We start from the raw sequence: 115,343 nt of genomic DNA, 5'->3' as shown, positions 1-115,343 counted from the left end.
ATATCTTAATTTTTCAAATGGTGTCAAGTGAATACCAAATCTCTTTTTCCATAAATATTCAACATGATTACTGTCAGCACTTTTATCTATATCTGTATTAGTGTCTCCAACGCGTGTGTAAATATAATTTGCTCTGACAGTACGATTATTATCTTTATAGTCCTTTGTAAGATAATAAGGCGTTTCTAAGGTGTTGTAGACAATTAGGACATCAACAGAATGTTGATATATATTCAAAGTTACTAGATTAATTTTAGGTCTAGTATCATTAGAAAATGACTTACTTTTCAAAAAATCAATAATGTTTTGCTGGTTTTTTCTAAGTTCATCTTTTTCAACACCAATTATATTAAATGTTTTATCCTGTATACCAAAAATAATATAACCATCATGATTACTTCTGTTGTTTGCCATGCAAATAATATCATGTAATAAATCTGCTTTATTCTTATGATAACACTGCTTGAAGTCCCAATAATCATCTTCTCTTTGACTGTCAACAAGAGATATAATTTCATCTTCTAAATCTGCTATGTTCATTAAATCACGTCCTTTTCTCATAGTATAAAGATAATTATAACATTCATTTTAATCAATAAAAAAGACGTTTCTATCTTCCAGAAGAAAAATAGCAAACGCCTATATAAATTTATAAAATAAAAATCATTTCACGATAAATGTGATAACTGTTCATTATTCAGATTTTACTTGATTTATACAGTCCTCTCCTAGAATTAAAAATTCCATAAATCTTTATTTTTTTCTTTGTAGTCATCTAAACTTTCAAAATATTGCTCTAAAGGTTTATAATATTCATTATGACAACCTTTTAAAGCCTGTCTATAATCATCTACAGTATTACTCGATATTATAATCAATTTCAAATTATTCTCAAGTATTTGTTTAAGTAATATAAATCTTCCTATTCTTCCATTACCATCTTGAAAAGGATGAATGATTTCAAATCTATAATGAAATTCTGCTAAGTCTTTTAATGTAATATCTTTTAAATTATTATACCACTCAATAAGTTCTAACATCTTTGGTTCCACTTCAAATGGTTGGGCTAATACACTATTAGTTCCTATTATTCTATTTGGTATTTTTTTGTATATACCAGATAGCCCCATATTATGAATATTTGAATTATACATAAGTTGACCATGTAAATCTTTTATGTACTTTTCAGTTAAGTATTCACCCAATGTATCTATTACAGTTTCAAATACATAGCTTGAATTTACTGTTGTTATAACATCATCTAAAGTATGGTCGCCCTTTACAATGTTGTGTTCAATTAAATCTTGTAAACTTTCACTTGTGAATGTGCTTCCTTCTATTTTATTTGAATGAAATAAAAAGTTATGTCTTAAGTCTTTATACAAAGAGTTTGGTATGTTTTTAGTATATTTTAATTTTTCTATAAATTTATTTTCAATCAATATATTCATCTCCATTTTTAAATTTATTTTATATTACTAATATTAACAAAATGTATTATCTTTTACACTATCTTTTGAACTTTATTTGTTGGTAATGATAATTAATTGAGAAAAGAATGTTATCATAATTCTCTTCTCAATTATTTAGTTATATTGTAAAACCTTTAAATTTACCAGCTTTAATAATGAATGACAATCCCATTGTATGCCATCTAAAAGCATCATATAGACTTATAGTATGTATATCTTTTATATAATATATCATAATAATCTCCAATCATTATTCTTATATATTTTTAACTTTTTGAAACATATATATTTCATTACTTAAATCATAATTAGGTTCCCAATTTTCTATGAATTTAATTGCATTGTCATAGTTCTTTTTAGCAGTGTTTTTATAGCTATTAACACCAAATTTTTTTCTATAATCTTTCCATAGTGAAAAGTATACTCTTTTTCTTAATTTAGCATCTTCATAAGCTGAAAAATTTAAACATTGATATACTTGTATTACCCTTCTATTTACCAAACTTCTAATAGTTTCTTGTTGATTGTAGTCTATGGTAGAAAAATCATATAGGACATTAACTTTTTCTTCTAACTCCTGTTGACCAGACTCAAGTTCTGCCTGTCTTTGTTCTAGTTTGATTATAACTTTTAACTCTGGAGATAAGTTTTCAAAAGGGTCATTTAACTTTTTTTTCATAGTAAAGTATTCATCCATTATTTTATCATGTATTTCCCAAGCTAAATCAGTATCCATTATTTTAATTAATTTTGAGTAACCTCTTTCAGATAATAAAAATATATTATCAGCTTGAGTTATAGATTGCTTGGAATAACCTAATTCTATCAACGTGTCCGTTTCAAGGACACGTTTAATATCTATATAATCTATGTCATCTTTGAATCTTTTTATATTGTCTTTTATTCTCTCCCTTATTTTTCTATTAGGTTGATTATGTATTTCAGATATAGTCTTATCCGTCATACATTTTTTATCTTCACCAAAACCACCCTCTATAACTGGTATTTCTAAATTCATAAACTTTTGTTTTCCTTTGATTTTTAATTCATTCACTTTTTCCATCTCCCTTTTTAAATTATTGAATGTAGTTATTATAAGTTTTCAAATAGTAACTACATTTTTTATGTTAAATTACAATTTAATTAAAAATTGACATAATAACTTTGTATTTATTAAATGAATCCCTTTTTACATTCAGTAGACATTGTTATGTCTAGTAACGTTCTCGCTTCTTGTCATTATTTACCATATTCTTCAAAATATCTAAATTATCATATATATATCTAATACCATTTAAAAATTGAGTTTGTTGTTTTATATATCTTCTTATATCTCTACTCTTTGGATATTTGACCAATAAGTCCTTAAATTTTTCAATCATTTCATTTCTTGCATCAATATCATTTTCTATGTATTCCAATTGATTTAATATAGATAACTTATCATTATTATTCATTTGTGCCACCTCCAGTTGACAAGGAATAATAATATTCTATATAAGTATTAATACAATTTTTTAAATCAATTTTATTATCTAATGTTAAATACCAGTCACCCATACAAGAAGGATAAAAGTAATATTTATTATCCTGTTTTATATAAACAATTGAACTTCCATCATTTAGAAACACTTTAATGTTTCCATTGTCATTTAACTTATTAACCACATATACATTACTTGAATGATTTACATTGCTTGATAACTCTTTGTAAGTTGCAACTGCGTTATCTAAATCTTCTTTATTGTCAAAGCTATAGTTCCAGTCACCTAAACATACAGGATAGAAATTATAAACTTTTTCTTTAGTATCATATAGAATTATACTTTCATCTTCTAAAACTTCTACAACTCTATCTGTAGGCTCTACATAAAAATTATCTAATTCAGCAGCCTTAACTTCCGTTACTCCTGTAACTCCTACAATAATTAAACCTAACAACATTCCCATAACTGTATTTTTAAATTTCATTTTTATACCCTCCTAGTTTATAATTATGACTTCGTACAAGCCTATATAAGCTGTTTGAAAATCATCTTAATGTATTTATGCCTTTAAATTTTTGTACTCTTTAAAATCTCTTTATCAAATAAATATCATTATCAATTAATCTATAGTAATATGCATATAATAATAGAGATTTGATAATTTAAATATCTTATTAAAATTAATATTTTAAATGTTTTTATTCTCAATTCAAATTTCTTCCCATTTATTTTTTAATCTAATAATTAACTGGTATTTTTAATAATCTATTATCTTCACTCATGCCTATTTTATATAAATCTTTTTCATATGTATAACATCTAATAGTTATAGAGTTCTCATCCATAGAATAAAGACTTATTTTAGAATATTTTTCTCCTAATTTTTCCATTATTTCTTTATCTATTTTTTCATATGCTTTATTTCTTGCTATAGTTCTTTTTCTATTTAATTTATGATTATCCATCAAATTACATTCACTTCTACTCTCATGCACTCTATAGCCTTCCATCCAGTCTAAAACCTCTATAGTATCAAACTTACAATTGAGATTTTCATTTATATAATTTGTTAAGTCCCTTTTTGAATATCCCTTAAAAAATGTGTTATTCAATTTTATTCTTGAAACATTTTCATCAGTCGATACGCTTAAGTTAAAACAATGGTCAATATGTGTATACCACCCAAATCTTTTTGAAGTTTTACAATTTTGTAAATTACCACCTAATTCTAAATATATTTTATCTCCATTATCATTTATAAAAGCAGTTCTAATTCTGTGATTTCCAACATCTGAACCATCTTCATAGATATCCATCCCAGCACCTTCAAATAATAATATTTTTTTCATTTTTATATCCTCCTAATATTTTATATCAACTTAAAAGTTGAATTTTATTTATATTCTTATATTCATTACTTTATTTTTAATTTAAATTACTTCTATTCCAGTTATCTCTTTAAAAATATCAACATCAAAATTAGGTATATCCATAATAATTTTCTTTTCTTCATCAGTTAGACTATCCCGCATATCTTTGTACATCTCTTTGAATGTAGAAAATACTTTCAAATAACCATTATTAATTTCATATCCTTGATTATTTTCTTTTTCTTCTTCTGTCATGTCATCAATGCGAATCCATTTTGTTAAATAACTATTTCTTTTTAAAATATTTCGTGCCTCACTATTCATCCAATCCTCATATGTTAAATCGGTTTCTTTATTAAACATCCTAATTTTTGGAACATCTGTACAAAATACACCTGCATTATAATCTCCTATGTTCCATTCTCCTGAGTTACAGTTTCCTATATTATAATTTCCTGTATTGTAATTTCCTGAATTACAATATCCTGTGTTATTATCCCCTATGTTACTATGTCCAGAATTACAATTCCCTGTATTATAACTTCCTGTATTATCATTTCCTATATTGTTATATCTTGTATTACGATTTCCTGTATTCCATTCTCCTGTATTCCCCCATCCTGTATTATAATCTCCTGTATTCCAATCTCCTTTATTACCATGTCCCGTATTAGAATCTCCTTTATTGCTATGTCCTGTATTACGATTTCCTGTATTATAACTTCCTGTATTACTATGTCCTGCATTACGATTTCCTGTATTATAATTTTTCTCATTATGTCCTTCTATATCTACATTACTTTCCTTATTATCAATCAAGCTATCATAATCTAATTTTAAATCAAATAAGGTATTATATATTCCTGCGTCTGATATAGTCCAAACCTTCCAACTTACACTACTATATATTTCATCACTTTTTAAGTCAATTTCATCTATATTATTTTTAATATAATCTTCTACCAATTCAAATATTATATTTTGTCTAGTATATTTTTTTACGTTTCTTACAAGTGCTTGAAAAACTGGATATCCTTCTTCATCATAAAATATAAGCATCTTATTCATTTTATTTTCCTCCTATAAATTAACTGTTTTATTTACTTAAATTATTTAAAATTCTTTATATTGCATTTTATTCTCACTATCTAAATACATCATATTATTAATATTTTGTATTAATTGCTGTCTCAATTCTTCTCCTTTTAAAGACCAGTCTAATCCGATTAAATTTCCCAGTCTAGTACTTAAAGAATTATAAGTTCCTGCTTCTCCTATTGTTTCACCTTCTAAAAGGTCACATATATTTATTAAATCTGTTGCCGTCATATATTCAGAATAATTTAGCATTTTATTACCCTCCTATTTTATTTACAATCAATCGTTTCCTCTATTTCTTTTAAGTTCATAGAAGATATAAAAGATAGAATTTTCTTCCTATTTAATCTATCAGTTTCAATTATATAATCTTCAAGTTGATGTAAAATTTTAATACTACTTTCTAACAATGATGATATTTCTAAAAAACATATATCGTTAGATTTTGCTATATCTGTATAATAATCAAACTCTTCTTTTAACTCTTCAAATTTATCCTTGTACCCCTCTGTATCTTGATGTATTTCTATCCAGTTGTATAAATCATCATCAATTTTATCTCTTAAATCTTCTAATTTTGTAATATAAATCCCTAGACTTGAAATGTATTTCATAATTATTACCTCCTATAATTTATTAACCTGTTTTAATAATCCTAGTTGTTCACTGGTTCCACATTTCAATATAATACTTTCTGTATTGCTCCAATAGCTTCCATCTAAATCCTTTTTAAACAATGATTTTATCTTGATTATTAATTTTTTCATAATTTATTCCCCTTTCAATTTTTTATTGGAGTGGCGTTTTTAAAGAACGCCCTAAAACTTTTTTGTCTTAGCAATTATAGCTAAATAATTTGATGCTATATAAACAACATCACAACGTAAATCACTTCCATAAGATTCATAGTCAAAGTATCTTTCAAGTGTTTCCTGACCTAAGTCTTCAATATAGTTCTCTACAAATTCAATATCCGTCATATTTTCATAACATTCTTTATTTTCTTCGTCTAAATCTTCGATAATCATATCTTTATCAAAATAGTAAGAAATATTTTCTATACAAGATAAGTCACCACAATATACTTCCTCTATGTAACTATATCCTAAGTTTTCATCATCTAATGATGATGAATCATCAAGTTGTACAAATGTATAATTAGATAATAAGCTACAAATATCACCTTCAAGTATGTCATCCAAATCAATACGCCCACTTTCAAGTAAAGCCTTTAGTTGTTCAATTCCATATTCTTCTAACCCCTCAAATTTCTCTGCTAATTCATTTAGTTGCCCTATATTACTGTATTCTTCTATATCTAATCCTTCTATATCGACATCTATCTCATAATCTGTGATAAAATATTCCTCATGTTCTTCATCAACACCTATACTATTCAATACTTTCACCAAATCTTCTTCATATATTGGTAAATCAATCCATTTACCCATTATTTCACCTTCGTTATATTTCCCTAAGTTAGTTATATATATATTTAGCATTTTTATATCCCCCTTTTTATATTATTCTGTCCGAATGTTTTGTTAAAAATTTTATTTGTTTTGATATTTTTATTATAATACATTCTGTCCGAATAAGTCAAGTGTTTTTTGAGTAGATTTTGCATCTACTCGTCTATTTTTTCTATTATTATTTTATTACCATCAAAAGTCAATGTAACTTCCCTATCTAATTTAGTTATATCCATTTGTTTAACCCAATTAGTAGGAATTGTTATTCTATTTGTGACTGAACCTTTGCTTGCAGTTCCTCCACTTGTAGTAAATAATACTTTTGCTTTTCTCTGCTCATACATTCGTTATACCTCCAATGATATTATTGTTTAATAATACCATACTAAGAGCTTATAGAAAAGACACTCAAATTCAAGTGTCTTTTTATGTACGCTATTTAATTCTTTTTAATTTTGTTATGTCCTTCCAATTATCTATTGTAACAGTCTCTAAGGTGTTTAACTTGTTAGCAACTTCTTGTATATTTTCTTTTGTTTCAGTCATATCACCTTGAATATTAAGAATATCAAAGGACATTTTGTCATGTTCTGCTTTGCTTACATTTGCTTTATGCTCTAAAGCTTTAAGTAATTGAGTATTCTCTTTTAATTGAGTTTCTACTATATCAAAATGTTTATCAATACTGTCAAATCTGTTGTTGGTTTCAACTTGTCCAGTTTTCAAATCCTTAATGTCGTTTTCCATACCATCCAATCTAGTATTAATTCCTTTGATTTCACCTTGTATACCTTTGATACCACCTTGCATTTCCTGTAATAATTCTAATATCTTTTCATCCATCACGACCACACTCCTTTTATTATTATAACATGAATGTAAGTACTATATTCAAGTACTTAATAAAACAATCCGTAAATTATTTTACTAAATACCTGATGTACTTTTGATAATGCAGTATTTCACAACTGCTATGTCGTATTTAGTTTTTAATGTACTATCATATACGAATTTTTAAATAGTATTTTTCGGATTAAGATTTAGTTCTATATTTGTTTTGATACTTTAATTATATATTCTTATACGAATATTGTCAACGTGTTTTTCGGATTTTTATTTTTTATTTTACTCGATTAGTCTAAGTCGAGTAATTCAAATATTTCTTCTTTAGTGAATTTAAGCAATTTAGCTATTTTTTCAAGTTCTTCAATTTTAAATGATGTTTTACCCTTTTCCTTATCATTATAAGTTGAAGTCGACATATTAATGTATGTGCTTAACATTTGTTGCGTGTATCCTCTGCTTTCTCTTAATTCTTTTAATCTATCTAAGTTCATTTTGTTCCCTCCAAGAATATCATTATTCTATAATAATACCATACTAAAGAGTTATATAAAAGACACCTTAAATTAAAGATGTCTTTTTATGTACTGCTATTTAATTGATTTTAACTTTGCTATTTCATTCCAATTTTTAGATGTAGCCATTTCTACAAAGTTCATGTCATTTTTTAAAGTGTCTATTTTTTCTCCAACTTCTGTTATGCCTTCCATATTTCTAGCAACTTGATTATAAGTTAAGTCTAGTTTCTTTTTAATTTCTTCTTGACCTTCTTTTAAATCACTAAGTTGGTTTTCAATCCCATCAAAACGACCATCCATACTATCTAGTCTATTTTCGATTCTGTCAAATCTAGTATCCATTTTTTGTAATAACTCTAATATTTTTTCATCCATACTGTTCACACTCCTATTTAATTGCTTTAAGTGTTGCAATGTCATTCAGATTATAGTTAGTAATAGTTTCTATTTTATTAATGTCTAATTGCATAAGTTTTATACTTCTTTTTGTATCTTCTGCCTTTATGTCTAATTTTAATATATCGCCTTTTATTTCTTTTAAGTCGTCTTTAATTTCAACTTGTCCAGTTTTTAAATCGCTGATATCTTGTTTCATTCCTTTAATATCATTTTGTATTTCCTGTAATAGTTCTAATATTTTTTCATCCATGCCGTTCACACTCCTATTTTATTATTATATCATAATTTAAGCGTTGTATTCCAACACTTACTAAAAAAATCTAAGGTAGATTACTCTAGTAAATGTTAGATAGTTTATAACCATGTAGGTGTCAAGCAGTACAAACTATAATTTTAATGCTCAATCTTTAGTACTTTTGATAACGCAGTACCTCACAACTGCTATGTCATATTAAATTGTATTGAGTGCCATTATAGGAGCAACTAAGTTGATACCTCAATTTTTTATAGGCTTTAATTGGAAACCTTTATTAATTTACTTATTTAATATCTAGTGTTGGGAACACCTCACCAACTAGTATGATTTATTAGCTAGAGTTTTAAGAAGGTTCTTCGCCTGTTACTTCTGTGAGAGGTGGTTCAGTGTTTTCTTGTTCTCCTTTGCTATGATTTAATTATAAAACAAATTGTTTTGAATGTCAATATAAAATATAAATAAACAAAACGATTTGTTTTAAGTAATGTTGTATATAAAACATACCGTTTTGAATACAATTGTAATTAAATTTATAATATGTTATATTTAGAATTAAGAGGTGATTTGATGAATAGATTGAGAGAGCTAAGAAAAGAAAAAGGATATTCAACTCAACAGGTGGGAGAACTTTTAGGTGTACATTATGTAACAATACAAAACTATGAAACAAACAGAAGAAAAATTGACAATGAGACACTTATAAAATTATCTAATATATACAATGTAAGTATAGATTATATATTATGTCTTACAGATAATAGAGAGAATATACAACTAGAAGAAGAAGAAAAACAACTATTAAATAATTATAGAGAGTTAGACACTAAGAGTAAAACGATAGTTCAAGAGCAAGTCAACACATTAAAGAAACTACTTTAAGCTAGAGTATATATGTCTAGCTTATTTTTTATATTCGATTCTAAAATATAAAGGTACAAACATAAAGCAACCGTATTGAAACATACTTAGAATGGATTTAAATGGCTTGTACAATATGTTGTTGTAATAAAATAGACTAGCTATAATCTAGTCTATTTTTTATGTGGTTCTAATAATTCATTTGCGTCTATATCTAAGTAATATAATATTTGTTCTAGTTCTTCAACTGAAAAATCTCTATGCCCATTTTCCTTATAAGCATATGCCCTTATGCTCATACCCATCTTAGTACTTAATGTTTGTTGAGTATAACCCTTTTGTTCTCTTAACTCTTTTAACTTATTAAGCTTCATTATATCACCTCTTGTAATTCTAATATTGGGTGTGTTACAATATACCTATAATATACTATTTACAGGTATATTGTAGCTTGTTATTAGTTATTAATCATATCTATTAATATGTATAACAAGCCTATAAATGAGATTAAAGCAAAAAGTATTTGTTCGGCTGATTTAATCATCTGAACTACGAGCTTTTCAAGTTGGTGGCACAACTCGATTAGCTCTTTTATTTTGTCTTTGGTTATCATTTAAGACACCCCCCAATATTAAATTGTATAAGGTAGTGTTAAGTACTACCTTAATTAGATTATACTGCCATAAGTAAAAAAATACAAGTAAATTATTACTTGTTATTCAAATCCTTTAAGTTCAAGAAGTTCCTTCCAATTATTTATAATTATACTTTCTAAAATAGATAACTTATCATTGAATTTATTTGTATTACTTTCCATTTTCAATATAGCTGTTTCAACTGATTTCATACTAATGTTATCATCTGAATTACTAGTACTTTGAACTAGTTTCAATAAGTCAATTTGATTTATTATTTTATTTTGATTACTTTTTAATTCAATAATATCCGTACTTATTTTATTTTGTGAGGTTTTAATTTCTTTAATATCAGTTTTTAATTCTTCTAATAAATTGATTATACAAGTATCCATACTTAGACCTCTTTTCTATATGTTTTATTGATGTCTTAATATTATAACATGGATTCCTGTGGATAACTTATACAAAAAAAGAACTACTATATGTCAAGTAGTTCATTTGGTTCTATATCTAAATAGTTACATATTTTTTCAAGTTCACTTACTGTAAATTGATTTTCTCCTTTTTCTTTTCTGTGATAATTTCTTAAAGATATGTCTAACATTCTAGCAATATCCTCTTGAGAATATTTTTTTTCTTTTCTTATATCAATTAATTTTTCTAATTTCATGTTATCACCTCATTAGTATTATAACAAAAAGGAGTTACTTAATGTATAAGTAACTCAATAAAGATATTAAAGATAAACAATATACATTGCTTTAAGTGCAAAATATAAGAAGAACAATAAACCTAGTATCCTTACTATTTGCAACGTAGTTTTAACATGTTGGCTCATGTCATCACCTCATTTACTTTTAATATTAGGTGTGTTACAATATACCTATAAAAATGTATCTATATAGGTATATTGTATTGGTTATTAATTTTTAACTATGTACATAAGTATTAATAGCCAACCGATACAAGAACATAAAGAAATCAAAATATGTTCAAGTGATTTAAAAACTTGGACAAGGAGCTTTTCAAGTTGTGCTACCAACTCGATTAGCTCTTTTATTTTGTCTTTAGTTATTCTCATAACGTCACCCCCTAATATTAAATTGTATAGATAAGATTTAACTCTTACCTTAATTACATTATACACAAAAATGACTTATATGTCAAGTCTTATATGTCAATAAAGCCATGACTAAAATTTCGGCAAAATATTGCGATATAAAAATAGACTAGATATATTAAAACCTAGTCTATTGAGTGTTATACTATACATTTTTTCTATCTAACAAACTTAATATTTCCTCGTCACTTAAATTCAATACGTCAAATATCTTTTCTAAATCTCCAATGTAAAAAGGTCTTTGTCCATTCTCCTTACTTGAATAACTTCTATAAGACATATCAATATAAGTAGATAATTGTTGTTGTGTTAGTCCTCTTTCAAGTCTATATTGTTTCAATAAATCTAATTTCATTGATTAGTATTCACCTCCTAAAACAAGCGTTTAATGTTTATTATTAATGCAATAATAACTATTAAACAACCAATACCATACAATATACATGTTCTAGTATCTCTTTTCATAGTTTGTTTAAATGTGTTATAATATATAGTAGACGTATCACCTATACAAGAGTCGGTACACTCTTGTATAGGCTCATTGTTTTACTTATTAATAAAACAATAGATAGTTATTAAAGAACTAATAACACTTACTGTATTAAAGATAATAATAAATACTATCTTTAATGTTAAAACTTTGTTGATACGTCTACTATGCTTACCCACATTATTGTCCCCCCTTCCTGTTAAAATTTGGTACAAGATTATTATAACATTAACCACTACGATATTGCAAGTATAAATGTGATGATTTTAGTGTATATTATTTATATATTTGTTTAAATGTAGTTATATCAACAGTTATAAGTTGTGATGTCTAATTGACGTTGTGATGTCCGAATAGTGTTTGAATTGATGTTTGAATGATGTCTTATTAATGTCTATAAGACTTTCTAATCTATAATAAAAATTTCTATACAATATAAAAAATTATACAATTATGAACGCTATATAAGTTTAATAAAACATAGTCATTGTAATCCTTTTATGACATAGATAAAACTAATAACTGACATTTTACTGACAAAATGATGATATTTGTTATTAAATATGTTGAAATTACTAAGGTTTAGAAAAATGGCATAGAATACTTATTTTTATGTCTTTTTTTACTGACAAAAACATAGATTTCTAAAATAAGATAAAAGTATTACTTTTATTAATTAAATAAAGAAAATAAGATGTTTAACATAATAAAATAAACTTAAAATAGGGTAGGGGGTATTTTAGGGAAAGTGGCTTATTTGTCAGTGGAATTTTATGTGTAGTCCTTTCATTTCCACAGTTCAAAAAAATTACAGACGGATTTACAGACGAAATAATTCTATATTTTCCACATAAAATCAAACTCTGTCTAAAGACATTTCTTAGATTTTTATTCTTAAATTATACTCTCAATAAGGAAAATACAAATTAAAAGTGTATGTATAAATTATTATAAAAACAACTAAAACATATAAGAATATTAAATACAAAAAACAACTTGAAATATAAGGAGATTTATTAAATTAGAATTAAAATGTTGTCTGCAAGAAAATAAATTTCAATATTTTGCTGAAAACTAAAGTTTGTACTTAAAAGAAATACAGATAATATGGTTAAATAAACTAATTCACTAGTTCATAAATGGTTTGATTTTAATTTAAATATAAACTAAAAAATTTATATAATAGATTGTTGATTTATATATGAATCAAAAATGGTTTATAAGTAATGTAAATTTAAATGTAAAAATAAAAAATGTCATTTTATAGTTGAATTTTTGTGCAAATTTAATGCAATTATTAATTGTTTGTATGGTATAATATATTTAGTAAATATTTACTTAGGAGGAATGAAAATGGAAGAAAATTACCAAGTTATAGGCTTAGATATAGGAAGAGGATATGTAAAAGGATATAGTAAGTATAATGGAATGGTTAAAGAGTGTTTGTTTAAATCAGTATTTGGCGATGGAAGAAACATAGATTTTGAGAAATATGAAAATCCAATATACATAGATTTTGAAAGTGTAAGTTACTTTGTTGGTTCATTAGCAGAAAAAGAAAGTATAACACCTATAAGAAATTCTGATGATTCTAAAGTATCTTTTACAATGAGAATATTAGTTGCTGCTGCTCTTAATGAAATAGCTGTAGCTGATGAAGTAAAATTAATGATGGGCGTTCCATATAAATCATTTAGGAAAACAACATTAAAAGAAGTTGTAGACACATATAAAGGTAAAACATTTAAAGTAAAAGATAAAATAAAGGGTGGACATAAAGAAATAAAAATATCTGATATATCAATTTTTAGAGAAGGAGACGCTGCATTATTTCATACATTAGAAGGAAAAGTAAATGAAGATAAAGCGGTTGGCATGGTTTCAATAGGTTTTAGAAGTACTGAGATGTCTTTCTTTGAAAAAGGTTTTGTATTTAATGATAAACTATCAGATACATTAGAGGCTGGAAATCAGGATGCATTAACAATGGTTCAAAAGCAACTAAAAGATAGAGGAATAATAAGAGAGCTTAATGAGATAGATAGTTCTAATGATTATGATGAACTTAAAAAGGTTGCCTATATTATGGCATCTGAAAGTACAGCTCAAAGAATAGCTTCTAAGTGGAAAAATATAGACGAAATGGATGTGTATGTAAGTGGAGGTACTGCATTACATATGACATTTGATAATAGATTCAAAGTTTCTAAAGATGCTCAAATGGCTACAGCTAAAGGACTATTTGAAGTAGGTATGGAACAATTCTAGGAGTGATATTATATGAAAAAATCATCTAGTTTTTATTTAGAAGAAGATATATTTGATGAAATAGAAAAATACCAGAGTGATAAAAATATAAGTAGTAGAAATACAGCTTTGGAAAGAATAATATTAGAGTGGAAGAATCTTCAAGAAGAAAATAAATTATTAAAACAATGTTTAGGTAATGGTGTATATACAATAAATAAAGAAACAACTGTTACTGAAGAGAAAAAAGATATAAAAAAAGAAAATCCTATTATTAAAAATATATTTAATAACATGCCAGATTAAATGAAAATATCTACTCAAGAAAATTTGGGTAGATATTTAAAAAAACTATTGAGAACAAAGAAGGTATATGTTATACTTAAAACATGGATAGAACATAGAGGGTAATGAAATTTCTGAAGCAACTTGTTGCTAAGAACAATTGCAAGATGTTTTTTATCTTGCGATTGGGCTATCACTTTTATAATATCTTTTTTTAAGAAACATCGTTTTTAGTATAGGAAAAATAGGCTTTTTAAAGTGTAGGTAGCACTTTTGTTAAAAAAAATGAAAGGAGGTAGTATTTATAATAAGTGGAAATGAATTTATAAAAGACATTATTGTTACAGATAAGAGAACTGGAGAAGTAGTAGAACATCGAGGGATGAAAAGAGGTGAAGTACTTGAAATTGGTAAGAGAAAAAGAAGTTTTTCACCAGAACAAAAAGCTATCATGAATAGTAAAAAGGAGTTACCATATCATAATTTTAAGTTAGGAGGTTTTGTATTTTGTGCTTATGTAAAAAATGAATTATTATTTAATGAAGTAAATATAAGCAGAGCTAATATAAGTAGACTAATATATCTTGCAACATATTTAAACTATAATACAGGAGAAGAAAACTTATTGGTTAAATATTCTCAATTTAAAGAAATAATTCCTATAGATAGGAAAAATATGAAAGAAATATTAAGCCTTAAGGATAGAGCATTTAGAGATTTCTTAATAGATGTAAAGAAAAGTGAATTGTTATATGAATTTAGTAATAAGTTTTATATAAATCCAAAGTATTTTACAAAAGGAATTTCTAAATTTGAAAATAAAGAGTATACAAGAATCTATATAAACACAAGTAGATTTCTCTATGAACATTGTACACCAAGACAACATAAACAATTAAGCTATATATATCAACTCATACCATATATACATTTCGAGAGTAATATCTTATGTTTAAATCCTTACGAATCAGATATTTCAAAAATAAAGAAAATTAGTTTGAATAAAATTTGTGAGTTATTAAATATTGATTCTTCAAAGCAATACATGATTAAATTTAAAAAAGAATTACTTAAATTTTATATAGAAGTAAATGGAGATAAATATTATTTTTTTAAATATGTAATTGTTGAAAACTCTTATGAGAATACTGATTATTTTATTATAAATCCTTATGTAATTTGGAGAGGTAATAATTTAAGTGAAGTAAAGAAAACAATTAATTTATGTTTTTTTTAATTTATACCTAGTTAGGTCAGTCTCAGAATAAGAGGTAATGAACTCTAAAAAATAGCAAAAAACGTTTAAAAATAGGCAAAAAATAAAATTTAGGGGTGGCGTAAAAAGTTTACTTTTGGGCAAAAAAGTGGCGTAAAAAGTTTACACCTTGAATATAAAATTAAATTTTATTTAGATAAAAATAGGAAAGAGGTGTTTAAGATTAAAACAGATTTTAGTGTTGATGTTAGACGAAAACCTTTAGGTGGAACAATAAGATTTCATGGAAATAGTACAATAGAAATTATATCTGATAAACAAGTAATGAGATTTGAGGAAAATGGAAATGTATATTATAACAATAAGAAAATAGGTACAGATGAAGAATTATTTAAGTGTGTACAGATATTTTTCAAACCAATCTTAAAATTAGAAAATTTATAAATGATATATAATCACTTGGGCATATCAATAATAACAAATCTATAAATTCAAGTCAAAGAAAGCAAATCTTTGCAAATCAAGTTTAAAATTAAAGAAGGAGAATTATGAGCGGAAAAATAGAACTAATATATTTAGAGGATTTAAAGAAATCAGAAGAGACAAATTTACATAAAGATGATAAGTATGAAAAAGAAATAGATATGTATATGGAGATGAGTGAAAGATCTTCATATGAAATAGTAAATAGAAGGCATGAGGAGGATTCTAAGGATAAAATATGGGATTATGATGATACAAACTATGATGATGGGTTACAAGGAAAGGAGATATAATATTGATATATAATAATAACAATTTTTATGAAAGCATAAATGGTAAATATGCGCAAGATTACATAAAGAATTTAGATTACAGTGTAGATAATTGTTCAGATAGAATTAAATATGTGGAAGAACGATTAGGAACTAAATGTACATGGTTTGAGGAAAAGGAGAAAAGTTATAGCAATAAATATTATAATTCTGTTACAAAAAGAAACGAGACTGTTGTTACAAGAGTAAATTATCAAGAGAAAAGACAATTCGGTGATAAATTTTGGGAAGAAATATTTAAACAAACTTCAGATAGTCCACTAGATAAAGATGGAATATATTATGTGGATGATAATGGTAAAGAGGTTATAATGGGGCATAAAAATTTTATTAAGTGGTGTGAGTCAAGAGGGGTGAATCCAAATGAATATATGGGTGTAGTTAATCCCTTTAGTAATAGTGATGGTACATGGGATTATACTCATCAAGATACATCAAAAATAAAATTGATGTTAAATAAAAATGATAGTACATATTCAACTTCTAATATAGCTAAGACATTAGAAATACTAGCTAGTTATATATTAGCTGTAGATGATAAACAAAAAGAAACTAAAATAAAAATATATAACTCAAAAGAACTATTTCAAAGAGCATGTCAAGAAGAAGCATTTCTAAATAAAGTAGCTACAGTCAATGGAGGAAACATCGATTCAAAAATTTCTAATAAAGATGGATTTAAAGAAGACACTTCATTTGCATTCTTTCAATTACCTAATAACTACAAAAAAGTAAAAGATATAAAAGTTAAACCTAAGGATGTTAAAAAATACCCAGTTATAAAAGCATATTCAGATACCTATGAATGGTATAAAGCTAAATATAAAGAGCTAGGGAGTAAACAATTAAATAAAGAAGAATTAAAACTTAAGAGAGTAGTTAGAAAGAATTTAAAGTTATTAAAAAATGATATGATAGATGCTAAAAGTTTAATAGAAAGACCTATTATTTGGAAAGCACCATTAGACGATGCAGGAAGCCCTGACTGGGATTATCTTGATATGTTTGATAAATCACACGTAAGGGAGCTTTTAAGGGTTCAAAAAGGAAATGATTTACAAGATGACTTATCATGTATTGTTATGGATTTAAATAACCTCATATCTAAAACGGAATTTACTACAGTTCAAAGAGATATATTAGATTTATATAGAAAAGATAAATCATTAGATTGTATTTCAGATTTAATGAATATAACACCTCAAGCAGTAAATAATCAAATAAATAAAATAGTAAACAAAATAATAGATACATATGAGAAAAATTATGAAGAAAATTGTTACTACATATCTATTTCTAAAGGTAAATATAAAAGATGTAGTAGATGTGGCAAAATAAAATTAATATCTAATTTTAATAAGAATAAAAGAAGAAAAGATGGTTGTGAAACTTTTTGTAGTTCATGTTAACGCAAGTAAAGTGGTTTAAAAAAGGGCTGCTTAAAACATATTAATAATGTAAGGGGATAAAAATAAAACCTCTTATTATCAAATGAAAATTATATGAGAAAAGGGAGATTGAAAAATATGAAAACTAAAGAATTTATAAAAATGGTAGCAGAGGGATTAGATATATCACAGGTAAAAGCGAGAGAAATACTGGATGTGATTGAAGAAAAAAGAAATGAAGTATTAAAAAATGGTGATGAATTAACTCTAATGGGGGTTAAGTATATAACTAAAGTACAAAAAGGTAGAGAGGGTGAAATAACTCTTGAAGATGGAACTAAAAAGTCTTGGAAGACTGAGGATAAAATAGTTCCTAAAGTAAAAGCAGCTAAATCTTTAAAGGATGCAATAAAATAAAAAATAAATATTTAAGATAATCATATTAGAGTAATCAATAGACAAGTGGTCATAGTTGGGGGTGTTTATCAGTTTGAAAACCCCTAGATATTGTTTAATTTATAATATTTGAGGGATAGCCACCCTCCTAAAAAAGAAGGCTCCTGTCGTGAGATAGTATTAAGTCCTTCTTTTCTTATACTAAAGAAAAGGGAGATTTGATAAAATGAATAGTGAAAAACTAATAGAAAATAAGGAACTAAGAGATAAAAATATAGATAGAATTGATGTGTTAGAACATGTTAAAGAAATACTAACTTTGAGGAATACAGATTTTAGTACAGTGGAACTTGTTTCTAATTATTATGAAGTTGATAAAGAGACGATAAAGAAACTTATACAAAGAAATAGAGGCGAGTTAGAATCAGATGGACTTAGACTATATAAATATGATGATATAGTTGAAATGCTTGAAAATACTAAAAAGGGACATATTGTCAAATTTAAAATTCCATCAAGAGGTCTGATATTAATACCTAGAAAAGCTATACTTAAAATAGGCATGTTGCTTAGAGATTCAGAGGTAGCAAAAAAAGGTAAGATATTTACTATCTCAAGAATTACCAGAATTATATTGTGAGCTAATAAAAGAAAATTAGTTGAATTTTAAAAAATATGAAGAAGAAATAGGAAATTATTTGGATTTTACATTTAAAAAAGAAAATGTTAAAAGACAAGTTAAATGTGGAAAGTATTATTTGGATTTCATTATATTTGATAGTATACACATAGAAGTTGATGAAAATAATCACAGTGGATATGATAAAGATAAGGAAAAAGAAAGAGTGTATGACATACTAAATAATACTAACTATTGGACAATAAGATATAATCCGCAAAAAGAAAAACCATATGAATTAATGGCTAAAATATTTGAACTCTCTGAATGTACAGATGTAGGTTTTAACTTAGATTGGGGATTAACATTAAATATTACAGATATTATATAAAACATTAATACATTCCTAGTAGAGTTATAGTTTTTCATCCTACCTAAACTATAACTCTACAAAATAATAAAAAAAATAAGGGAGATAATATATGAAAAATAATAAAGGAACAGTCTTAGAGAAATGTGAGATAGTAAAAGAAGAAGATGGAACAGTTAAGATTGTAGAGCATTTAAAAGATGGAGACCATGAAGTATTACTTAGTGATATTTTAGATAAATATGCTGGTGATACAGATTTAAATATAACGATAAGATTGAGTGAAACAATAGTCTAAGATTAATTTCTTAGACTATTTATTTTTTACTTAATATATTGATAATGATATTTGTTTGATAATATAATGGAGATATTTTATTAAGAGCTGAGTTAATTTTATAAAGTAAACTTAATTCAGCTCTTAATTGAACTGAATCTCCCTATTAGCCACTAGGGTTGGTTCTCTAGTGGTCTTTTTTATGGTGGTGATAATATGTGGCAGTAAATAAGAAAAAATGTTCTTGTTGTAAACAAGAGAAATATGAAGAGAGATACTTTTGGAAAAGTTATAGTGATATATATTTAGATAATGGTAGATTACCTGTGTGCAAGGATTGTTTCAAAGAAATGTTTAATAGATTAAATGAAAAATACAATAGTAGTTTAAAGGCCTTAAAACATCTTTGTTTCAATTTTGATATTTATTTTGACGATAACTTGGCTGAAGAATCTATGCGAAAGAAATGTGAAGATTCTATTGATGAATATATGAAAATTGTTAATAGAAATTCAAAATATAGAGGCAAAACTTCTTTTGATAACTCTATTGAAGATAAACTTGATATAGAGGTTGAACTAAAAGAAGTAAAGATAAGTAATGATATGATTGAAAGATGGGGAGCAGGGTTAAGAAAAGAAGATTATATGTTTTTAGAAAATAAATTTAATGAATTTTCTATTGCATATCAATGTAAAAGACCTGCTGAAAAAATGTTGTTAGAGCAAATTTCTAAATGTTTATTAAAGAGTGATGAAGCACTAAGAAATGGTGACGCTACAGGATTTGAGAAAATGAATACCTTAATATCAAAACTTATGAATGATGCAAATATAAAACCTATTCAAGAAGCAAGTTTAGCAGAAAATGAAACTATTACATGGGGTACATGGATTGATAAAATAGAGAATTATAGACCAATAGGAGAGCCTTCAGAGCAATTTAAAGATGTAGATAAAATAAAAACATATATTAATAAGTGGTTTATAGGACAAATGAGAAAAGTATTTCAGTTAGCTAGTGAGGATAATCCAAATGATAACTAAAACTAGAAAATTAAATAACAATGAGATTAATTCAGATAAAACTAAAGCTTTTGAAGAAGGTGTAATTGAATGGACTAAGTTTTATAGAGAAAATCCTCACAGATTTTGTATAGATTATTTTGGCCTTAATTTATATTTGGTTCAAAGTATTTTAATATATATGTTTGATAAGGTTAACTATGCAATGCTTATATGTGCCAGAGGATTTGCAAAGAGCTGGATTGCTGCTGTATATGCATGTTGTAGAGCTGTTTTATATCCAAATTCTAAAATTGGTATAGCTGCATTTACTAAATCACAAGCAGAACTTATTATAAGAGAAAAGATAGAAAAAGAATTAGTAAAACAATCTCCTATGTTAGCTAGAGAGATTAAAAAGATAGAATATAATAACAAATTTTCTAAGGTGACATTTCATAATGGAAGCACTATAGAAGCTATAGTCTCAAATGAACAGTCAAGAGGTTTTCGTTTTAATATTCTTATTGTAGATGAGTTTAGATTAGTAAAAAAAGAAATACAAGATAGGATTCTTAAGCCATTTCTAAATGTAAGTAGAAATCTAAAGTTTAAAAAAGATGGAAAATATGAAGATTACCCTCCAGAACCTAATAAAGAATTGTATCTAAGTAGTGCATGGTTTAGGATGCATGAAGCATATGACAAATTTAAATTGTATGTTAAAGATATGATAGATGGTAGAGATAAATTTGTACTTAATTGTAATTATAAACTTTCTCTTCATCATGGAATACTGGATAAAGAAAGAGCAGATGAAATGAAAAGAGAAATGGATGCTGTTTCTTGGATTATGGAGATGGAATCACTTTTCTTTGGAGAGAATGAAGATGCAATATTTAAGTCATCTTATGTAAATCCATGTAGGACATTAAAAAATCCATTTTATCCTCCAACAGATTTAGAAGTATTATCGGCTAAAAATGGAAAAGTAAAGTGTAATCTACAAAAAAGAAAAGGTGAACTAAGGATAATTTCTGCTGACATTGCTATTGCAGAAGGAGAAAATAATGATAACTCAGTATATACATGCTGGAGGTTATTGCCCGAGAAAGATTATTATGAAAGAATGGTTGTTCATATAGAATCTCATAATGGTATGAAGCCAGATAAACAAGCAATAAAATTAAAGCAATTGTTCTTTGATTTTGAAGCAGATTTCTTAGTTATAGATACTCAAGGAGTAGGACAAAGTGTTTTATCTGATTTACTTAGGGTTAATTATGATGATGCTAGAAATAAAGAATATAATGCATTTTCTCACGCTAATACAAATCATTTACATAATAATTTTACTACAAAAGAGAATTATCCAGTTATATTTGAGATTAAAGCATATGGACAAATAAATCATGATTGTATAATTGGTTTACTTGATGTATTTCTAAAAAATAGAATAAAGTTACCTATAAGCGATGTAGAAGCAAATGATATGTTAAGTAGTACAGCTGGATATGCAAAGAAAAATTATACAGACCAAGCGAGAATGATATTACCATATAAACAAACTACGCTACTTGTAAACGAATTAATTAACTTAGAAACTGTCAAAAATGATGGTCAAAAGTGGCTTAAAGTTAAAGAAAAGGGAAAAGCAAGGAAAGATAGATATTCTTCCTTAGCATATGGAAATTATCTAGCAAATTTACTAGATGGAGAATTAAAAAAGAGAAATAGTAAAGAAAATGGACAAATAATTTCATTCTGGTCAGGAGGTGGAAACCATAATAGAACTCAAAGGAGATAAAAAAGATTATACTTTAGACCAAATAAAATACTTAAATGAGCAACTAAGGCAAAGAAATTATGCAATGATAGAAAACACTATAAATCTATCAAATGAAATGTATAAGATAAGAAATATAAGTAGAGATCAAGTAAGAAAAGCTATGACAGACCCTTATAAAAATGTAGAATTATTACAAAAGGTGAGTCTTTTGCTTAAAGAAACGTCTGGTACATATAAAAGAATTCTAAATATGATTTCAACCATGAATACATTTGACCATTATATCATACCAACAAATATTTCTAAATTTAAAGATAAAGATGATTATATCAACTCTTTTTTTAAGTCAGCTACATTTCTAAAAAAATATCAACTTAAACATATTTGTCCTTGGATAACTGAAAAAGTATTAGAACAAGGAGAAGTATATCTATATAAAATTGAAGATTCAAAATGCATAATGATGCAACAAATACCAGCTTCTTATTGTACAATAACATCCAAAGTAAATGGGGTATTAAGGTATGGAATTGATTTAAGAAAAATAAATAGGAAGACTTTATCAGCATTTCCAATAGAAGTTCAAGAAGCATATAAAAAATTAAGAGATGGAAAATTGAAGAATGAAGACTTAATAGAAAATAAGTACTATGAATTAAGTGATAATGCTGTAGCGTTTAATATAGACATTGATTCAACAAAAGGAATACCATTTTTTAGCTTTTTATTTGATGATATTTTGGAACTTGAAGATATGAAAGATTTAAAGGGTTCTAACGCTATTATTGAAAGTATTAAGTTAATACATGGGAAAGTTCCTTATGGTAAAAATGATGAGCCATTAGTTGCATTTGATTTATTAAGTGCTTACTACAATGATATAAAATCTAATTTACCAGCAGGGACATCTGTAGCAGTAACTCCACTAGATATGGAAGGGATTAATCTAAGTGATGGAAAATCAAAGATTAATGATTATGTTAAAGAAGCAAAAGAATTTATATTTGATAATGCTGGAATCAATACAGCACTTTTTAACTCAGATAAAATAAATACAGAATCAATTGCAGATGGTGTTATAGCAGATAGTTTAATACCAATGAGGATTCAAAATGAAATAGAGATATGGATAAATTATGAATTAAATAAAAAGAACCCATCTAAAGCATTTCAACTTTACTTTGTTGGTACAACTCATTTTAACCAATCTAAGATATCACAACAACTTAGAGAAAATATAAATAGTGTAGGAGATAGTAGACTAGTATATTTAGCTAGTACTGGAAAAGAGCCAATTGAAATTGCTAATTTATATAAGGCAGAACAATTAATGGAAATAGATGATTTATTGCCAGTAAAACAGGCTTCATATACATTTTCAAATACTGACGCTGGAAGACCTACTAATGAAGATAAGGGTGATGGTGATACAAATGGAAACAAAGCAGATAGAAAAGATGAGAATAAATAACAAAAGGTTTATTATTGCATTTACAAGTGATAAAAAAGACGAATTAATGAAAAAAGGATTTACTTTTATTAATGAAAATAAATGTGGAGAAGAATCATTTTATTTATTTGAAAATAAGCCTGATGAGATACTTAATTTTAGTAAGGAAGATTTTAAAGATATAAGTTTTAGTGATGTAATGTTTATTTAAGGAGGTGAGAAGTTGAAAGTAGTTAGTATCCCATGTGGATTTGAGACATTTTCTAATGAAGAAGATGATAGAAAATTAAATGTAAAACTAAAAATTTTACATGAAGGTAAAAATTTAAATAAAACTAAGTTTGATTTGTCAACTATAAATGAAGCAGAATCAACTTTATCAGATATACCAATACTTGGATATATAAAATATGATGATGAAGAAAATGCAGTAGATTTCGACGAGCATAATATGATAACTAAAGTTGTAAAGGATGAGGATGGCTATTCTATAGAGTATAAATTCTTAGAAAGACCGCTTGGCGTGATTCCAAATAATACTGAAATAACTTATACAGAAGAAGATGGAAAGACATATCTGAACTGTACAGGACTTATTTGGAAGCATTATTCTAATTCAGCATATCAATTATTGGCAGAGTCAAAGTCAAAAAGTGTAAGCATGGAAATAGCAGTTGAAGATGGAGAAGTTGATAAAACTGATGGATATTATAATATTAAAAAATTTAGTTTTTTAGGAATTACTATTTTAGGAGATGATGTTGCTCCTGGAATTGAGGGAGCATCTATAAATACATATAGTAATTTTTCAAAATATAAAAAAGCAATTTATGATATTTGCAAAGAAATGTATTCGTTTAAAGGAAAGGAGGAAGATATATTGAGTACAAACAAAAACTATGGACTATCAACAGAAAATATAAGAATTTCTATTAATAGTCAATTAAAAAATAAGATGGTTGAGGTTGAAGACCCTTACTGGGGAGGTAAATACACAACTAGAGAATATTATTTAAGAACTATTCTACCTGAAGAAAAAATAGCTATATTAGAAGATAATATAAATTGTTGTAACTATTATGGTATACCATATTCTATGGATGGTGATGATGTTGTTTTAGATTATGAAAAAAGAAAATCATATATAGAAGAATGGAGAGAGAAAAAAGAAGGAGAAGTTATAGAAACTTTTTCTAAAGATGATACTTTAAAAGAATTAGTACTTGAAAAGTTTAGTGAAAAAGAAACTGAGATAAAAAATCTAACTGAAGAGTTGGAAGGTTTAAGAAAGTTCAAGGCTGACAAAGAAATGGAAGAATATAAAGTAGAAGTTTCTAGTATTATCTCAGAGTTTAATTCTTTAACAGAAGATGAAGTTAAGACTTTTAAAGAATCCGCTATAAACAAAGAGTTATCTTTAGAGGATTTAAGGAAAGAGTTAAGTTTACTTGATTATACTAAGTTAAAAGAAAACACAAAGAAATTTAATTCTGATAAGGGACTTATAGTTGAAGAAGCAAAAATAAATTATTCATCTACATTAGAAGATGAAAATAAAAATACAAAATCATATGAACAAATATTGAAAAAACACTCAAATAAGTAGTGTTTATTTTTATGAAAAAATAAAAAAGGAGATATAAAAATGGCAGATAAAGCGATATTAAATTGTGATATAGACAAGTACCCAGATGTTGTAACAGCAAAGAATGGAAGTGATGTACTAGAAAATGGTGCAATAGTTGCATTAGGTGGCTTAGTCGATTCAGAGCTAGGAAATGATTGTTATAAAATAGAAAAGTTATCAGAGGGATGCAGATTTGGAATTTTAGACAGTGTTGCACTTCAATATGATGAAAGATTAGATGAAAGAGATTATGAATTAAAAGCAAGTGAAATAGATAGAGTTAGATTACCTCATAAGGGATTATGTATGACTTTAGCTAAAAAACATTTTGATGGTGTAGTAGCTGTTGGAGATGAATTAGAACTTAAGGCAGATACATATAAATTGACAAAAAAAACTACAGGTTCAGTAGTTGCAAGAGTTGAGGAATTGTATAACTTTAATGGACAAGAGTCCGTATATGTATCTTTTATGTAATAACAAATAGATGAACTGGAAACAGTTCTTTTTTTATGCAAAAAATGACTAATGAAAGGTGGAAAAAAGATGGCTATAGATATAATAGCATTAAAAGATTTATCAAATGATATATTAAATGGAAAAGTAAAAAATTATGCTCAATGCGAAGATGCATTAAGAAAAGAAATAATAGATATATGTGGAGGTAAATGGGGACAATATACGTTCTTTGAAAATAAATATAAGATATTCCAAATATTATCTGAAACAATAACTGATAAAGTAAATAGATTAACTGAAGAGGCATTTTCAGATTTTTGTGATGTAGAAAACTTTGATTTAGGTAATAAAAAAGAATTTACAGTTAAAAATACTGACTTATTAAGAATTGCAAATATAGCTGAAGGTAAAAATAGTACAAGAAGACAAAGATTATTAGGTAAAAAAGTTCCTACATCTGCATTTAAGTTAGCAATAGCTATATATGAAGAGTTTGATAGATTTATAGCTGGAAGAATAGATTGGTCTGAAATGGTAGACAGAGTATCTTCTACATTCCAACATCATATAGCAGAAGCAATAGCATCTACTATGGAAGGGGCTTACACATCTGTACATACTAATTTAAAGACTAGTGCTGCTTATTCAGATAAGGACTTAAAGAAAATAGTTAATAAAGTAAAAGGTGCTACTGGACAATCTGTAGCTATATATGGAACTCCAGAGGCAGTAGGAAATATAGAAGGTGTTGGAGCTGACTTAGATAAAGATGACAAGAGGAACTTTGGATATGTTAAAAACTTTAGTGGAACACCAGTAATAGAATTACCTAATTATTATGATGTTGAGAGAGATAAATGGGCATTAAGCAATAATATTTTATATGTTATACCAAATGATGAGAAGATAATCAAATTAGGATTTGAAGGTGACACATTAATAATAGAAAATACTGATGGAGCAGTTAGAGATGACCAACAAATAGAAATGTTCATGTCAAGAAAAATGCATCTAGGTGTTGTTGTGGCGTCTAAATTTGGTATGTACAAGATACAATAACATATATTAGAAGGGAGATTAAAAATGGCTGGAAAAGCAAAAAAAGAAGTTTCAAATGAAATTGAACAAATTAATGAAAATAAAATATTGCAAAAGAAGAGTTCAAGAAAAACATATAAACAATTGAGAAGTGAATTAAGGAAACTTAAAGACGAAATAGAAGTTGAGATAATGAACTTAGATACTGGTACTGTTCTTTATAGAGATAGAGATGAAAGATTAATATTTGAAATGAATAAAGCTGGAGAAAAAACATTTATATTATTGTCTGATTTATATGAGATATCAAATAAACATAGAGGGTATTTTGAAAACTATCTTATAACTATAGTTGATGTTGATAGTGATGATTATACTGTTGAAGATATATTAGAATATTTGAACTTAAAAGATATATATGAGTATTTAGATGAATATGATTTAGACTATATAAATCATATATTATTAAAATTAGATAATGATAAGTTTGTTAATCTAGTAGAAAAGGCTAATTATGGCTTAATAGAATGCTTAGGTTCAAGAGTAATCGAATTATATAAAAAAGGTAAATTTGATTCCCATTATAAGGAACATTTAATAGCTACTAGACTAGGTTTACAAAGCTTATTTGAGGATTAGGGTGGTGTTATACATCACCTATTTTATAAAAGAGTGGTGATGATATGGCTACGCCAGTAAAAGATATATATAAACAATTTCTTTCTCTGATAAATGATGAGGAGATGTTGTTACTTGAAGAAGAAATAATTGAAGAAATGATGTATTCATATCTTCAAAAGGCTACATTTGATTTTTATGAATGTAGAAAAGAATTATCCATAATAAGACAAGAAGAATCATGTATTACAATTCCAATGAATCAATTAGAATATGTTGTTAATCAGATTAATAAAAATTATGATATTTATTTAATTGGTAAATCAACAGGCAAAGAATATGAAATAAATAAAGATTATATTATAGAGTTTAAAGAGGAAAACTGTGTAATAACCTTTGCAACAGAAATAGAGGAAGAAATTTTATTTAAGAGTAAATATTTAGGTGAAATAATTTCAGACCTTGATTTAGATGAAATAATTATATTAGCTTATGGAATGATGATTTGGTGGCTTCAACCTAAGATTCTTAGAGAAGAAAATTTAAAGCAGATGTTAACAGATTCAGACTATAATACTAAGTCTGGTGCTAATATGTTAGCAAAACTTTGTTCATTAGAAATTCAGATTAGAGAGCAACTTGCCAAATATAAAACAAGGTATTCATATAAAGGTTTTAAAGGTTGGGATAAAATTGAGTAGTTATATTAATAATTATAAAAAAAGAATTGGACTTGGTTGTTCAACCCCTAAAGAAAAGAGAATTTTACAATTAAGATTAAGTTTTAAGAAATATTTAAAAGAAACACCAACCTGTATTGAAGTACCAATAACTGATATAGATGAAATTTGTATAACAGAAGAGACTAAAAGAGCTGTAGTTGCAATTAATGATATAACTAATAATGATAAAAGGTCACTAGATGAAAAAAATCTATTAGTGGAGTCTGATTTAAATGTAGATGTAGGTTGTTATCTTTTTTTTGATAATTGTTATTGGTTGACTATATTTAAAGAACATAAAGAAATGGATACATATAAGCACTTCATAATAAAAAGATGTAATCAATTCTTTAATTATAAATATAAAGGTCAAACATATAAAATTCCACTCTCAGTAGAAAACTTAACTTTATATTCTGATGGTATGGCAGATAATAAATATACATCTGTAGCAGATACAAAAAGACAGCTTTACTTTGGAAGTAATTATATAACTAAGACTATAGATATTGACACTAGAATAATGTTAACTGGTAAAACCGTTTTTAGAATTACATCTGTTAATGATTTTGAGTATAATGGCAGAGAAACAGGGGCAGATGGTCTTATTAAAGCTATATGTTTACAGGATGCTTTAATTTCAAAAGATGATACAATAAATAATATTGCTTGGAATGATTTATCTGAAAATGATAATACAGTTACACCTTTTAGTAAGATTATGGGTGACGAATTTATTAATCTAGGTGAAGAAAATGAATACACTATAGACCATGATCAAGGCGTTGATTGGCTCTTAGACAAGCGGTATAAATTTTGTAATATAATTAATCAAAACGAGAAAACATGCACGTTACAGAGTGGAACATTGGCTAAGTACTCTGGATTAGAAGTTTTATTATTAACAAAAGACAAAGAAACAAATGAAACTATAGATACTAAAAAGATAACACTGAGGGGGTAGATATTATTAGCTTATATGGCTTTCCCTAACAAGATGATAAGTAATATTGGAACAACTCTAATGTCAAATCAAAACTTCGCTAAGTTTATGATTTATAATGATGAATCCCAAAAAGATATTTTATCCATGCCTGATATAAAAAATCCAGTTAAAGAGCTTAGAAACAAGAAAGTATTTCTAAATAGAAGAGTAGAAAAAGTATTAAAAGAAGCAGATATATCAGTTTTTATAATAATGACAGAGTATAGACCATGTTCTGAAGGAAGTAGGACAGTTAAAAAAACAAAGATAGAAATTGGTGTTGTTTGTCATGATGAATGTCAGGATACAGCAAATGGTCTAAGAGATGTTGCATTGGTGTGTTGTATAGTTGATATTATAACTCAAAATGAGGAAATAGCTGGTATAGGTAAGATTAAGCTAGAAAATGTATATCAAATGTACAATCTAAGCACTGATTACAATGGATTTGTTATAACTGTATCTGCTGAAAGTTTTGGTGATATGTAATGTTAGAGAATTATTATATTACAGGACTACCAATAGTTTTAAATAATATGATGGGTACTATATATCAACCAACTATTGGAGAACTTGTTAAACTTGATATGGTTAACTTAGAGATAGTTAACCCTTTTTTAATACTTGAGAAAAGTTATTCTCAGCTATGTAACGAGGAATCATTTGAATTAAAATGTAAATATGATACCATACCTATCTTGGATTTAATGATGTTAACATCAAGAAAAGACTCTTCAGAGAAAGTTGAATTACTTAGTGATAAGATAAAAAAATCTTTATCTATATTGTATAAAACTGATATTAAGAATATTGAATATATGAATAATATTAAAATAGGAATTTTAATTAAATCGGATGATAAGAAGAAAAATGCTTTTATAAGTAGAGAAGATTTTGGACTAGTATCAGATTTGATTTTAGAAATGTTTTGCATTGATAAAAATAGTCTTAAAGATGATGAGAATAAATGGATTGAAAATACTGGTTCTGAGAGAGAAAGAAAGTTAATTGAACACTTCAAAGAGAAGGAAAGAAAGAAAAGAGAAAAAGAGGCATATCATTTATGCGATTATATAAATGTAGTTCAAAATATAGATGGATATGTACCAATAGATGTTATTCTAAAAATGACTTATTGGCAATTGATTAATACTTATAAGACCAAGATACAATTTAAAAATTATGATGAAAGTTTGGGATTTGCAAGGTCATTTAAATACCAAGTTGATGCAGATAAGATTAAGCATTGGTCTAAAGAAATAAAAATACAAACTAGTACTGTTAAATAGCAGTATTATTTTTATGTAAAAATGAGAGGATGATGAAATAATGAGATTTGCGATAAAAGATGCAAGTAATATAATAGTAAAAAACAAAACAACTGGAGAACCACTTTTTTATACAGCAGATTTAAATGCTTTTAACTTTAAATTGGATTCAGAATCAGTTTATGCAAAAGCAAAAGGGGCAAACACGATTGCATTTGATGGAGCGATAACAGCAAGTTTATCGCTTGAGCAAGAGGTAATACAAATGCCACAACTAGCAATGCTATTAGCTTCTGATATGGTTGAAGAATCGGCTAAGGTTGGTAAAAGAAAATTACTAGCTTCTGATGGTACTAAGAAAGTTACTTTAGAAAATGTAAAACCAGTTACTAATAGTATATCTGCATATAGTGTTGAAAAAGATGGTATATCTTTAGTTAAGAAATTACAATTTACTTCAACTGTAACAGGCTCTAACACAGAGATAACAATATCTACTGCTGATTTTAATGCAGGTGATAAGGTAGCAGTATTTTATTTAGAAGAACTACCAAAAGCAAAAGTTATAAAAATAAAAGAAGAGTCTACTGCTCCAAACTATGTAATAGAAGCAGATGTTATGGCTAAAACTGCTGATGGTGAATATATGGTCTTATATATGACTATACCAAATGCAAAAGCACAAAGAAGTATAGAATTAAATCTTACAGCTGAGAATCCATCTGGATTTAATATGACGCTTGATGTTTTACCAGATGAAAATAAAGAATATGTAGTATTCGCTTTTGTTGGAGATGAGGATGTTAGTCCTGTTAGAATGGCTTCTATGTTAGGTGCTGAATTAATAGATGAAAAGGATGTTAAATCTAAGAAATAGTGAATTGCCCTACTCTTAATTGAGTAGGGGTTATTTTTTTACGTTTAAATGTGGTTTTAATCGGATTTAAACTTAAAAAAATGAAAGAAGGTGATAAAGTGGTATTTTTAGATGATAAGTTTTTGTTTGATAATATATCAAGTGAATCTATGAACATCAAATTAGTTACATTGGGTGATGATGAAATATTAAATGAATATGGATTGCCCTATGAAGAAGCAATTAAATCTGATAATACTTTTAATAAAAATCCTTGTTACAGTGAAGATGAAACTACTATAGAACCTATAACACTACAATTCTGTCTATGTAGTGAACATGGGGAGGCTTATGAATGGGATGATTACACATTAGAAAATATATGTAATTGGTTTTGGCAGAGAGAATTTAAACCTTTTATCAGTTATGACAACATAGAAGAAATATACTATTTCAAAGCGAGAAAGATAATAAAAAGATATACAAAAAATAAAAAAGGTTTGTTAGAAATAGAGTTTCAGCCATATACAAATTATGCTTATAGAAGCTTTCAAAAGGTTATAACTGTCAAGGATACAAGAGAAATTAAACTAAATAATGTGTCTAATGTAGATGAAGAATATGCTCCAGTAATTGATATTGAATGTCTTGAAGAAGGAGATATAACTATTAGAAATTCTACTATAAGTGATAATGAAGAAGATAGTTTAGTTATAACTGGATTGAAATTAAACGAAAAAATAACAATAGATAATTTGTACTATACTGTTTTAAACGACAATGGAGAGAATAGATTTAATATTGTTAATAGAAAGTGGATTAGGTTAAGAAGAGGTGTAAATATATTGAAGTTTACTGGTAACTGCAAAGTTGCTATTAAATGTAAATATCCAATAATAAAATAAGGGAGAATGATAATATGAAAAAAATACAAGTAGATAAATTAATGAAAGATGAAGTGAGAGCAATAATACCATTTACAGATGAAAATGGAAAAGAAGAATATATAGAAGTTAGAAATCCTGATAAGAAAACTAAAGAAGAGATATTAAATAAAATATGGGCTGGTATGGAAAATCCAGATTTAGCATTGTCTCAAGAAGATATTCTTAAAATGCTAATTGATATGTTGACTAATATAGAGCTAAATGTTGAGATAGAAGATTTGAAAAATGGTGAAGTATCTAGTGAATTAGAGATTGTAATGTATCATATTGGTCAAATAGAGAATGAATTAACTGCATCTTTATTAATGAATACTGAGGTTAAGTTAGGTCAGTTAAAAAATGAAATATTACAAGATAGAGTACTTAAAGAGACTGAGGAAATTGAAAAGATGAATAATATCAAAGATAAGGTAGTGAATTAAGTGGTATTTAAATCATTAGATGAATTAGTTGCTTATACTAAAGTTAAGATTGCTGCATCTATGCCTGAAGTTGGAGAAGAAATGAAGGAAATCATGAAAGAAGAGGTAGTTAAGCAGGCTTATGGAAGTTTTATTCCAACTATTTATGAAAGAACAGGAGATTTATTAGATGCTTCTGAAATAGCTGAAATTACTGCAAATTCTGTTACATCTGAGATAAAAGATAATGGAGGTTGGAGTTCTCTTAGAGGTGGAGATTTCTTTCCTATGTATGGGTTTGAAGGTGGTAGTGTTTGGGATCATGGTAGCACTAGAGAAGAACCTAAGTTTAGACCCAAGACAAATATAATGAGTGAAAGTGAAGCTAAAGTAAGAACTAAGATACCAAAGTGCTTTAAGTCTAAAATGAATGAATTAGGTGTACCAATAGAATAATGTTTTATCTTTGTCGAATTTTAACGGTTTAAACATAATATATTGACTGATATAATAAAATCATAGAATATTTTAGGGGGAAATATATTATGTTTAAGAAAAAGTTAATAGCTGTAGTAATGAGTATAACTATGATTAGTATAGGGAGTTTTTCATACGCTCATTCAGGAAGAACCGATTCATCAGGAGGTCATCGTGATAACAAAAATAAGTCTGGTTTAGGAAGTTATCACTATCATTGTGGTGGATATCCAGCTCATTTACATAACAATGGGGTTTGTCCTTATACTGGAGGTGGAAGTAGTTCTGGAACAACGACTTCAGTAAACAATGAAGAAAAGCAAAAGAAATCTGTTGGAGAAAAAGGATATAATCAAGGATATGAGGATGGTTATAAAGGAAACTATAGTTCACCAAGTTATAGTGGAGATTATAGCGATACATATGAATCAAAGTACTCAGAAGGATATGAAAAAGGCAAGGCTAAATTAGAAGAAGAAGAAAAGGCAGCTGAAGAGGCTGGATATAATTTAGGACTTACAGGTGCTAAACCTAATAATACTTATGAAAAAGAAGTTTTAAAAAGTGCTTATGATACTGGATATTCAACTGGATACAATGAATATAAGACTAAAAAGATAGAAGAATATAAAGCTAAAGGGATAGAGGACAGTAATAAAGATAAAGAAAAAATGACATTTGAAGAAAATATAGATTCTGAGTTTAAAGATGCTTATAATAATGCTTATGATGAAATACAAGAACAATTGAAAAATGATTATACTACTCAAGGATTTGAGAGTGCTATCAAAGGAGAAAAATTTGACACATCAACTATAGGTAATGTTAAATATGCTAATTGGTTTAAAGAAGGATATGATAATGGTAAAGTTAAGTTACCTAAAATAAAAGAAAGTGTATATAATCAAGGTTACAATGAAGAAGATTTTAGTGTGCCAGATGAAATGAAGTCTATTGAAACTAAATTAAAAGGTGTATATGATGAAGGGTTAGAAAAAAGAGAAGAAGAGAAAAGTAGAAATGCTACTTATGGGGTTGGAGCTGGAACAGCAGCTGTAGTTGCTGGAGTAGTATATAAAAAGAAAAAGCGTAAAAAGATATAGATGTTAGATAAGCCAATGATGACAAGTGTATGACAAATATAATTTTAAGTATAAATATTTGAAATATAGAAGGGAAGGTTACATCTATGGGATTTAATTTTAGAAAAAGTATAAATCTAGGTGGTGGAGTAAAATTAAATTTAGGAAAGAAAAGTGTAGGAATAAGTGCTGGTGTTAAAGGTGCTCGAGTGTCAGTTAACTCAAAAGGAAGAAAATCAGCCACATTGAGTATACCTGGAACTGGAATATCATATACAAAAACTAGCACAAAGAAACGTAAATCTAAATAGATGGAAATATGTATTAAAAGACAGTCAATTGAGGTTGTCTTTTTTATTTTAAAGATATTATATAGTTTATAACCCTATGAGGCTTTATAAAAATGATTTGATATATAGCCGTAATAATGGTGAGTATGAAATATACATAATATGCCAATATATGCTATAATTCTATTAACTATAGAATATTGAATGTGAGGGGATATTATGGGTCAAAAGGAAGTGAAGTGTCCTAAATGTAAAGAAAGCATCATGGTAGACAATTCTAAAGAAGTTTGTTTCTGCATAAATTGTGGAGAAAGGATAGATTTAAAAAGTATAAATCTAAAAAAATCATCTCCTGATTTTGATATGTATAAAAGTGATAAATATAGAAAACTTGCAAAATTAGCTAAATTGGAATATGATGCAGGCAACTGTTGCCAAGCATATGACTACTATTGCACAATACTAGAATCTAATCCAGATGATTATAATGCTTTATTTTTTAAAGCTGTTTCAGAGATAAGATATTGTGATTTAGAGGATTTAAATATAGATGTGTGTTTAAATTATATAGAAAAAGCTTGGGACTTATTTGTAAAATTTAATCCTAATACTGAAAAACTTTTTAGACAGAAACGTATAATGACAACTGAATTATACAATGTTGCAATTGAAAGATTTAATTATGCTCAGAGATACTTTTTTACAGATCAAACTTCTGAAGATCATATATATTTGTATTGGAATAATTTAGAAGAATGTAAAAAAATGTTTTCATATAATGCTAATTTTCTACAAGACTATAGAATTGGAGAAGATGAAGGGTTAAGAAATATATACTTAGATTCTGCTAAAAGTCTAATTAAATGTATCATAGAGTATTATGAAATTCGTAAGTGTGTAAAAGGTTTTAATTATGATAAAAATCAAGAGATTGTGGAATATATTAAAGTGCAAACAAAAACACGTAGTGAACTTTCTACATTATACAATGAGACAGTGTCAGATATAAAAAAATATGAACCAGACTATGAAGCTCCTGGAATAAATACAGGTTGTTATATAGCTACTGCTGTATATGGTTCCTACGATGCACCTGAAGTATTAGCTTTAAGATATTTTAGAGATAATACATTAGCAAACCATTTGTTAGGTAGACTATTTATAAAAATGTATTATACTTTAAGTCCACCTGTTGCAAATTGGTTAAAGGATGCTAAGAAAGTAAATCTATTAGTAAAAAATATTCTTGATAAGTTTGTACATAGATTAAGTAATAAATAGTGATTCAATAGAGACAGTCAATTAAGATTGTCTTTTTTTATTTAAAAAATATAATACTTTTACATATTATTAAAAAGTAAATTATGAATTATAAAAATAATAAAAACGATAAGTATTAAAATTCCAATAGACATTTGTATTTTTTTATTATTTTTATAATTTATCCATGTCATGATACTTAATAGAGTTAAGAATAATAAAATTATAACTATTAATGGTATTTTAATTATATTTAATAATTCTAAAATTACTAATATCATTGATATTACTGAAATTATTAATGCTAAATCAGATAAGGATTTCTTTTTCATGAGATACCTCCAGTTTATATTATATATTTATTATAAACTAATAATAATTGATTTGAAATTATTTTAATATAAGTTAGTAATTTCAACGATGACAACAGTATGACATAAATAATTTTAAGTATGAATATTTGAAATACAGAGAGGCAACTATATTCTTGTTTTTATATTAAGGAGGTGGAAGTATGGAGTTAACACTTAAATTTAAAGATGTTCATGAATATTTAGATTTTACTAAGGAGTTTAATCGTATTTATGCAAATAAAAAAAACTTCAAAAATAAATCATTGTTCAATGAAGTCAATATTCCAAAACATCTAATATATAATTATAATGATGATATTTGGACTGGAGATATAATAAAAATGGCTAATCAAGCAAAGAAAAATGATTATAGCTTCTTTATGTTTAATAATATAATTTATTTTGTAGATGATGAATGTAGAAGTTATAAGATAGGTCTTAGAGATTAAATTGTAAAATTTATAAGACATTTATTATTATATTAATATAGATAAGGCGAGTGGCCATAGTACACCTTTAAGGTGTGAAGATAGAATAAACCTTCTATTATTTTAAGATAATGGAAGGTTTATTCTATTGTAATATAAATATCAAGATGTATTAATAAATATTAAAGATAATCAATTTAGATTATTTTTTAAATTGAAGAGATTTCTACATGTAACTGAATTTAAAATTTGAAAACGTAAATGGATTTTTAGATTTTGATAAAATATAAAATTATATTCATAGGGATATAAAAATATTTTATAGGTTGTATATAATTAAAAGTAAAAGGATAGAATAGTAAATAAATTTAATTAATAAAAATGTTTTTGGTTAACTTATTTGTTATAATAATATTAATACTATAGCAAATGAGGTGCTTTATATGAATTCTCAGAATATTGAGTGTATAACTTTAAGTAAAATAGGTAACATAAGAGGTTTATTAAATGTATTAGATAAATATAAGGAATTATCAAGTAATGATACTTTATATTTAAACATAGACTGTAATGGCATGATATTTCCTGAATACCTATGTATACTGGTTTCTTGGATTAAATTTTTAGAATATAAAGGAATAAAAGTGGTAAAGAAAATATTGAACGAAAATGATTATGTTTCAAGAATTAATTTTTACAATGAAATTGGATATAATTATATAGAAAATTTTAATAGGCATAATGGAAGTGGAAAATTCATTGAAATAACAAGAATAGACAATACAAATACAAATTATATAGTTAATAATATAATGAATGTAATCAAATGTAATATTGAATTACATGATACTGTTTTTGATTGTCTTAATTATTGCTTATTTGAAGTTGTTGATAATATAAATGAGCATTCAGAATCTCCAATTGGCGGTTACATTGTAGTTCAAAATTACCCTCAGAAAAATATACTAAAAATTGCAATAGTAGATAGCGGGTTGGGTATATATAGTACGTTAAAAAATTCAGGTAAAGAAGAATATAAAAATATAAATGAGAGTGATGCTTTAAAGTGTTCAATAAAAGAAAAGAATTCAAGGTTTCAAAAGAGGGGATATGGTTTATATCATACTTCAAATTTTATGAAACACAATAAAGGAATAATGTCTATGCATTCAGGTAATAGTACATTAAGCATTAATAATGGAAGAATAAAAACTTATTCTTCTGGATTTTGGCAAGGATTAATTGTTTACTTTAATATAAATACAAATAAAAGTGTAGATATTAATGATATATTTGATGGAAAAGAAAACATTCCAATCTCTGTTAATGAATCAGATGATATTTTAAATGGATATTTATAAGGAGTGATAAAATTATGATTATAAAGTTTTTGGAATTTGGAAAGTCTTTAGGAACAAGACAATTAGGGAAAAAAATAAGAACTGACATAATAAATAGTATAAAAAAAGGGGAAAAAGTAATCTTCGATTTTAATGGTGTATCAATTATCTCAAATTCTTTTGCTGATGAATGTTTTGGTAAGATACTAGAAGAAATGGAGCTACAAACATTAGTTAATAATACTGAGTTTAAAGATACAAATGATAATATAAGAATTATTATAAAGTCTGTACTAAGAAAATATTAATATGTTTATATATTTTGTGAAAATGATTTTTCAAGATAGATTAAAAGAAATAATTAATATTATCTTATAAAGTAGTACATATATTTTTTAAAAGTTATAAAAAATAATCTCTTACTATTTTGAATATAAGGGGTTATTTTTATGTGTTAAAAATTATGGAGGTGATAATATGAGTAAATATAAATTTAAGCCAATACAAGCAACTCCTGAACTATCAGGTAAAGATGCTGAATTATTTATAAAACAAGTATTCAGGAAGCAAAGTCAAAAGGAAATAGAAAGAAATGAAAGACTTTTAAAAATTATAACCTCATGTAGGACTCTCTAAGGTTTTGTAAAAATGATTGCTTATGTTTATACCTTTATTGCTTAGAATCGAACATAAGAGGTTGATTTTTATGGTTAAAAGTATTGGAATTTCAACAAGTGTTCCTGAGAGGAACATTTTGTTTGGTGTTTAGTTGTTTCAACGATGACAGATGTATGACAAAGGTAGTTATATTTGTATATTAGAAATAAAAATAATCATCTCTGATTGTTGAGATACTTATCCTAGATTGTTTTTATCTTGTATTAGTTTATCTACTAGATTAGAGGTGGATAGTGTAAATTAAATTTATTAGAAATTGAGAATTATAATGGTTTTTTAATATAAGTATATTTGATATAATTGTATTATAATAGTAGAGTAACTAGTAGAGGAGAAGCAAGTATGCTAAAAAAAATTAAAGTAAATCTTTTTGATAAGCAAGTAATAGAAGCCTTTGTTAAAGATATTTCATTTATAAGTTTGATAATATCATTTATTTTAATTTTTGTTGAAATTCCAAAAGATTTAAAGATTATATTTGGCATAGTATTTGTAATTTTTTTATTATGTATTTATATTAGTACATGGATATATGCAAATATTAAGTGTAAAGCCATATTAAATATAAATAATTCAATCCTTGAAATAGGAATAGCAGATATATTTGAAGAAGAAGATTTAAAAGTAATAGCATTTAATGAGTATTTTGATACTCAGGTGGATAATAAAGTGATATCAGAGACAAGTTTAAATGGTATGTTTATAAAACGTTATATAGATAATGTGGATGATTTGGATGAGAACATAAAAACAGATGCTTGTATGAATAGTAAAAAGATAGGAATGAATGAATCTAGATTATTAGGAAAAAAAGAAAAATATAAGTTAGGAAGTGTTTTTGAATATAATGGTTATTTATTGACTGCATTTTCAAAATTTGATAATGATAACAAAGCTTATTTAAGTATGAGAGATTATATTGATTTCTTGCTTAGTTTTTGGGATGAAATAGATAGAATATATAGTGGTAGAACTATTGCTATACCTTTACTTGGTTCAGGAATAACAAGATTTCGAGAATATCATTTATCAGAACAAGAATTATTAGAGTTATTAATATGGTCTTTTAAAATAAGTAGAGTTAAGTTTACTTATCCTTCAAAAGTAAAAATTATTATATATGAAGGAAAAAAGGATAAAGTAAATTTTTACAAATTAAAGGGGTGTCAATAATGTCTTACAGGAATGGAACTTATGTAGCTTTTGATGGAAATGGAACTATCAATCCAACTCAAGGAGATATGAAGTATTATGGCCTTTTGCAAAAATGGAACACAGATAAAAGATTTGATTTAAATTTTAGTGATAGTCATAAAAAAACCTATCAAGTTAATGATAGTAGCCAAAAAAGAACTTTAGAACAAAGACTTTTAGAAAGGATGAGAAACTCTAAAAATATGCTTTTAATTGTCTCTGAGGATACAAATTGGGATAGAGGTATGTTAAACTTTGAAATAGAAAAAGCTGTTGACTACTATAAAATGCCTATAATTATAGCTTATACAGGTTATGCATATATATTAAATCCAATTGGATTAGAAAAATTATGGCCTAAAGCGTTGTATGATAGAATAAAAAATAATACTGCCAAGTGTATACATATTCCTTTTAAAGAAGTTGTTATAACTGCTGCTATTTCGCAATTTAGTGTTCATAATGAAGTAGGAGATATGTTAAATTCTCCAATGTGTACTTATAGTGAGGAATCTTATAGAAATTGGAGACTATTATAAAATAAAATTATGATAAAAAAGATAGCAATTCGCTATCTTTTTTATGTTAAGGGAGTGATAAATGTGCAATTAATAATCAATTTTAAAAATATAGATGAATATATGGACTTTTCAAAAAAATGGGATTATCCATATGTAGATGTAAGAGAATCAGATAATAAAGTTAAGGATAAAGAAGTATTTAAAAAAAATGATTTTTCAAATAATAAAGTAGATATTCCAAAACATTTAATATACAATTATGATAATGAAATATGGGCAGGTAAAAAAATGAAAATGGCTAAGATGGCAAAAGAAAACAACTATAGTTTGTTTATGTTTAATTATATGATTTACTTTGTAGATGATAAATATGAATATTACAGAATAGGATCTAGAGATTAGATTGTAATTTACCCTAAAATATTGTACGATTAAATCAAATAATATTTTGGAGAGTGAATATTGTGAATAAACCATTAATTTTTATTTCTCATATAACTGAGGAATCAGAGCTTGCAATTGAAATAAAAGATGCATTAGAAGAAGCTTTTTTAGATAAAATTGAAATTTTTGTTTCTTCTGATGGAGATTGTATTCGTTTGGGAGAAGAGTGGATAGATGTTATTATAGAATCTTTGAGAAAGTCTGCAATAGGAATTATACTTATTAGTTATAAATCAGTAGAAAGACGTTGGATAAACTTTGAAGCAGGAGCATTTTGGATGAGAAATATCCCCATTATTCCTATTTATCACTCAGGAATTACAGAACACGATGTACCAATTCCTATAAACATAATGCAAGGTAAAATTATATCTGAGCTTGATAGTATTTTAATGAGTATATCTAAAGAGATTAATGTAGAAATAAATCAAGTTAATATAACAGAGTTTAATAAAAAAGTAAACGAATTGCAAGAAAAATATACTTTTTGGGATAAAGTAAATGAAAATTTTGAGAAAATACATAATATGGATGAGAGAATCACTAAATATTTAAAGTCTAAAGGAGTTGCTAATTTACAAGTCATGAAAGATGAATTGTTTAATCCTATACATAATTTTTTAAATAATACATTAGTCAAAGATGGCATAATTACCATTGAAAGGTATGGAGGTGTAGATTTTACCATGGATGGTACTGTTAAGAATTATAGGTTTACATTAACAACTAAAGGTAAAGAAATTGTTCAACATAAGAATTTTAAATTTTAAATAAATATTTAAATAGTTTTATAATTAACTGAGCTGAAATTATAGAAAATCCTTCTATTTTAATAATAGGGGATTTTTTATTGTATTGATTTAATCTATAAAATGGTATAATAAGTATTATGTATATTAGTAATTTCAACAGTGACAGATGTATGACATATTTAATAAACAAAAAGAAGAGTCCTATTTATCCTCTTCTTTTGATTTATTAAAGATATTAATTATATTAATAATTGCTTCCAATTCATTGTTATTTAATTTCTGAGATTCTGAATATAACTTATTTATAAGAACATCTTTTTGTTTAGATTTTATTGTTTCATTTATGGATTCATTAGTTATAATTTCATCTTCTCGAATAGGTGATAATCCAGCTATAGTTGCATTAACTGAGTAGTTTGTCTCAGAAAATCCTAAAAGATAATCAGTGGTAACATTAAAATATTGTGCTAATTTTATTAACGTAGATTGGTCTGCAAATCTTCTACCTTGTTCATACATACCTATTGTGCTTGCAGAAATACCTATCTCTTTACCTAATTCAGATTGTTTTAATTTTTTTTTAAGCCTTAATTCTTTCAATCTTTCTCCAAACATGATATCACTCCTTTCTTGTATTATACCACAAAAAAGGTGATATATAATATAATAAATCTTGACAACACAAAACGAATGATATATGATATAAATAAATCACACGATAAAGGTTATAAAACAACTAAATGTGTGAAATTAAAAAGATTCTACAAACTTTGCCGAGCAGTAGAACCTTTAATTAGATTGATATAATAATCAATAACACTAATTTTATTATATCAGTCTCTTAATAAAAATTCAAATAAAAGGGAGATGTGTGTATGAGTAATGAAAAAAGAAATGAAGTATTTACAAATGAACAGTTAGGTACAAGTGTTAGAACGATAAACTTCGAAGATGGAAGTATAGGTATTAATGCTGAAGACACAGCTATAGGATTTGGATGGTATCAAACTCAAAATAAGAACGGGAAACAATATATCTCAATTAGATGGGAAACTATCAATAAATATTGTAAAGAATTTGGTTTCCCCAACAAACTGGGGAAAGATGATTATATACCAGAATCATTGTTTTACATGTTAGGAATGAAGGCTAAAAATGAAGCAGCATTAAAATTTCAAAAATGGTTGGCTACAGATGTAATACCAACTATTCGTAAACATGGAGCATATCTAATTGATACAAAGATAGAAGAAATATTATCTAATCCAGACACAATCATAAGACTTGCCACAGACCTAAAAGAAGAGAGAGAAAAGAGAAAAGCTTTAGAGGTAACAAATAATAAGCAACAGCAAATCATAGGTGAACTTAAACCAAAAGCAGACTATACAGATTTGATACTTAGAAATAAAGGATTAGTAACTATAACTCAAATAGCTAAAGATTATGGCATGAGTGGTAAAGCTATGAATAAGAAACTACATGAGTTAGGAATCCAGTTCAAGCAGAGCGGACAATGGTTGTTGTATAGCGATTATCAAGCTAAAGGATATACTCATTCTGAAACAATAGATATTGTAAAGGCTGATGGGACTCCTGACATTAAGATGAATACTAAATGGACTCAAAAAGGAAGATTGATGATATATAAGAAATTAAAGTCTATAGGAATATTACCTACTATAGAACTTGAAGAAGTTTGTTAGATGAATGACATGAGAGATGAACTAAAAAGATTAATTGATTTAAAAAATCAGAAAAATTTGGATAATACATTGACTTTTGAGTTCCGAAACTATATAATCCAATTATGGAACTCAAAAGTGAGGTGATGATATGAGTCCTAAAAAAATGGGAAGACCTGTTGTTGGAAGCCCTAAGACAAATGACATTAAGGTTAGAGTGGATAATGAAACTCATAAAAAATTAGAGGAGTACTGCAAAAAAAATAACCTTACAAAAGCAGAGGCTATACGTCAGGGAATCCATTTACTTTTACAAAAATAAAATAAAAAGTAGTCCACACACCGACCAAAGTAGATGGACTACTTACACAAGAAGTTATTCTCTATGAAATATTCTATCATAGAGTGATACTTCTTACAATCAATTTAGGGAGGATTTTGTATGATGAATAATTTAGAATTAGTTAAATCGGAAAATTTTGGAAGAGTACAGTGTAATTTTTATGAAAATGATACTAAAGACATATTAATGACTAGAGAGCAAATAGGAATGGCTTTAGAATATTCAGAACCAAGAATAGCAATAAGCAAAATACATGAACGTAATAAAGATAGACTTGATAAATTTTCAACTGTAGTCAAGTTGGTTACAGTTGAGGGGAATAGAGAAGTACTAAGAGATACTATAGTTTATAATACAAAAGGAGTAATGGAGATATGCAGATATAGTAGACAGCCCAAAGCAGATGATTTTATGGACTGGGTATGGGATGTTGTAGATACTATAAGAAAAACTGGTTCATATGATATGAATATAAATAATTTAGAAAAAACAGTTGCTCCAATGATATTCAATGGTATACTTGCTGGGATAAAACAAGTTGCAATAGAAAATGATAAAAAAATAGATAGTAGATTTAATAAGATAGAAACTAAGTTAGACAAGAAATATAAAAAACAAGATAAGCAATTCCAAGAGATTAAAGAAATGATAGGCTTTAAGACTAAAAATACTATGATGTTATCTAAATTACTAAAAGCAAAGTTATCAGAAATAGAAGGCCACGATATTAATGCTTATAACTATACATATAGAACAGCAGTTACAAGATTATTTTCAAAATATAATGTGACTAAGTGGGAAGATATACCAGTCACTAAATTTAATGAGGTTCATGCTATGATAGATGGAATTGAGAGTATGGAAGATGTATATACTTGGACTCATTAGGAGGGTAATATGAGAGATGAACTAAAAAGGTTAATTGATTTGTTGGATGATGGTTTTGTAGGTATAGTGTATTCTTTTGTATCTGTATTTTTTAAGTAATTATGTGGAAGGTGATTTAGAATAGAACTAGATTTAGTTAAATATATGGTGAAATAGTATGTATTATATATGTTAAAGTACTTTTATCTATAAATGAGTACTTTAACATACTTAAAATACACTTAAATATGTATAAGACAACTTAAATATGTTAATATATAAAATAAAGAATAAATTGTTTTTTATATATTATAATAAATGTTTAATGAATGGAAGTGATAAAATGAATAGATTATTGGCAGAACAAGTTTTTAAGCCAGGTGCTTTTCCAGAATATACATATGTATCAAGAAAATCAACTGATTTGGGTATAGACTATGAACTTAGACTAAGACAAGCCTTAAAGGTTTCTGGTTATTTGACTTCTATAATTGGCCCATCTAAGATGGGTAAGACTGTTTTATGTGAAAAAGTTATAGCTTTAGAAAATCTTATAGAAATGTCGGGAGTAGATTTTAAAGATAGCGAAGATTTTTGGAACATTATAGGAGTGAAAGTGGGTTTATCTGTTAGTGGAGAATTTGGAGAGGTAAATCTAAAGGGAAATATGGAATCAAAAAAAGAAATTAATAAATCTGAAAAATTTGTATTAAATAAAGACAGAGTAATCGAATATTTTAAAGATAATGGATTAGTGTTAGTACTTGATGATTTTCATTATGCTTCAGAAGATGTTCAAATACATATAGCTCAGCAATTGAAAGATGCTATAAGAAAAGAGTTTAAAGCAATAGTAATATCACTTCCTCATAGAGCAGATGATGCTATAAGAAAAAATGCAGACTTGACAGGTAGGATTAATTCAATAAACATAGAACCTTGGAAAGAATCAGAGCTAGAACAAATTGCAATAAAAGGATTTCGAGAACTGGGTATAAATATAAAAAGCGATATATCGAGAAAGATATCTATAGAAAGTTTAACCTCTCCTCAATTAATGCAGTATATATGTTTAAGCATATGCACATTAATAGATTCAGATGCGGGAAATATTAAAGAAGTACCAGAAGATGTTTTGGAAATAGCATATAAGTTTACAACTATAAATTTAAATTATAATGATGTTGTAAAAATACTAAAGGAAGGCCCTAATCCAAGAGGAAATAAGAGAAAGTTGTATAAAACTAATATAGATAAAGAACTAGATATATATGGATTAATAGTAGAATCTATAAGGAAAAATCCTCCTTTAGTTGGATTAACATTAGATGAACTTAAAAGAAGAATAGATGATTTAATTATATGTGATATAAAAAAGCCAGATAAAAAAACCATTAGAGAATCACTTAATAAAATACAAAACATTATAACTGAAAAGGATGGTATTTATAAAGTACTAGAATGGAAAGATAATGTAGTTCATATTTTAGACCCATTATTTTTATTTTATCTGAGATGGGGAACATATTAATTAGAATGGGGTAAATTAAATTGAGTCAAAAAGTAGAATTAATTTCAAACTTGCTTAATGAATTAGAAGCAATGAGTGATATAAGACTAATTAAAGAGTATATAGACAATATAGATAGTTTAAATATTCCTTTTAGCCAAACTGAAAAATCTGATATTGATAGATTATTGATGTATCAAGAAAATGATTTTTCTAATATGGCTACTAGAAAAAGTATCTTATCTGCTAAGTCTAGGTTAACAACTTACTTAAGGTCATTGTTAAATAAAATTGAAAATAAAACTAATTTAAGTAATATGGGTGTATTTACTGAAGATGTCGCCAAAATGATTATAAGAAATGTGCTGAGTAATTTTTATATGCATATATATGAAATGTATGAAGCTAATACTCATGGGAAGGCACATATAACTAAAGATAAATTAAATGATATAAAAATAGGAAATGAATATGATGTTCAGAGGATTTTATATTCAATTATAAAACCTATTTTTCCAGACTCAAGAGTAGAGGTCAGTGATGATACAGGAAATGCGTCCATTAGATATGATATATTTATAGAACAATATGACTTAGTTATAGAAGTTAAGTGTTCTAGAGAATCTATGACTGAAAAGAAGCTAACAGAAGAAATAGGTTCAGATGGATTTCACTATAACTATAAGAATATATTTTTCTTTATATATGATAAAAATAGAGTTATAAAAAATAAAGTAGCATTTGTTAATACATATACTAGATGTAGTGAAAATAAAAATATTGAAACAATAGTTATTCAACCTATAAATTTATAAAGTAATTTGTGATAATTTCATTTGAATCTGCATGATAGACTACATAATGTAGAGATTATAGAGAATCCTTCTATTTTAATAATAGGGGATTTTTTATTGTATTGATTTAGTGGAGAAATTAGAATAGAGTTAGAAGATGAATACTATACATTAGTAATATCAATGATGACAGAGGTATGACAGTGATAATTGCAATGTATTACAAATAAAAAATAAGTACCTCTAGTTGTTGAGATACTTATTTTAGATTGTTTTTATCTTGTATTAGTTTATCTACTAGATTAGAAATTATATCTAGACAATCATCATCTAGTAGGTCTATTTTATTGTGTAGAGAAACAGATTTTGGAATTAAATGTTCTACATCTTTTATAGAGTTATTAAGTTTAGAATTAGAAAGTAATGATTTATTTTTTTTATATTTTAATTCTAGACCTTGTTTACGATCCAATTCGATTGCCATGTTAAAATCTATAAGCGCCTGATTATTAAGTCCAATAAAGTTATAAAGATTACTTCTATCTAAATATCCCTGAATATATTTATTATTCAATTCAATAGCCATAGTATAATCATCAATTGCTTTATCATACTCATCTAATAAGATATACATAACTGCTCTATCAGTGTATTTTTCCCAGATACAATCTATATTAATGTCTTCTAATTCTGATGTATAAATTTCTATAGATTCCTTTATCTTAGATTTTTGATATGATGTTAGTGGTATATACTCACCATCTATAATTTTTAATCTATAAATTTCATCAAAATTTAATCTATTTAGGTGTATAAGAATATCTGCAGATGTTTCTAAGGCGAGAGCTATTTTATCAAGGATTTCTAAGCTTGGAATTCTCTCTTCTCTTTCGTAATTTCCTAGAGCAACCCTTGATATACCAGCTTTTTTAGCTAACTCATCTTGTTTAAGTAATTTAGCTTTTCTGAATGTTCTTATGTTTTCACCAATTCCCATTGTATCAACTCCTTTTGTATAATTTTAACATATATGACAATAATTGTATATATATTGTTGACATTTTGGAATAATGATATTATAATTTATTTAAGATAACAAAATATATACAACTGTTATCTTTAAAATAAAAAAGAGACTCCATAAAACTTTGGCGAGCAATGGAATCTCCAATAAAATTGATATAGTAATCAATTCAAACTTAAAAATTATTATATCAATTACTAAACTAAATGTAAATAGGAGGAATTGGTATGAAGATTAATGAAAGAAAAAATGAAGTAATAAGTTTTGACAATGATTTATTTGGAGAAGTTAGATTTATCGAAGTAGACGGGAAACCATATGCTTTAGCTACTGATATTGCTAAAGTGTTGGGTTATAAAAATCCTCACGATGCAATTTCAAGACATTGTAAGGGGGTAGTGAAACACGAGTTCGTTGATATAACTGGATTTGAACAACTTATGAATATAATACCTGAAGGAGATATTTATAGATTAATAATTAGGTCTAAACTTCCTTCAGCAGAAAAGTTTGAATCTTGGATAATGGATGATATTCTTCCTACAATAAGAAAACATGGAACATATCTAACTGATACAAAGATAGAAGAAATATTATCTAATCCAGATACTATAATTAAATTAGCAACCGACCTAAAAGAAGAGAGAGAAAAGAGAAAAGCTTTAGAGCTAACAAATAATAAGCAACAACAAATCATAGGTGAACTTAAACCAAAGGCAGATTATACAGACTTAATACTTAGGAACAAAGGATTAGTGACTATTACTCAAATAGCTAAAGATTATGGCATGAGTGGTAAAGCTATGAATAAGAAACTACATGAGTTAGGAATTCAATTCAAGCAGAGTGGACAATGGCTATTATATAGTGATTATCAGAGTAAAGGGTATACTCATTCTGAAACAATAAATATTGTAAAGGCTGATGGAACTCCTGACATTAAAATGAATACTAAGTGGACTCAAAAAGGAAGATTGATGATATATAAGAAATTAAAGTCTATTGGAGTATTACCTACTATAGAACTTGAAGAAGTTTGTTAGGTGAATGACATGAGAGATGAATTGAAAAGATTAATTGATTTACTAGACGATGGAGTTGTGAGTATAGTATATTCTTTTGTATCTGTGTTTTTTAAGTAATTATATGGAAGGTGATTTAGGTTATCTTCCTTTTGGAGAAGGTGAGATTGTGGTTAAAGATGTTAAGTTGAAGAAGGGTATGTGTAGAGATGAAGTTAATAGGTTGTTGAAGGAAAATGAAGTTGAGTTAGAGTTGGTTGATGAGGTATATGGTGGGAATAGATATGGTCATAAATGGAAATGTGAATGTGGAAATATAATAGAAAAGAGAACTTGGGGTACTATAACAAGAGGAGAATCTTTAATATGTGATAAATGTAAATATCAAATTATTGAAAATAGATACAAATATGAGGTTGAAAAAACTGGGGAATATGAATATATAAGAAGTTTTAGAAAAGGAGAAATATTGCCTAAAGATAAAATAGCAAAAGCTCCTTATATTCAAATAAGACATAAGTTTTGTGAAAATACTTATGAAGTATTAGCAAACTCTTTTATAAATATGAAACAAAGATGCCCCAAATGTTGTGGTTCATATGAAAATTCATTTGCATATTATATTGAAAAAGAATTATGTGAACCACTAGAAAAGTATTGGGATTTTGAGAAAAATACAGTTAACCCATATACAATAAGCAAAAATAGAAATGCAAAAAGTGATAAAGACGAAGATTTAAGAGTATGGATTAAATGTATTAAAAAAGATTATCATAAAAGTTATATGATTGCATGTTCACATTTTATAAAAGGATGTAGATGTCCATATTGTAATACATTCGCATCAGGCAAGGTGCATCCTAAAGATAGCTTTGCTTCTAAATATCCCCATTTTTTAAAATATTGGAGCAATAGTAATAAACATAATGCTGATGAAATAGCACCAAAATCAAATAAAGAATATAAATTCATATGTTCAAAGTGTGGTAAGATTTTTTTGAAAAAGCCAGTAAAACTCATTAATCAAGGATGTATATGCTCTAAATGTGCTAAAAGTAAAGGTGAACAAAAAATTGAAAAGTGGTTGATAAAAAACAATATAGAATATGAAGACCAAAAAAAATTCAAATACTTAGTAGGTATAAAAGGAAAAAATCTTTCTTATGATTTTTACATACCCTTTAAAAAAATATTAATTGAATATCAAGGTAATTACCATGAAGGAAAAGCTTTTGGACAACTTGATGAAGAACAATATAAAAGACAACAAGAGCATGATAGAAGAAAAAGAGAATATGCTAAAAATAATGGATATAAGTTATTAGAAATATGGTATTGGGATTTTGATAATATAGAAGAAATATTAGATAGAGAAATAGGAAAATAAATGTAAAATTAAACCTCCATAAAAATTGACTTAATTGCTATAATGTGGTATCATATAAATATAATTATTAAATACGTTTCACAATGTACGGCTGAAACATTGTCATGTTACAAAGATGCTTCACAATGTGCAATAAAAAACATTGTTTGATACAAATACATTTAGCAATGTATGACAAAAAACATTGCAGATAAAGTCCTTTAATTAGGGCTTTTTCTTATGGAGGGGAAATGGAAGAAAAGGGGATTTATTTTGCTAAGAATGAGTTTTATAGATTAATTAAAGCTATTGGAGGAGTTTGGAATGACTCAAAAGAAAGACCAATAGTTTGTCTAATCAAATCAAAGGAACATGATAGTCTGTATTGGGCTATACCTATGGGTAATTGGTCACATAGAGATGAAAAGGCAAAGAAAAGGATAGAAAAATATCTTAATAAAGAAGATTCAAATATAGAATCTTGTTATTATCATCTAGGTAAAACAACAACAAAATCAATATTCTTTATTAGTGATGTAATTCCAATTATTGATGATTTTATTGAAAGAGAGTATGCAGGTTATAATTCTGAACTATATGTAATAAAAAATAAGAAATTAATTGCAGAATTAGAAAGAAAATTAAAAAGAATACTTGCTTATGAAAAAGCAAATAAAAATTATTTTAGACAACATATAACTGATATTAAAAATTTCTTAATTAATGCAATGAATAATGAAGAAGAAAAAATTGCTTTTACAAGTTTAGCAGATAATGAATAGAAAATTAGGAAGTCTACTTTAAGTAGACTTTCTTTTTGTAGTATAAATTTTCCTTTAGACTTGATATAATTAAAATATCAGAGTATAGGGGGAGATATTATGGGTTGGAACTTTAATGATGATTTAAAAATAGCATATGAAAATTGTAAAAGCAATGCTATTACACAAAAAATATGTAATTTGGGGAAGACAATTGAAGATACTTGTAATGAGGTAAAATTAGAAACTGGTGAAGATATATTGGTATATTTGTTTAGCTATGAACAAAAAACTCGTTTAGAGATTGCAAAATATGTTATGGAGAAATACTCTTATAAATATCTTCTTTTAGAAAATATATTTGAAAATGATTCAAGTAAGAATTATTTAATTATTTTTAATAAAAAGAAAAAATTTTATGCCCAATTGTATGAATATCTATACAATAACAATTATAGAATATACGAAACTGATATAAGTGACATTATTTCTTCAGTAAAATGGAATGGAAATTATGTAGGAGGTTTGTATTTCGAATTACTTATTTCAAATAGAAACGATGAGAGGGTAACTAGTCAAACTAAATACTTGTTTTATCTACAGGATAGGTTAGGAGGCATTGATTCAATTTGTTATTTTTGGGGGAGAGTTCTCTCTGCGAATACTTTAGGAGAATATGAATCAGGTTCTATTAATACACGTATAGGTTATGGTAGAAAAGTTATAGATTATATAAAAGAAAACAATGATATAAAAAATGAATTAGAAATATTTATAGCACTAAGAGAATATTTAATGTTTCCTATTCAGAGATATCATGAAGAAACAAAATCAATATTAAAAAAATACAAACGAAACATAAAAAAGATTCAATCAAAAAAAGACGAGATATATACAAGACTAATAAAAAAAGGTACTATAAAAACCAAGTGGAAAAGTGAAAAAATGTTACTTGACTTAGTATCTAAATATTTTAAAGATGCAATATTTCAATATAAACCTTCATGGTTGTATTGGCAAAGTTTAGATATATTTATACCTTCATTAAAAATTGGATTTGAGTATCAGGGTCAACAACATTTTAAAAGCATAGAATTTTTTGGTGGAGAAGAGGGTCTTACGAAGAGTAAGATAAGAGATGAAAGAAAGAAAGAATTATGTGATGAAAATGATGTAAAAATAATTTATTGGAACTATGATGAACCAATAACTACGATAGCTTTAGAAGAAAAGTTAAAAGAAAATAATGTCGAATGGCAATAGTTTCCCTGATTATATATTGCTGATATAATTAAAGTATCAGAATAGGGGGGATATTATGGAAGGTGATTTAGGTTGTTTAATCTTTATAGGAGTAGTTGTAGGTTCTTTTATTATTTATTATTTTATAAAAAATGCAATAGATAATGCTAGAGAAAAAGAAGCGCGATTAAAAAGAATAGCAGAAAGAAATAGAGAAAAAACAAAAGTAGAACAGGCGATACAAAAAAATATTTCAATGGCTAAATGTCAAGCTTTTGGTAACTCAGGTAGTGATAGTGTGATATTAAGCAATAACGGAAAAATATCTATTATTCATGCTGGATTTAAGACAGCAGCTAAAAAAAATATAGAAGATTTAGTAAGCATTAAATTTAACATGCAAGTTAGTGAAAAAAATCAAATGAGAATAATATCAATAGTTCCTACATATGATAAATATACTTTTGTAGAAAAAATATATTTAACTTTGATATTTGAACTTAATACTTATGAAGTATTTTATATTCCAGAACATAAAAATATAAATAATGCAGATATTCAAGAAAAAATAAAAGAAATGGAAAGATTTAAACTAGTTGTAGAGAATGAAGCAAATAAATTTAAAAACGCTAAAGTAGAAAGTAACAATGATATAAAAAAAGATGATGATGAGGATATATCTAAAATTTCAAATGCATTAAAAGAATTACAGGGTTTGAAAGACCAAGATATATTAACAGAAGAGGAATTCAATGAAAAGAAAAAAGTATTATTAGATAAAATTAAATAAAAATATTAAGACAGTATATTAACTGTCTTTTTTTATGCTTAAAAAGGAGTTGGTTAAATGGCAGAAGAATTTAAGATTAAGACCAGTATAGAACTTGATGATAAAAAAGCTAGGAAACAATTAGCATCACTGAAGACATCTGCAAAAGAAAATAATGTCGAATTGTAATAATTTTCCTAATGGTATATTCTTGATATAATTAATATATCAGAATGGGGGAGATGTTGTGTTTAAGAAGATATTATTGATTTTAATGATTGGTATATTAGGATTTGGAGTTGTTGGATGTAGTGATGATTTATCTGAGAAAGAATTAGCTAAGTGTGAGAAAGAATGGAATAACTTAGAAAAGATTACTGATGAGATTGATAGTGAATGGTGTGAAGAAATATTTTATGATATTTATTATGAAAATGATAATATAGAATTTGAGGGAAATATAAATAATAGCAGAGCGGTAAAAATTACTTTTGATGAAGAAGCATTAAATAAGGCTAAAGAAACATTAAAAGAAAAAAGAAAGATTGTAAATGATATAAATATAAAAAGATTAAATAAGTATATCAAATATAAAATTAAAACTGATGATTATTATAAATCACTTTCAAAAGAGGAGGTTGATAAAGGTTTTGAAATGTTGTCAAATTCAAAAAAATTCTTAAATAAAGGCTTAGATATATATGGAGATATATTAGACAAAGGGGAAAAGTTAGAATACAATGAAGAGGAAATAAAAGAAATGAAAGATTCTAATTCAAAAGTATCTGACCTCGTTCATGAGAATGTACTATAAGTATTAAAAATAGACAGTAAACTTACTGTCTATTTTTTTATGTAAAAAAAGGAGTGTGATTTAATGAGTGAATTTAAAATTAAGACCAGTATAGAACTAGATGATGAAAAAGCTAAAGCCCAACTGAAATCATTACAGACTTCAGCGAAAGAAAATAATATAAAATTAAATGTAGAAATGAATACCTCATCTCTAAATAATTTAAAGCAATTAGAAACTGTTTTAAGTCAAATTAATAAACTTAGCAGAGAGACGCAAAATGGACTATTTGGTGGCAAATCAACTAAGGGTTCTAACTCAGGTGTTAATAGTTTATTATCAGAATATCAAAAATTAATTAATACAAAGAATTCAATTGAAAAACAAATGTCTAAGACTACTAATGTACAATCATATGCAGTTTTAGAAAAACAATTATCTAGTGTTTTAGGTAAGATACAAACTGTTGGCTCAGCACTAGAAGGGTTACAAGGAAAAGCTAAAATAGATAGTTCATCGTACGAAAATATGCAACGTACCTTGACTTCTACATTTCAAAAAATTCAAGGAGATATTCAAAAGGCTCAGAATCAAATTGCTAAATTCAAGCAGACTCATATTCTTGATGAAAAACAATCTGCAATAATAGATTCTGTATCAAAGCAATTAAATAATTTATCTAATATAAAATTGGAGAATTTGGGTTTTAGAGGAATATCAAAATTATTAGCTGATTTTCAATCAGTCCAATCGGTTATGGCTAATTTAAAAATACCTGAAGTTAATTCTAAAGTAGAATCACAATTTAACTCAATGCAAAAAAGTGTTGATGGTTTTATAAATAAATTGAAACAACTTAGTGGAAATAAATACGCAGATAAAAATGTTTTAAGTGGATTGTTATCTCAAGCAGAAAAGTTAAAAAGTCTTGATTTAAAAAATCTTACTGGTGATGAGTTAAAAAAAGCTATTGCTGATTTAGAAAATTTAGAATTAAAGCTTAAAGAAGTTCAAAGTGCCGCCAATGTTTCTAAAACAAAATCAGAGTTTCAATTTAATTTTGATAAAGCAATATCTGATTTAAAAAGATTAAAACAAAGTGCATTAGAGTTAGGACAATCAACATCAGGAATTGAAAAGCTTGAAAAAGAATTAATGCAATTAGCTAATTTACCCCTAGACCAAAAAGTTAGTAAATTAGAACAAATTCAAAGAGCTATAAATAACATGAATAAGTCAACTACTGCATTAAGTTCAAGTGGAAAAGGTGTAAATAAGTTTTTTAATGATTTCACACGTAGTTTTTCTTATTTTACTCTTGGTAATATGGCAGCAATGCAATTACAAAATGCAATAAGAGGTGTTGTATCAACTTATAAAGAATTAGATAAAACTATGACAGATTTAAAAAAGGTTGCTGACCCAGTTGACATAAATTCAGTACAAAAACTGGATGAAATAAGAAGTAAAGCTAATCAAACAGCTAAAGAAGTTGGAATGACAACATCACAGGTTCAGGAATCAATAGCAGCATCTTTACAAGCAGGAATTGGAGGTATATTCATGCCTCATTATATAGAAATATATAATTAGAACTAAGGAAAATCGGTGAAGACTAAGTCTTAGATATGTTGATACCGAGGTAAGTTAAAAAATTAAAGAGTTTTAACAACCGTAACGCATAGAGATTGAAACTAGAAATAGAATATAATATCTCCAAGAGTCCTTAGCCCTTAACATTAAGTTGAAGGTGAAAATATATGCTAAACTGAGTTGGAATTGACCAACTGATGAAAATGAGGGAAACCTCCAGAGCAGTAGATAAAAAACTACTGGTTAATAACGATTTGATGCAAGAGAGTATAGCTGCCGCAAGACAATCAATGATACTCGCTAATGTAGGTTAACATAATAGCCCCTTTGTACAGTAATGTACAATTGAACTCAGAATATGCTGGAAACTCCTTAGAGCCTTAATTAGTAGATGTATTTGGAAACTTATACATCATCTGAAAACATTAAGGATTGGACAATCAGCAGAGATAGACCTAAGTTCAAGAAAAAGAATATGGTAAGCTCTCAACGACTACCAATGAGCATCCTAAATGGATGATGGTATAGTCTATTCCCTCAATAAATATTGAGAAATCAAGGGTATAAAAGGATATGAGTGTTGATGACGCTTCATCTGCTGTAAATACAATAATCAATGGATTTAGAATAGAACCACTTAAAGAAATGCAAGTCCAAGTTGGGAATACAACAAAAAAAACAACAGAATTAACTGCTGCAATGGATATGCTAAATTGTTTGGCGTGTTAGATAGAAACATCTAATATTATGAGAGGGTAAAATCGGTGAAGGCTGAGATGCTAATACCGAGTTAACTGGTAGAATTAAAGAGCTATTAGTAATGTAACGCATAGAGGATGAACCTAGAAATAGAATATAATTCCTCCAAGAGTATCCTCTACCTTAACATTTAAGATGAAGGTAAAAATATATGCTGAACTTACATGAATAAGAAATGTAAGAACTATGAGATAAAAAGCTTGTAGGATAACAATTTGAAACTATGCAGGGAATAATTATGCAATTGGAACGTCTGGAGTTGCTGAAGCGATGAAACGTGGGGGTTCAGTACTTCATGAATATGGAGTTAGTTTAGGCGATACGGTGGGTATGATAACAGCAACAAATGAAGCGATTAATGTAAGTCGCACTATATAGTAATATGTAGTTAAAAACTCTCTTAACTGCTGGAAACTCCTTAGAGCTAACTAAACTACAACATAATTGGAAACAATAAATGTGAATGTTTAAAAATTAGTTAGATTGGACAATCAGCATCCAAGCTCCATATGGGAGAAGGTTCAACGACTATTATGTAGATTCAAGTGAATCGAAACAGAGAGCATCCTTAGTGGATGAAGATATAGTCTCGTCTTTATAGAGATATAAAGAAGTTCATAAGAGAACTGGTTAGGATTAACGAACCTAATTGAAGATATCGACAAAATCCTGAAAAGGTAGGTAATGGGCTAAAATCAGTTGCAATAAATTTAGCCGGGATGAAAATAAATGCACGAGACGGAAATCTCGAATTAAATAAAACTGCTATGGGGTTGAAAGAAATAGCTGGTATTACAATATACAAAGATAAAGATACTGGCGAATTAAAGAATATGGTTGAAGTCTTAGATGAGGTCAAAGCTAAATGGGGAGAACTCAGAGAAGACGAACAAAAAGGATTAGCTGAAGCAATTGCAGGTAAATTATTTGCCGTTCTAAGTAGTGATATTTAGAATTATTATCGAGCAAAATCGGTGAAGACTAAGTTTATTTTAAATATGTTAACACCGAGGTAACTAGGAATACCACCTAGAACCGTAACGCATAGGAATTGAGTGATAGAAGGAAACAATAATATTCCCAAGAGTGTTCGACTACTTAACTTTAAGTAGAAAATATATGCTGACCTTATAGGAAACTATAAGAAGTAGAGGATAAAAAGCCTTTACGATAACAATGTGAAGCAACAAGCAGCTATATTCCAATCCTTAATGGGCAATTATGAGACTTTTAAAGAAATAAGAAGTGAATTTTCGCAAGGTTTACAGTTTGGTAGTGCTGAAACTGAAAATGCACAATACTTAGATAGTTTAGCAGGTAGATTAAACCATCTAAAAGAAACATGGGTATCTATATTTAGTACATTGGCTAACTCTGACATGATATATGGTATGTTAGATGGATTAATCAATTTATCTGAAGGTATAGATAAAGTTATAAAATCTTTAGATAAAATGGATATGTTACTACCAGCCACAATAACATCTTTTGCAATGTTAAAAAAATTAAGAGAGCAAAGCAAAGAGAAAAAAGCACAAACTCAAACTACCACAATAAATAATAATGCAGATAAAGGTACTGATGAAAGTGTAAAAAAAGTATCAAAATTAGCAACATCATATAATAAAGTTAAACAAGAAGTAAATGGTGCTACAGGAGCTATGAATAAATTAAAAGTAGCAGGTAGAACCTCTATTACTGAAATATCTAATTTAGGTAAAAGTATGGGGTCAAAGTTTAAAAACTTTGCAACATCAATAGGAAGTTCTCTTTTATCTGGATTTGCAATAGGTGCAATTATATCTGGAATAACAATGCTTATTCAAAAATATGATGAGTGGAATAGAAGATATGAAATATCTGCCCAAAAGCATAGAGAAAATGTAGAAAATATTAAAAGTGAGATTAGTACATTATCTCAACAACAACAAAGTTTAAAAGCATTATCAGAAGAATACAATAAGCTTTACAATAAGACTAATAAGACATCTGATGAGCTTGAAAGATTTAAACAGTTACAAAAACAAATAGCTGATATTTCTCCTGATTTAGTTGCTGGATATGATGAAGAGGGAAATCCTATACTTGCATTTTCAGGGTCTTTAGATGAAGCCATAGGTAAATTACAATTAGCTATTAAAGAAAAAAATGAACTTTTGAAAACTGAAAGATATAATACTGGTCTTAATGCTATGAATTTAGCTCCTAAACAAACTGAAGACATAGATAAACTTAATGACAAATATATTGAAAAATTAAGTGATAATAAAAATGATTTAGATAAAGCTTTTGGAAAAGGTGATATGCCATTTAAAACAAAGGCAATTGAAAAATCATTAAAAGAGTATAAAAAAGCTTATGAAAAAAGAAATAATTTAATTGCTGAGAAAAATCAAGAAGCAAAAGAACTTATGGATGAATATAATCTTGCAGAGGCAGAAATACAACAAGTATCTTTTGATAAAATAGCAGAAAAATCTAATTATAAAAATGCTACAAACAATGTTAAAAGTCAAATTAACGAGCTAATGGATGTCTTCAACTGGCATGATATATCTGTTACAGAACAGGACGTACTTGTATCAGGTTTCGATAGATTGAGTTCTATAATAAGCGATAACGACCCTAAACTGGCACAGTGGAATAAAAGACTGCAAGAGGCTAATACAAATTATAAAGCTGGTGGAGATGCTGTAGAATATGCCAATGCAGTTGATGCAGTAGGAAGAGAAATTAATAAAACGCTAGTAGCTGCTGGTAAAGAACCAATAGATACGAAACTCTTGGAGAAAGGGTTACAGAATCTTCGTGGTGAATCTACTGCTACAGCAGAAGCATTACATGCCTTTTTAACTTCTTATGATTCATCTACTGCTGAACTTGAAAATGAAAATGGAATAGCAATAAAACTTAAAAGTCAATTTGATGACTTAAATAACTTTATTAGTGAAACTATAAACAATCCTGATGGAAAAATTGATATATCATCCCTTATTAAAATTAATGAAGGTGAAACACATACCAACCTTCCTAAGCAAGTAAAAGAAATGATAAGAGGAATTTTAGGTAAGGATAATAATGCTACTGAATTTGAGCAACAGATACTTATGAAGGTATCAACTACAATTCAAAATGAAGGTAAACTTCCTGACTATGTAGCAAATCAATTAAATGATATATTTAATGGAAAAGTTAAACCAGAGAAAATAGATGCTCCAATAAAAATTGGAGAAAATCAAATAATAAGTAAAGAAGAGTTAAAACAATTAGCTGAATATTATCAAAAGGAAGAGAATAGACCTAAAATACCAATTGATTTTAAAACAGATAGAAAAGAGTTAGAAAAAGAAGCCAAAGAAGCTAAAAAGGCCTTACAAAATATTTTAGATAAAAATGAAAATAAGAGTGATGATGATGAAAAGAATGTCACAAAAGATTCATTAAAAAAAGCTATAGAAAGTAAGGGTATATCTGGTTCTGTTGAATCTCTAAATGCTTTAAATAGTGCATTAGAAAAAGTTCCTGCTGAAAAGAAAATTGATTTTATAAATAATTCAGGAGATGCTTTTCAAGGAGTTAAAAGTTTAGATGAAGCAATTAAGAAAATCCCAGAAAATAAAAGACTTCAATATAATGTTGGTGTTGAAGGTAATGAAAAGTTAGAAAAATTAAAAGAATTATATGATAAACTTCCAGAATCAATACAAGGAAAAATAAATGATGGAAGTATAAATATAAATAAAATAGGAAATATCAAAAACTTACTTGATGGATTGAATAAAAAAGATAGAAAAGTCGCAATAGATTTTATAGTAAAAAATCCAGAGCAATTAGATTCCTTTGAAAAGTTCTATAATGGAATATCTGATAGTAAATCTAAAAAGTTAGCTTTAGAATTTGCAACAGAAAATCCGGATAAATTGCAAGACGGAATCAAACTATATGATAGCTTAAAAGATGGAAATCAGAAGAAACAAATACTTAAATTTATGGTTGAAAATCCTGAAAAAATACAAAGTGCTACAGAGCTTTATAATAATACTCCAGAAGGGCAAAAAGATTTAATATATAATTTTATAGTAAATAATCCTGGCGAGATAAATAAAGTAAATCAACTTATAGAAAAATATCCAGATAAAAAAACTGCCATATTAAAAATGGCTATTGCTAATCCAAGTGTATTAGAAGATATAAAAAATGTAAATAATCTACCTGATAATATAAAGAAAATGCTAGGCATAGAAGTTAAAGGTAAAGAAGATGTAGAGGAAACTAAAAAAGATTTAGATGAAGCAAAAGGAAATCATAATGCAGAACTTACGGTAAAAACTGAGGGCAAAGAAGAAGCAGAAGAAACCATTGATAAGGTTCAAAATGGAGATGGTACTAATGCTGAACTTCTAGTAAGTGCTAAAGTACAAGGCTTAGAAAATGGCGAAGTTCCTGGTTTTGATTTTGAGAATAATGAACCTTGTATACTTAAAGTAAAACCCGAAGTAACTAACAAAGAAGAGTTAGACAGTACTAAACAAAAACTTGATGAGTTAAATGGTAAGACAGCCACTCCAACTGTTGATGTAAAAACTGAAGGTAAAGAAGAGGCAGAACAAACTGCTGAATTTATACAAGGCATATCACCTATAAAAGTTGTAGAACTTTCTTTAAACAATGAGGGTAAAGATGAATTAGATAGCACTAAACAAAAGATGGATGAACTTAATGGTGAAAAAGTTGAACCAGTTGTAGGAGCTATTGGTTTAGAAGATACTGCAAGTAAAATAGCATCATTAGGACAACAAGCTGAAGAGTTTGGTCAAAATAGTTATAACGTAAATCTTAATGCAGAAACTTCTCAAGGTGCAAAAAACATTTCTGGACTTATAGCTAGAGTAAAACAATTCTTAGCTTTAAAAGTATCTACACTTGTATTTAGAACTGAAACAGCCCAAGCCTCAAAGAATGTCACTGGATTAATATCCAAAGTACAAAGTTATGTCAGCCGATATGGTGGCAAGAATATAAAAACTACATTTAGTGCCTTAACCTCAACCGCCGCAAAGAACATATCGGGACTTGTTAGGAAGATAGAGTCATTTAAATCAAGTTATGCAGGAAAAACATTCACTACTACATTTGTAACTAATAAAGTAACTAATTCTTCTGGTGGAGGTGGAGGAAGTAGTTCAGATAAGACCAATAAAACTGAACGTACCTCTGTTACTAATGGAACTCCGATTCCAACAAATCTATCAGCCCAACCTAGAGCATCAGAACCAGCACCAATAAGTGACGAAACTCCTGTAACAAAACCATCCTTATTCTCAAGAGCAGTGTCAAGAGTCACATCTCCAATCAAAACTCTTACAGAAAAATTCTCTCGTATAACTAAAACTCCTAAAATAGCATTAGATACAAAATCTATTGATGCAGCAGTAAAATATAGCATTGAGTTACTAAAAGAATTAGAAAATGCAATATCTAAAGTTACAGATAGAATATCTCTTTTAGATAAGAAAATGAAATATGCAAGTGGAAAAGATAAACTTAAATATCTTGAAGAACAAAATGCTTTATATAAAGAAGAACTAACGTTATTAGACCAAAAAGATAAGGCACTTAACACTCAAAAGAATAGATTAAAAGATAGACTTAAAAAAGATTACAAGTACACTTTTTCAGATGATGATAACTTAACTAGTTATGAAGAAAAACTAATATCATTAGAAAAAGAATTAGAGAAGTTAGATAAACAATCAGAGAGTGACAAAGGTAGTAAAAAGAGTGAAGAACGTAAGAAGAAAATAGAAGAAGAGAAAAAAGTTGTTGAGGAATATTTAAAGATTGCTTTTACTGAGATACCGAAAGTTGCAGATGCTCAACAAGAGGTAACAAATTCTCTTATAGAATCAACTCGAGCAGCAGAAGAATTTAAAAAAGAATTAAAAGAGATTGGACGAGAAGCTGATTTAACCTCAGCACAAAAACATGTTACTGAAATACAAAATGAAATAGATTTAATAGACATTCTTATGAAAAATGCTGAAGGCGATGAAAAGTTAGACTTAATTGAAAAGAAAAAAGAATTATTAGCTAAACAAGCTAAAGAAATTAAAGATGTTATTAAAGTATATGAGGATACTGCAAAAGAGTTAAGAGAAGGGTTGTCAAAAGAAGGGTTTGAATTTTCTGCTGATGGTAAAGATATAAAAAATTATAGACAACGATTAGAATTTTTAAAAGAAAATAAAGACGCAGATAAATATAAAGAAATAGAAGAAAATGCTCAAAAATATTTAGATTTACTTCTCAAAGATTTACCTGATGCTAATAAGCAGATTAGGCAAAATAAAGAAGAAATAGAAGATTTAAATGAAGCTTATAAAGATGCTTATAAAGACCAGCTTAAAGAAGCTCAGAGTCTACAAGAGAAAATTAGAGACATGTATAAAAAAGAGCTTGAAGAGAGACTTAAAGAAATAGATAAGGAAACTAAAGCCAAAATTGATTCTCTTAAAAAGCAACAAGATGCTTACAATGATTCAAGAAAAGAAGCCAAATATCAAGATGATTATGAAGAACAACAAGATGTAATAAGTGATTTAGAAAAACAAATAGCAATAGCTGAAAGAGATAGTTCTTTAAGTGGTCAGAAGAAACTTAAAGATTTACAAAAACAATTAAAGGAAGAACAGAAGAAATTACAGGATTTAGTACAAGACCATGTAGACGACCAAGTTAATGATATGTATGATAAGGAATCTGATAGACTACAAGAGGAAGCGGATAAGCTAAAAGAAGAGTTAGAGAAAAAATACTCAGATGAAAACTTAGTTGATTTAATTAATGAAGCAATCAGTTCTGGTAAGTTTGTAGGTCTTGATGGAGAAGTTAAGAAACTTCAAGATGCTATCATTGAATATATTAATAAATACGAAGATGGTATGTTGGCAATGGGTTCTGTCACTAAACAAGAATGGCTTGATAAGCTAAAAGAAGGAAAGGAAACATTAGAAGATATTAATGACATATTAGATGAGTTGGATTTAAGTAAATTTGCTATGCCTAATTACACACCACCTTCAAATTCTCGTTCAAGAAGTGCTTCTCCAACATCATCAGTCAACTTTAACTCACCGTTCTTTGTTGTGCAAGGAAATGTAACTAAAGATTCAATGAAAGACTTAGAGAAGTTTGGTAGAGATTTAGAGAATAGAGTTTATAGAAAAATAGTAGAAAATATTAAATCATAATAAATGATACTATTTTATGTAATATCAAAATAAAATTATAATAAATGATACTATTTATACTATATAACTTGATTTTATTTAAAAAAAGTATTACAATATAATTGTATGAGATTTTAATCTTTATTGCTATATGTAGATTGAATAAATTAAGGGGAACAGTTGACTGTATGAATTAAGTGTAAATAAACTTAAGGAGAAAAGCGTATTGGAAAAAAACATACAATTAAATTTTGAAAAAGAACATGTTGAAAAAATTTTAAATGAATTTAAAACATGTCTAGAAAAAAGATGTTTTATAATATCTAGAGGTCTCAAAAGAAAAGAGAATGATGATTTTATAGAAAATTACAATTTGAATGAAAACACTCAACTAGAAATGTTAAAGAGTTTAACTATTGAAGACTTCTCAAAAAAAGATTTCCATGTAAAAGATAGAAATAAACTTGTCTATTTTTTTGGTAAAACATATAGATTGACTTGTTTAAATAATGAAGTAGAAGATGTTGAAACGTATATAAAATTTTGTATAGAAGAAAATATGAAGAGCGAAGGTAAATTTGTTATCGTAATATCTTTTCATAAGGCTAATGATAAAATTAATTATATGTATAAAAAAGAATGAGAAAACCATAAAAGAGGTCAATACTTATAATAAGGGGAATTTAGAGGTATATAGATTTATATTTCTAAGTTAAATAGGAGGCAAGCACACTATGAGAGAAAAAACATTCTGTGAATTTTGCTTATATGATGTTACTTACACTGTTAAGTCAAAAGAGGAAATAAAAAAAGTTAGAGGAAAAGAAGTTAAATACCAAAAGAAAGAAGCGTTCTGTGAAGAATGTGGAGAAATGGTTTATGTAAGTGAAATTAATGATGAAAATTTAAAATCTTTATATTCTAAGATTGCTGAAATGGATAACATAATCAGCAAAGAAGAAATTGGAGACATATTAGAAAAATATAATATTGGTAAAAAACCACTTTCATTGTTGTTAGGATGGGGTGAGGTTACAATAACTAGATACTTAGAAGGAGATATTCCTACAAAATCATATTCTGACAAGTTAAAGTCAATACTCAACAATTCGACTGAAATGAAAGATATATTAGAGTCAAATAAAGAAAATATAACTAAAGTAGCATATAGAAAATGTAGAGAGTCCATCTTGGAAATAGAAGAAAGAGAATTATTTTTAAAGAATGATAAAATAGGAGCTGTGGCTGAATATATAATATCAAAATGTGAAGAGATAACACCTCTAGCTTTACAAAAACTATTATACTATTCACAAGCATTTACTAGATTATTTACTAAGAATAATTTATTTGATGATGATTGTGAAGCATGGGTTCATGGCCCTGTATACAGAAATGTATATGAGAAATATAGAGATTTTGGAAGAAATCAAATAGAGTATGAAAACAATATAATTTCATTAGATAATGATATGGAAGAAAAGATTGTTGATGCTGTGATTAAATACTTTGGATGCTATAGTGGAAAAATGTTAGAAAGAATGACACATGAGGAAAAACCTTGGGTTATTAATAGACAAGGCTTAGGCAAATATGAATCTTCTAGTAATGTTATAGAAAAAGAGGTTATTAACGAATACTTTAATAATATAAAATCTAAGTATAGTATAATAAATATATCTGATATAAATGACTATAGTTCTGATTTATTTAAAAAGATTCAAAGTTAATGTTAGACATAATATAAATATCAATGAGAAAACATTCTATAGTTAGAATGATTTTTATTTCTCTGCATTGTCAATTATAACAACATTGACTATTATGACAATATTAGAGTATAATAGTAATATAAATGATATAATTTATATCATTAAAGACATAAAAAAAAGAGACTACAAACTATTTGCGGTAGGGTGTCTCTTCATAAATAAGCTAAGTATTAATTAGAGGAAGAATCACCTGAATGCCCGTTCGGGTGATTCTTAATTTTTTGCAACGTTTTCTTAAACTCGTCTATCTCTTTAAGAAGTTTATTTACATTCCTCACTAATCTAGTAAAACTAATAATTATAGTTGTAAGAAATGTAATTATTGTTAACAATAAAATTAGATATTTCATAATATCACCTCCCCTCTTGATTTGACTTGGGAAGGCTTATGTAAATGAAAATTCACCCTAATAGTTTTCTATGTAGTCTCTAAAAATATTATACCATAATTTACCATTATGTTGAATTTAATATTATATTGACTACGAGAGTAGAATAAAGATATAATATAAATAACAGAAAATTTAAAAATTTTACACAAAAATTACTACTTATCTATTGCCACCTTAAAAAGTGGCTATTTTTTATGCAAAGAAGGTGATAAAATATGCATTTTAATGTGAATCTTAAACAGATAAAATCTGATTACACATTAACCATTCACAAAATGAACAAGTCATTTCTAGGTCAAATTCCAATCAATTTTCTAAATTCTATAAAGCGTGAGCTTGGTGGAGTAGATGAAATACAACTTACCATTACAAAATATATTACAGAACGTTTTCAATTCTCTAAAGTAATAAATCCTCTATTTGAAGAAATGAAAGAAGAACGTCTTATTTGTCTTAATAACAAAGAATACTTTGTGGTTAAGAATGTTGTAACCACAGATGATAAATTAAAGGTAGTAACAGCTAAATCAAAAGAGGTTAAATTAGGAAAGATTGACGTAAATATTGAGGATTATGGATTACAGATGTTCACCAAGGATGAAGAAGCATCTATTATATCTCTTAATGATTATTTAAAACAAGAAACGGGCTGGAAACTTGGTCATGTAGATGATTCAATTGCTTATGAAACTGATAGTGAAGGCAATAAGAGAGAGAAAGTAAGATGGCAAGAAAGTATTAACTCTAACTGGTTAGATTATTTCAATAATGAACTAAAAGAACAATTTGAGTGTATAGCTGATTTTGACACTTATAATAATTTAGTTAATTTATATCATATAGATAGTTTTGGAGATAATATTCAATTATATTTATCTCATGATAACTACATAAAATCACTTGAAAGAACTACAAATAGTGATGATATAGTAACTAGACTGAAGCTTGAAGGTAGTGAAGAAATGAATGTTATAGGAGCTACAGTCACAGGATATAATTACATTGAGAATTATTCTTATTTCTTAGATAATAAAGAAATGAGCGAAGAACTTAGTAGAGCTATAAAGAAATACCAGGAAATGAATGAAATAAGAGAGCCAATTTGGCGAGAATTAATAGATACAAAGCTTAAGAAACAAAGAGAACGTGACAGCAAAAGCAATGAATGGCTACATGTAATAGAGACTATAAAAGCTAAGAAGGATATAAAGAAAACATATGATAATCCTGAACATAAAAATGAAATAGAATCAGCTAAGTTAGCAGCAGAAATAAGTAAGCTAGAAGATGAAAAGGTCATATTAGATGTTCAAATAAAACATTTAGAAGAAGAAATAGCAAAGTTAGATGAAAGTATAAAAGATATAAATATTCTTTGTAAGAGAGAAACTTCAACTGATGAGGATGGATATTTAATATTCAATGAAGCTCTATTAGATGAATTAAACGAATTTCTCTATTATGATACTTATACAAATGATGCTTTTTTAAAAGTTGAAGATTTAATAGCAGAAGGTAAAAGACAATTGAGTTTAAAATGTATCCCAACTAAAGAATGGACACTAGATGTTATAAACTTTTTAGACAGAATAATAGATATTAATTTTAGACAGCATTGGAAGGGTGATTTAAGCTTAGGAGATATTATAGTGTTACATAGCAAAGAATCTGGAGAAGAAGAATTAGTATACTTTACATCTTTTACTCAGAATTTGAAAAATGGTAAATTGGATACTTTAGAATTAACATTAAGTAACAAAAAAATAAAAGAAGATGATAAAAGGACTATAGCTGATTATTTGACTAAAGCTGAACATGCAACAAGAACATTAAACTCTAAAAGACATTTATTTATTCAGCAACAGAAGAAAAGAATTAACCTACCAGATGAATATATTCCTAGGAAAAATATACAAAAGGAGTTGATGTAAATTGATATTAGATAATTCACCAGCAGATAGCTGGATAAGAATTACTGGAGTAATTGTAACCTATAACAACACACTTTATCAAGTAGTAGATAAGGAGACAAATAAAAAATATATATATTGGGATGCTGATAATCCAGCTACATTAAAAGTTTCTAATGTAAGATTACCAGAAGGAAACACACAATTTTTAGTAGTTGTAAATGATAATGGAAAACATACAGAAGTTCCTATAAACTCACCAATATTTGATATATCTTTTGATGGAAATTCAAGAAAAAATACTGAAGAACAGATTTGGGGATTATATGAAACAGATGAAAAGCATAATGAAAAGTTTGTAGTTATTGAAAAAGACATTGATGGAATACATCAAACTGTTTTAGAAGTACAAGAAGATGCATCTCATATAAAAGAAAATATGTCTCTTATAGACCAGAGAGCTGAAAATGTAAATATATTAGTAAAAGAAGTAACTAAAAATTTTGGTGGCTCACAAGAAAATATAACATTAAGAGAAAACATAAATAATTCTATAATTAAGTTAAATACAGACTTAGGAACATTTAGTTCTAACCTGTCTAATTATTTTAATGATAATGAGATTACAGATGAAGAAAAAGAAAAGATAGATATTGAACTTAATTTACTGGATACAGATAAAGCCAGTTTATATACAGAGTTACAAAAACTTATTGATAGAACTACTGGTGTAGACTTGGTAGCAATAAACACTTCAAAATCAGCATTGGATGCATCAAGTACCAATCTAAAATCTATAATCAATTCAGTTATTTCAGATGGTATAATTACACCTTCAGATAGAATTTTAGCTATAAATGCAAATGCTCAATACAACTTAAAAATAAATGAACTTAAAAATACAGTAGATAAAATTTATATAACAGGTATGGGTGGAAGTATATCAGAGGAATTTGCACAAATAAACGCTACAGCTAAAGAAATAAAATTAGAAGTAGCTAGAGTGGATGGTGTAACTAAAACTAATTCTGCTCAAATTAAATTGACTAAAGATGATATAACTATGATGGTCACGAGGAACAACAGTGGTTCAATAATAGGAATTAAACCCGATAAAATTGAATTTGGTTTTAATGATATATCTAATTATGTAGAAATAGATAGGAATGGATTAACAGTAAATCAAGGAGCTATAGCATGTGATATATTAACTACTCCTAGTGGTCATGAACCAATAATACGATTATTTGGAAGTAGCAGGTCTGGATTTGCAATAGATGCAAGACAATCAGATGGTGCTAGTCAAGCATCAGCTATAAGATTAAAATATGATAGTAATAATTATTTTTGGGTAGGATATGATACTGCTGAGATTTATGTTGATGGAGAAGAACACTTTATTGTTGAAAGAGATGATACTTTTGTGAGATGTGGAGGAGCTACTTTTACATTTACAAATGGAGATAGTTTAGGTGTAGGATATTCATTTTATCCAGAGCGTTCTGTAACTGATTTAGGTTGTGAGCGTTATAAATGGAGATATTTATATGCTCGTTCTACTCTGAGTGAATCTGATAAAAAGTTTAAAGAGAATATAGTATACATAAAAGATATTAAGAATAGAACTCGTTCAAGTGTCACTCCAACACCATTTTTAGATTTTATAAAAGATGAATTTAAGCCAGCAACATTTGATTATATAGCAGAAAAAGATAGGACAATTGCAGATAGTCAAATAGGGTTTATAGCTAATGATTTTAAAGATAGTTATGTTGGAAAAACATTTCTATATGACTATGGAGAAGAAAATGGATTAATGTTTAGTCCATCTGGTTATACAACAGTTGTGGCAACTGCACTTCAAGAAGAAATACAAAAGAGAGAAGAATTAGAAATACTAGTTAATGAATTAAATGAGAAAATTAATAATTTAGGAGGGTGTTAATATGGAAGTAAATTTACAAAAAGCATATACAGTAGCATTTGAAGAAATAAAAAGTTTATATAATGAACTAATACTTTATAAGGCACTTAACATGCAACAACAAGAAGAAATTGAGAACTTAAAAAAAGAACTAGAAGAACAAAATAAAGAACAATAGGATGTGATACTTTGAAAAATTATGAAATAAAGAATCATACCATAGAAGTAGATTTTAGTAATTACAGAATAAACAAAAGATTACTAGACTATTTTATTTATAATGAAAATGATGTTAAAACAGCTTACATTGAAGCAATATTGAAAAATAAAGATGAAATAATAGATTTATCTGAATATGATAGAGTTTTAGTTAGTATTACAAAATCAGACGGACAAAAAGTTAATGGAGAATGTGAAGTTGTAGATGCAGAAAATGGTGTTGTAGAGATAGAACTTAGCCGACAAGCACTTGCAAGTGTTGGTATAAATACATTTCAACTATCCCTTGTGAAAGATGGAACTCTACTTAATACTACAAATCTTTATTATAGAGTTGAAGAGGGTATGATTAATGATGATGATATCACTTCAACTGATGAATACGGAGTATTATTGGTAATAATAGCCCAAGCAGAAGAAATTATAAAAAATAATAAAGAGTTGACTAAAAGAGTTGAACAGCTTGAAATAACTATACTTGGTAATGAAGAAGTTAGGGATAAAGCAGAGCAAATTAGGATTTATAATGAAGATATAAGAAACATACAAGAAGAAGAAAGAGAGTTTAATGAGTTAACACGTCAAAATCAAGAAGCCAATCGTGAAGAATCCATTCAGAATATGCAAATTCAAGTAGATGACAAACTTACTGATTGTCAACTCCAATTGGATGAAATGATAGATGCTAAATCTGAAGAAATAGACAATATTGTTGATGACAAAATGCTTGATGTGCAAGCTCAAACAGATAAGAAATTTCAAGATTTAGATGCTAGAGCTAATGACACTTTTGATTTATATGATAAGACATTTGAAGATAAACTTACAGATAACCAAGAACAGATTGACTATAAACTTGACGAAGTAAATCAGGTTATATCTAATGTTGAAGATTGTATTGATGAAAGTACTTTAAAATTAGATACAAAAATAAAAGAAGTTGATGACAAAATAGTTGAAGTAAATACTGCTAAGACAGATATGACAACTACTGTAAGTAATAAGATTACTGAATTTGAAAATAGATTTGAAGAACTTGAAAGCCTTGATGCTAGAGGCGAGTTAATGCAAGCTAGAGAAACTATTGATGGAACTGTAAAGGACACTTTAAAAGATAGATTAACTTATGATTTTGAAAAGGTTAATGAAAAAATAGCCGAGATGACATCTGCTGCAACTAATATAGCATTTAGTAAATCTTATGTTGAATCTGATTGGATTGCTGATGGAGAATATTTTAAGCTTACAGTTAATCATAATCTTGTTACAGAAAATATATTCGTTGCGATATTGGATGAAGCAACTAAAAAGAGTATGACTAATTCTTATACTGTAGTAGATTCTAATACAATAGATATTTTTAATGAATCAGCTACAGATGTAAGAGTGACTGTTGTAAATGGTAATACAAATAAAGAAGTTATACAAGCTACAATAAATGATAATATAACAACACTAGATAGTACTTACTCTAGTGTTAAAATAGATGCAAAATTTGATGATAGTCTAACTAAGATAAATGAAAATAAAAGTAATATAGCTGTTAACTTAGAGAAGATAAATTTAATACAAAATAAAGTTGGTTCAAGTGAATTAAGTACAGTATCTAAAAATATATCAGATGCAGTGAATGAACTTGATGCTAGTGTAAAGATTCTTGAAGCTGGTGGAAACTTAGGTCAACAATTAGATAGTTTAAAAAATAAATATGATACTCTATCCAATAAAGTTTTAGATATATTGATTTATTTAGAATTAGAATCTGGTGCAGTTGATGAAGTAGGTCAATGGTATGACAATTTAGCAGATTCAAAAGGTATCTTATCAATTGATGGTTTAAGATTAGATACGGATAGAAGAAGAATATTTGGTAGTGAAGGGAATGTTATCTTTAATAAAATAGACATTCCTTTTTCTTGTTATAAAGTGAAATACATACATGAACTTGATGATAATTTTATAGAAACTATTTCAAACACTAGTACGGATATTGGAACAAATACTATAGAACTTGAAAAATATTCTTATGAAGTCAAATAAGAAAGGAATGATTTAATGAAGGAAAATAAAATCTTACAGCGTGGAAGATATTTAGATACAGATATATATTTTGATGAATTTGACAAGGATTTTGATAATTATGATTTTGTAGATATTACACATGGTGGTAATTACACTTTTGTTATTAAAAAAGATAGAACAGTCTTTTGCACAGGTCAAAATTCACAAGGTCAGTTGGGTCTAGGCGATAATATTCAAAGAAATATATTTACTAAGGTTAATATAGATAATGTTAAAAAAATTGTATGTGGATATGCTAGCACATTCATATTAAAAAATGATAATACAGTCTGGTCGTGTGGCTATAATAACAATGGAGAGTTGGGTTTAGGCGATAATACACAAAGAACTACATTTATAAAAGTTGATATAGATAATGTAAAAGATATTGTACGTGGTAACAATCACACTTTTATAATCAAAAACGATAATACAATATGGTCATGTGGTTTAAATTCTAACGGTCAGTTAGGCTTAAATGATACTACTAATAGAAACATATTTACAAAAGTTGATATAGATAATGTTAAAGATATAATATGTGGTGCTTCTAGTACATTCATAATAAAAAATGATGGAAGTATCTGGTCATGTGGTCATAATGCTAGTGGAACTTTAGGTCTAGGTGATAATACTCAAAGAAGTATATTTACTAAGGTCAATATAGATAATGTTAAAAAAATTGTAGGTAATAATTCTGTTTACATCATAAAAAACGACAATACTATATGGTCTTGTGGTTATAATTCGCATGGAGCTTTAGGATTGGGAGATACTACTGATAGAAATACATTTACAAAAATAAATATAGATAATGTAAAAGATGTAATATGTGGTGGTTATCATGCCTTTATAATTAAAAATGATAATACAGTATGGTCATGTGGTTATAATTATGAAGGAGAGTTGGGTCTAGGTGATAATACTTATAGAAAGGTATTTACAAAGGTCGATATAGATAATGTCAAAGATGTTATATGCGGTTATTATCATACTTTTATTAGAAAAAATGATAATAAAATATTATTTACAGGTTCTAATAAACAAGGGGAAATAGGATGCCAACATTTTATAAATAATATAACTAACTTTACTACTTTTACAGAGTATAAAAATAATGATTATGTAGGATTTAGCAAAAGTGTAAATTTAAATGGAGACACATATTTATTAAAAGATGATGGCGAATATTTGATAATAAATAGAAATGATAAGGTAATAAGTAATGGATATTATGTTTTTGTATTAAAAAAGGATGGAACTTTATTTGGTGCAGGAGATAATAATGCTGGACAATTAGGATTAGGTCACAATAATGATATTAGTACTTTCACTAAAATAGACATTGATAATATAAAGGATATTAGTTGCGGTATTGTTCATGTTCTTATATTAAAGAATGATGGAACAGTATGGGGTACTGGTAATAATAACCAAGGGCAATTGGGATTAGGAGATACTACTCAAAGAAATATATTTACAAAAGTTGATATAGATAATGTCAAAAAAATCAGTTGTGGTAATCAATATACATTCGTACTAAAAAATGATGGAACTTTATATTCATGTGGCTTCAATAGTGATGGTCAATTAGGATTAGGTCATAGTAATGGTAGACTTTTATTTACTAAAGTAGAGATAGATAATGTAAAAGAAATTATATGTGGATATGATAATACAATAGCAATAAAAAATAATGGAGATATATTTGCCTGTGGTAACAATACATGCTATCAATTGGGGTTAGGCAATAATACTCCTAAAACTTCATTCACTAAATTAAATATAGATAATGTAAAATACATCAAAAATAGTTATTGTTTCTCAATTATATTAAAGAATGATGGAACAGTATGGGGTACTGGTAATAATAGCCAAGGGCAATTGGGATTAGGTGATACAAATCAAAGAAATGTATTTACTAAAGTTAACATTGACAATGTAAAAGATATCATATGTGGATATCAACATACGGTTATATTAAAAAATGACAATACTGTATGGAGTACTGGATTTAATTCACAAGGGCAATTGGGATTAGGTGATACTACTCATAGAAATGTGTTTACTAAAGTTAATATTGATAATGTAAAAAAAATAATATATGGATTTTATAATACATTCCTATTGAAGAATGATAGAACAGTATGGGGTACGGGCATAAATGGTGATGGTCAGCTAGGATTAGGTGATAAAACTAGTAAAAATATATTTACTGAAATGCCTATAGAACTAAAAAATAACCTCCCAGAATATACAAATAATTATAAAATAAAAACAGGAAGATGCTCTTATATATTAAAAAATAACAATGTATTATGGGTATGTGGTTGTAATACTTATGGTCAATTAGGATTAGGTGATACTACACAAAGAAATACACTTACAAGAGTTAATATTGATAATATAAAAGAAATTATATGTGGTACACATCATACATTTATAATTAAAAATGATAATACAATATGGTCATGTGGTCTGAATAATTATGGACAGTTAGGTTTAGGTGATGTAACTAATAGAAATATATTTACTAAGGTTAATATTGATAATATAAAAAAAGTCATATGTGGATATGATTACACATTCATAATAAGATATGATAATACTATTTGGACTTGTGGTTGTAATACTTATGGTCAATTAGGATTAGGTGATACAAATCAAAGAAATGTATTTACTAAAGTTAATATAGACAATGTAAAAAATATTATATGTGGTGGACTTCACACATACATAATCAAGAATGATAATACAATATGGTCATGTGGTCTGAATAATTATGGACAGTTAGGTTTAGGTGATGTAACTGATAGAAATGTATTTACAAAGGTTAATATTGATAATGTGAAAGATATTGCATGTGGTGGAACAACTACATTTATATTAAAAAATGATAATACAGTTTACTCAACTGGTTATAATACATACGGGCAATTAGGGTTAGGAGATACTGTTAATAAAAATACATTTACAAAAGTTGATATTGATAATGTAAAAGAAATATTTTGTGGAAATAATCATGTATTTATAATTAAAAATGATGGAAGTGTATGGTCTTGTGGTTACAATATTGAGGGTCAATTAGGATTAGGTGATACTACTAATAGGAATGTATTTACTAAAGTTAATATAGATAATGTAAAAGATATTGCATGTGGGACTTCTCATGTATCTATAATTAAGAATGATGGGTGTATCTGGGGGTGTGGTTATAATGGCTATGGAGAGTTAGGTTTAGGTGATAATGCTAATAGAAATATATTTACCAAAATAGAAGGACATTACCTTTATAGATTTGACACTTTGAATAATTATACATTAAACAATAATTTTAATCTGATAAATAACAAATATATAATACCATCACGAAGCGATATAAATTATAAAAGCGTTCTAGGCTCTGTATATAAAGAAAATTATGATATAGATAATGACAGAATAGAATTACAAGATAATATAAAAGAATTTTGGATGTCAAAGACTCATTCATTAATTGTAAACACTTCCGGAGAGTTATTTGGATGTGGTGATAATACATATGGTCAGTTATTAAATCCAAGAACAACAACTTTATTGACAAGCTTCACTAAACTAGACTTTGCAGATATAAGACAAGCTTCATGTGGTGCTGGATTTTCATATTTTCTAAAAAATGATGGCACTCTATATTCAGCAGGATTAAATTCCGATTACCAGCTGGGGCTAGGTCATAACGATGAAGTGAGTGAATTACAAAGAGTAAATATATCCAATGTAAAAAAAGTAATGTGTGATGATAAATTTACTTTAGTATTACTAAATGATAACTCTGTGTGGGGTCAAGGATTAAATAGATTTGGTAACTTTGGATTAGGTGAAGCTTCTGCAAATACAATAATAAAAACATTTACTAAACTAGATGTAGATGTAGAAGATGTAGAGATAGGTGGAGATTATATATCTTTTAGAAAGTTAGATAAATCACTCTGGATATGTGGTAAGATAAGAGATTGTTATAATATGAACTCTAATAATCCATATATATTTAATAAAGTTCAAATACCAGAAGAATTTAACAATGACTTACTTTGGTTAGATGCTGGAAGAGATGAAACTTTATTTATGACTTACCAAGCACCTACAACAAAACCATCCATAGAATTAGCTGAAAAGACTATATCTGGTATCAAGTTAAAAGTTAATGATTCAAATAATGAAATTGATAAAATTGAAATGTATTTAAACAATGAGTTAATACATTCAAAGGATGAATTTATCAATAATTTTGTGCTGTTCACTATTCCACTTGAAAAACTAAATCTTGGCATAAATAATGTATATTTTAAAGCTAATACTCTGTTTGGAGATAATCTGTATTTAGGAGCAACAATTAATAAAGAGAATAACTCTATAAATGTTTCAGAAGGTGCTAATCTATTTATTAAGAATAAAAAGTATAACATAAATTCTTTAACAAATAGTGCTGATGGTAAGCTTGTAATAACATTAGATAGAGCGTTAGAAGATAGCGTAAATATAGGAGATATAATTTATCAACTTATAAATCAATTGAAGGTTCAAATCAAAACAAATAACGCAGGTATGCATAAAGATATGAATTTATTAGAAATGAAAAAAGTTGACACAGGGTATCAAGAAATTTATGAGTTAGAAGAAAAAGGAATGACACAAGCAGAACCTAAAATTATAGTTGAAAAAGGTGATGATTGGACTGCAATAAAAAGACCATCTATGATATTTTCTATAGATGAGTCTACACTTTAAGAGGTGATTAAATGCTAAATTTAAATGAAGAAAAAATTGAAAAGCTCAAACAAAAAAAGGCTTTAAATAATTTAAATACAAGTCAAAAAACGCAAGATAATGACATTACAGATTTAATGTTAGCAACTGCGGAGATATGCGAAATGGTATTAGGCAGTCAACAAGCATCTACCATGTCATTAAAAAATATAAAATTTGAAGGAGGAAGTAGTATGGCAGCAATTTATGTAGGATTAATAGAGAGAGGTTTAAAAACAATTAACCAAGTACCTATGAAATATAGAGAAGAGGTAAGAAAAATGTGTGAAGCACTAGAGATTTCATTATCATAGAACTGTAAGAGTTCTTTTTTTATGTTCAAAATAGAGAGTTACTAATGTAGCTCTCTAAATAAAAAAGAAGGTGATAAATTGTTAAATGAGGATATAGTAAAAAATATTAATAAATTAAATAATGAGCAGGATAATATTAACTTAGAACTTAGTAAGAAAGCGAGTAAGGAAGATTTAAACATATTAATACAATTATTAGAAAATAGTAAGAGATACACAATAAATTATAATATTAATTTGCCAGAAGGATATTCAAACGAAGATGTTACAGTACCAGATGACATGACAGTATTAGCTAATACAGAAGCAAGATTAGATTTACCAAGTAATACAGATTTAAATGAATATCGATTTAAAGGTTGGTCATTAGCTGAAAATGGAGATGTGATTGAAAGATGCATAGCTACAGATGACATCACTTTGTATGCTATCTGGTATAAATGTATAAATGTTATATATGAGCTGAATATTCCTAGTGATTTTCAAGGCATTCCTATTCCAACCATACCTATTGATAGTAATAAATATATTTTAGGGGATATAATTACTCTTTTACCATTAAACAATTATGATGAAAATAACAAAGAATATAATTATAAGTTTTGTGGTTGGTCATTAACTGAAAATGGAGATGTAATTGAAAATGCTACTATAGAAAACGAGCATGTACAATCAGATGGCTTACATTTATATGCAGTTTGGAAAAAATATAGATATGTTACTTATAATGCCAATTTCCCACCAGAAGAATATCCTTTAAATAGAACGGGTGAAGTGCCTGTTGATGCAAATAGATATGTTGAAGGTGATATAGTTACTGTATTAAAAAATAGTGAAAATAATCCACTAGGTGGAGAGGAAGATAAAGACAAATTTTTAGGTTGGACTTCTAATATAGAAAAAGCTCAAATTCCTATATTAAAATCTGATGTAGAAGAAAATATTGTTATAGGTAAAGAAGATATAACATTATATGGTATGTGGGGAAAATATAGGATTGCATATGGTTCAAATTTTCCAGCTGGAACAGGTGTAAGTGGTCACCCACCAATTGACCAATATTCATATTTAACAGGTGCAAGTACAGTTACGTTATCTAATACAGGAAATTTAAATGCAGGTAGTTATGAACTCATAGGATGGTCAACTGTAAAAAATGATGAGTCAACTATGCTAAATTTTGGAGATAGAATAATGATTGATAAGAGTAATATTATCTTACAGGCATTTTGGAGAAAACTTTAAAATAACTTTTAAATCTAAAAAAGAAAATGAGAATTCAATTTACAGCATATTTATGTTTCCAAATATAATGTATAAGAATCATAATTTTAATTGGAAATCGAGTGAATAAGAGCCTTGTTTTATAGGCTCTTTTTATTATTTATTTAAAAGGAGTGGTAATTTTGAATATAAAAACATTAACAGTCCATGCAGGACATAATCCAGATGGCAAGACAGGTTCTGGAGCAGTAGGAAATATAAAAGAATCTACAGAAGCAAGAAATGTACTAAAAGAGTTAATACATTTAGCTCAAAAAGAATGTAAAGTTTATGATACTACATGTAATAATGGAACTTCTCAAAGTGACATATTGAATAAAATTATAACTAAATGTAATTCATATAATACTGATTTAAATGTAAGTATACATTTTAACTCAGGTGGAGGTAGAGGAGTAGAAGTTTTAGTATATAATCTTAATGACAAAGAAACAGTTGAAATAGCTTCAAGAATATGTAAAAAAATAACTGAAACTTATCGTACAAAAGGTGATAAGGACTTTAAAAATAGAGGAGTTAAAGAAAGGAAAACTCTAGCATTTTTAAGAAGAACAAAGTCAAAGTCAATTTTAGTTGAGTGTTGCTTTGTAGATACATCTGACACTAAAAATTACAATGCCAAAGATATGGCCATAGATATTTTTGAAGGAATATTTAATAAGTCTGTAGTTAGTAAACCACAAGAGGACAAAGTGAAATACGCAATAGTTTATGATGGGGAAGTAGATAAAGTTATAGCCCAATTAATGGCCATGAATTATAAAGCTAATGAAGTCTATGTGTGCGAGTTGAAAAATTATATTCCTGGACATTGTGAAAATCTATATGTAATAGGTGGAGCATCCAGCAAAATCAAAACTAGTGAGAGATTTACTAAATTACAAGGTGATGATAGATGGGCTACACTTCATAAAGTATTGAATTTTATAGGTAAGTAGGAGGTATAAATTGAATATATTAGATAAATCAACAGCAACACTAGAGCAAGTCTTTGCATATTTAGATACATTAAAAAATAACTCTAATCCACCACATTATTTATGCAGAGCTATAGTACCAATTATATATAAAGAAGCAGAGAAAAAAGGTGTGAATCCAGTTATTGCAATTGCTCAAGCATTTGTAGAAACTGGATATTTTAATTTTGGTAGAGTTCTAAATCCTTCCTATTGCAATGTATGTGGACTTAAAGGAAATAAAGGTGGAGGAGATTTAGACGCAACAGCCCATACAAGATTTAATTGTTGGGAGGATGGAGTATCAGCATTTATTGACCATCTAGCACTATATGCTGGAGCTAAAGAATATCCGAAATATAGTGAATTAGTTGGTAAAACTGAATATAAAGTCAATGGGACTACATTAGACCCTAGGCACTTTCCATATTTACATGGAGAAGCTAAAACAGTAGAAAGTTTATCAGGCAAATGGTGTCCAGATGTGAATTATGGTCAAAACATAATAAATATATGCAACAAGATAAGTTCAATGAAGGTAGAAAATAATGATATAAAACTAGAACAACTAAAAACTAAAGTAAAAGAATTAAATGAGATTCTTGGATAGGAGGAAGTCATATGGATATAATGCAATTTATACCTGAAAATTTAATAATGCTAATAGGTGGACTTTACATATTAGGAACTTTTATAAAAGAATCTAATATTAAAAATAAATACATACCTTTCATATTATTAGTTATAGCAATGATAAGCAGTTGTTTATTTATGAAAGAGCTATCAATAGAAGCTGTCTTTGAAGGTATTTTGTGCTGGGGAGCATCTATAGGAATAAACCAAATACAAGTACAAAATAGAAAGGAAAAGTAGATGTTATCAAAAGAAATGATTGAACTACTGAGTCAATATGGATATACAGCCATACTTTTAATGGTACTGATGTTATGGCTTGGAAAATATTTAGAAAAAAATAGACAGCTAGAGCAAGATGATAGAAAAAAAGAAAGAGCATATTTTTCAAGAGAGATTAGAGAGCAAAGAGTTTTATTTGGAAGTACGATAGACAAATTTGACGATAAATTAGATAAGTTTGCTGAAGCTCTTAATACTAATAATAGTAGGCTTGAAAGGGTCGAAACAGATATAACGAAAATTAAAGATAAATTAGAGACTAGGGATTAATTTCTCTAGTCTTTTTATAAGGAAGTGAAGTATTTGGCAAAACAACGTAGTAAGAGAATAAGTATAACTGGAGAACCAAATCCAGAGAATATTAAATTATGGAAGCAATATAAAAGAGCAAAACAAATAGCTGGGAAAAGTGAAAAAACAATATATAACTATGAATGTGATGTAATGCAATTTTTTAAGTTTTTAAATATAGAATGTTTTGATGCATTACTAACTGATATAAGTGAAGAAGAGATAGAAGCTTATATAGGTTATTGTATGGAGCAAGGGAATAATGAAAAAAGAATCAGACGTAGAATAAGTTCCATTTCATCATTACTATCTTTTTTAAAGAAAAAAAGAAAAATTACTGACAATTGGTGTGAAATGATAGAAAGACCAGGAACAGGTGAGGAAGTTCAGAAAAGAACATTTTTAACTGAGGATCAACTAGTTAAATTAAAAGAAAAACTTTCAGAACAGGATAGCCTACAATTAGAAGTCTACATAAATTTAGGATTGGCAACAATGGGTAGAAGCAATGAGATAAGTCAGTTCAGATGGGACAATACAGATTTAGATAACAGATGGATTCATGGTATTACAGCCAAAGGTGGTGTCTCAAGAGATTTTAGATTTTCAGAAGAAGTACAACAATTATTAATCAAATGGAAAGATTATTTATCTCAACATGACATAGATTACCCATATATATTCTTTACAAAATATGGAGGTAAATATAATCAAGTTAATTCAAATGTCTTAAGTTCATGGGTTAAAAAGGCTTTTAAGTTAATTGATATAGATGGTGGATATAATCATGACCTTAGACATAGTATGTCTAATATTTTAAAAGATAGAGGTGTACCAATAACTACAGTATCAAAGTTGCTTGGCCACAGTGGGGTTGATGTAACTATAAACCACTACACAATAGAAAATAAAAATAAATTAGCTGAAGAATATGATAAATTTATATAAGGAGATTAGATATTTGAGATATAGTAAAAAAGAATTAATAGATTATTTAGTTAGATATAATGAAAAAATAGGATATCCCACACAAAGAGGTATTAATAAACAAAAAGGATACCCAAGTTCTGTTACATATTTTAATAATTTTGGTAGTTTTAGAAAAGCCTTAGAATCAGCTAATTTATATGATAAAAATAAATCAAGATATTTTGACAGAGAACCATTTTCTTTAGAAAAAATAAATAGTGGTATAAAGAAATTAATCGAAGATAAGTTATCCCAAAACAAGATAATTAATGTAAATGATTTGAATAGTTGTAATTATCTACCAGCATCATCAACTGTATTTAAAAAAACTGGACTTACAATAGATGAAATGTATGAAAATTTAGGATATGATAAAAAAGAAGTAGCCAATTTGATATTAGAAAATGATATGAAAAAGAAATATTTAGAACTAAAAAATATTCTTAAAAAAAATCCTACTAACAGAGATTTAGATAAGTATAGTAAATTAGGCAAATCTTATTGTTCTTCTGCATACACAAATCATTTTGGGAATCTTTATAACTTACATAGACAATTAAATATAAATACAGATATGAGAATGAAAAGTAGGAGAAAGTCCAAGGATGATTTGAAAAATGATATTTTAGAATTATATAAATCACTAGGCAGAATTCCAACCGTTCATGATATATCTTTGTGTGAATGGTGTTCAAGTTTAACTAAATATCAAAGAGAATTTGGCACTTATGAGGAATTGTTAGTAGAAATAAATCTGTTACCTAGATATAGATTATATTATACAGATAAAAAAAAATTAAAAATGCGTTCATTTTGGGAATTACTATTTGCAAATATGTTGGAAGAACACGATATAGAATATAATACAGAAACATATTATAAGAATGTAATACCAAATTTCCAAACTAATCATAGGTTTGATTTTGAAATCAACATAAAAAATAAAAAATACTATGTAGAAATATTTGGACTAATGGTATATGAAAAATATAGAAATAAAACTGAATGGAAAATAGATATTTGTAAGAAAAATAATATAAATCTTATAGATATCTATCCTCAAGATTTTTCGTACAATTTGAATGAGTTGTACGATTTTTTTATGCAAAAAATTGCTTAAAAGAAGATAAAGGCAAGATTTCTAAATCTAAAGATACAGTAGGACTATAATTATAAATAAGGAAGTGATATTATGGCATGTAAAGGTCGTAAAAAAGGTAAGAAAAAAGGAAATAGATAATAATAAGCCCTCTAGGGATTACTCTTAATTGAGTTTTCTTTAGAGGGCTTTATTTTTTTGTTTATGTTTATTTAATTTTATTATATAAAATTATAATTATGTATAATGCTAAGCCACTTAAAATACTTTTCAAAAAAAATGATTTTATTTGAAATTTTTTAAATAAAATATCAGAAACAAAAAATACGGCACATGCTATAAAAAAATATAAAAATTCATTATTAATTACTGCCAATCTAATATGTATGATAGTGAATAATATTATAATAATTAAAAACGTATCTATAAAATTTTTGCGTTTTCATTTAATATATTAAACTTATTTTAATTAGGTATCTATTTCAAATCTATTCTGATAGTATAGAATATGTAAGAAATTATTCATTAATAATTCTTAACCATTAATAAACTAATCTTAATTATTTATGAATATTTCTTAATTATATATATGAATGCATAACTATATTAAAAGTATTAAAAAACAATCTAAAAATCGATTTAAATAAAAATTTATCGAAAAAACCTTAATGTTGTAATATTTATGATTAAATAAATAAAAAATTAATAATAAAATAAATAAAAACAAATTTTTATATTTTATTTTAAATATTAGATATTTTATTTATTAGATATTTTAAATTTTTATTTTATAAACTAATTAAAAATTTATATTGCCAATTGTTACTATACATGATAAAATTCTATTAAAATAGAATTGAAGTAGGGGTATAACAAGATAAAAAAATACAGAGTAGATTAATTGCATTAAGCTGTGTGACAACAATAAGATTAAGTTAGGTTGGATTATCATTCACAGATAGTAGTGTTAATAAGATATGTTTCTATGATAGTATTCCTTAAGTGCAAATTTTAACTACTAATTGCTTGTTTTATAGCCTAGACCTGATGTTCTAAGTATATTTTAGCATCTAATCACTTTTACATATAAGTTATTTTAGAGGGGATATCAAATATTTAATTAAATTAGGCACTTAATAATCATAACATATAAGATTCGATTATTGTATTATGTATTAATAATTTCAATGCTTTAAGCATGACCATAACCAAAGTAATAAATATTAATATATTTTATAGTTTTATCAAGTTGCCTAAAATAACACGTATATCCTCCCCCTATAATCAGAATGTTAAAAGGATTTCTGTTTAGCATTGTAAAATATTTTTAAAAAATAGTATATTGGAGGAATGTTTATGAGTTTAAAAAAGAGAGTTACTAAAATTATTTCACTCGCATTAATAGGGGTTATTGCTAGTCTCACATTATTAACAACAACTGTAAACGCACAAACTAATAATATTAATAAATATTATACAAGTGAAAAATCAACAGAGTCGTACACTGATAAAAATCTAGGAGTTATATATGATAGAGTTGTAGATGGTGATAAAACTACAATAACAATTAAATCATTAGATGGAAATGTTCTGAATACACTAGAAGATATAGATAATGAAGTATATCTAGATGGAAAAAAGATTTCTGTTACTAGTAGTGAGAATTACAAAAGTAATGATAATAGTTTAGAAAAATCTGAAATTGATACTTTCAAAGCTACAGTTAAATGGGGAAAATGGCAATCTAATACAATGTATATAAATACAGGTGGATTAGGTACGGCTACTATAGGTGGTTTGATTGCATTAAAAGCACCATGGGCTCCTGTTAAGGTTGCAGCTACGGTTGCTGCCGCAGTTGCAGGTAAGTATGATAAAATTAAAATATATTATAAAATAAGATATGGTTCAGATGGTAAATACAATTACTATGAGAGAGAAACAACATTTTATGGAGATGGTAAATACATTACAAAATTTACTGATAAAGGTAAAAGATATTAACCTCGAAGGGAATATACATAGATGAAATATTTAATGAATAATAATGAATTGTTTTTTCATTTTATAGCTTATATTTCAACAATTATAATTTTACCAATTATTTTTAAAAGTAAGCGATTATTGACAAAAACAAAATTTTGCTTTTCATTTATTTTAATAAGTTTAAATTTATTTACTATGATACATTTTAATGGGATGGATAAAGTTACATACACTTACTTTATTTTACTACTTATCACTGGTATATATATTTTATATGAAAGAAATAAGAATTTTAAAAATTAGTATTTTGGAGGATGTAGGTATATTTTTGTAAAAAAATTTACCTACATCTTTTTTAGTATGTTTAAATGGGTATGATATAAAGAAAATATGTGATTTTTTGAGGTTGAAGAAGATAGAATTTATGAGTGGTAAAATAATATGGAGAAAAAGTTGAATATATCAAAAAACAATTTACATTTAAATGCAGAGGAAGATGTAAATGAAATAAAACTAAAACATTAATTTTAAAAATAAAAAGGACTATAATTAGTTCTTTTTTTATATAGTCATCATTTTACTATTTAATACTATTCTTAAAATGCGAATTTAAGGAACAGTATATATATAATCTTTAGTCATCTTCCTCCCAGTTTTTTACCCACCCCTCTAATGAATCCAATTTTTCATCTGTTAATTCTTCTTGAGATAATGATGCTAAAAGGCTTTTTATAGAATTGCACCCTAAGAGCTTATGTATTTTTTGTGATATAAACTCAGAATACTCATCTTCTTTAATTGAAATTGTATAATATGTACATTGGCTTGTTTCTTGAACATATAAGAATCTTTTATTTGATAACTTAGATAAAGTCTTTAGTATTGTTTTTTCTGACCAACTATATTTTTCTTTCATATAATTAACAACATCATATGATTTTACTTTTGTATTTAAATTCCAAATAAATTTCATTATAATTAATTCTGACTTTGATAATCTTCTTAAATACATAATTATCGCCCCAATCATTTGTTTATTTAATTAAATATTACAGCAATAATTCTATACAATCAAATCCAATTATTACCATATAATTAGAACAATAAGTAAGTATTTATAAAATTTTGTTTTAATATCTTTAATTTGTGGTATAATAAAAGCAAGGAAATATATTTTACTTAACTTTGAGTGATGTTTCCTTCAACAAATTATTTTGAAGATTTATTTTTCTGGAACTTTATATTAAGTTCCCAGCCACTCTTAGTCGCGTTTGAGTGGCTTTTTAATTTATCGTAAATGTAACTGGCTATAACACTAGCTACAATACTCATCATTAGATTTTCCATAGTTTTCACCTCCTTTCATAAGAAAGTGAGGAAAATTTCTATGGAAACACCACTCATAGCTTTTCAAATATTTATTCCTTGCTATGTTTATTATATCATAAATATTGGAAATATAAAATTTTAATATCATCTAAAATCCGACGCTCTATATGCCATTCTAAGGCTTTATAAAAATTACTCTTTGTGTTTATACCTTTAATTTTTATTATTAATTTTATATTTATTGATAATAATTATTAATTAGCTTTAAATAGATTTTCAGATATTCTATCGGAAGCTTCTTTATCCATTTCTTTAAGCACATGGGAATATACATTAAGCGTAGTATTAATATTTGAATGTCCTACTCTTTCAGATATAACCTTAATTGGTACTTTAGAGTTTATAAGCAAAGTAACATGTGAATGTCTTAAATCATGAAATCTAATGTGTGGCAAATTATTATTCTCTAAGAACCTTCTGAATTTCTTACTCATTACATCTTCAGCAATTGGATTTCCTTTTCTATCAAAGAATAGTAAATTATGTTCATTTCTAATAACGCTTCTTAATAGCCTCTTATTCTGCTCTAATTTATAATCTCTCAATAAATTCATAAGCTCTATTGGTGCAAATATTTTTCTAATCGAACTTTCTGTCTTAGGCTCTTTAAGTGTAACAGAGCCATCTAATCTGCTTGTTATCTTACTTATAGTTATTGTATTCTCATCAAAATCAATATTATCCCAAGTTAATCCTAGAACTTCTGAAAGTCTCAAGCCTAGACCTGTAGCCAGACTGATAGGTAATTCCATGTTCGTATTCTTGGCCAATTCTAATAATTTTAGCATCTGTTCTTTATCATAAATTTCATTCTTAAATTTTTTAACTCTTGGACTTTCTATACCATCTATAATATTTTCTTTTATTAACTTAATTCTATATGCTCTCTTTATAGCAAGTCTCAATACATTTATATGTACTTTAATAGTTTGAGGATTTAAGTTACCAGCTAAATCATCTATATAATTTTGTATATGAATATTTCTCAACTCTTGAAGACGATATTTTCCAATAGAAGGATTAATATGATTCTTACAAATAGCAATATAGCTTTTATATGTAGATGCCGAAATATTATCTTTATATTTTTCAAGGAAGTCTAATAGGAATCCAGCTAGAGTGATTTCATTTGGAACAAGAAAACTATCTTTATATATACTGTCTTTGACTTCAGCCAATCTTTTATTAGCATCTCTCTTTTTATCAAAAGCTCCCATATTCTTTTGTTTTCTTTTTCCTGATTCATCATCTCTAAATTCTAAGTACACTACATAGTTTTTATTTCTTTTTCTTATAAAAGCGTTCATAGTTACCCTCCTATCAAAATTCATATATTTATTATAACATATAGAGGAAGCAAAAAATAGTCATTTTGGCTGACTTTCAACTGACTTTTTTAATTTTTTTATTTATATAATTATTGAAATTACTTAATTATAAAGAAATAAGACATAGAATACATAATTCTATGCCTTATACTAGCGTTTTATTATTTTTTTATATTTTCTATTTTAAGCAATCAAATTTCTAAATAGGATTAATTATAAGCATTAATTTTTACAAAGCCTTAAAATCGAATTTAAGAGGTCATTTTTTATTTTCTAGTGTATTTACATTTTGGATACTGACTACATCCCCAAAATTCACCATACTGACCTTTTCTTTTAATCAAATGTCCAATTTGACATCTAGGGCATTTATTCTCTTCAGTAATATTTCTTAAATTTCTAACATGCTCTCTAGTATTTTGATTAGTAGTTTTCATACAATCAAAAATTTTATCTCTGATAATTTTTATTTCCTCTTTATCAATAGTTATAGTCTTATATTCACTTATTGTACTTAATATTTCATTTTCATTTCTGACTATAACATTATTGCCATTTATAGTTACATTTTTTAAAGTAGCTTTGTCTGAAAAAACAATTATTGAATATATATTATATTTATCTCCTATTACATTTTCTATTGCTTTAATATGAGCATAGTTTTGCCTTACTGGATTATAGAATGTATTTTTAGTTTTTCCTACAATTTGAGTCCATACTTTATCTTTATCATTTCCATAAATATAGCCACTAAAATTTTTGCATTCTATAACAAATATTCCATATATAGAAATTACAATACTATCAATTTGTGTAGTTTTATTTGAGCCTGGTATAATGATATCTTTAATTATTATGTAATCTTTATTTAATTTACTAAGTATAAAATCTAATCTCAGTTCACCAAAGCCACCTTTTACTTGTACTTTAGTATCTTTTACAATAGTATTGACTTCTTTTGCAGTTCTACTAAGTTCTTCTGACATAAATACTTTTTCAAATATCTCCTTAAACATCCTCACCATCTACCTTTCAACATATACTTTAATTATAACAGCTATATATGTCTTAAGTGATTAAACCTTACTATAATAAATTTATTATTTAAAATAAAATCAACTACCTATTAAAGTAGTTGATTAATTGCTTTATTCAGTATATGTATATTTTGATATTTCACCTGTATAAATATTGACTAAATATGGTGTATATCCACCTGCATTATGCTCTATACCATTCATATCTACATATGTATTAAATGGGCGAACATATATATACATATCATCTTCCATATTTTGAGCTTCTATATGATTTGGTAAAAATCCATGTTCTTTCATAAATAAGTCTCTAACTAAATCCTCAGCATTTTTGAATGAAACCACTTTTTCCATACGTAAATCTTCATATAAAAGTTTATAATCTGATATGTCATTTTTATTTATACATAGACGCTCAGAATACTCCTGTCCAGCAGACACATAACTAAAAACATAATAATAATTACTTCCATTTTTATAATTATCATCAACTAAGTATACTCCATCATATGGTATATTGTTTATATCCCCTACTTCATAACAATTATACCAATCTTTAGCTAATTCTTTAGCTTCTTCAAGTCTAGTTTTTTTAATTACTCCAGTATTAGAATCTCCTATCCCATTAGTGACATTCAAACATTCTTCTAGTAACTCCTCTGTTATGTCTCCAACTGTTGTAATTTTAGTGGCATTTTTTAATATTGACTTATTACTATTATTATCAACTAAAACAACTGGACTCTTTAAAGAAGATGCTAAAAGTGCATTAGTTAAGTTTCTAGAACCAGCTATATAAAATTCTTTTATCCCATTATAAAATTGATTTATTATTTTTTTATTTGTATCAAATCTGTCAGAGCCTCCCAATCTTGTTGAGTTTGTATTTTTAACTAATGTATCATTCATTGTAGTTGTGCCTCCAATTGCATATGATTTTACTTCATTAGTTGAAAATGGCACACTTTTTCCATCTGTTAATATTATTGCTGCTTTATCTCTTGCTGCTACAGAAGCTATACTTATTGCATCTGGCTCTCCTTTATATGCATTTGTTAACATAACAGTATTAATTTTTTGTTTAGAATTTATTTCTTTTGCAACATTATAACTAGTTTTTATTCTATCGTTCCCATCAATTCTCTTTACATTGAATCCTTTTGACATTAATGTATTCTCTACAGATTTACTTATTGATTTTATCCCACCTATCAAATAGACTGTTTTCACTTTGCTTAATCTCTTCATTGTCTCATTTGGTATGCTACTATTTTCAGATAAAAGCATTGGTGCATTTAATGTTCCTGATAATCCACTAGCACTTAACCCATCTGCTATGGAATCACTTAAATTAACTAGTATCGCAGTATCATAACTTTGCTTATCTGCTATAAGTCCTGCTGTTTCGTATATTGTAGATACTTCAATCTCATCTACTGAATTAAGTGCATAAGATTGTTTTGGAAAACTAACTATTAACATTGTTATAACTAACCCTAGTGATAATAATTTTTTTGGTAATTTCATTGTGTATCCCCCTCATTTGTTTAAATTAACCTTTACCTAAATAGTAATACATAAATACAAAAAAGTCATCTAAATTAATAGATGACTCAATCATTTAAGCTACTTTTTCAATATATCTTTCATTAACAATATACGTTTTAAACTTATGAACAACCATAATATCTTGCATATTCCCTAATGTCATTACAACTCTAACACATTTATTTCTAATTTCTTCTGGTAACTCTATACTATTTGTTAAATTAACATAATCATCATATTTATACATATTAGCACCTCCAAAATTAGTATTGAGGATATTATATCTCTTTATTTGATTTTCATCAACAACAAATTTCTCTCCAGTTTCAATATTTTCTAAGCAATATAATTTTTCATAAGTATCATAATAATAATAATTAATTTTTTCTATTAATCTACATGTCTTTTTGTTCAATTCAGTACATATCTTTTCTAATATATCACAAGAGTTATATAAATTACCTACCTCTTCTCCAAATACACATTTATGACAAGTTTTGTCATAACATTTAAATATAATGTCATCCACTTCTTTTAGAACTTCAATTTGCTTATCAAAGTCAACACTTGAATAAGATAGTTTAAGAGATTTTTTTGTTTCTTCTAACAACTCACATAACGTTTTTTCTATTTGACCTATAATTATATTTTTATTTAATATACAATTATTACACCTTAGATTACAATTTCTAGTAGATTTTAATACATCTATTACATCTTTAACAGTATACATACGCCCCTCCTATCTTACCCCTGTACTTCCAAATCCATTATTTCCTCTCTCAGAGCTAGTTAATTCATTTACGACTTTCAATATAGCTCTTGGAACTTGTTGAAATACTCCTTGTGCAAGTTTAGTATGCTCAGGAATAACAATCTCAAAATCCTCTTCATTATATGTAATTATTTTGATTTCACCTCTATACCCAGAATCTATTGTACCCAGTCTTACAGTTGGATATACTTTACCATCCTTGCTTTCATGCCACATAATAATTTGTTCTGTTGCTTTATTTTCAACAAAAAACAGTTTTTTAACACCGTTTAAACTTATACCACTTCTAGGTCTAACTTGCATTTCATATCCATATGGTATTTCTAACGCTATACCTGTAGGAATTGCTACTGCTGACCTAGCTGGAATCACTGTATCTTCCAATGTATATAAATCTATTCCGCTATCACCTTCTTTTGCATAAGATGGTACTATTGCATTTGGACTTAATTTTTTTATTTTAACATTTATACTCATTAATTTAATCTCCCTTTTTATAAAATCTCATTTAGGACATAAGCATATCTTAGTGTAATACAGCACTCTTCCACGCCTTTATCTCCAAATGTGTTGATTTCGCTATAATATATCTCAATATTAGCACTTTTATATAATCTTTTTTAAGGCCTCATTTTTAAAACCCTATATTTATAGGCTAAAAAGAGCAAAATTTTTGATTTTAGCACTTTTTATTTTTCAAAAGTGCTTAACCAATTTTTCATCAAATTCCTCATTCTTGATGAAGGTATATAAATATCTATACTTTTATTTTCTCTTATTCTACTTCTCCATATCCATTGAATCATTTCAGCCAAAGCCCATGAATCTTCATCGATACTTATTTTCCTATCTATAAAAAACCCTTTTTCAATAGGATTCATATATAAATTTATACAATAGGCTAACACAGATTTATTTCTATATTCATTTGTAGCTCTTGCATTAAAAGCTATAAACCCTTTTGTATATCTTTTACCTTTACATTTATGTAAATAATCTTTATATACTGTCCAAGCATTTTCAGATGCTTTAGATTTACATACATTTGTAAAATAATTATAAATATTTTTCTTTAATACGTCTAAAGCATCTGTTTTATTTATTACTTGTTTTTCAAACCATGTGCTTGATAAAGGATGATAATTTTTGCCTTCTTGGCCAATCATATTTAGCTTTTCATTATTACAAATATTAATTAATTTTTTATATGGATCTTTATTAGCATCTTTATATTCTATTAATTCATATCTATTATCTATATTTTTTACTGATTTATAATTGTAACTTATGTTATTCATATCATAATAGTATCGCTGCATCTGACCTTTGAATAAATATGTCATTATGTATATTTCTTGAAATTCCTTAAATATAGTTACTGGAAAATGCCACATAGCAAGACTATTTCTAACAAAGTAAACATCTCCATTTACTATTGCATTTTTTAATTCTATAAACTCTCCATTGTAATTCTTATCACTAGAGTTCCAATACATTTTCTTTGTACTATCATCAACCGTTATAACTCCATCATTAAAGAGCATCCTAAAATCAGTTTTATCAATTGAAATACGTTCAATTATATTCATTACTTCATCCAAAATCAGAGTATAGTTCTTATCTTTAAGTAGCTTAAGAGTCTCTTCATTAATATTTCTGAATAAAGCATGAGTAGAAACTATATTACATCCTCTTGAGAGAAGATTATTAAAATGAGTTAATTTACTTCCTTTTCCTTTTTTTGATTCTGGTTGATAAAACTTCCTCATATAACAACCTTTTATAACCCTTTTTACTTCATCTAAATAAGGTGTTATGTAAATATATCTTTTATCTAAACTTTCATTCATTGTTTGTATTGCCCAACTTGTTTTACCTGTACCACACATACTATCAACTATAGTTACACTCATTTACTTAGCATCACCAACTTTATTTAAATAAGCTATCCCAAGTGCTATAGCATCATATATGTCACTTGTTTTAGCCTTACAAGTCCTATCAATGTACTCTCCAATATCAATAATATTTTCTCTTACATAAACAGCTACTTCTTCTTTTTTAGCCTTACCACTATTCATAAGATATTTTCTAATAGAAACTGGATACATATATTCAATCTCTATGTTATTTAATTTAACAGTTCTCATTATTGCTCCTAAGAGTTTTCTTAAACTAAGAATTGTTTTAGAGTTGCGTGAAGTGAATTGGTCTTCAACTAAGACTATTTTAATGTTATGACTTGTAATTATCTCTTGAATTGTATTACAGATATGGCACATTCGCTCATCTTCAGACTTGAATTTATCTTTTTTAGTTACTATTTTTCCATATTCTAATACTTCTTTATTACTATTTATAACTGCCCATCCAGTACTGGACATAGATACATCTAAGGCTAAGACCATTGAATCCCCTCTTTCATATGTATTTTAACTTGCTCTACTGCATTAGTGATACTTAAATTATTTGCTATTACAATGTAGTTTTCACTATTTAAAAACTCTTTAAATTTAATCTTATCATCAGCTAATCTTCTTTCAATTTCTTTAGGATTATCACCTCTATCTATTAATCTTTTCCTTATAGTATCTTCATCTGCATTTATAAAAAATGGTACTAATCTAATTTTTGTTCCTATAAAATATTTTTCTAATGCCTTATACCCACTTGCATCCACTATAGACAAAGCATATCTTTTATTCTCTAATTCAGATTTATGTATGCCATACAACCAAGTGCTTCCATCATGGACTATATATTTTCTCATTTCTATAAAGTTATTTTTTTCTTTCTTAAAGAATTTATTATCTACAAAATGGTATGTTTTATTAATGATTTCTAGGTAATTACGGGGAGGTCTTGTTGTATGAGATGTTAGAATTGGTATATTAAATTGCTTTGAGATTTCACTCACTATACTATCTTTACCTGAACCTGAATATCCTAAAAATACAAATATGTTTTTTAATTTATCCATCTATATTCACCTTAAGTTCAAATATATTAGGATTATCAATAATCACTTGATGAAGTCCTTTGCTTAATACATCTACTAAATATTCCTCATCTTCACTCTCTATACATCTATCTCTAAATATACAATGGAATAACTCATGTAAAAATGTAGCTTCTTTTACTCTTTCTGATTGCAAATTATTAGATAACTTTATTGTTTCAGTTCCATAGTCTGCTAATCCATAGCACAACTGATTATTTACTAAAATAGGTTCTTCTGTTTCCTCTATTTTATAAAACAATCCTCCAACTTTTACTTCTTTTGGTATATTCATTAAAACACTCTCCAATCTTATTAAAATTCACATTTTATTGTGATTTAGTATTTCTGAACCCCTTATTTTCCTTAGGTTTACAACTCTTCTCATAATGAGAGCATAGAGTTTTACAAAAGAACTGATTACTTTTGTCATCATTCTTGCACCAATCACTCTTATCGTTGAAATCTAGCTGTTTTATTTGATTAACTGTATCAACAACAAAGTTAATTAACTGTTGTTCCAGCTCTTTAGTATATCTAATTTTAACTATAGCTCTTTCATAATTATTTATATTTTCAATCTTATTTCTTTCAATTAAAGTTCCTTTTTTATTTTTCATATACTTACACATATCGAATGCTACATATTCAATTATTTTATCTGGATATTTTTTTTTAAGATATATTGCGTATAAGATAAGCTGCATAGCTTTTTTAGATAAGTCTTTCTTAGAAAACTTGCTACTTGATTTGTAATCTATGACATAGATTTTATTATTTATTATGTAATATAAATCTATATAACCCCTTATTGTAACACCTTGAATATCAAACTCAAAATATTCTTCTATGTAGTATTTATCACACTCAATTGGAGTGAAGTTCTCTAGGTAATGCATAATACATTCTAAATAATTAATTCTTGAATTTGGTGTAGGAAAGTCGTAATCCATTAGATTTGCATATTCTATAACTTCATTATACTTTTGAATAGCTTCTTGATTTGTTATTTTTCTTTGTTGTAATTGTTCTAGTAAACTATGTAATTCATTACCATAATAACCATAGCAATTTTGTTCTCGATCTAAATTTTTTACATATGTAAGATAGTACTGAAATGGGCATATGTGAAATGCATTTAATTTACTAAAGCTATATAATTCTTTTTCCATTAACTCTCCCCTTTCAAAAAAAATAGAGAGCTATTAATTAATAGCTCTCAACCCTCAGTTCCTTAAAAATATATACTAGATAATATTCTCTAAGATGCTATTAATTCCTCTAAATAGTTTATTAAATTCTATTTCAGTATAATAAGATGTTATTCCTGATGTGTCTTTTACAGCAAAGATTTTGCTATCTTCAGATATGCTTATTTCATTTAGCATGTACTTATTATCTAAAGTTAGTGGCATGTCATTTAATTCTATTTTACTTATATAATCTTTTAATTCCAATTTATTCACCTCGCTTTGTATCTTCTTCACAATAATCCCTTAAGCTGTTTATAAAGTTTTCTGTAACATCGAACCCAGCTAACATCATTGAGAAAAATAATCCTATAGAAGTTATGATATCCAGTATGTATTCTTCTATACAAGATGGACTAGAATAAAATCCAACTTCTGTACTCCTTCCAAAATGTAAACTATATATTAAATTAAAAATTAGAAAAAACATGAATAAATATAATGCTCTATATTTACTATTAATTATCCTTTTCATTTTCATCACCCACCTTTTTTATCTCTATTAAATCCCATACATAGATTGTTTTTTCTGATGTACTATATTTTTCACTTGTATCTAATTGGATAAATTGTTCATCTACACTTTTCAATCTCCCCTTACAAAATTGTTCTTTTATATCTTCCATAGTTTTATATTTTACATTTATAATGTCTCCTGTATGTAATATATCTCCATTTTGTAATAACACTTCTTCTCTAACTTCTTGTATCATATATCCACCTCCTATTATGCTAACGCAAGTAATTTACCTCTTAATTTATTTTCTAACCATTTCATTCCTTTACCAGTTATCCTAGGAGTTATAACTAATTTGTTTCCAGTTTCATTTAATTCTACCAATAAATAATCTCTATCTATATATGTTTGATAAGGCTCATTATTTGATTGAAGTATTTTTAAATTTCTTAGATTTTCCATTAATTTATTTCTACCATATGGAAGTTTCAACAATTTAGAAGCTTGTGATATGCTATAGACTTTTCTTCCATCTGTCCTAATCCTATTTGCAAATTGAACATCTGGTTTTTGTTCTTCTATTGTTTCTATAAGAGGTGCAGTTACAACTTCTTCAAAAGTTTTTATTGCTATTGCTTGCTCTATATCCGACTTAGAATTAACTATATCTAATATTCCTTTATCTCTTGCTGATAGCTCTAACTTTTGTCCTTTTATAATTCTTTCCATTTCTTCAAATCGTTCCATGTATTTAGCAGTAAACAATACCCCTTTTTCTCCAGTTGTTTTATGTGCAAGGAATTCACAACCTTTTTTAGATACTAAATATTCTTTATAAAATTTTCCCCTATTCTCATATTCACCCTCCAACCAATATATTTCATTCGGAATTTTTTCCGAATCAAAAACTATATTTATTTTTTCTATCTTTCTTATTAAATCTCTATGCCCATCTTTAGATGTCATTCCCATCATCTTAGCAACTTCTAAGCTACTTATTCTAACTATTTCATCTACTACCTGTCTTGCAACCTCACTCATTTAACCACTCCTTCAAATTGTATTATATTTATTCTATTTTTTAATAATTGTTCAAACACTTTCTTCCCTTTGTCACTAGGACTATCTTTGTACTCTAACAAATTATCTTTATCCCAAATTACACTTATGTTTACTATTTCTCTAATATCTTGAACTAGCTTACATATTTTATTTTTCCATGCAACATATTCTTCATCAGCTTTAACTTTAAATTGTCTATCAAAAGCTATAATTAACTCTTCAATACCTAAATCTATCAATATTTTCTTTTGCTCTCTACTAAAATTACTCCCACATATAGCCACAGATGGATTATTTTTATACATAGTTGCCATCTGTAACACTGATTTTTCACCTTCAAATACAATAACTTTTTTGAAATTTTTGATAGATTCTTTATTTACATTTAACCCATATAGATTAAGACTTAATCTATGATTATAACACCTATTGTCATACCATAATGGAATATATTTGCCAAAACTTTTAGCTTTATCTTCATCTAAGTTTCTCACTCTAATACCAACAGGTCTATCTTTGTCATGCCAACAGAAATGTGGAATCACTACTTGATTTTCATATGGATTATAATGTACTTGATATGTTTTAAGAGCTTTAAAAGAGATGTTTTCCTTTTCCCACTCTTTAATTGGAACTTGCTGAAAAGTTTTATATACATATGGCTTTTTAGGGATAGGAAGTAATTCTATTTGTATATCTTTAATATCATCTTGTTTTAATTTTTTCTTTATTCTAAATCCTTTTCTTAGCATTGGTTGATTTGAAATACCAAAGAAATCTTTTATTTCATTAACAGCATCTTTAAATTCATATTTATTTATATGTATTAATAAATCTATTAAACTCCCTATGTGACCACAAGAACTATAGCAATGAAATGTTTTGCTTTCTGTATAATAAAATAATTTATATGAATCTCCATTATGACATAAACAAGTATTAAATATTAACTGTCTATCATTGCTTTTAGGAGACAAGTCCGAACCTAAATAGTCCATAAAATTTATCACCTGTTGATTAGTCAAATCCTTTATTTCCATAGTCATCACCTAGTATGACAATTGTCCTCTATAGACTTTTTCACACCTTCCTATTTCTTCAAATCTACCAGTCTTACCATAAAATCTTAGTAGAATCACATCTCCATCTTGACCTCTTCTTGACTTATTTAAAAATAATAATCTGTATTCTTTTTGTAAATCTTTTATATCAAACTGGATATACTCTCTTTCAGTAGTCTTTTTTAGCTTATTATATTTTAGCCTATATGGTTTTAAAAAGAATTTTTTATTGGTTGAATCTAACTCTAAATCATTTACTACTTTCCTCATTAACATTAATAAGCCACACACATTCTTAACAGCTTTAGCTTCTGACAAGTCTGAAGCCGATAAATATGAACTTTTATTTTCTTGAGCTGTAACTAATTGCATAGATAGTAGTGTTATTACATTATATTTATTCCCAAAATTATCTAGTAGCTTAGAGTTCTCAATTAGTCTTCCTGTATAATTTGCATCTGATGAATTCTCTGATTTGAATGTATCAACTGCTATAGCAGTAAATCCTTCATGTGCCACAAGCTCTTTGCTCTTTCTTAATATCTCAGATATTTCAAACTCTTCCATATATATAAATTTTAAACTTTCTTCAAAACCTCTATTTTTCAAGAACATTTCTATCTTTTCCATAAGCTCTTCTTCAAATTCTGTGAAATCGCCATTATCAATTTTATTTCTATCTAAGTCATGATAATTGAATATGTTGTATGCTATAAATGAAACTAACATACTCTTAAAATATTGAGACTTTTGTTCATTAGCGAATATAACTACTTTTTCATCTTGGTATATCATAGCTAATATATAATTAAAAAATAATAATGTAGTTTTACCTATTCCTGAGAATCCAGATATTATATTTATTCCTCCACCCTTACCAAGTCCATTAGTTCTATTTGATAATACTGGTAGACCATATATATATTTAGATTCTTCACTATCACTTAATCCTGTTTCTTTTTCATTATATTCAAAAATGATATTATAAGGTGTTCCTGCTTCAGTTTTTTGTTTTAATTTTTCTCTATCTTCTTTGGTAAGTAAAAGATTTTCTACCTTCATATTATTCTTTATAGAATTTACACTACATGAAGATATTAACCCTTCATAAAACTCTTCAACTTCTCTACAACTTATAGATTGGAATAACTCAAATGGAATAAATTTCTCTCCTTTATGTTCCATTTCTTTTATTATATTAAAACCTCTTTCATCTAAAGCAATTAATAGATTATTCTTAGCTAAATCATCAATATATGCTGATATATTGGATTCTTTTCCATATTCCATAGCAGATGATAAACTATTCCAACCACCATATTTTTCATATTCAGATTTGAGTTTATTTGAAGATACAAATTTAGCTACACTCGCTTCATCAAGTTCACTATGAGTTTTAGACATTGTTCTTCCTAAGGAGAAAAAGAATTTTACTTTATCTATTATAAAATCACTTTCACTAATTTTATATTCACTAAAAAGAGTTAATGATTTTAGCATTGTCCCTAAAACTAAAGTCTCTATAATACCTCTGTCACTTGTTATTTTCTCATAAGCACTCATTAATCCACCTCTTTAATTTTTTCAAATAGACTTTTTCTTTTATTAGTAAGTACCTTTTTCGGAACAATTACTTCATAATATTTTTCACTTTCTTTGTACATCTTTTCATTTTCTTTTTCATCTTTTACTTTTCTATTTCTATTTGTTATATCTCTAATACTCCCTTTTAACATAGTAAATACATAGCATAATTTAGGATACTCTTCTTCTATATCTTTTCTGTAGTTAAGTAATTCTATAATTTCATCTTTTTTCTCAAGTACACAGTCATATAATTCTTCTCTTGTATAACCACTTTTTATTATCTCTTGTAACATCTTATTTTTTTGATTACTTATAACTTTATATCCCATAATATAATCTATACCAAGTTGACATTGTTTCCAGAAATATATGTCCTGCTGCTCTTTTCTATATTCATGTTCATTACAATAATATATATTTCGTTTTTTTCCTCCAGATGTAATATGTTCTACTTTATAAGCATCTTTTGTATTTAATTTTTTCTTACAAACCTTACACTTACAATTCAAATTTTCCCCTCCTTATGCTATGTATTTATTGCTACCCCATTAAGAGGTAGCATTTTTTTACTTACACTCTACTTTTCTTAACAGTTGAATTTTCTTCCTCTGATTTGCCTTTTGATTTGTTTGTTAAAGAGTTGCCATCATCATCTTCTTCGAATGATAATGCTAATACTGATTGAACTGCATATCTTCTTAAGTAAGTTTCTAATGCTCCTCTAGCTTGTATATCATTAGTCTTGGCTGGTTTAAATGGTGCAGAATTTGACTCTATGTATTCACCTGATAAATGTTTAAGTTTGGTTTTTATATATACTTTATCATTACCTGCATCTTCTGCTGATTGCATTAGTATTAAATCATGTTTTGCTAATAATGGATTTACTGCTTTAAGAATTGTATCCAGATTTGCGTATTTAGACCTAAAAAATGGATTGGTATTGTCTTTTGGGATTGATTCTATATCTAAATGAAAGGCTATTAATGCTTTTGTTATCTCAATTTGGCTATTACTTTCTTTTAACCCTTCAATTCTATCTGAATATAAATTTGACATATATTTCTTTATTTCCTCATTTACTACTTTCTTGAAATCATCATTAATTATTCCTTCTTTAACTTCCATTCACATCTCTCCTTTTTAATAGATTATTTAATTTATAATTTAAAATGGTACATCATCATCACTTATCTCAACAGTCTTACCATTTTTATCAATATCTCTTTGTTTCTCCCTTTCATCTTTTTCTTTTATTTTTTCTCTCATTGCCTCTATATTTTTATCTGTGAAAGGACAATTTTTATCACTTAATATTTCATCTCCATCTTTTAGTGGTTCGTCTCCTCCTTCTATTTCTAAAAATGTAAAAGCACTTTTTTTAATTCTTGAACCAAACCCTGCTGATTTACTAGTAACCATAGATTTTATTGTACCTTCAAGAAGACCAACATCTCCTATTTTATATAAACTTTTAAATCCTTCTATCATATCTTCATTATGTATTCTAAATGTCACATTACAACCTTGCTTACCATATTTATTAATTAGACCCTTAATCTCTAAATACTTACCTAAGCCATCTTCTTTTTCTTCTATATTTTCAATTAATGTATATGCTCTCCAGACTTGACTTGCTTTTATTGATTTTACTACTTCCCCCTTGTCATCAATTGGATTACCTTTGTCATCATATTTTTCTCTATTGCAAAAAGTTCCTGATATTTGGAATCTCTCTTTCTTTTCACCATCTTTATAATATAAGTTATTATCTAATGAACAAACACATCTAACTATATCTCCTTTTCCATCTTCTGCTCTAGTTTTTATTTCATTTGCTATTGTCTCTATTCCTAAAAACATTTGATTTGGTGAGCCATCTGACTTAAACATTGATGTAAAGTAATCTACATTTACAGATTCATTTGGTGCTGTCTCAACCTTCAATGTAAATCTTATTGCTTCTTGACTAGTTCCTTGATTCATTCTAGCTATATTTAATATGTCTAAAACTTCTCCTGATACAAATACTTGATTATAATTTATTCTTTTTTCTGCCATACCCACTTCTCCTTTATATTTAAAATTTAATTGCTAACAAAACTATTACATCATTAATTCTTTATATTTTGGTAGTGTTTTAAAAAAGTCACACAGAATTCTCCATTCCTCCATTTTATGATTTTCTCTTTGATTTATCATAGATTTTATTTGTAGATAATTTAATGTAACTCTTGCAGTTAACATCAATCCTGATGGGCAATTTGATATTATAATTTTCCAAAGAGTTTCTTTTGTGGCTTCAACTTTTTCTCCATTTCTAAGAGTGACTTCATCAGATGCGGTTAATTTTAATTCCTGAAAATTATTATAATCGTAAATCAATTCATTCAGGAAATTTATTGTATTTTTATCAACATACTTATTACACATACCATCAATATTAAATTTAGTTAATCTATGCATTTTGCTTTGACTAGATACATAATCATTATGATGATATCTGTCCCATTGTCTCCACATATATTCTGACCATTGTAAATCCATTTGAATGATAATTCCTTTAGAAAAGCAATCATGACCTGAACCTTGTTTTGATTTGCCTAATTGACTTGAGCGTTTTAAATCTTTTTCTGAAATATTTACTTTTTTCATATCTTTAATCTGATCTTGTTGCATCGGATAACCACTTGCAATTATACTTTCTTTAATTCCATAAACATACACATTTGAAACATCAATAATTCCTGGCATTTTTATTCCACTTACATTCAATTTATCAACTCCTAACTTTCTACTATAATATAGCCTTCTTTGTAATGTCTTCCCATATTGTTCACCCTTTTATAATACTTATAATCATCCTCTCCATCTAATCTTGGTACAAATACATCTATAGCATTAGAATTACCAAAATACTTATTAGAACCTCTATCTTTAACTACTTTTAAATTTCCATCAACTAATATTTTAGTTCCAAATTTAAGATGATTATTGGCCACAAACCCATATCGTAATTTTTCTCCTGTAGCTGTAATAGCTCCATATTTACTATTTTCACAGTTTAAAGAAGTATAATAACTCACTTCCCATCTCATAGGAATTAATTTTTCTATTTTTATCCCTAATTCTTTTTCTAAGTTAATTCTTTTAATTTCTAATTTATATTTAGAACTATTCTTATATTTCTCCCATTCATTTTTATACATTAAATTAATATTCCTTGCCGTACCTGCCATAAGTTCCTTATTCATGTTATTATTAATAACATCTTCTGTATTAGCAAACACATGTATTGTACTACCAACTATTAAAGCTCCTGTTATTAGCATGTTCTTACACCTCATAGATACCCCCTAATCATATTGAAATTATCATTTTAATTACTTTTTTATCCAACAATAGTATCTTTTCTTCTTTTTTACCTTCTCTATTTTATCTATAGCTATATTGTATCATATACCTTCTAAGTTCTCAATAGTTTTTTTTTACATTCTTAGAATTTATATATTTCTCTTTTAACCTTTTATTATTTCTTATATTCATAATATCATTTATATACTGTATATCATTAGATATTCTCATCAAACTTGTAAGAAAATAAACAGAATAGCTTCTAGGAATTCTTCTCTTAATAACTAAATCTATAGCTGTTTTAGCAGCATTATAACTTTTTAAATGAGTATGACCTTCTTCAAATTTTTTATTTGTATTGTAGACAATATATCCAGTTTTAGATTTAATAATAATATATTCTTTTTTCTCATATATTTTATTTGTATCCATTATAAATCCTCGATTTTACGCCATATCATTTCTAACTTTCCATGTTTTCTATTTAATCTTCTTCTAATTTCATAAGCAGATTTAATTTCTCCTTTTACATTTTGCCACTTCTCCAAAACTCCTTCATACTCTTTATTCTCTTCTTGTAAAAAGAGTATTTCTTCATTTAATTCATCTATTTTAGTATTTAATTCTCTATTTCTCTCTAATAAATCACGATGTCTTTGTTCGTCTATAAGTATTGAAATCACTACCTTTCAACGACCTTGTATACGCTATTTTAAGATTGTAAGGTATAAACACAATCTGTCATTTATATACAGTCTTAGAAAGTCATATATGAGGTCATATTTTTAATTTTCTACTTTCCAATATTCTTGTACCCACCATTCTGTTTCTGTATTACTCTTAATCCATTTACCATCTATTTTTTTTCTTTTAGATTTTTCCTTAGTCGATTTTAAATAAACTAAGTCATAAATGCTAATTTTATTATCCTCAAAAATAGCTTTACTTACCTTAAAAATCTTTGTGTTACCTGATTTTAGATTATACAGTGTAATTTTAGGAGAATATTTAGTATCTATATCTATTACTAAACAATGTCTTGGATTTGAATTACTATCTTTTATGTTGCAAGAACCAACAAACTCAAAATAGGTTTGTATTTTTTCATTGACTGGTATCTCTGTATTTTCGATTTGGCTCTCAAGGTATGAACATAACTTTTTTGTATCAACTTCTTTAAATATTTTTTCTGTTTCTTTATTAGAATATCTTCTCATAGTATTTATACTGCATGGTAAATTATCTTTTTTAAATTGTTTTTTATTATAGATTGAATTATAGATATCATAAATCTCTAAAAGTTTGTTGGACTTTCCAAACTCCTCAAAGAAATCTAGTTTAATTAGTATAGATAATTGTTTAGAGTTTATATGACCTTGTAAGTCTATTAATAGTTCTAAAAATGAATCATATTTATTATTTCTAAGAGAATACAAGTACTCTCCTATATCAGAATTTAAAAATTTAATAGATTCAATTCCCTTGTAAATACTATTTGTATCTCTATTAAAGAAGTATTCAGATTTTGAGAATCTAAATTTAGGATTAAAAATATTTATGCCTCTTTTTAACGCATACTCTGTTATTTTGGATGTTTTTTCTATGTTTCCATTATTTATATTCAATAAAACTGAAATAAACTCTAAAGGATAATAATATCTAAGATAACCACAAGCATATCCCAGATAAGAATATGGTTTTGAATGGTTTAATGAAAATAAATAATCACTTGCATCTATTATTACGTTTAAGAAATTTTCTATTAATTTTTCTGATTCATATTTACTAATATTATATCTTTTATTCATAGTATTAATAAATCCTAATTTAATTTTAGGTATAAACTCTTCTGTACCAACTTTTTTAGCGAACCCTCTTCTCACGATATCTGCCTCACCCATTGAATAACCACAGAATTTATTTAGGAATTCTAATATTTGTTCTTGATACACTAAAAAACCTAGTGTTGGAGCTAAAAATTCATTTAGGGCTTCATGTCCATTATCCCTAAATTGTCCATTTGCCAATTCATTTCTATAGGAGGCTCCTGCTGGTCTTATAGCACCATTACCAACAGAAAATATATCTATATAACTAAAATTTGGATTTATTCTTTTTATTCTTTCTATTGTATTTTTAGAAAACAATTGTTTTAAATATACTTGTGCTGAATCAGACTCCCACTGAAATATTCCTAATGTATTCTCTCTTATACTTTCCCAAACCTTAATGTCATTAATTATATTATCAGGAGTCAATCTAGGAATATTGGCAAGTTCACAAGTTCTATTTACTATTTCTACTGTATCTAATGCAAGCAAATCCAATTTTACATAATTCTTGGAGTCGATTTCCTTCATATTTAACATAGTGACTGGATATTCACATGTGGAAAGTGTTAGTGTTCCCATGTTTTCATCTAATGGTATTGGGCTTATAACTAAACCACAAGGGTGTATACCAATTGAAACAATTGTACCATTTATTATGTCAACATATTCAAATAATTCCTTGTAAATATTTCTATAATAATTCTCTTTTACTTCAATATTCTTGCATATATCATCTATTTCTGATAATGGAATATCTAACGCTCTTCCAACATCTCTTATACTTCCTTTTAAAGCTACAGTATTAAATGTTATTATATCTGCACAATATAGTTCATCTTTGCTATATATATACTGTTTAACTTTTTCCCTTCCTACAGAATCCCAATCTGTATCCACATCTGCCAAGCTTACCCTTTCTTTGTTCATAAATCTTTGGAAATTTAAGTCATGTTTTATACTATCAATATCAGTCATTCCAATAATATAACATATCTCACTCCCTGCAACAGACCCCCTAGAATATCCATGATATATATTATTATTTCTTGCCCATTCCTTTATATCGTTATCTAATAATAAAAAATCAATAGCTTTATTATGTTCAAAAGTTTCTAATTCTTCTCTAATCCTTGGTAGATATTCAGACTCATAATTTGGATATTTATGAATTCCTCTTTTTTTAATTCCTTCAATAATTTTTTCTTTTAAAACATCCTTTGGATTTTTATATAATTTAGGGTACTTATAACTTTTATCTACCTCAAAAGTTTCTATCATATCTGAAAGTATGTTAGTGTTATGAAGTGCTTTTTTTACATTCTCTATTGGAATTGCTTTTTGCTTTAAATATAGTTCTATTAATTCGTCATAAGTCTTTAAAGTTATATCCCATTTATCCTCATCACTAAAATGAATGTTTTTAGCTTTTTGCAATATTGTTCTTCCTTTTGCATGTGTTTCATCGAGAGCATGAGTGTCTGTGCCAATAATTAAATTAAGACTGTATTCCTTGCTTAACTTATATAATTCTTTGTTTAATTTAATCTGTTTTTCATCTAAATGATGTTGTATCTCTAAAAAACATCTATTTTTGTTTTTTATAATGAAGTCTAAAAATCTTTTTTTGATTTCATCATTTCCTTTTCCAAATATTCCTCCTAGACATGCTGTAGTTACTATTATATTTTCACTTGTTTTTATTAATTCTTCAAAAGAAATTCTAGGAACATAATAAAAATGATTGTCTTTTCTGTTGTATGAGCTTGAAATCAATTTATTTAACTCTTTTACACCTTCAAGATTTCTGCTATACAAACAACAATGATAATTGTCTCTTATTTTTTCATCTAGTGTTTCTGTTATATAACATTCAACTGCATGGATATACTTTATATCATATTTCTCACACAATTCTTTTTTTTTCAACCAACTGAATATATTGCCATGTTCTGTAAAAGCTATAGATTTCATACCTAGACTTGCTATTTTAGAAATGTATTGTTCTGGTTTTGTCACACTATCTATGTTGGTTGTACCAGAAGACCTATCTGTATGTATATGGGTTATTGTATAATTGTTCATCTATACCTCTCTATATTTTTCAATTAGAATTTTTTCACTTCTAAATCCACTATCATATAGTTGTTTAATTTTCTCATTATTCACAGATATGTTGTTTTTTCTACAAAAATTAGATATACCTACTTTCTCTCCATTTTCTAAATTTACATATCTATAGTTTGCAGCTTTGCTCTTTTTATTAAGAATTTTATATTTTATAATATCAAGGTTGTCTGGAAGATTGCTTAAAATTATTTTGTCTATTTTTCTACTATCAACTGCTGTAAATCCTAAATATCTATTATCACAATTCTTTATGTATCCATTAATTTTAAAGTTGCATTTTAAAATTTTAATTAAATGTTCTTTTTCTTCCAAGGAATATGCAGCTACACATAAATCCCAATTACTTTCACCTCTATGACCATCATCTAACATGCATATTGAGAATGATAACTCATTTAAATTATTAATTAATTCTATAACTTCCATTTCTCTATATTTTATAAAACAATTATGTATACGACTAGATATTCTATAAAACGGCTGACATACATAACCATTTTGTTTAAAATATTTTATTTCTTTTTGAGGATAATATTTTGGCGGAGAATTAAAGAAATCTTTCATAATATTGTATTTCTAAAACAGGTAATCTTTTTGATTTTCTGCATGAGATATGATAAATATTGGTTGGCTGGGTCTTTTGTCTATATGTCCATCTCCTAAAAGAGAACCTATCACAATATCTTTTTGAATATGATTGAGTTGTTTATTTTCTTGTCTGTATTTTTGAGTTAGTTTATGCTTTTCTGTACACCACTTTTCAATCACTCTTTTACTTGCATTTGCTTCTTTTGCCATTTCATCATGATTCAACCCTTCCACCATATATTTCTGATAACACCAATCATAACTTTGATAAACAGACTTAAAATTAGAATTATTTTTTAATATAGGCACTTTAATATTGTTTTTTTTTATTATTTTCTCTAACACTTTATAGCTAATTTTTAAGTTTTTAGAAATTAAACTTGTACTATATCCATTTTCAAATTTTTTTATAAGATATTTTATGAATTCATCATTATATACCCATTTATTTTTTTCTTTCCATAACATTCTTTCTATGTTTTCTACAATCATCACTCCCTTTAAAACTTATATTTATAATCATTTAAAACTATGATTTTAAGCACTTATTAATACTTTTAACTGAGAAAATTTTGGATTATGTCCCTTCTGCCATACAAAATGAGCATACTCAATACTGTCTGTTTTCCCATCATCTGTAAAACTCATTCTTCTATTATGAACAAATATATATTTAGGCATATTATTTTTCCATAACTCTTGTCTTACTTTTCCTCCAAGGTAATTTAATCTTAGCAGCATAATAACAAAACCATCTTCTTTTACATCATTTAAAGCTTTATTAATTATATCTAAACTGATGCTAAAAGGAGGATTAGTAATAATTACATTGTATTCCTCTTTAATTTGAAACTTTAGATAATCTTGCTTTAGATTTGCTCTTGAATCATCTCTTATGTCTATTGTATCTATTGAAATATCTCGACTCAAAAATTCTTGAATTGCAGTTGGATAGCTCATTGAATTAATATTATCTCCACCTGCACATGGATCTAATATCCTTATATTTGAATTGAGTATATTTTCATATCTACTGAACTCACTTAGAAATTCTTTTATTTTAGGAATCGGAGTTCTATAGTAGTCACTTACATGAAAATCTCTAGCATCGCTTCTATTACATTAAAATACTTATTGCAACTCTCGCACCAAAATCTCATAACATCGCTCCTTATATTAAATCCAACTTTTCTAATATGCTTATTCTTGCACTTTTAAGTTTACATTTATCACAATTTTTTCTTGAATTTTGCATTTCATCATAAACACATCCACTCCTACAAGGGTTTGATGACATATAAGCATCTATGGCTCTTATTTCATTTTGATTTAACTCCAATATTTTCATAAACGCCGTCGTTACACCTCCTTTTAAGTTAGTTGATTATTTTATCATCTCCCAGTCTACAAACTTATGAATATTTAAATCTGAATCTATATAATATAAATCATATTGTTCAATTTTTTTGTCTTTAAGTATTATTGAAGTCTTTAATACTCCCTTTGTCTTAAATCCAGCCTTATTGCCAGTATGAAAATCTCCTGTATTTTTATTTTTAGCGAAATAAATCTTGTTCATATATTTACTATTCATCTCCTTCTATATTTTTTCCAAGCTTTAAATCTAAGAGTAGATTTAAAATCTATAAAATTATATTCTAATATTTTTCTTCTTTTTTGCTGCTCTTTTAGAAACTTAGCTGTAAATTCTTCTTTTGTCAAAACAATCACCTCCAAAGAGGGAATAATCCCTCTTAATTTAATTACATTTACTCCACCCACAACTAGGGCAAGTCATACATCCTTCCATCATTTGAATATTTAGCCCACATTCAGGGCATTTTGGCTCAAATTCTTTAGATTCTTCTATTTTCTCTCCCTGTTTTTCTTTAAGAAAATCTTTTATGGCATTTAAAAGGGCGATTCCACAATGATTTCCTCTATCCAATACATTTCCTTTTGCTCTACTTGAAGCAAAACTAGGGCAAGTATTAACACCTTCTAAAGCTTTTTCTATATTGTCTAAAGTCCCTCCAAGTCTAAGTATTCCACTCATTGCTATTGTTGTAGACTCAAGAAGTTTTTCACATCCACCTGAACCAGCCTTTTTTACATACAGCTCTTGTATACTTTTCTCTTTTTCAGAATAAGATATAAACAAAACTAATTTCCCACAACCGATATGTAACTTTCTTTTATATAAAACAGAATCACCAGATATAGGCTTCCAATCTCCTCTTTTAAGTTCTTGTGTACTATTAATATTATCAGTTGTAAGAACTCCCTCACGCTTACAACCAGCTCTATATATTGTTAATCCTTTCAATCCATTAATCCATGCCAATAAATATAACTCTTTAACCTGTTCAATTGTTGCTTCATTATGTAAATTTACAGTAGAGGATATACTTGCATCTATATGTTTTTGAAAAGCTGACTGCATTAAGATACGTTCCCTCGGAGTCAACATTTCTGCTGTTACAAAATAATCAGGAAGTGCTTTTTCATCTTCAATGTTATTTTTTTTCATATATTTTTTAACTATAGGTGTGTAAACTTTATAATATTTTTCTTTATCATGTAAACTTTCAGTTTTTCTAGTGTAAGAAAAGGCAAAGATTGGTTCTATTCCTCCAGATATTCCTAGCATAGTTGATATACTTCCAGTTGGAGCGATTGTTAAAAGTTGTGAATTTCTAAGACCATGTTTTTCTATTAATTCTAGTGTTTCATGAGATGCGTTTTCCTGAATAAATTCTGATTTTAAAATACATTCCTTATATTTTGGATATGTACCATATTTTTTTGATAATAATGCTGATTGTTTTAATGTTTCATCTGCCAAACATTTACCTATCACATTACATAATTCAATTGCCATTTCTGAACCATATCTTACATTCATTTTTATGAGCATATCAGCTATTCCCATAACCCCAATACCTATTTGTCTGTAATCTCTGACTGTATCTCTTTGAATTTTCAATGGATGTAAAGGCAACCCTTCATCTAAAACATCATTCATTGCTTTTACTACTATTTTTATATCTTTTCTAAAATCATTATAATTAAAAGTTTTATCTTCTTTGACATATTCACTTAAATTAAATGAGCCTAAAAGACAACTACCTCCAGCTGGAAGTGGCTCTTCCACATTGTTATCGTAAAGGCTTTTTATCCTCTACTTCTTATAGTTTCCTATAAGGTCGGCATATATTTTCTACTCATATCAAGTAGTTGGAGGCTCGTGGTAGAATTATTGCTCTCATTTTATCGCTCATCTACTATGCTCTACAAACAGTATTAGATATTACTGCTCTCGGTATTATCCTGTTATTAATGTTTTCTTTGTGAATAAGGTTTATTTTTCCAACCTCCTCTATCTTTTATTAATCCAGTATCATAAGCATGCTGAGTATTTATTGATATATTACACCATTCTAAGTTTGTATAATTATCATTTAATTTATTTCCGTCAATATGATTAACTATATCAAATTCTCTTGGATTTAAATTATCTACATAATATTGTGCAACTAATCTGCATACTCTTTTATATCTCCTAATACCAGTTTCTATATCTGTAACTCTTATTCTCTTATAACCATGTGCTATATGGTAAAAACACTCTTCCATTTTTTTATTTCTAGTGTCTAATCTGAATACTTTCCCATTTCCTGTTACATAGTATTTATATCTTTCAGATACTTTAAAATCAAATGTTATATTTCTCATATGTAAAATTTCTTTATTCACTTATAAACACTAATAATTTAGACTTCACCGATACACCCCAATTTTTTACTTGAGCCGAAATTAAGCAGCACAAGGATTTACACCTGCATATTCAAATTCATCATCTTCACTCAATAAATTATAATTATTTATTTTGTCCCAAAATAAAATTCCTGGTTCTGCATAATTCCAATTATTCTCACATAGTTTATTGAATAGTTCTTTAGCATTTATTTCTTTAACTATAATTTCACCAGTTTCTTCTCTTGTAAAAGAACAATTATACATTGGATTTGAATCTATTCCTGTAGCTTTCTGCATGAATTCATCTGTTATTCTTACAGATATATTAGCTTTAGTAATTTTGTTTAAATCTGTTTTAATATCTATAAATTCTTCGATGTCTGGATGATTAATATCGAGAGATATCATTAAAGCAGCTCTACGACCACTTTGACCTATTGTTTCAGCAACTAAGGAATATGTATCCATAAATGAAACTGCACCAGTTGTAGATTTAGCTGAGTTATTGACTTTTGCTCCTCTAGGTCTTAACTTAGATATATCAATTCCTACCCCTCCTCCATAAGAAAAGGTTCTTGCAGTATCACTACATGTTTGGTATATATCTTCAATAGAATCACCAGTTGCTAAAACATAGCAGTTTGAATAAGTTATTTTTCTTCCATCATTTTGTAATCCTCTATTAGCTAATATTCTACCACCAAACAAGAATTTTTTTTCTTGCATTAATTTCCTTACTTCTTTATCTCCATTAGACACTCTATTGAGCCATTCATTAAAGGTTTCATTATTATTCCTATATTTATTATTCCATATTGCATTTTGCATTTCATTCATTTCCCAACCTATCATTAAATCACTCCCTTTTATTTAAAAATATTTTTATAATACATTAGAACACTAATTCACTTAAAAATATTTTTTTCTATTCTTAAAAGACCAATATTTATTTCTATTACCTAACTATTAATAGACTATTATTTATTATTTTAATAACTGTAATTAAATTTTTATTTGTTATATCTGTTTTGGTTATCGTCAAACCTTTCGATACAATCAAAACATCTTTATCACAATCCCTACTAATTAAAATTTGTGTATTATCTATACTTTTGAAAAATTGTCTGCCATCACAATTGAAACCACATTCTCTTAAATAAGAGTCTATTTCTATATTAACAATAGGTTTATAATTTTTCATACACTTATCTTTAAATACCTTTTTAACTCTTTCTTTTTCTTTAGCAATTGTGTTTTCATATAATATTTCATCTACTTTTTGAAATGCTATATCTTCTATATATTCTTCACAAGTACTTATATACCTAATGAATAGAGCTAATCTTTTTACACCATTTACAGAAACTATAAGACTATCTCCTTTTTCTAACTTTTTCATTTCAGTTCTCAATATCATTTCCTCTCCATCTACACTTGCTATTATTATTTTGTCAGTCATCTCATTACCTCCTTTTTACCTTCTCTGTTCTTATTATATTTTTATCATATCATATAACCTCTATGTTCTCAATAGTTTTTTGTAAAAAATACAAAATTTATTAGATAATTAAACCTGGCATTATTTTATCTACAGTCTTATATGTTATTCCTAATTTAATTGATTTTGTAGCTAAATTAAAAATAAAATCCTTTAATTCTTCATTTTTACTGGCAAATACTTGTATTGTTTTTACATCTATGTTTCTGCCAGTATTATTCTTAATTAAATAGTCAATCATATCATATATGTTTTCTAATTCATTATGACTAGTATTATTTAACTTCTTACATACTTTATTCTTAGATATTCCAGTTAGAATATTTGAATCTAAGAGAAATTGTAAACATTCAACAAATATTCTATTATTTTTATATTTTTCTAATATTCTCTCTTTTTCTTTTCTACTAGATGTAGCTGCTAAACTGTCAAATATATTTTTTACTTCTAAAAGTTCTTTCATTAAAAACCTCCTTTTGTAATTTTTGTATATCTTGATTTAAATTCTTATTATATCTACTAGGTAAAATCATATAAAAATACTTTTTTAACAAATATATTTATTTTCATATTTTAAAATCCTCATATTTAAGTTAAATTTATTCTAAATCAAAATTTTTACATTCTAAAGTCTCTTTATCACCGTCTAAGCAAATAGACTTAAATTCAATTTCTCTATCTTTAGCGTTACAATATCCATCATAATTATTTACACATGCTAAAAACTCACATTTTATACAATACTCATTTATTTTCATATTAGGATGATACACAGGAGTCGCTCCAGCTATAATCTCTCCACAATATTTGCACATCCAAATTTTACAAGTATATTGTTGACTTCTTGTTGTGATTAATTGACAATCTTTTACTCTTGAAAACTTGTGTCTAAATATACACCTTAGACTCTTGATAATAATCACTCCTTATATATTTATTATCCTTGTTACACTTTTGTCATCATTGAAAACACTAAATTTTGTTCAATTTCGTGATTTATATTCAATAATTCTATCTATAATATCTTAAACATATTTCACTTTCCACCCATGACTGGTTACCTTATTTTCTTTAACTAAACGAAAAATATAACTCAAGCTGACATTCAAATATTCACTTGCTTCTATACCTCCCAAAAACTCTTTAACTTCTCCTGTATTAATATTGAAACATTCTATTTTTTTACTTTTTCTCCCTTGACCTTTAGAATTTAATTTATATAAATTAATTGAACATTCTTGTTCATTTCTATTTATATTATGTTTAAATACATGTACTTTACCTTCAGCATTTTCTAAAAATGACCCTGCATCTATCCAAACTTTACTCATATAATTAATCCCCCAATATCTTATTGATTTATTTATACATCTCGCCACAATTTTTACATTGATATATAATGCCTAATTTTGTATTAAGTTCATATATATCTCCTCCACATTCACATTTTTTAACACTTACAGGCTTATTTTTCATTTTGCACACCTCCTTATTGCCTTTAAATAGATGTTGTATCTAATAATCTTGGAACCTCTTTTATACACCAATCAACTGGTAATAAATCATTTTTCATTAATCTATATAACATACAATTATGTTCCTCTACATTCTCCATATATCCAAGAGGACAATTTTTACAATGCTTAGATTTCTCACAGATATATTTAATAGTATTTAAAGCAACAAAAACACTTTTGACATCTTCCTGCGTTAATTCAACCTTATTCTCCATATATACCTCCTTATAATTTTTCTTATTACATTTACAACCACATTTTTCAATCATCCTAAAAAATTTATGTACCCCAACTATATATTTGATATAATTAACTTAAGAAATTCAAATTAATTTAAAAGGTGGTAACATTATGAAACTAAACCCTGATTGTATTAGAGATTTATTATTGACTGTAGAAGAAAATACAAGTTTCTCTCAAGTCATGTATTATAACAGAAAAGAAGAAAACAACTATGACTTATTACAAAGATATAATGATGAAGAGATTTCATATCATATAAGGCAATGTAATTTATACGGTTTTTTTACCAGAATTTCTTGGACTTCAGCTCATTGTACTATTGATGATTTAACACCTTTAGGTCATGAATTCTTAGCTAATGTACGTTTAAACACAAATTGGAATAAAACTAAAGAAGTTGCTTCAAAAGTTGGTTCTACATCTATTAATGTTTTAACTGAAATTGCATCTAATGTTATAACCAATCTAATTAGTAATAATTTCTAAATTTTTCACAGATAGTTTAATAGTAAGTTCATTTTTCATTCCACTTTCAACAAATGAACTTATTATTTTACATCCAATAATATCACCTATATCATGTCCATTAATTATAACTTTTGTTATATTTCGATTTGTTTCTATTTTTACATCATGCATTTAATCACCTACTTTTTATTTTTCTTAAATTTACTCTTCCCTTGATTCTCTAGTGGTTTATATTTAGTTTCATACTTATCTAGTTTTTGATTAATTTCATTTAAAGTATTATCAAATGCTAAATATTTGTTTAACTCATATTTTACTAACCTCCTTTTAACTAAAATATTTTTTAATTCTTTAATGGTATCAATCTTATCATTTAAAGAAGTTGTATCTAAATTCATTTCTTCTATTACATGTAATACTTCTTCCTTTTTCTTATCACAAAGACTTAGTTCATCTGATATATTTTGTTTATGTTCTTTAAACAATTTTATTAAATTTTTAATATCTGAATATTTCTTTTCAAAACCATCAGCTTTAATTTCTTTCACATATAAATCTTGGTGTGCTATATATGAATGTAGTTTTATAATACATGGAACATACTTAAATTCTTCTTTAAGTTCTCTGTACTTATTTAAAGCGTCATTATATTTATCAAATCCAAATTGCGTATTTCCATATTTTAGGTCAATTTTAGTTATATAATTATAATTCATCTCAATCACCATTTTTAGTAATATTATATTTCTGTGAGAGCTTCTTGAAATTTTAAATTAAATACATACATTACTAACTTTTTGTCATCCTTATAATTTAAATATTCATTTATAGAAGCCTCATAAGCATCTTTCTTTCTATGTATATATGTATACCATCTTTGAAAGTTGAGGTAGTCTTGTTCTGTCAAGTACTCACTTGCTAAATTTAATAGACTGCCTCTTTTATTCAATATTTGCTCTATCATTTCATACCTCTATTCTATAACTTGTTTATTTGATATAATTAATTCAAGAAATATTTACATATGTTCTTAATTTTTATTAAAGGTGGTGGCAACTATGTCTGATAGTTTAGCTGGTATAGACAAAGTGCATGAACTTACAATTAGGTATTTGGATGCTAATTATGATTTGAAAGTTGACACACTCCCCATAGCTAAAGCAAGGGGATTCTTGGTGGCTAACGACTTAATACTATCTAAACGATAGAATCAT

Annotated in this window: 139 protein-coding genes (1 of these 139 running past the window's edge); 71 read left to right on the top strand and 68 right to left on the bottom strand. The window is 26.9% G+C overall.

The features are described 5' to 3' along the window. From KGF46_RS13925 to KGF46_RS13850, 16 genes are all read right to left on the bottom strand, one after another. Nucleotides 1–540, bottom strand: partial view of an ATP-binding protein gene (locus tag KGF46_RS13925; protein WP_227862080.1) — the start only. It extends 627 nt beyond the left edge of the window; the window shows 540 of its 1,167 coding nt (coding positions 1–540); the start codon lies at nt 538–540; the stop codon falls past the left edge of the window. Between the two features lie 194 nt (nt 541–734). Continuing rightward, entirely contained in the window at nt 735–1,442 is a 708-nt protein-coding gene (locus tag KGF46_RS13920) for a Fic family protein (RefSeq protein WP_255640462.1), read from the bottom strand. 286 nt (nt 1,443–1,728) lie between these two features. Further along, the gene (locus tag KGF46_RS13915) at nt 1,729–2,526 is read right to left on the bottom strand and encodes an ORF6C domain-containing protein (protein WP_227862079.1); all 798 of its coding nucleotides are present in this window, start codon (nt 2,524–2,526) and stop codon (nt 1,729–1,731) included. A gap of 160 nt (nt 2,527–2,686) precedes the next feature. Further along, a complete protein-coding gene (locus KGF46_RS13910) occupies nt 2,687–2,929 on the bottom strand; it encodes a hypothetical protein (RefSeq protein WP_227829020.1) in 243 nt (80 codons plus the stop codon). Further along, a complete protein-coding gene (locus tag KGF46_RS13905) occupies nt 2,922–3,443 on the bottom strand; it encodes a hypothetical protein (protein ID WP_227829019.1) in 522 nt (173 codons plus the stop codon). Before KGF46_RS13905 ends, KGF46_RS13910 begins: the two co-directional genes overlap by 8 nt. A gap of 253 nt (nt 3,444–3,696) precedes the next feature. Further along, nucleotides 3,697–4,308: a hypothetical protein gene (locus KGF46_RS13900; protein ID WP_227850680.1), complete on the bottom strand. Its 612-nt coding sequence runs from the start codon at nt 4,306–4,308 to the stop codon at nt 3,697–3,699. An 81-nt stretch (nt 4,309–4,389) separates the two neighbouring features. Further along, nucleotides 4,390–5,397, bottom strand: coding sequence for a hypothetical protein (locus KGF46_RS13895; protein WP_227862078.1), 1,008 nt, complete (start codon nt 5,395–5,397; stop codon nt 4,390–4,392). 45 nt (nt 5,398–5,442) lie between these two features. Next, nucleotides 5,443–5,679, bottom strand: a complete 237-nt coding sequence (locus tag KGF46_RS13890; protein WP_227862077.1) for a hypothetical protein — start codon at nt 5,677–5,679, stop codon at nt 5,443–5,445. Nucleotides 5,680–5,696: 17 nt separating this feature from the next. Next, complete coding sequence (locus KGF46_RS13885; protein WP_227862076.1) at nt 5,697–6,041, bottom strand: hypothetical protein; 345 nt, start codon at nt 6,039–6,041, stop codon at nt 5,697–5,699. 12 nt (nt 6,042–6,053) lie between these two features. Further along, nucleotides 6,054–6,194 (bottom strand): hypothetical protein, encoded by a 141-nt coding sequence (locus KGF46_RS13880; protein WP_227854728.1) that lies wholly within the window; start codon nt 6,192–6,194, stop codon nt 6,054–6,056. 51 nt (nt 6,195–6,245) lie between these two features. After that, a complete protein-coding gene (locus tag KGF46_RS13875) occupies nt 6,246–6,929 on the bottom strand; it encodes an antirestriction protein ArdA (RefSeq protein WP_227862075.1) in 684 nt (227 codons plus the stop codon). A gap of 125 nt (nt 6,930–7,054) precedes the next feature. Beyond that, nucleotides 7,055–7,243 carry an AbrB/MazE/SpoVT family DNA-binding domain-containing protein gene (locus KGF46_RS13870; RefSeq protein WP_227862074.1) on the bottom strand — a complete coding sequence of 63 codons (189 nt, stop codon included), beginning with the start codon at nt 7,241–7,243 and terminating at the stop codon, nt 7,055–7,057. A gap of 91 nt (nt 7,244–7,334) precedes the next feature. Further along, entirely contained in the window at nt 7,335–7,742 is a 408-nt protein-coding gene (locus KGF46_RS13865; RefSeq protein ID WP_227862073.1) for a hypothetical protein, read from the bottom strand. Nucleotides 7,743–8,032: 290 nt separating this feature from the next. Next, nucleotides 8,033–8,236, bottom strand: coding sequence for a helix-turn-helix transcriptional regulator (locus KGF46_RS13860; protein ID WP_021381328.1), 204 nt, complete (start codon nt 8,234–8,236; stop codon nt 8,033–8,035). Nucleotides 8,237–8,332: 96 nt separating this feature from the next. Next, entirely contained in the window at nt 8,333–8,635 is a 303-nt protein-coding gene (locus KGF46_RS13855) for a hypothetical protein (RefSeq protein ID WP_021373126.1), read from the bottom strand. Between the two features lie 13 nt (nt 8,636–8,648). Further along, nucleotides 8,649–8,909 carry a hypothetical protein gene (locus KGF46_RS13850; RefSeq protein ID WP_227829013.1) on the bottom strand — a complete coding sequence of 87 codons (261 nt, stop codon included), beginning with the start codon at nt 8,907–8,909 and terminating at the stop codon, nt 8,649–8,651. Nucleotides 8,910–9,482: 573 nt separating this feature from the next. On the opposite strand from KGF46_RS13850, the gene KGF46_RS13845 reads away from it, so the two are divergent. After that, nucleotides 9,483–9,794 (top strand): helix-turn-helix domain-containing protein, encoded by a 312-nt coding sequence (locus KGF46_RS13845; RefSeq protein ID WP_009894777.1) that lies wholly within the window; start codon nt 9,483–9,485, stop codon nt 9,792–9,794. Between the two features lie 152 nt (nt 9,795–9,946). Here KGF46_RS13845 and KGF46_RS13840 read toward each other — a convergent pair whose 3' ends face one another. From KGF46_RS13840 to KGF46_RS13815, 6 genes are all read right to left on the bottom strand, one after another. Then, nucleotides 9,947–10,147: a helix-turn-helix domain-containing protein gene (locus KGF46_RS13840; protein ID WP_227829011.1), complete on the bottom strand. Its 201-nt coding sequence runs from the start codon at nt 10,145–10,147 to the stop codon at nt 9,947–9,949. 83 nt (nt 10,148–10,230) lie between these two features. After that, on the bottom strand, nt 10,231–10,386 hold the full coding sequence (locus tag KGF46_RS13835) for a hypothetical protein (RefSeq protein WP_021373112.1): 156 nt from the start codon (nt 10,384–10,386) through the stop codon (nt 10,231–10,233). A gap of 102 nt (nt 10,387–10,488) precedes the next feature. Beyond that, entirely contained in the window at nt 10,489–10,803 is a 315-nt protein-coding gene (locus KGF46_RS13830) for a hypothetical protein (protein WP_227862072.1), read from the bottom strand. Nucleotides 10,804–10,889: 86 nt separating this feature from the next. Continuing rightward, on the bottom strand, nt 10,890–11,081 hold the full coding sequence (locus KGF46_RS13825; RefSeq protein WP_074145571.1) for a helix-turn-helix domain-containing protein: 192 nt from the start codon (nt 11,079–11,081) through the stop codon (nt 10,890–10,892). Nucleotides 11,082–11,333: 252 nt separating this feature from the next. Beyond that, nucleotides 11,334–11,492, bottom strand: coding sequence for a hypothetical protein (locus KGF46_RS13820; protein WP_227829009.1), 159 nt, complete (start codon nt 11,490–11,492; stop codon nt 11,334–11,336). A 184-nt stretch (nt 11,493–11,676) separates the two neighbouring features. Then, nucleotides 11,677–11,886 (bottom strand): helix-turn-helix transcriptional regulator, encoded by a 210-nt coding sequence (locus KGF46_RS13815; protein WP_022620716.1) that lies wholly within the window; start codon nt 11,884–11,886, stop codon nt 11,677–11,679. 1,488 nt (nt 11,887–13,374) lie between these two features. Here KGF46_RS13815 and KGF46_RS13810 point away from each other — a divergent pair. The 29 genes from KGF46_RS13810 to KGF46_RS13670 all read left to right on the top strand — a co-directional run bounded on the left by KGF46_RS13810 (nt 13,375) and on the right by KGF46_RS13670 (nt 35,928). Further along, nucleotides 13,375–14,289, top strand: coding sequence for a ParM/StbA family protein (locus KGF46_RS13810; protein ID WP_227829008.1), 915 nt, complete (start codon nt 13,375–13,377; stop codon nt 14,287–14,289). A gap of 12 nt (nt 14,290–14,301) precedes the next feature. After that, nucleotides 14,302–14,574 carry a hypothetical protein gene (locus tag KGF46_RS13805; protein ID WP_227829007.1) on the top strand — a complete coding sequence of 91 codons (273 nt, stop codon included), beginning with the start codon at nt 14,302–14,304 and terminating at the stop codon, nt 14,572–14,574. Between the two features lie 361 nt (nt 14,575–14,935). Beyond that, nucleotides 14,936–15,790: a hypothetical protein gene (locus tag KGF46_RS13800; protein WP_227829006.1), complete on the top strand. Its 855-nt coding sequence runs from the start codon at nt 14,936–14,938 to the stop codon at nt 15,788–15,790. Nucleotides 15,791–15,982: 192 nt separating this feature from the next. Beyond that, nucleotides 15,983–16,213, top strand: a complete 231-nt coding sequence (locus KGF46_RS13795) for a hypothetical protein (protein ID WP_227829005.1) — start codon at nt 15,983–15,985, stop codon at nt 16,211–16,213. Between the two features lie 104 nt (nt 16,214–16,317). Further along, on the top strand, nt 16,318–16,545 hold the full coding sequence (locus tag KGF46_RS13790; protein ID WP_227829004.1) for a hypothetical protein: 228 nt from the start codon (nt 16,318–16,320) through the stop codon (nt 16,543–16,545). A gap of 2 nt (nt 16,546–16,547) precedes the next feature. Then, nucleotides 16,548–17,993 carry a hypothetical protein gene (locus KGF46_RS13785; protein WP_227829003.1) on the top strand — a complete coding sequence of 482 codons (1,446 nt, stop codon included), beginning with the start codon at nt 16,548–16,550 and terminating at the stop codon, nt 17,991–17,993. A 117-nt stretch (nt 17,994–18,110) separates the two neighbouring features. After that, nucleotides 18,111–18,389 carry an HU family DNA-binding protein gene (locus tag KGF46_RS13780; RefSeq protein ID WP_227829002.1) on the top strand — a complete coding sequence of 93 codons (279 nt, stop codon included), beginning with the start codon at nt 18,111–18,113 and terminating at the stop codon, nt 18,387–18,389. A gap of 205 nt (nt 18,390–18,594) precedes the next feature. Continuing rightward, on the top strand, nt 18,595–19,008 hold the full coding sequence (locus KGF46_RS13775) for a hypothetical protein (protein WP_227829001.1): 414 nt from the start codon (nt 18,595–18,597) through the stop codon (nt 19,006–19,008). 19 nt (nt 19,009–19,027) lie between these two features. Further along, nucleotides 19,028–19,378, top strand: a complete 351-nt coding sequence (locus tag KGF46_RS13770) for a hypothetical protein (RefSeq protein ID WP_227829000.1) — start codon at nt 19,028–19,030, stop codon at nt 19,376–19,378. A 91-nt stretch (nt 19,379–19,469) separates the two neighbouring features. Next, complete coding sequence (locus KGF46_RS13765; RefSeq protein ID WP_227828999.1) at nt 19,470–19,655, top strand: hypothetical protein; 186 nt, start codon at nt 19,470–19,472, stop codon at nt 19,653–19,655. Between the two features lie 197 nt (nt 19,656–19,852). Further along, nucleotides 19,853–20,680: a hypothetical protein gene (locus KGF46_RS13760; RefSeq protein ID WP_227828998.1), complete on the top strand. Its 828-nt coding sequence runs from the start codon at nt 19,853–19,855 to the stop codon at nt 20,678–20,680. Next, on the top strand, nt 20,670–22,445 hold the full coding sequence (locus KGF46_RS13755; RefSeq protein WP_227828997.1) for a terminase large subunit: 1,776 nt from the start codon (nt 20,670–20,672) through the stop codon (nt 22,443–22,445). Before KGF46_RS13760 ends, KGF46_RS13755 begins: the two co-directional genes overlap by 11 nt. Beyond that, nucleotides 22,414–23,898, top strand: a complete 1,485-nt coding sequence (locus tag KGF46_RS13750; protein WP_227828996.1) for a hypothetical protein — start codon at nt 22,414–22,416, stop codon at nt 23,896–23,898. Before KGF46_RS13755 ends, KGF46_RS13750 begins: the two co-directional genes overlap by 32 nt. Then, nucleotides 23,861–24,088 (top strand): hypothetical protein, encoded by a 228-nt coding sequence (locus tag KGF46_RS13745; RefSeq protein ID WP_227862071.1) that lies wholly within the window; start codon nt 23,861–23,863, stop codon nt 24,086–24,088. The genes KGF46_RS13750 and KGF46_RS13745 overlap by 38 nt, the downstream gene beginning before the upstream one ends. 12 nt (nt 24,089–24,100) lie before the next feature. Then, nucleotides 24,101–25,483: a hypothetical protein gene (locus KGF46_RS13740; RefSeq protein ID WP_227862070.1), complete on the top strand. Its 1,383-nt coding sequence runs from the start codon at nt 24,101–24,103 to the stop codon at nt 25,481–25,483. 39 nt (nt 25,484–25,522) lie between these two features. After that, a complete protein-coding gene (locus tag KGF46_RS13735; RefSeq protein WP_227451982.1) occupies nt 25,523–25,981 on the top strand; it encodes a hypothetical protein in 459 nt (152 codons plus the stop codon). A 69-nt stretch (nt 25,982–26,050) separates the two neighbouring features. Next, nucleotides 26,051–27,022 carry a hypothetical protein gene (locus KGF46_RS13730; protein WP_227828992.1) on the top strand — a complete coding sequence of 324 codons (972 nt, stop codon included), beginning with the start codon at nt 26,051–26,053 and terminating at the stop codon, nt 27,020–27,022. Between the two features lie 24 nt (nt 27,023–27,046). Next, a complete protein-coding gene (locus KGF46_RS13725) occupies nt 27,047–27,640 on the top strand; it encodes a hypothetical protein (RefSeq protein WP_227828991.1) in 594 nt (197 codons plus the stop codon). Nucleotides 27,641–27,684: 44 nt separating this feature from the next. Next, entirely contained in the window at nt 27,685–28,320 is a 636-nt protein-coding gene (locus tag KGF46_RS13720; protein ID WP_227850689.1) for a hypothetical protein, read from the top strand. After that, entirely contained in the window at nt 28,313–29,305 is a 993-nt protein-coding gene (locus KGF46_RS13715; protein WP_227862069.1) for a hypothetical protein, read from the top strand. The genes KGF46_RS13720 and KGF46_RS13715 overlap by 8 nt, the downstream gene beginning before the upstream one ends. A 60-nt stretch (nt 29,306–29,365) precedes the next feature. After that, entirely contained in the window at nt 29,366–29,815 is a 450-nt protein-coding gene (locus KGF46_RS13710; RefSeq protein ID WP_227854736.1) for a hypothetical protein, read from the top strand. Next, nucleotides 29,815–30,615, top strand: a complete 801-nt coding sequence (locus tag KGF46_RS13705) for a hypothetical protein (protein WP_227828987.1) — start codon at nt 29,815–29,817, stop codon at nt 30,613–30,615. Before KGF46_RS13710 ends, KGF46_RS13705 begins: the two co-directional genes overlap by 1 nt. 40 nt (nt 30,616–30,655) lie before the next feature. Next, on the top strand, nt 30,656–31,471 hold the full coding sequence (locus KGF46_RS13700; RefSeq protein ID WP_227850690.1) for a hypothetical protein: 816 nt from the start codon (nt 30,656–30,658) through the stop codon (nt 31,469–31,471). Between the two features lie 98 nt (nt 31,472–31,569). Further along, entirely contained in the window at nt 31,570–32,355 is a 786-nt protein-coding gene (locus KGF46_RS13695; protein WP_227854738.1) for a phage tail domain-containing protein, read from the top strand. A gap of 14 nt (nt 32,356–32,369) precedes the next feature. After that, nucleotides 32,370–32,819: a hypothetical protein gene (locus KGF46_RS13690; RefSeq protein ID WP_227828984.1), complete on the top strand. Its 450-nt coding sequence runs from the start codon at nt 32,370–32,372 to the stop codon at nt 32,817–32,819. Next, nucleotides 32,820–33,254, top strand: a complete 435-nt coding sequence (locus KGF46_RS13685; protein ID WP_227828983.1) for a hypothetical protein — start codon at nt 32,820–32,822, stop codon at nt 33,252–33,254. A gap of 89 nt (nt 33,255–33,343) precedes the next feature. Next, entirely contained in the window at nt 33,344–34,378 is a 1,035-nt protein-coding gene (locus tag KGF46_RS13680) for a YHYH domain-containing protein (RefSeq protein WP_227850692.1), read from the top strand. Nucleotides 34,379–34,464: 86 nt separating this feature from the next. Next, entirely contained in the window at nt 34,465–34,668 is a 204-nt protein-coding gene (locus KGF46_RS13675; protein ID WP_227828981.1) for a DUF4236 domain-containing protein, read from the top strand. 198 nt (nt 34,669–34,866) lie between these two features. Continuing rightward, nucleotides 34,867–35,928 carry a CFI-box-CTERM domain-containing protein gene (locus KGF46_RS13670; RefSeq protein ID WP_227828980.1) on the top strand — a complete coding sequence of 354 codons (1,062 nt, stop codon included), beginning with the start codon at nt 34,867–34,869 and terminating at the stop codon, nt 35,926–35,928. A gap of 59 nt (nt 35,929–35,987) precedes the next feature. On the opposite strand, the gene KGF46_RS13665 is transcribed toward KGF46_RS13670, so the two are convergent. Beyond that, nucleotides 35,988–36,239 carry a hypothetical protein gene (locus tag KGF46_RS13665; RefSeq protein ID WP_227862068.1) on the bottom strand — a complete coding sequence of 84 codons (252 nt, stop codon included), beginning with the start codon at nt 36,237–36,239 and terminating at the stop codon, nt 35,988–35,990. Between the two features lie 182 nt (nt 36,240–36,421). Between KGF46_RS13665 and KGF46_RS13660 the strand changes: the two genes are divergently transcribed. The 8 genes from KGF46_RS13660 (at nt 36,422) to KGF46_RS13625 (ending at nt 41,635) form a co-directional block, all read left to right on the top strand. Continuing rightward, complete coding sequence (locus tag KGF46_RS13660; protein ID WP_227862067.1) at nt 36,422–36,709, top strand: hypothetical protein; 288 nt, start codon at nt 36,422–36,424, stop codon at nt 36,707–36,709. A gap of 422 nt (nt 36,710–37,131) precedes the next feature. Next, nucleotides 37,132–38,049, top strand: coding sequence for a hypothetical protein (locus tag KGF46_RS13655; RefSeq protein WP_022620940.1), 918 nt, complete (start codon nt 37,132–37,134; stop codon nt 38,047–38,049). Nucleotides 38,050–38,063: 14 nt separating this feature from the next. Then, nucleotides 38,064–38,336: an STAS-like domain-containing protein gene (locus KGF46_RS13650; RefSeq protein WP_022620941.1), complete on the top strand. Its 273-nt coding sequence runs from the start codon at nt 38,064–38,066 to the stop codon at nt 38,334–38,336. 169 nt (nt 38,337–38,505) lie between these two features. Continuing rightward, nucleotides 38,506–38,664: a hypothetical protein gene (locus KGF46_RS13645; protein WP_227862066.1), complete on the top strand. Its 159-nt coding sequence runs from the start codon at nt 38,506–38,508 to the stop codon at nt 38,662–38,664. A gap of 384 nt (nt 38,665–39,048) precedes the next feature. Next, nucleotides 39,049–39,879 (top strand): macro domain-containing protein, encoded by an 831-nt coding sequence (locus tag KGF46_RS13640; protein WP_227862065.1) that lies wholly within the window; start codon nt 39,049–39,051, stop codon nt 39,877–39,879. Then, entirely contained in the window at nt 39,879–40,439 is a 561-nt protein-coding gene (locus KGF46_RS13635) for a TIR domain-containing protein (RefSeq protein ID WP_227862064.1), read from the top strand. The genes KGF46_RS13640 and KGF46_RS13635 overlap by 1 nt, the downstream gene beginning before the upstream one ends. Before the next feature lie 63 nt (nt 40,440–40,502). Further along, nucleotides 40,503–40,823 carry a hypothetical protein gene (locus KGF46_RS13630; protein WP_227862063.1) on the top strand — a complete coding sequence of 107 codons (321 nt, stop codon included), beginning with the start codon at nt 40,503–40,505 and terminating at the stop codon, nt 40,821–40,823. A 62-nt stretch (nt 40,824–40,885) separates the two neighbouring features. Next, nucleotides 40,886–41,635: a TIR domain-containing protein gene (locus KGF46_RS13625; RefSeq protein WP_227862062.1), complete on the top strand. Its 750-nt coding sequence runs from the start codon at nt 40,886–40,888 to the stop codon at nt 41,633–41,635. Nucleotides 41,636–41,818: 183 nt separating this feature from the next. Here the strand turns inward: KGF46_RS13625 and KGF46_RS13620 are convergent, their stop codons facing one another. Next, nucleotides 41,819–42,232, bottom strand: a complete 414-nt coding sequence (locus KGF46_RS13620; protein WP_227862061.1) for a helix-turn-helix domain-containing protein — start codon at nt 42,230–42,232, stop codon at nt 41,819–41,821. A gap of 260 nt (nt 42,233–42,492) precedes the next feature. On the opposite strand from KGF46_RS13620, the gene KGF46_RS13615 reads away from it, so the two are divergent. The 5 genes from KGF46_RS13615 (at nt 42,493) to KGF46_RS13595 (ending at nt 46,837) form a co-directional block, all read left to right on the top strand. Then, the gene (locus KGF46_RS13615; protein ID WP_227862060.1) at nt 42,493–43,323 is read left to right on the top strand and encodes a phage antirepressor KilAC domain-containing protein; all 831 of its coding nucleotides are present in this window, start codon (nt 42,493–42,495) and stop codon (nt 43,321–43,323) included. Between the two features lie 130 nt (nt 43,324–43,453). Then, nucleotides 43,454–43,624: a ribbon-helix-helix protein, CopG family gene (locus KGF46_RS13610; RefSeq protein WP_227825784.1), complete on the top strand. Its 171-nt coding sequence runs from the start codon at nt 43,454–43,456 to the stop codon at nt 43,622–43,624. A gap of 120 nt (nt 43,625–43,744) precedes the next feature. Next, nucleotides 43,745–44,533, top strand: a complete 789-nt coding sequence (locus KGF46_RS13605) for a BRO family protein (protein WP_227825785.1) — start codon at nt 43,745–43,747, stop codon at nt 44,531–44,533. Nucleotides 44,534–44,855: 322 nt separating this feature from the next. Then, a complete protein-coding gene (locus KGF46_RS13600) occupies nt 44,856–46,043 on the top strand; it encodes an ATP-binding protein (protein WP_227854748.1) in 1,188 nt (395 codons plus the stop codon). A gap of 20 nt (nt 46,044–46,063) precedes the next feature. Further along, nucleotides 46,064–46,837, top strand: a complete 774-nt coding sequence (locus KGF46_RS13595; RefSeq protein ID WP_227854749.1) for a hypothetical protein — start codon at nt 46,064–46,066, stop codon at nt 46,835–46,837. Between the two features lie 238 nt (nt 46,838–47,075). On the opposite strand, the gene KGF46_RS13590 is transcribed toward KGF46_RS13595, so the two are convergent. Then, on the bottom strand, nt 47,076–47,813 hold the full coding sequence (locus tag KGF46_RS13590; RefSeq protein ID WP_227862059.1) for a helix-turn-helix domain-containing protein: 738 nt from the start codon (nt 47,811–47,813) through the stop codon (nt 47,076–47,078). Nucleotides 47,814–48,067: 254 nt separating this feature from the next. On the opposite strand from KGF46_RS13590, the gene KGF46_RS13585 reads away from it, so the two are divergent. The 26 genes from KGF46_RS13585 to KGF46_RS13460 all read left to right on the top strand — a co-directional run bounded on the left by KGF46_RS13585 (nt 48,068) and on the right by KGF46_RS13460 (nt 84,269). After that, nucleotides 48,068–48,883, top strand: coding sequence for a phage antirepressor KilAC domain-containing protein (locus KGF46_RS13585; protein ID WP_227862058.1), 816 nt, complete (start codon nt 48,068–48,070; stop codon nt 48,881–48,883). 103 nt (nt 48,884–48,986) lie between these two features. Then, on the top strand, nt 48,987–50,249 hold the full coding sequence (locus tag KGF46_RS13580) for a hypothetical protein (protein ID WP_227862057.1): 1,263 nt from the start codon (nt 48,987–48,989) through the stop codon (nt 50,247–50,249). Nucleotides 50,250–50,479: 230 nt separating this feature from the next. Continuing rightward, nucleotides 50,480–51,010, top strand: coding sequence for a hypothetical protein (locus tag KGF46_RS13575; RefSeq protein WP_227850695.1), 531 nt, complete (start codon nt 50,480–50,482; stop codon nt 51,008–51,010). A gap of 99 nt (nt 51,011–51,109) precedes the next feature. Continuing rightward, complete coding sequence (locus KGF46_RS13570) at nt 51,110–52,252, top strand: hypothetical protein (protein ID WP_227850696.1); 1,143 nt, start codon at nt 51,110–51,112, stop codon at nt 52,250–52,252. 55 nt (nt 52,253–52,307) lie between these two features. Next, nucleotides 52,308–53,021, top strand: a complete 714-nt coding sequence (locus tag KGF46_RS13565; protein WP_227862056.1) for an SHOCT domain-containing protein — start codon at nt 52,308–52,310, stop codon at nt 53,019–53,021. 226 nt (nt 53,022–53,247) lie between these two features. Beyond that, a complete protein-coding gene (locus KGF46_RS13560; protein WP_227862055.1) occupies nt 53,248–53,814 on the top strand; it encodes a hypothetical protein in 567 nt (188 codons plus the stop codon). Nucleotides 53,815–53,877: 63 nt separating this feature from the next. Further along, the gene (locus tag KGF46_RS13555; RefSeq protein WP_227862054.1) at nt 53,878–55,386 is read left to right on the top strand and encodes a phage tail tape measure protein; all 1,509 of its coding nucleotides are present in this window, start codon (nt 53,878–53,880) and stop codon (nt 55,384–55,386) included. 573 nt (nt 55,387–55,959) lie between these two features. Next, nucleotides 55,960–56,115: a hypothetical protein gene (locus tag KGF46_RS13550; RefSeq protein WP_219674143.1), complete on the top strand. Its 156-nt coding sequence runs from the start codon at nt 55,960–55,962 to the stop codon at nt 56,113–56,115. A gap of 803 nt (nt 56,116–56,918) precedes the next feature. After that, the gene (locus tag KGF46_RS13545) at nt 56,919–57,098 is read left to right on the top strand and encodes a hypothetical protein (protein ID WP_227862053.1); all 180 of its coding nucleotides are present in this window, start codon (nt 56,919–56,921) and stop codon (nt 57,096–57,098) included. A 225-nt stretch (nt 57,099–57,323) separates the two neighbouring features. Next, nucleotides 57,324–63,395, top strand: a complete 6,072-nt coding sequence (locus KGF46_RS13540; protein WP_227862052.1) for a hypothetical protein — start codon at nt 57,324–57,326, stop codon at nt 63,393–63,395. Between the two features lie 205 nt (nt 63,396–63,600). After that, nucleotides 63,601–64,017 carry a hypothetical protein gene (locus KGF46_RS13535; protein WP_021416112.1) on the top strand — a complete coding sequence of 139 codons (417 nt, stop codon included), beginning with the start codon at nt 63,601–63,603 and terminating at the stop codon, nt 64,015–64,017. Nucleotides 64,018–64,108: 91 nt separating this feature from the next. Beyond that, nucleotides 64,109–65,104, top strand: coding sequence for a type II toxin-antitoxin system antitoxin SocA domain-containing protein (locus KGF46_RS13530; protein ID WP_227828969.1), 996 nt, complete (start codon nt 64,109–64,111; stop codon nt 65,102–65,104). Nucleotides 65,105–65,753: 649 nt separating this feature from the next. Continuing rightward, the gene (locus tag KGF46_RS13525; RefSeq protein ID WP_227862051.1) at nt 65,754–67,469 is read left to right on the top strand and encodes a hypothetical protein; all 1,716 of its coding nucleotides are present in this window, start codon (nt 65,754–65,756) and stop codon (nt 67,467–67,469) included. Between the two features lies 1 nt (nt 67,470). Beyond that, the gene (locus KGF46_RS13520) at nt 67,471–69,393 is read left to right on the top strand and encodes a tail fiber domain-containing protein (protein WP_227862050.1); all 1,923 of its coding nucleotides are present in this window, start codon (nt 67,471–67,473) and stop codon (nt 69,391–69,393) included. Nucleotide 69,394: 1 nt separating this feature from the next. Continuing rightward, a complete protein-coding gene (locus KGF46_RS13515; protein ID WP_018112698.1) occupies nt 69,395–69,550 on the top strand; it encodes a hypothetical protein in 156 nt (51 codons plus the stop codon). Nucleotides 69,551–69,561: 11 nt separating this feature from the next. Then, the gene (locus KGF46_RS13510) at nt 69,562–71,631 is read left to right on the top strand and encodes a BppU family phage baseplate upper protein (protein ID WP_227862049.1); all 2,070 of its coding nucleotides are present in this window, start codon (nt 69,562–69,564) and stop codon (nt 71,629–71,631) included. Nucleotides 71,632–71,646: 15 nt separating this feature from the next. Beyond that, nucleotides 71,647–76,419 (top strand): hypothetical protein, encoded by a 4,773-nt coding sequence (locus KGF46_RS13505; protein WP_227862048.1) that lies wholly within the window; start codon nt 71,647–71,649, stop codon nt 76,417–76,419. A gap of 11 nt (nt 76,420–76,430) precedes the next feature. Beyond that, a complete protein-coding gene (locus KGF46_RS13500; RefSeq protein WP_227828964.1) occupies nt 76,431–76,751 on the top strand; it encodes a CD1375 family protein in 321 nt (106 codons plus the stop codon). Between the two features lie 78 nt (nt 76,752–76,829). Then, on the top strand, nt 76,830–77,996 hold the full coding sequence (locus tag KGF46_RS13495) for an InlB B-repeat-containing protein (RefSeq protein WP_227828963.1): 1,167 nt from the start codon (nt 76,830–76,832) through the stop codon (nt 77,994–77,996). Between the two features lie 161 nt (nt 77,997–78,157). Next, complete coding sequence (locus KGF46_RS13490; RefSeq protein WP_227862047.1) at nt 78,158–78,973, top strand: N-acetylmuramoyl-L-alanine amidase; 816 nt, start codon at nt 78,158–78,160, stop codon at nt 78,971–78,973. 10 nt (nt 78,974–78,983) lie between these two features. Continuing rightward, the gene (locus KGF46_RS13485) at nt 78,984–79,601 is read left to right on the top strand and encodes a glucosaminidase domain-containing protein (protein ID WP_227854759.1); all 618 of its coding nucleotides are present in this window, start codon (nt 78,984–78,986) and stop codon (nt 79,599–79,601) included. A gap of 11 nt (nt 79,602–79,612) precedes the next feature. Further along, nucleotides 79,613–79,864, top strand: coding sequence for a phage holin family protein (locus KGF46_RS13480; RefSeq protein WP_009895116.1), 252 nt, complete (start codon nt 79,613–79,615; stop codon nt 79,862–79,864). Further along, nucleotides 79,865–80,176 carry a hypothetical protein gene (locus KGF46_RS13475; RefSeq protein WP_227838739.1) on the top strand — a complete coding sequence of 104 codons (312 nt, stop codon included), beginning with the start codon at nt 79,865–79,867 and terminating at the stop codon, nt 80,174–80,176. Nucleotides 80,177–80,209: 33 nt separating this feature from the next. Continuing rightward, nucleotides 80,210–81,145 carry a tyrosine-type recombinase/integrase gene (locus KGF46_RS13470; RefSeq protein ID WP_227838738.1) on the top strand — a complete coding sequence of 312 codons (936 nt, stop codon included), beginning with the start codon at nt 80,210–80,212 and terminating at the stop codon, nt 81,143–81,145. Between the two features lie 13 nt (nt 81,146–81,158). Next, on the top strand, nt 81,159–82,286 hold the full coding sequence (locus tag KGF46_RS13465; protein ID WP_227838737.1) for a homing endonuclease associated repeat-containing protein: 1,128 nt from the start codon (nt 81,159–81,161) through the stop codon (nt 82,284–82,286). Nucleotides 82,287–83,621: 1,335 nt separating this feature from the next. After that, complete coding sequence (locus KGF46_RS13460) at nt 83,622–84,269, top strand: hypothetical protein (RefSeq protein WP_227850803.1); 648 nt, start codon at nt 83,622–83,624, stop codon at nt 84,267–84,269. 616 nt (nt 84,270–84,885) lie between these two features. Here KGF46_RS13460 and KGF46_RS13455 read toward each other — a convergent pair. The 40 genes from KGF46_RS13455 to KGF46_RS13265 form a co-directional block, all read right to left on the bottom strand. Beyond that, nucleotides 84,886–85,263 carry a BlaI/MecI/CopY family transcriptional regulator gene (locus tag KGF46_RS13455; protein ID WP_227850804.1) on the bottom strand — a complete coding sequence of 126 codons (378 nt, stop codon included), beginning with the start codon at nt 85,261–85,263 and terminating at the stop codon, nt 84,886–84,888. Nucleotides 85,264–85,460: 197 nt separating this feature from the next. Next, nucleotides 85,461–85,598, bottom strand: coding sequence for a hypothetical protein (locus KGF46_RS13450; RefSeq protein ID WP_227850805.1), 138 nt, complete (start codon nt 85,596–85,598; stop codon nt 85,461–85,463). A 236-nt stretch (nt 85,599–85,834) separates the two neighbouring features. After that, a complete protein-coding gene (locus tag KGF46_RS13445; protein ID WP_227850806.1) occupies nt 85,835–86,947 on the bottom strand; it encodes a tyrosine-type recombinase/integrase in 1,113 nt (370 codons plus the stop codon). 287 nt (nt 86,948–87,234) lie between these two features. After that, nucleotides 87,235–87,984, bottom strand: a complete 750-nt coding sequence (locus KGF46_RS13440; protein WP_227854762.1) for an NERD domain-containing protein — start codon at nt 87,982–87,984, stop codon at nt 87,235–87,237. Nucleotides 87,985–88,116: 132 nt separating this feature from the next. Continuing rightward, nucleotides 88,117–89,532 (bottom strand): cell wall-binding repeat-containing protein, encoded by a 1,416-nt coding sequence (locus KGF46_RS20235; RefSeq protein ID WP_285892265.1) that lies wholly within the window; start codon nt 89,530–89,532, stop codon nt 88,117–88,119. Between the two features lie 94 nt (nt 89,533–89,626). Further along, the gene (locus KGF46_RS13430) at nt 89,627–90,286 is read right to left on the bottom strand and encodes a hypothetical protein (protein WP_227828951.1); all 660 of its coding nucleotides are present in this window, start codon (nt 90,284–90,286) and stop codon (nt 89,627–89,629) included. 9 nt (nt 90,287–90,295) lie between these two features. After that, entirely contained in the window at nt 90,296–90,805 is a 510-nt protein-coding gene (locus KGF46_RS13425) for a deoxyuridine 5'-triphosphate nucleotidohydrolase (protein WP_227828950.1), read from the bottom strand. 212 nt (nt 90,806–91,017) lie between these two features. Next, nucleotides 91,018–92,241 carry a hypothetical protein gene (locus KGF46_RS13420; RefSeq protein ID WP_227828949.1) on the bottom strand — a complete coding sequence of 408 codons (1,224 nt, stop codon included), beginning with the start codon at nt 92,239–92,241 and terminating at the stop codon, nt 91,018–91,020. Next, nucleotides 92,242–92,736, bottom strand: a complete 495-nt coding sequence (locus tag KGF46_RS13415; protein ID WP_227828948.1) for a crossover junction endodeoxyribonuclease RuvC — start codon at nt 92,734–92,736, stop codon at nt 92,242–92,244. Continuing rightward, nucleotides 92,727–93,308, bottom strand: a complete 582-nt coding sequence (locus KGF46_RS13410; RefSeq protein ID WP_227828947.1) for a guanylate kinase — start codon at nt 93,306–93,308, stop codon at nt 92,727–92,729. The genes KGF46_RS13415 and KGF46_RS13410 overlap by 10 nt, the downstream gene beginning before the upstream one ends. After that, nucleotides 93,301–93,621, bottom strand: coding sequence for a hypothetical protein (locus tag KGF46_RS13405; RefSeq protein WP_227828946.1), 321 nt, complete (start codon nt 93,619–93,621; stop codon nt 93,301–93,303). Before KGF46_RS13405 ends, KGF46_RS13410 begins: the two co-directional genes overlap by 8 nt. Before the next feature lie 34 nt (nt 93,622–93,655). Beyond that, nucleotides 93,656–94,498: a PD-(D/E)XK nuclease family protein gene (locus KGF46_RS13400; RefSeq protein WP_227828945.1), complete on the bottom strand. Its 843-nt coding sequence runs from the start codon at nt 94,496–94,498 to the stop codon at nt 93,656–93,658. Nucleotides 94,499–94,573: 75 nt separating this feature from the next. Next, nucleotides 94,574–94,792: a hypothetical protein gene (locus tag KGF46_RS13395; RefSeq protein WP_227838791.1), complete on the bottom strand. Its 219-nt coding sequence runs from the start codon at nt 94,790–94,792 to the stop codon at nt 94,574–94,576. Next, entirely contained in the window at nt 94,785–95,051 is a 267-nt protein-coding gene (locus tag KGF46_RS13390; RefSeq protein WP_227838728.1) for a hypothetical protein, read from the bottom strand. Before KGF46_RS13390 ends, KGF46_RS13395 begins: the two co-directional genes overlap by 8 nt. After that, nucleotides 95,035–95,289, bottom strand: coding sequence for a hypothetical protein (locus KGF46_RS13385; RefSeq protein ID WP_227838727.1), 255 nt, complete (start codon nt 95,287–95,289; stop codon nt 95,035–95,037). The genes KGF46_RS13390 and KGF46_RS13385 overlap by 17 nt, the downstream gene beginning before the upstream one ends. Before the next feature lie 14 nt (nt 95,290–95,303). Next, nucleotides 95,304–96,074, bottom strand: coding sequence for a phage regulatory protein/antirepressor Ant (locus KGF46_RS13380; RefSeq protein WP_227838726.1), 771 nt, complete (start codon nt 96,072–96,074; stop codon nt 95,304–95,306). After that, nucleotides 96,071–97,135 (bottom strand): CHC2 zinc finger domain-containing protein, encoded by a 1,065-nt coding sequence (locus tag KGF46_RS13375; protein WP_227862046.1) that lies wholly within the window; start codon nt 97,133–97,135, stop codon nt 96,071–96,073. The genes KGF46_RS13380 and KGF46_RS13375 overlap by 4 nt, the downstream gene beginning before the upstream one ends. Nucleotides 97,136–97,144: 9 nt before the next feature. After that, nucleotides 97,145–98,719, bottom strand: a complete 1,575-nt coding sequence (locus KGF46_RS13370) for a DnaB-like helicase C-terminal domain-containing protein (protein WP_227862045.1) — start codon at nt 98,717–98,719, stop codon at nt 97,145–97,147. After that, nucleotides 98,719–99,252: a hypothetical protein gene (locus KGF46_RS13365; RefSeq protein ID WP_227828940.1), complete on the bottom strand. Its 534-nt coding sequence runs from the start codon at nt 99,250–99,252 to the stop codon at nt 98,719–98,721. Before KGF46_RS13365 ends, KGF46_RS13370 begins: the two co-directional genes overlap by 1 nt. A 61-nt stretch (nt 99,253–99,313) precedes the next feature. After that, nucleotides 99,314–99,871 (bottom strand): ERF family protein, encoded by a 558-nt coding sequence (locus KGF46_RS13360; RefSeq protein ID WP_227862044.1) that lies wholly within the window; start codon nt 99,869–99,871, stop codon nt 99,314–99,316. Between the two features lie 39 nt (nt 99,872–99,910). Continuing rightward, nucleotides 99,911–100,804: a hypothetical protein gene (locus KGF46_RS13355; RefSeq protein ID WP_227828938.1), complete on the bottom strand. Its 894-nt coding sequence runs from the start codon at nt 100,802–100,804 to the stop codon at nt 99,911–99,913. A gap of 45 nt (nt 100,805–100,849) precedes the next feature. Next, the gene (locus tag KGF46_RS13350; RefSeq protein ID WP_227828937.1) at nt 100,850–101,518 is read right to left on the bottom strand and encodes a hypothetical protein; all 669 of its coding nucleotides are present in this window, start codon (nt 101,516–101,518) and stop codon (nt 100,850–100,852) included. An 11-nt stretch (nt 101,519–101,529) separates the two neighbouring features. Then, nucleotides 101,530–102,090 (bottom strand): hypothetical protein, encoded by a 561-nt coding sequence (locus KGF46_RS13345; protein ID WP_227828936.1) that lies wholly within the window; start codon nt 102,088–102,090, stop codon nt 101,530–101,532. Between the two features lie 127 nt (nt 102,091–102,217). Continuing rightward, nucleotides 102,218–102,529: a hypothetical protein gene (locus KGF46_RS13340; RefSeq protein WP_227828935.1), complete on the bottom strand. Its 312-nt coding sequence runs from the start codon at nt 102,527–102,529 to the stop codon at nt 102,218–102,220. After that, nucleotides 102,529–102,780: a hypothetical protein gene (locus tag KGF46_RS13335; protein WP_227828934.1), complete on the bottom strand. Its 252-nt coding sequence runs from the start codon at nt 102,778–102,780 to the stop codon at nt 102,529–102,531. The genes KGF46_RS13340 and KGF46_RS13335 overlap by 1 nt, the downstream gene beginning before the upstream one ends. A gap of 102 nt (nt 102,781–102,882) precedes the next feature. Next, complete coding sequence (locus KGF46_RS13330; RefSeq protein ID WP_227862043.1) at nt 102,883–106,011, bottom strand: PHP domain-containing protein; 3,129 nt, start codon at nt 106,009–106,011, stop codon at nt 102,883–102,885. Further along, nucleotides 106,012–106,620, bottom strand: a complete 609-nt coding sequence (locus KGF46_RS13325) for a hypothetical protein (RefSeq protein WP_227862042.1) — start codon at nt 106,618–106,620, stop codon at nt 106,012–106,014. 12 nt (nt 106,621–106,632) lie between these two features. Continuing rightward, complete coding sequence (locus tag KGF46_RS13320; RefSeq protein ID WP_227862041.1) at nt 106,633–107,136, bottom strand: hypothetical protein; 504 nt, start codon at nt 107,134–107,136, stop codon at nt 106,633–106,635. Nucleotides 107,137–107,181: 45 nt separating this feature from the next. Continuing rightward, nucleotides 107,182–107,604 (bottom strand): hypothetical protein, encoded by a 423-nt coding sequence (locus KGF46_RS13315; protein ID WP_227862040.1) that lies wholly within the window; start codon nt 107,602–107,604, stop codon nt 107,182–107,184. Nucleotides 107,605–107,815: 211 nt separating this feature from the next. Next, nucleotides 107,816–107,992, bottom strand: coding sequence for a hypothetical protein (locus tag KGF46_RS13310; protein WP_227862039.1), 177 nt, complete (start codon nt 107,990–107,992; stop codon nt 107,816–107,818). A gap of 36 nt (nt 107,993–108,028) precedes the next feature. After that, nucleotides 108,029–108,223, bottom strand: coding sequence for a hypothetical protein (locus KGF46_RS13305; protein WP_227862038.1), 195 nt, complete (start codon nt 108,221–108,223; stop codon nt 108,029–108,031). 11 nt (nt 108,224–108,234) lie between these two features. Then, nucleotides 108,235–108,366 carry a hypothetical protein gene (locus tag KGF46_RS20095; protein ID WP_255640460.1) on the bottom strand — a complete coding sequence of 44 codons (132 nt, stop codon included), beginning with the start codon at nt 108,364–108,366 and terminating at the stop codon, nt 108,235–108,237. A 37-nt stretch (nt 108,367–108,403) separates the two neighbouring features. After that, nucleotides 108,404–109,798, bottom strand: coding sequence for a hypothetical protein (locus KGF46_RS13300; protein ID WP_227862037.1), 1,395 nt, complete (start codon nt 109,796–109,798; stop codon nt 108,404–108,406). A 182-nt stretch (nt 109,799–109,980) separates the two neighbouring features. After that, nucleotides 109,981–110,379, bottom strand: a complete 399-nt coding sequence (locus KGF46_RS13295) for an HNH endonuclease (protein WP_107612935.1) — start codon at nt 110,377–110,379, stop codon at nt 109,981–109,983. A gap of 81 nt (nt 110,380–110,460) precedes the next feature. Then, a complete protein-coding gene (locus KGF46_RS13290) occupies nt 110,461–111,255 on the bottom strand; it encodes a hypothetical protein (RefSeq protein WP_227828922.1) in 795 nt (264 codons plus the stop codon). Nucleotides 111,256–111,358: 103 nt separating this feature from the next. Continuing rightward, the gene (locus tag KGF46_RS13285) at nt 111,359–111,862 is read right to left on the bottom strand and encodes a hypothetical protein (protein ID WP_227828921.1); all 504 of its coding nucleotides are present in this window, start codon (nt 111,860–111,862) and stop codon (nt 111,359–111,361) included. A 100-nt stretch (nt 111,863–111,962) separates the two neighbouring features. After that, complete coding sequence (locus KGF46_RS13280; protein WP_227828920.1) at nt 111,963–112,364, bottom strand: DNA ligase; 402 nt, start codon at nt 112,362–112,364, stop codon at nt 111,963–111,965. Nucleotides 112,365–112,500: 136 nt separating this feature from the next. Then, on the bottom strand, nt 112,501–112,824 hold the full coding sequence (locus KGF46_RS13275) for a hypothetical protein (RefSeq protein ID WP_227828919.1): 324 nt from the start codon (nt 112,822–112,824) through the stop codon (nt 112,501–112,503). Nucleotides 112,825–112,926: 102 nt separating this feature from the next. Then, nucleotides 112,927–113,232 (bottom strand): hypothetical protein, encoded by a 306-nt coding sequence (locus KGF46_RS13270; RefSeq protein ID WP_227825717.1) that lies wholly within the window; start codon nt 113,230–113,232, stop codon nt 112,927–112,929. A gap of 167 nt (nt 113,233–113,399) precedes the next feature. Beyond that, nucleotides 113,400–113,633 carry a hypothetical protein gene (locus KGF46_RS13265; protein ID WP_227825718.1) on the bottom strand — a complete coding sequence of 78 codons (234 nt, stop codon included), beginning with the start codon at nt 113,631–113,633 and terminating at the stop codon, nt 113,400–113,402. A 136-nt stretch (nt 113,634–113,769) separates the two neighbouring features. On the opposite strand from KGF46_RS13265, the gene KGF46_RS13260 reads away from it, so the two are divergent. Further along, complete coding sequence (locus KGF46_RS13260) at nt 113,770–114,147, top strand: DUF2513 domain-containing protein (RefSeq protein WP_227825719.1); 378 nt, start codon at nt 113,770–113,772, stop codon at nt 114,145–114,147. On the opposite strand, the gene KGF46_RS13255 is transcribed toward KGF46_RS13260, so the two are convergent. The 3 genes from KGF46_RS13255 to KGF46_RS13245 are packed head-to-tail and all read right to left on the bottom strand — an operon-like array spanning nt 114,127 to nt 115,093. Next, on the bottom strand, nt 114,127–114,300 hold the full coding sequence (locus tag KGF46_RS13255; RefSeq protein WP_227825720.1) for a hypothetical protein: 174 nt from the start codon (nt 114,298–114,300) through the stop codon (nt 114,127–114,129). The two genes, KGF46_RS13260 and KGF46_RS13255, sit on opposite strands and share 21 nt — an antisense overlap. Before the next feature lie 8 nt (nt 114,301–114,308). Next, nucleotides 114,309–114,845: a hypothetical protein gene (locus KGF46_RS13250; protein WP_227825721.1), complete on the bottom strand. Its 537-nt coding sequence runs from the start codon at nt 114,843–114,845 to the stop codon at nt 114,309–114,311. Nucleotides 114,846–114,868: 23 nt separating this feature from the next. Beyond that, complete coding sequence (locus KGF46_RS13245) at nt 114,869–115,093, bottom strand: hypothetical protein (protein WP_227825722.1); 225 nt, start codon at nt 115,091–115,093, stop codon at nt 114,869–114,871. A gap of 94 nt (nt 115,094–115,187) precedes the next feature. Here KGF46_RS13245 and KGF46_RS13240 point away from each other — a divergent pair, with 94 nt between their 5' ends. Next, the gene (locus tag KGF46_RS13240; protein ID WP_227862036.1) at nt 115,188–115,337 is read left to right on the top strand and encodes a hypothetical protein; all 150 of its coding nucleotides are present in this window, start codon (nt 115,188–115,190) and stop codon (nt 115,335–115,337) included. Nucleotides 115,338–115,343 lie beyond the last annotated feature (6 nt).

The organism is Clostridioides sp. ZZV14-6153 (assembly GCF_020657855.1).
In the GTDB taxonomy this organism is placed as follows: Bacteria; Bacillota; Clostridia; order Peptostreptococcales; family Peptostreptococcaceae; genus Clostridioides.
The sequence above is the reverse complement of the archived record's forward strand: the minus strand, read 5'-3'. Positions and strand labels throughout refer to the sequence as shown.

Excerpts from the sequence above, each read along its gene's own strand:
- KGF46_RS13640 (WP_227862065.1), top strand. The coding sequence starts at position 39,049 with ATGCTAAAAAAAATTAAAGTAAATCTTTTTGATAAGCAAGTAATAGAA.
- KGF46_RS13500 (WP_227828964.1), top strand. The coding sequence starts at position 76,431 with ATGCTAAATTTAAATGAAGAAAAAATTGAAAAGCTCAAACAAAAAAAG.
- KGF46_RS13670 (WP_227828980.1), top strand. The coding sequence starts at position 34,867 with ATGGGTCAAAAGGAAGTGAAGTGTCCTAAATGTAAAGAAAGCATCATG.
- KGF46_RS13410 (WP_227828947.1), bottom strand. The coding sequence starts at position 93,308 with ATGGATAAATTAAAAAACATATTTGTATTTTTAGGATATTCAGGTTCA.
- KGF46_RS13445 (WP_227850806.1), bottom strand. The coding sequence starts at position 86,947 with ATGAACGCTTTTATAAGAAAAAGAAATAAAAACTATGTAGTGTACTTA.
- KGF46_RS13650 (WP_022620941.1), top strand. The coding sequence starts at position 38,064 with ATGATTATAAAGTTTTTGGAATTTGGAAAGTCTTTAGGAACAAGACAA.
- KGF46_RS13460 (WP_227850803.1), top strand. The coding sequence starts at position 83,622 with ATGAGTTTAAAAAAGAGAGTTACTAAAATTATTTCACTCGCATTAATA.
- KGF46_RS13765 (WP_227828999.1), top strand. The coding sequence starts at position 19,470 with ATGAAAAATAATAAAGGAACAGTCTTAGAGAAATGTGAGATAGTAAAA.
- KGF46_RS13635 (WP_227862064.1), top strand. The coding sequence starts at position 39,879 with ATGTCTTACAGGAATGGAACTTATGTAGCTTTTGATGGAAATGGAACT.
- KGF46_RS13780 (WP_227829002.1), top strand. The coding sequence starts at position 18,111 with ATGAAAACTAAAGAATTTATAAAAATGGTAGCAGAGGGATTAGATATA.
- KGF46_RS13655 (WP_022620940.1), top strand. The coding sequence starts at position 37,132 with ATGAATTCTCAGAATATTGAGTGTATAACTTTAAGTAAAATAGGTAAC.
- KGF46_RS13580 (WP_227862057.1), top strand. The coding sequence starts at position 48,987 with ATGGAAGGTGATTTAGGTTATCTTCCTTTTGGAGAAGGTGAGATTGTG.
- KGF46_RS13725 (WP_227828991.1), top strand. The coding sequence starts at position 27,047 with ATGGCTGGAAAAGCAAAAAAAGAAGTTTCAAATGAAATTGAACAAATT.
- KGF46_RS13910 (WP_227829020.1), bottom strand. The coding sequence starts at position 2,929 with ATGAATAATAATGATAAGTTATCTATATTAAATCAATTGGAATACATA.
- KGF46_RS13430 (WP_227828951.1), bottom strand. The coding sequence starts at position 90,286 with ATGTATACTGTTAAAGATGTAATAGATGTATTAAAATCTACTAGAAAT.
- KGF46_RS13570 (WP_227850696.1), top strand. The coding sequence starts at position 51,110 with ATGGGTTGGAACTTTAATGATGATTTAAAAATAGCATATGAAAATTGT.
- KGF46_RS13900 (WP_227850680.1), bottom strand. The coding sequence starts at position 4,308 with ATGAAAAAAATATTATTATTTGAAGGTGCTGGGATGGATATCTATGAA.
- KGF46_RS13610 (WP_227825784.1), top strand. The coding sequence starts at position 43,454 with ATGAGTCCTAAAAAAATGGGAAGACCTGTTGTTGGAAGCCCTAAGACA.
- KGF46_RS13815 (WP_022620716.1), bottom strand. The coding sequence starts at position 11,886 with ATGAAATTAGATTTATTGAAACAATATAGACTTGAAAGAGGACTAACA.
- KGF46_RS13415 (WP_227828948.1), bottom strand. The coding sequence starts at position 92,736 with ATGGTCTTAGCCTTAGATGTATCTATGTCCAGTACTGGATGGGCAGTT.
- KGF46_RS13825 (WP_074145571.1), bottom strand. The coding sequence starts at position 11,081 with ATGAAATTAGAAAAATTAATTGATATAAGAAAAGAAAAAAAATATTCT.
- KGF46_RS13680 (WP_227850692.1), top strand. The coding sequence starts at position 33,344 with ATGTTTAAGAAAAAGTTAATAGCTGTAGTAATGAGTATAACTATGATT.
- KGF46_RS13280 (WP_227828920.1), bottom strand. The coding sequence starts at position 112,364 with ATGAAAGAACTTTTAGAAGTAAAAAATATATTTGACAGTTTAGCAGCT.
- KGF46_RS13710 (WP_227854736.1), top strand. The coding sequence starts at position 29,366 with ATGTCAAATCAAAACTTCGCTAAGTTTATGATTTATAATGATGAATCC.
- KGF46_RS13380 (WP_227838726.1), bottom strand. The coding sequence starts at position 96,074 with ATGAGTGAGGTTGCAAGACAGGTAGTAGATGAAATAGTTAGAATAAGT.
- KGF46_RS13800 (WP_227829006.1), top strand. The coding sequence starts at position 14,936 with ATGAAAAGAGGTGAAGTACTTGAAATTGGTAAGAGAAAAAGAAGTTTT.
- KGF46_RS13385 (WP_227838727.1), bottom strand. The coding sequence starts at position 95,289 with ATGATACAAGAAGTTAGAGAAGAAGTGTTATTACAAAATGGAGATATA.
- KGF46_RS13745 (WP_227862071.1), top strand. The coding sequence starts at position 23,861 with ATGGAAACAAAGCAGATAGAAAAGATGAGAATAAATAACAAAAGGTTT.
- KGF46_RS13515 (WP_018112698.1), top strand. The coding sequence starts at position 69,395 with ATGGAAGTAAATTTACAAAAAGCATATACAGTAGCATTTGAAGAAATA.
- KGF46_RS13285 (WP_227828921.1), bottom strand. The coding sequence starts at position 111,862 with ATGACTGACAAAATAATAATAGCAAGTGTAGATGGAGAGGAAATGATA.
- KGF46_RS13620 (WP_227862061.1), bottom strand. The coding sequence starts at position 42,232 with ATGTTTGGAGAAAGATTGAAAGAATTAAGGCTTAAAAAAAAATTAAAA.
- KGF46_RS13355 (WP_227828938.1), bottom strand. The coding sequence starts at position 100,804 with ATGGCAGAAAAAAGAATAAATTATAATCAAGTATTTGTATCAGGAGAA.
- KGF46_RS13730 (WP_227828992.1), top strand. The coding sequence starts at position 26,051 with ATGGCTATAGATATAATAGCATTAAAAGATTTATCAAATGATATATTA.
- KGF46_RS13345 (WP_227828936.1), bottom strand. The coding sequence starts at position 102,090 with ATGAGGTGTAAGAACATGCTAATAACAGGAGCTTTAATAGTTGGTAGT.
- KGF46_RS13480 (WP_009895116.1), top strand. The coding sequence starts at position 79,613 with ATGGATATAATGCAATTTATACCTGAAAATTTAATAATGCTAATAGGT.
- KGF46_RS13615 (WP_227862060.1), top strand. The coding sequence starts at position 42,493 with ATGAGTAATGAAAAAAGAAATGAAGTATTTACAAATGAACAGTTAGGT.
- KGF46_RS13375 (WP_227862046.1), bottom strand. The coding sequence starts at position 97,135 with ATGGAAATAAAGGATTTGACTAATCAACAGGTGATAAATTTTATGGAC.
- KGF46_RS13310 (WP_227862039.1), bottom strand. The coding sequence starts at position 107,992 with ATGAAAATATTGGAGTTAAATCAAAATGAAATAAGAGCCATAGATGCT.
- KGF46_RS13530 (WP_227828969.1), top strand. The coding sequence starts at position 64,109 with ATGAGAGAAAAAACATTCTGTGAATTTTGCTTATATGATGTTACTTAC.
- KGF46_RS13475 (WP_227838739.1), top strand. The coding sequence starts at position 79,865 with ATGTTATCAAAAGAAATGATTGAACTACTGAGTCAATATGGATATACA.
- KGF46_RS13255 (WP_227825720.1), bottom strand. The coding sequence starts at position 114,300 with ATGCATGATGTAAAAATAGAAACAAATCGAAATATAACAAAAGTTATA.
- KGF46_RS13440 (WP_227854762.1), bottom strand. The coding sequence starts at position 87,984 with ATGTTTAAGGAGATATTTGAAAAAGTATTTATGTCAGAAGAACTTAGT.
- KGF46_RS20235 (WP_285892265.1), bottom strand. The coding sequence starts at position 89,532 with ATGAAATTACCAAAAAAATTATTATCACTAGGGTTAGTTATAACAATG.
- KGF46_RS13305 (WP_227862038.1), bottom strand. The coding sequence starts at position 108,223 with ATGAACAAGATTTATTTCGCTAAAAATAAAAATACAGGAGATTTTCAT.
- KGF46_RS13555 (WP_227862054.1), top strand. The coding sequence starts at position 53,878 with ATGAGTGAATTTAAAATTAAGACCAGTATAGAACTAGATGATGAAAAA.
- KGF46_RS13865 (WP_227862073.1), bottom strand. The coding sequence starts at position 7,742 with ATGGATGAAAAGATATTAGAATTATTACAGGAAATGCAAGGTGGTATC.
- KGF46_RS13525 (WP_227862051.1), top strand. The coding sequence starts at position 65,754 with ATGCATTTTAATGTGAATCTTAAACAGATAAAATCTGATTACACATTA.
- KGF46_RS13675 (WP_227828981.1), top strand. The coding sequence starts at position 34,465 with ATGGGATTTAATTTTAGAAAAAGTATAAATCTAGGTGGTGGAGTAAAA.
- KGF46_RS13390 (WP_227838728.1), bottom strand. The coding sequence starts at position 95,051 with ATGAAAAGGATAATTAATAGTAAATATAGAGCATTATATTTATTCATG.
- KGF46_RS13505 (WP_227862048.1), top strand. The coding sequence starts at position 71,647 with ATGAAGGAAAATAAAATCTTACAGCGTGGAAGATATTTAGATACAGAT.
- KGF46_RS13860 (WP_021381328.1), bottom strand. The coding sequence starts at position 8,236 with ATGAACTTAGATAGATTAAAAGAATTAAGAGAAAGCAGAGGATACACG.
- KGF46_RS13735 (WP_227451982.1), top strand. The coding sequence starts at position 25,523 with ATGGCAGATAAAGCGATATTAAATTGTGATATAGACAAGTACCCAGAT.
- KGF46_RS13360 (WP_227862044.1), bottom strand. The coding sequence starts at position 99,871 with ATGGAAGTTAAAGAAGGAATAATTAATGATGATTTCAAGAAAGTAGTA.
- KGF46_RS13820 (WP_227829009.1), bottom strand. The coding sequence starts at position 11,492 with ATGAGAATAACTAAAGACAAAATAAAAGAGCTAATCGAGTTGGTAGCA.
- KGF46_RS13845 (WP_009894777.1), top strand. The coding sequence starts at position 9,483 with ATGAATAGATTGAGAGAGCTAAGAAAAGAAAAAGGATATTCAACTCAA.
- KGF46_RS13700 (WP_227850690.1), top strand. The coding sequence starts at position 30,656 with ATGAGATTTGCGATAAAAGATGCAAGTAATATAATAGTAAAAAACAAA.
- KGF46_RS13400 (WP_227828945.1), bottom strand. The coding sequence starts at position 94,498 with ATGGAAAAAGAATTATATAGCTTTAGTAAATTAAATGCATTTCACATA.
- KGF46_RS13450 (WP_227850805.1), bottom strand. The coding sequence starts at position 85,598 with ATGGAAAATCTAATGATGAGTATTGTAGCTAGTGTTATAGCCAGTTAC.
- KGF46_RS13565 (WP_227862056.1), top strand. The coding sequence starts at position 52,308 with ATGGAAGGTGATTTAGGTTGTTTAATCTTTATAGGAGTAGTTGTAGGT.
- KGF46_RS13665 (WP_227862068.1), bottom strand. The coding sequence starts at position 36,239 with ATGAAAAAGAAATCCTTATCTGATTTAGCATTAATAATTTCAGTAATA.
- KGF46_RS13240 (WP_227862036.1), top strand. The coding sequence starts at position 115,188 with ATGTCTGATAGTTTAGCTGGTATAGACAAAGTGCATGAACTTACAATT.
- KGF46_RS13790 (WP_227829004.1), top strand. The coding sequence starts at position 16,318 with ATGAGCGGAAAAATAGAACTAATATATTTAGAGGATTTAAAGAAATCA.
- KGF46_RS13270 (WP_227825717.1), bottom strand. The coding sequence starts at position 113,232 with ATGAGTAAAGTTTGGATAGATGCAGGGTCATTTTTAGAAAATGCTGAA.
- KGF46_RS13325 (WP_227862042.1), bottom strand. The coding sequence starts at position 106,620 with ATGAAAGATTTCTTTAATTCTCCGCCAAAATATTATCCTCAAAAAGAA.
- KGF46_RS13885 (WP_227862076.1), bottom strand. The coding sequence starts at position 6,041 with ATGAAATACATTTCAAGTCTAGGGATTTATATTACAAAATTAGAAGAT.
- KGF46_RS13420 (WP_227828949.1), bottom strand. The coding sequence starts at position 92,241 with ATGAGTGTAACTATAGTTGATAGTATGTGTGGTACAGGTAAAACAAGT.
- KGF46_RS13835 (WP_021373112.1), bottom strand. The coding sequence starts at position 10,386 with ATGATAACCAAAGACAAAATAAAAGAGCTAATCGAGTTGTGCCACCAA.
- KGF46_RS13870 (WP_227862074.1), bottom strand. The coding sequence starts at position 7,243 with ATGTATGAGCAGAGAAAAGCAAAAGTATTATTTACTACAAGTGGAGGA.
- KGF46_RS13250 (WP_227825721.1), bottom strand. The coding sequence starts at position 114,845 with ATGAATTATAATTATATAACTAAAATTGACCTAAAATATGGAAATACG.
- KGF46_RS13340 (WP_227828935.1), bottom strand. The coding sequence starts at position 102,529 with ATGGATACAAATAAAATATATGAGAAAAAAGAATATATTATTATTAAA.
- KGF46_RS13455 (WP_227850804.1), bottom strand. The coding sequence starts at position 85,263 with ATGTATTTAAGAAGATTATCAAAGTCAGAATTAATTATAATGAAATTT.
- KGF46_RS13315 (WP_227862040.1), bottom strand. The coding sequence starts at position 107,604 with ATGAGCTATCCAACTGCAATTCAAGAATTTTTGAGTCGAGATATTTCA.
- KGF46_RS13425 (WP_227828950.1), bottom strand. The coding sequence starts at position 90,805 with ATGAGTATAAATGTTAAAATAAAAAAATTAAGTCCAAATGCAATAGTA.
- KGF46_RS13855 (WP_021373126.1), bottom strand. The coding sequence starts at position 8,635 with ATGGATGAAAAAATATTAGAGTTATTACAAAAAATGGATACTAGATTT.
- KGF46_RS13260 (WP_227825719.1), top strand. The coding sequence starts at position 113,770 with ATGAAACTAAACCCTGATTGTATTAGAGATTTATTATTGACTGTAGAA.
- KGF46_RS13370 (WP_227862045.1), bottom strand. The coding sequence starts at position 98,719 with ATGAGTGCTTATGAGAAAATAACAAGTGACAGAGGTATTATAGAGACT.
- KGF46_RS13890 (WP_227862077.1), bottom strand. The coding sequence starts at position 5,679 with ATGCTAAATTATTCTGAATATATGACGGCAACAGATTTAATAAATATA.
- KGF46_RS13320 (WP_227862041.1), bottom strand. The coding sequence starts at position 107,136 with ATGATTGTAGAAAACATAGAAAGAATGTTATGGAAAGAAAAAAATAAA.
- KGF46_RS13605 (WP_227825785.1), top strand. The coding sequence starts at position 43,745 with ATGATGAATAATTTAGAATTAGTTAAATCGGAAAATTTTGGAAGAGTA.
- KGF46_RS13875 (WP_227862075.1), bottom strand. The coding sequence starts at position 6,929 with ATGCTAAATATATATATAACTAACTTAGGGAAATATAACGAAGGTGAA.
- KGF46_RS13705 (WP_227828987.1), top strand. The coding sequence starts at position 29,815 with ATGTTAGAGAATTATTATATTACAGGACTACCAATAGTTTTAAATAAT.
- KGF46_RS13805 (WP_227829007.1), top strand. The coding sequence starts at position 14,302 with ATGAAAAAATCATCTAGTTTTTATTTAGAAGAAGATATATTTGATGAA.
- KGF46_RS13810 (WP_227829008.1), top strand. The coding sequence starts at position 13,375 with ATGGAAGAAAATTACCAAGTTATAGGCTTAGATATAGGAAGAGGATAT.
- KGF46_RS13330 (WP_227862043.1), bottom strand. The coding sequence starts at position 106,011 with ATGAACAATTATACAATAACCCATATACATACAGATAGGTCTTCTGGT.
- KGF46_RS13290 (WP_227828922.1), bottom strand. The coding sequence starts at position 111,255 with ATGATAGGTTGGGAAATGAATGAAATGCAAAATGCAATATGGAATAAT.
- KGF46_RS13720 (WP_227850689.1), top strand. The coding sequence starts at position 27,685 with ATGGCTACGCCAGTAAAAGATATATATAAACAATTTCTTTCTCTGATA.
- KGF46_RS13245 (WP_227825722.1), bottom strand. The coding sequence starts at position 115,093 with ATGATAGAGCAAATATTGAATAAAAGAGGCAGTCTATTAAATTTAGCA.
- KGF46_RS13550 (WP_219674143.1), top strand. The coding sequence starts at position 55,960 with ATGAGTGTTGATGACGCTTCATCTGCTGTAAATACAATAATCAATGGA.
- KGF46_RS13660 (WP_227862067.1), top strand. The coding sequence starts at position 36,422 with ATGGAGTTAACACTTAAATTTAAAGATGTTCATGAATATTTAGATTTT.
- KGF46_RS13775 (WP_227829001.1), top strand. The coding sequence starts at position 18,595 with ATGAATAGTGAAAAACTAATAGAAAATAAGGAACTAAGAGATAAAAAT.
- KGF46_RS13850 (WP_227829013.1), bottom strand. The coding sequence starts at position 8,909 with ATGGATGAAAAAATATTAGAACTATTACAGGAAATACAAAATGATATT.
- KGF46_RS13755 (WP_227828997.1), top strand. The coding sequence starts at position 20,670 with ATGATAACTAAAACTAGAAAATTAAATAACAATGAGATTAATTCAGAT.
- KGF46_RS13690 (WP_227828984.1), top strand. The coding sequence starts at position 32,370 with ATGAAAAAAATACAAGTAGATAAATTAATGAAAGATGAAGTGAGAGCA.
- KGF46_RS13600 (WP_227854748.1), top strand. The coding sequence starts at position 44,856 with ATGAATAGATTATTGGCAGAACAAGTTTTTAAGCCAGGTGCTTTTCCA.
- KGF46_RS13645 (WP_227862066.1), top strand. The coding sequence starts at position 38,506 with ATGAGTAAATATAAATTTAAGCCAATACAAGCAACTCCTGAACTATCA.
- KGF46_RS13590 (WP_227862059.1), bottom strand. The coding sequence starts at position 47,813 with ATGGGAATTGGTGAAAACATAAGAACATTCAGAAAAGCTAAATTACTT.
- KGF46_RS13895 (WP_227862078.1), bottom strand. The coding sequence starts at position 5,397 with ATGAATAAGATGCTTATATTTTATGATGAAGAAGGATATCCAGTTTTT.
- KGF46_RS13585 (WP_227862058.1), top strand. The coding sequence starts at position 48,068 with ATGAAGATTAATGAAAGAAAAAATGAAGTAATAAGTTTTGACAATGAT.
- KGF46_RS13830 (WP_227862072.1), bottom strand. The coding sequence starts at position 10,803 with ATGGATACTTGTATAATCAATTTATTAGAAGAATTAAAAACTGATATT.
- KGF46_RS13575 (WP_227850695.1), top strand. The coding sequence starts at position 50,480 with ATGGAAGAAAAGGGGATTTATTTTGCTAAGAATGAGTTTTATAGATTA.
- KGF46_RS13265 (WP_227825718.1), bottom strand. The coding sequence starts at position 113,633 with ATGGAGAATAAGGTTGAATTAACGCAGGAAGATGTCAAAAGTGTTTTT.
- KGF46_RS13295 (WP_107612935.1), bottom strand. The coding sequence starts at position 110,379 with ATGAGAAATATAACATTTGATTTTAAAGTATCTGAAAGATATAAATAC.
- KGF46_RS13405 (WP_227828946.1), bottom strand. The coding sequence starts at position 93,621 with ATGAATATACCAAAAGAAGTAAAAGTTGGAGGATTGTTTTATAAAATA.
- KGF46_RS13840 (WP_227829011.1), bottom strand. The coding sequence starts at position 10,147 with ATGAAGCTTAATAAGTTAAAAGAGTTAAGAGAACAAAAGGGTTATACT.
- KGF46_RS13905 (WP_227829019.1), bottom strand. The coding sequence starts at position 3,443 with ATGAAATTTAAAAATACAGTTATGGGAATGTTGTTAGGTTTAATTATT.
- KGF46_RS13880 (WP_227854728.1), bottom strand. The coding sequence starts at position 6,194 with ATGAAAAAATTAATAATCAAGATAAAATCATTGTTTAAAAAGGATTTA.